At 41.4% G+C, this 115,343-nt stretch carries 114 protein-coding genes, 2 tRNA genes and 3 pseudogenes (1 of these 119 running past the window's edge); 63 read left to right on the top strand and 56 right to left on the bottom strand.

Features of this window, described 5'->3' with window-relative positions; all coding sequences use genetic code 11:
- Window positions 1–1,348 (bottom strand): annotated as a pseudogene (locus tag QUD05_RS32145) (FdhF/YdeP family oxidoreductase) (it extends 879 nt beyond the left edge of the window).
- A 124-nt stretch (window positions 1,349–1,472) separates the two neighbouring features.
- Here QUD05_RS32145 and QUD05_RS32140 point away from each other — a divergent pair.
- Window positions 1,473–1,721 (top strand): hypothetical protein, encoded by a 249-nt coding sequence (locus QUD05_RS32140; RefSeq protein ID WP_289799581.1) that lies wholly within the window; start codon window positions 1,473–1,475, stop codon window positions 1,719–1,721.
- Window positions 1,722–1,992: 271 nt separating this feature from the next.
- Here the strand turns inward: QUD05_RS32140 and QUD05_RS32135 are convergent, their stop codons facing one another.
- The 5 genes from QUD05_RS32135 to QUD05_RS32115 all read right to left on the bottom strand — a co-directional run bounded on the left by QUD05_RS32135 (window position 1,993) and on the right by QUD05_RS32115 (window position 9,047).
- Window positions 1,993–3,672 (bottom strand): lipase/acyltransferase domain-containing protein, encoded by a 1,680-nt coding sequence (locus tag QUD05_RS32135; protein WP_289799580.1) that lies wholly within the window; start codon window positions 3,670–3,672, stop codon window positions 1,993–1,995.
- A gap of 826 nt (window positions 3,673–4,498) precedes the next feature.
- Window positions 4,499–4,804 carry a hypothetical protein gene (locus tag QUD05_RS32130; protein WP_094352832.1) on the bottom strand — a complete coding sequence of 102 codons (306 nt, stop codon included), beginning with the start codon at window positions 4,802–4,804 and terminating at the stop codon, window positions 4,499–4,501.
- A gap of 266 nt (window positions 4,805–5,070) precedes the next feature.
- Complete coding sequence (locus tag QUD05_RS32125; protein ID WP_289799579.1) at window positions 5,071–7,311, bottom strand: CHASE2 domain-containing protein; 2,241 nt, start codon at window positions 7,309–7,311, stop codon at window positions 5,071–5,073.
- Window positions 7,312–7,413: 102 nt separating this feature from the next.
- Window positions 7,414–8,163 (bottom strand): DUF928 domain-containing protein, encoded by a 750-nt coding sequence (locus QUD05_RS32120; RefSeq protein ID WP_289799578.1) that lies wholly within the window; start codon window positions 8,161–8,163, stop codon window positions 7,414–7,416.
- A 206-nt stretch (window positions 8,164–8,369) separates the two neighbouring features.
- Complete coding sequence (locus QUD05_RS32115; protein ID WP_289799577.1) at window positions 8,370–9,047, bottom strand: Mo-dependent nitrogenase C-terminal domain-containing protein; 678 nt, start codon at window positions 9,045–9,047, stop codon at window positions 8,370–8,372.
- Window positions 9,048–9,280: 233 nt separating this feature from the next.
- Here QUD05_RS32115 and QUD05_RS32110 point away from each other — a divergent pair, with 233 nt between their 5' ends.
- The 7 genes from QUD05_RS32110 to QUD05_RS32080 all read left to right on the top strand — a co-directional run bounded on the left by QUD05_RS32110 (window position 9,281) and on the right by QUD05_RS32080 (window position 14,778).
- Complete coding sequence (locus tag QUD05_RS32110) at window positions 9,281–9,409, top strand: hypothetical protein (RefSeq protein WP_289799576.1); 129 nt, start codon at window positions 9,281–9,283, stop codon at window positions 9,407–9,409.
- 25 nt (window positions 9,410–9,434) lie between these two features.
- Window positions 9,435–10,535 (top strand): glutamate-cysteine ligase family protein, encoded by a 1,101-nt coding sequence (locus QUD05_RS32105; RefSeq protein WP_289799575.1) that lies wholly within the window; start codon window positions 9,435–9,437, stop codon window positions 10,533–10,535.
- A 555-nt stretch (window positions 10,536–11,090) separates the two neighbouring features.
- Window positions 11,091–11,447 carry a hypothetical protein gene (locus tag QUD05_RS32100; RefSeq protein WP_289799574.1) on the top strand — a complete coding sequence of 119 codons (357 nt, stop codon included), beginning with the start codon at window positions 11,091–11,093 and terminating at the stop codon, window positions 11,445–11,447.
- Between the two features lie 530 nt (window positions 11,448–11,977).
- Window positions 11,978–12,517, top strand: a complete 540-nt coding sequence (locus tag QUD05_RS32095; RefSeq protein WP_289799573.1) for a Dps family protein — start codon at window positions 11,978–11,980, stop codon at window positions 12,515–12,517.
- A gap of 557 nt (window positions 12,518–13,074) precedes the next feature.
- Window positions 13,075–13,842 (top strand): ChaB family protein, encoded by a 768-nt coding sequence (locus QUD05_RS32090; RefSeq protein ID WP_289799572.1) that lies wholly within the window; start codon window positions 13,075–13,077, stop codon window positions 13,840–13,842.
- A gap of 428 nt (window positions 13,843–14,270) precedes the next feature.
- Window positions 14,271–14,504 (top strand): hypothetical protein, encoded by a 234-nt coding sequence (locus QUD05_RS32085; protein ID WP_289799571.1) that lies wholly within the window; start codon window positions 14,271–14,273, stop codon window positions 14,502–14,504.
- Window positions 14,497–14,778, top strand: a complete 282-nt coding sequence (locus tag QUD05_RS32080) for a hypothetical protein (RefSeq protein ID WP_289799570.1) — start codon at window positions 14,497–14,499, stop codon at window positions 14,776–14,778. Before QUD05_RS32085 ends, QUD05_RS32080 begins: the two co-directional genes overlap by 8 nt.
- Before the next feature lie 291 nt (window positions 14,779–15,069).
- Here QUD05_RS32080 and QUD05_RS32075 read toward each other — a convergent pair whose 3' ends face one another.
- The 7 genes from QUD05_RS32075 to QUD05_RS32045 form a co-directional block, all read right to left on the bottom strand.
- Complete coding sequence (locus QUD05_RS32075; RefSeq protein ID WP_289799569.1) at window positions 15,070–16,287, bottom strand: glycosyltransferase family 4 protein; 1,218 nt, start codon at window positions 16,285–16,287, stop codon at window positions 15,070–15,072.
- 25 nt (window positions 16,288–16,312) lie between these two features.
- Window positions 16,313–17,845 carry a hybrid sensor histidine kinase/response regulator gene (locus QUD05_RS32070; RefSeq protein ID WP_289799568.1) on the bottom strand — a complete coding sequence of 511 codons (1,533 nt, stop codon included), beginning with the start codon at window positions 17,843–17,845 and terminating at the stop codon, window positions 16,313–16,315.
- Window positions 17,845–23,826 (bottom strand): hybrid sensor histidine kinase/response regulator, encoded by a 5,982-nt coding sequence (locus tag QUD05_RS32065; protein WP_289799567.1) that lies wholly within the window; start codon window positions 23,824–23,826, stop codon window positions 17,845–17,847. Before QUD05_RS32065 ends, QUD05_RS32070 begins: the two co-directional genes overlap by 1 nt.
- A gap of 98 nt (window positions 23,827–23,924) precedes the next feature.
- A complete protein-coding gene (locus QUD05_RS32060) occupies window positions 23,925–24,557 on the bottom strand; it encodes a response regulator transcription factor (RefSeq protein WP_289799566.1) in 633 nt (210 codons plus the stop codon).
- On the bottom strand, window positions 24,554–25,390 hold the full coding sequence (locus tag QUD05_RS32055; protein WP_289799565.1) for a S1C family serine protease: 837 nt from the start codon (window positions 25,388–25,390) through the stop codon (window positions 24,554–24,556). Before QUD05_RS32055 ends, QUD05_RS32060 begins: the two co-directional genes overlap by 4 nt.
- Before the next feature lie 331 nt (window positions 25,391–25,721).
- On the bottom strand, window positions 25,722–26,633 hold the full coding sequence (locus QUD05_RS32050; protein ID WP_289799564.1) for a S1C family serine protease: 912 nt from the start codon (window positions 26,631–26,633) through the stop codon (window positions 25,722–25,724).
- Window positions 26,596–26,772 carry a hypothetical protein gene (locus QUD05_RS32045; protein ID WP_289799563.1) on the bottom strand — a complete coding sequence of 59 codons (177 nt, stop codon included), beginning with the start codon at window positions 26,770–26,772 and terminating at the stop codon, window positions 26,596–26,598. The genes QUD05_RS32050 and QUD05_RS32045 overlap by 38 nt, the downstream gene beginning before the upstream one ends.
- A 167-nt stretch (window positions 26,773–26,939) precedes the next feature.
- Here QUD05_RS32045 and QUD05_RS32040 point away from each other — a divergent pair, with 167 nt between their 5' ends.
- From QUD05_RS32040 to QUD05_RS31985, 12 genes are all read left to right on the top strand, one after another.
- The gene (locus QUD05_RS32040) at window positions 26,940–27,794 is read left to right on the top strand and encodes a uroporphyrinogen-III synthase (protein WP_289799562.1); all 855 of its coding nucleotides are present in this window, start codon (window positions 26,940–26,942) and stop codon (window positions 27,792–27,794) included.
- A 103-nt stretch (window positions 27,795–27,897) separates the two neighbouring features.
- A complete protein-coding gene (locus QUD05_RS32035) occupies window positions 27,898–28,197 on the top strand; it encodes a 2Fe-2S iron-sulfur cluster-binding protein (RefSeq protein WP_289799561.1) in 300 nt (99 codons plus the stop codon).
- 75 nt (window positions 28,198–28,272) lie between these two features.
- Window positions 28,273–28,425: a hypothetical protein gene (locus QUD05_RS32030; protein WP_289799560.1), complete on the top strand. Its 153-nt coding sequence runs from the start codon at window positions 28,273–28,275 to the stop codon at window positions 28,423–28,425.
- 81 nt (window positions 28,426–28,506) lie between these two features.
- Complete coding sequence (locus tag QUD05_RS32025; protein WP_289799559.1) at window positions 28,507–28,923, top strand: endonuclease domain-containing protein; 417 nt, start codon at window positions 28,507–28,509, stop codon at window positions 28,921–28,923.
- Between the two features lie 34 nt (window positions 28,924–28,957).
- Entirely contained in the window at window positions 28,958–29,734 is a 777-nt protein-coding gene (locus tag QUD05_RS32020; RefSeq protein WP_289799558.1) for a class I SAM-dependent methyltransferase, read from the top strand.
- A gap of 177 nt (window positions 29,735–29,911) precedes the next feature.
- On the top strand, window positions 29,912–30,610 hold the full coding sequence (locus tag QUD05_RS32015; protein WP_289799557.1) for a glutathione binding-like protein: 699 nt from the start codon (window positions 29,912–29,914) through the stop codon (window positions 30,608–30,610).
- Window positions 30,611–31,268: 658 nt separating this feature from the next.
- Complete coding sequence (locus tag QUD05_RS32010; protein ID WP_289799556.1) at window positions 31,269–31,409, top strand: hypothetical protein; 141 nt, start codon at window positions 31,269–31,271, stop codon at window positions 31,407–31,409.
- 8 nt (window positions 31,410–31,417) lie between these two features.
- On the top strand, window positions 31,418–32,704 hold the full coding sequence (locus QUD05_RS32005; protein WP_289799555.1) for a glycosyltransferase family 2 protein: 1,287 nt from the start codon (window positions 31,418–31,420) through the stop codon (window positions 32,702–32,704).
- A gap of 13 nt (window positions 32,705–32,717) precedes the next feature.
- Complete coding sequence (locus QUD05_RS32000) at window positions 32,718–32,918, top strand: element excision factor XisH family protein (RefSeq protein WP_289799554.1); 201 nt, start codon at window positions 32,718–32,720, stop codon at window positions 32,916–32,918.
- Window positions 32,906–33,241, top strand: a complete 336-nt coding sequence (locus tag QUD05_RS31995; RefSeq protein WP_289799553.1) for a XisI protein — start codon at window positions 32,906–32,908, stop codon at window positions 33,239–33,241. The genes QUD05_RS32000 and QUD05_RS31995 overlap by 13 nt, the downstream gene beginning before the upstream one ends.
- Window positions 33,242–33,391: 150 nt before the next feature.
- Window positions 33,392–34,864: a Fic family protein gene (locus QUD05_RS31990; RefSeq protein ID WP_289799552.1), complete on the top strand. Its 1,473-nt coding sequence runs from the start codon at window positions 33,392–33,394 to the stop codon at window positions 34,862–34,864.
- 97 nt (window positions 34,865–34,961) lie between these two features.
- The gene (locus QUD05_RS31985) at window positions 34,962–36,668 is read left to right on the top strand and encodes an N-acyl-D-amino-acid deacylase family protein (RefSeq protein WP_289799551.1); all 1,707 of its coding nucleotides are present in this window, start codon (window positions 34,962–34,964) and stop codon (window positions 36,666–36,668) included.
- 55 nt (window positions 36,669–36,723) lie between these two features.
- Here the strand turns inward: QUD05_RS31985 and QUD05_RS31980 are convergent, their stop codons facing one another.
- Both QUD05_RS31980 and QUD05_RS31975 read right to left on the bottom strand, forming a co-directional pair.
- Window positions 36,724–37,038: a helix-turn-helix domain-containing protein gene (locus tag QUD05_RS31980; RefSeq protein ID WP_289799550.1), complete on the bottom strand. Its 315-nt coding sequence runs from the start codon at window positions 37,036–37,038 to the stop codon at window positions 36,724–36,726.
- Between the two features lie 4 nt (window positions 37,039–37,042).
- Window positions 37,043–37,384: a type II toxin-antitoxin system RelE/ParE family toxin gene (locus QUD05_RS31975; RefSeq protein WP_289799549.1), complete on the bottom strand. Its 342-nt coding sequence runs from the start codon at window positions 37,382–37,384 to the stop codon at window positions 37,043–37,045.
- 364 nt (window positions 37,385–37,748) lie between these two features.
- Here QUD05_RS31975 and QUD05_RS31970 point away from each other — a divergent pair, with 364 nt between their 5' ends.
- The 9 genes from QUD05_RS31970 (at window position 37,749) to QUD05_RS31930 (ending at window position 45,128) form a co-directional block, all read left to right on the top strand.
- Window positions 37,749–38,660, top strand: a complete 912-nt coding sequence (locus tag QUD05_RS31970) for a restriction endonuclease (RefSeq protein WP_289799548.1) — start codon at window positions 37,749–37,751, stop codon at window positions 38,658–38,660.
- Between the two features lie 277 nt (window positions 38,661–38,937).
- Window positions 38,938–39,102 carry a DUF8639 family protein gene (locus QUD05_RS34565; RefSeq protein WP_502911443.1) on the top strand — a complete coding sequence of 55 codons (165 nt, stop codon included), beginning with the start codon at window positions 38,938–38,940 and terminating at the stop codon, window positions 39,100–39,102.
- A gap of 35 nt (window positions 39,103–39,137) precedes the next feature.
- Window positions 39,138–39,560 (top strand): Mpo1-like protein, encoded by a 423-nt coding sequence (locus QUD05_RS31960; protein WP_289799547.1) that lies wholly within the window; start codon window positions 39,138–39,140, stop codon window positions 39,558–39,560.
- Window positions 39,544–40,548: a Rieske 2Fe-2S domain-containing protein gene (locus tag QUD05_RS31955; protein ID WP_289799546.1), complete on the top strand. Its 1,005-nt coding sequence runs from the start codon at window positions 39,544–39,546 to the stop codon at window positions 40,546–40,548. The genes QUD05_RS31960 and QUD05_RS31955 overlap by 17 nt, the downstream gene beginning before the upstream one ends.
- A 261-nt stretch (window positions 40,549–40,809) precedes the next feature.
- The gene (locus QUD05_RS31950) at window positions 40,810–41,550 is read left to right on the top strand and encodes a hypothetical protein (protein ID WP_289799545.1); all 741 of its coding nucleotides are present in this window, start codon (window positions 40,810–40,812) and stop codon (window positions 41,548–41,550) included.
- A gap of 5 nt (window positions 41,551–41,555) precedes the next feature.
- Window positions 41,556–42,617 (top strand): aromatic ring-hydroxylating dioxygenase subunit alpha, encoded by a 1,062-nt coding sequence (locus tag QUD05_RS31945; protein ID WP_289799544.1) that lies wholly within the window; start codon window positions 41,556–41,558, stop codon window positions 42,615–42,617.
- Window positions 42,601–43,506, top strand: coding sequence for a ferritin-like domain-containing protein (locus QUD05_RS31940; protein ID WP_289799543.1), 906 nt, complete (start codon window positions 42,601–42,603; stop codon window positions 43,504–43,506). Before QUD05_RS31945 ends, QUD05_RS31940 begins: the two co-directional genes overlap by 17 nt.
- 39 nt (window positions 43,507–43,545) lie before the next feature.
- Window positions 43,546–44,823 carry a P-aminobenzoate N-oxygenase AurF gene (locus QUD05_RS31935; RefSeq protein ID WP_289799542.1) on the top strand — a complete coding sequence of 426 codons (1,278 nt, stop codon included), beginning with the start codon at window positions 43,546–43,548 and terminating at the stop codon, window positions 44,821–44,823.
- Window positions 44,824–44,837: 14 nt separating this feature from the next.
- The gene (locus QUD05_RS31930) at window positions 44,838–45,128 is read left to right on the top strand and encodes a 2Fe-2S iron-sulfur cluster-binding protein (protein ID WP_289799541.1); all 291 of its coding nucleotides are present in this window, start codon (window positions 44,838–44,840) and stop codon (window positions 45,126–45,128) included.
- 299 nt (window positions 45,129–45,427) lie between these two features.
- On the opposite strand, the gene QUD05_RS31925 is transcribed toward QUD05_RS31930, so the two are convergent.
- Complete coding sequence (locus QUD05_RS31925; protein WP_289799540.1) at window positions 45,428–46,015, bottom strand: Uma2 family endonuclease; 588 nt, start codon at window positions 46,013–46,015, stop codon at window positions 45,428–45,430.
- A 153-nt stretch (window positions 46,016–46,168) separates the two neighbouring features.
- Here QUD05_RS31925 and fni point away from each other — a divergent pair, with 153 nt between their 5' ends.
- Together fni and sppA are read left to right on the top strand one after the other, a co-directional pair.
- Window positions 46,169–47,218: a type 2 isopentenyl-diphosphate Delta-isomerase gene (fni, locus tag QUD05_RS31920; protein ID WP_289799539.1), complete on the top strand. Its 1,050-nt coding sequence runs from the start codon at window positions 46,169–46,171 to the stop codon at window positions 47,216–47,218.
- Between the two features lie 167 nt (window positions 47,219–47,385).
- The gene (gene sppA, locus QUD05_RS31915; RefSeq protein ID WP_289799538.1) at window positions 47,386–49,221 is read left to right on the top strand and encodes a signal peptide peptidase SppA; all 1,836 of its coding nucleotides are present in this window, start codon (window positions 47,386–47,388) and stop codon (window positions 49,219–49,221) included.
- Window positions 49,222–49,297: 76 nt separating this feature from the next.
- Here the strand turns inward: sppA and QUD05_RS31910 are convergent, their stop codons facing one another.
- Window positions 49,298–49,855 carry an HPP family protein gene (locus QUD05_RS31910; protein ID WP_289799537.1) on the bottom strand — a complete coding sequence of 186 codons (558 nt, stop codon included), beginning with the start codon at window positions 49,853–49,855 and terminating at the stop codon, window positions 49,298–49,300.
- 202 nt (window positions 49,856–50,057) lie between these two features.
- Here QUD05_RS31910 and QUD05_RS34560 point away from each other — a divergent pair.
- From QUD05_RS34560 to QUD05_RS31900, 3 genes and pseudogenes are all read left to right on the top strand, one after another.
- A pseudogene (locus tag QUD05_RS34560) lies at window positions 50,058–50,245 on the top strand (signal peptide peptidase SppA); the annotation flags it as partial.
- 398 nt (window positions 50,246–50,643) lie between these two features.
- Window positions 50,644–50,883, top strand: a complete 240-nt coding sequence (locus QUD05_RS31905) for a hypothetical protein (protein WP_104909601.1) — start codon at window positions 50,644–50,646, stop codon at window positions 50,881–50,883.
- A gap of 215 nt (window positions 50,884–51,098) precedes the next feature.
- Window positions 51,099–52,697 (top strand): Hsp70 family protein, encoded by a 1,599-nt coding sequence (locus QUD05_RS31900; RefSeq protein ID WP_289799536.1) that lies wholly within the window; start codon window positions 51,099–51,101, stop codon window positions 52,695–52,697.
- Window positions 52,698–53,093: 396 nt separating this feature from the next.
- On the opposite strand, the gene QUD05_RS31895 is transcribed toward QUD05_RS31900, so the two are convergent.
- The 9 genes from QUD05_RS31895 to QUD05_RS31855 all read right to left on the bottom strand — a co-directional run bounded on the left by QUD05_RS31895 (window position 53,094) and on the right by QUD05_RS31855 (window position 59,539).
- Window positions 53,094–53,270, bottom strand: a complete 177-nt coding sequence (locus QUD05_RS31895) for a PIN domain-containing protein (RefSeq protein WP_289799535.1) — start codon at window positions 53,268–53,270, stop codon at window positions 53,094–53,096.
- A 26-nt stretch (window positions 53,271–53,296) separates the two neighbouring features.
- On the bottom strand, window positions 53,297–54,388 hold the full coding sequence (locus QUD05_RS31890; protein ID WP_289799534.1) for a hybrid sensor histidine kinase/response regulator: 1,092 nt from the start codon (window positions 54,386–54,388) through the stop codon (window positions 53,297–53,299).
- Between the two features lie 264 nt (window positions 54,389–54,652).
- Window positions 54,653–55,099 carry a response regulator gene (locus tag QUD05_RS31885; RefSeq protein WP_289799533.1) on the bottom strand — a complete coding sequence of 149 codons (447 nt, stop codon included), beginning with the start codon at window positions 55,097–55,099 and terminating at the stop codon, window positions 54,653–54,655.
- Window positions 55,092–56,528, bottom strand: a complete 1,437-nt coding sequence (locus tag QUD05_RS31880) for an ATP-binding protein (RefSeq protein WP_289800130.1) — start codon at window positions 56,526–56,528, stop codon at window positions 55,092–55,094. The genes QUD05_RS31885 and QUD05_RS31880 overlap by 8 nt, the downstream gene beginning before the upstream one ends.
- 7 nt (window positions 56,529–56,535) lie before the next feature.
- A complete protein-coding gene (locus QUD05_RS31875) occupies window positions 56,536–56,856 on the bottom strand; it encodes a hypothetical protein (protein WP_289799532.1) in 321 nt (106 codons plus the stop codon).
- A gap of 102 nt (window positions 56,857–56,958) precedes the next feature.
- A complete protein-coding gene (locus QUD05_RS31870) occupies window positions 56,959–57,081 on the bottom strand; it encodes a hypothetical protein (protein WP_289799531.1) in 123 nt (40 codons plus the stop codon).
- Between the two features lie 165 nt (window positions 57,082–57,246).
- The gene (locus tag QUD05_RS31865; protein ID WP_289799530.1) at window positions 57,247–57,780 is read right to left on the bottom strand and encodes a L,D-transpeptidase; all 534 of its coding nucleotides are present in this window, start codon (window positions 57,778–57,780) and stop codon (window positions 57,247–57,249) included.
- A gap of 497 nt (window positions 57,781–58,277) precedes the next feature.
- A complete protein-coding gene (locus QUD05_RS31860) occupies window positions 58,278–58,793 on the bottom strand; it encodes a L,D-transpeptidase (RefSeq protein WP_289799529.1) in 516 nt (171 codons plus the stop codon).
- A 113-nt stretch (window positions 58,794–58,906) separates the two neighbouring features.
- The gene (locus QUD05_RS31855) at window positions 58,907–59,539 is read right to left on the bottom strand and encodes a bifunctional 4-hydroxy-2-oxoglutarate aldolase/2-dehydro-3-deoxy-phosphogluconate aldolase (protein ID WP_289799528.1); all 633 of its coding nucleotides are present in this window, start codon (window positions 59,537–59,539) and stop codon (window positions 58,907–58,909) included.
- A 229-nt stretch (window positions 59,540–59,768) separates the two neighbouring features.
- Here QUD05_RS31855 and QUD05_RS31850 point away from each other — a divergent pair, with 229 nt between their 5' ends.
- Window positions 59,769–60,038 carry a hypothetical protein gene (locus tag QUD05_RS31850; RefSeq protein WP_289799527.1) on the top strand — a complete coding sequence of 90 codons (270 nt, stop codon included), beginning with the start codon at window positions 59,769–59,771 and terminating at the stop codon, window positions 60,036–60,038.
- Window positions 60,039–60,492: 454 nt separating this feature from the next.
- A complete protein-coding gene (locus QUD05_RS31845; protein ID WP_185584679.1) occupies window positions 60,493–60,765 on the top strand; it encodes a GlsB/YeaQ/YmgE family stress response membrane protein in 273 nt (90 codons plus the stop codon).
- 291 nt (window positions 60,766–61,056) lie between these two features.
- Here QUD05_RS31845 and QUD05_RS31840 read toward each other — a convergent pair whose 3' ends face one another.
- Window positions 61,057–62,223 carry a nucleotide-binding protein gene (locus QUD05_RS31840; protein ID WP_289799526.1) on the bottom strand — a complete coding sequence of 389 codons (1,167 nt, stop codon included), beginning with the start codon at window positions 62,221–62,223 and terminating at the stop codon, window positions 61,057–61,059.
- Between the two features lie 304 nt (window positions 62,224–62,527).
- Here QUD05_RS31840 and QUD05_RS31835 point away from each other — a divergent pair, with 304 nt between their 5' ends.
- From QUD05_RS31835 to QUD05_RS31825, 3 genes are all read left to right on the top strand, one after another.
- On the top strand, window positions 62,528–63,355 hold the full coding sequence (locus QUD05_RS31835) for a metallophosphoesterase (protein ID WP_289799525.1): 828 nt from the start codon (window positions 62,528–62,530) through the stop codon (window positions 63,353–63,355).
- Window positions 63,356–63,574: 219 nt separating this feature from the next.
- Complete coding sequence (locus QUD05_RS31830; protein ID WP_289799524.1) at window positions 63,575–64,408, top strand: metallophosphoesterase; 834 nt, start codon at window positions 63,575–63,577, stop codon at window positions 64,406–64,408.
- 331 nt (window positions 64,409–64,739) lie between these two features.
- Window positions 64,740–64,865 carry a hypothetical protein gene (locus QUD05_RS31825; RefSeq protein WP_289799523.1) on the top strand — a complete coding sequence of 42 codons (126 nt, stop codon included), beginning with the start codon at window positions 64,740–64,742 and terminating at the stop codon, window positions 64,863–64,865.
- A gap of 289 nt (window positions 64,866–65,154) precedes the next feature.
- Here the strand turns inward: QUD05_RS31825 and QUD05_RS31820 are convergent, their stop codons facing one another.
- The 3 genes from QUD05_RS31820 to QUD05_RS31810 form a co-directional block, all read right to left on the bottom strand.
- Window positions 65,155–65,889 (bottom strand): hypothetical protein, encoded by a 735-nt coding sequence (locus tag QUD05_RS31820; protein WP_289799522.1) that lies wholly within the window; start codon window positions 65,887–65,889, stop codon window positions 65,155–65,157.
- A gap of 318 nt (window positions 65,890–66,207) precedes the next feature.
- On the bottom strand, window positions 66,208–67,704 hold the full coding sequence (locus QUD05_RS31815) for a WD40 domain-containing protein (protein WP_289799521.1): 1,497 nt from the start codon (window positions 67,702–67,704) through the stop codon (window positions 66,208–66,210).
- Between the two features lie 95 nt (window positions 67,705–67,799).
- Complete coding sequence (locus QUD05_RS31810; protein ID WP_289799520.1) at window positions 67,800–68,411, bottom strand: DnaJ domain-containing protein; 612 nt, start codon at window positions 68,409–68,411, stop codon at window positions 67,800–67,802.
- A 29-nt stretch (window positions 68,412–68,440) separates the two neighbouring features.
- Here QUD05_RS31810 and QUD05_RS31805 point away from each other — a divergent pair, with 29 nt between their 5' ends.
- A complete protein-coding gene (locus QUD05_RS31805; RefSeq protein WP_289799519.1) occupies window positions 68,441–69,529 on the top strand; it encodes a tocopherol cyclase family protein in 1,089 nt (362 codons plus the stop codon).
- Between the two features lie 33 nt (window positions 69,530–69,562).
- Window positions 69,563–69,636 (top strand) — tRNA-Arg (locus QUD05_RS31800).
- Here the strand turns inward: QUD05_RS31800 and QUD05_RS31795 are convergent.
- Window positions 69,618–69,833 (bottom strand): hypothetical protein, encoded by a 216-nt coding sequence (locus QUD05_RS31795; protein ID WP_289799518.1) that lies wholly within the window; start codon window positions 69,831–69,833, stop codon window positions 69,618–69,620. The two genes, QUD05_RS31800 and QUD05_RS31795, sit on opposite strands and share 19 nt — an antisense overlap.
- A gap of 213 nt (window positions 69,834–70,046) precedes the next feature.
- Between QUD05_RS31795 and QUD05_RS31790 the strand changes: the two genes are divergently transcribed.
- The 4 genes from QUD05_RS31790 (at window position 70,047) to QUD05_RS31775 (ending at window position 73,937) form a co-directional block, all read left to right on the top strand.
- On the top strand, window positions 70,047–70,577 hold the full coding sequence (locus QUD05_RS31790; protein WP_099101842.1) for a YdcF family protein: 531 nt from the start codon (window positions 70,047–70,049) through the stop codon (window positions 70,575–70,577).
- Window positions 70,578–70,726: 149 nt separating this feature from the next.
- A complete protein-coding gene (locus QUD05_RS31785; protein WP_289799517.1) occupies window positions 70,727–71,890 on the top strand; it encodes a GuaB3 family IMP dehydrogenase-related protein in 1,164 nt (387 codons plus the stop codon).
- Window positions 71,891–72,231: 341 nt separating this feature from the next.
- A complete protein-coding gene (gene trxA / locus QUD05_RS31780; RefSeq protein ID WP_104909616.1) occupies window positions 72,232–72,555 on the top strand; it encodes a thioredoxin in 324 nt (107 codons plus the stop codon).
- Window positions 72,556–73,124: 569 nt separating this feature from the next.
- Window positions 73,125–73,937: a carbon-nitrogen hydrolase family protein gene (locus QUD05_RS31775; RefSeq protein WP_289799516.1), complete on the top strand. Its 813-nt coding sequence runs from the start codon at window positions 73,125–73,127 to the stop codon at window positions 73,935–73,937.
- 263 nt (window positions 73,938–74,200) lie between these two features.
- On the opposite strand, the gene fba is transcribed toward QUD05_RS31775, so the two are convergent.
- From fba to QUD05_RS31750, 5 genes are all read right to left on the bottom strand, one after another.
- The gene (fba, locus tag QUD05_RS31770; RefSeq protein WP_190940262.1) at window positions 74,201–75,280 is read right to left on the bottom strand and encodes a class II fructose-bisphosphate aldolase; all 1,080 of its coding nucleotides are present in this window, start codon (window positions 75,278–75,280) and stop codon (window positions 74,201–74,203) included.
- A gap of 323 nt (window positions 75,281–75,603) precedes the next feature.
- Window positions 75,604–75,675 (bottom strand) — tRNA-Lys (locus QUD05_RS31765).
- Window positions 75,676–75,736: 61 nt separating this feature from the next.
- Complete coding sequence (locus tag QUD05_RS31760; protein ID WP_289799515.1) at window positions 75,737–76,606, bottom strand: aldose epimerase family protein; 870 nt, start codon at window positions 76,604–76,606, stop codon at window positions 75,737–75,739.
- Between the two features lie 97 nt (window positions 76,607–76,703).
- Complete coding sequence (pdhA, locus tag QUD05_RS31755) at window positions 76,704–77,738, bottom strand: pyruvate dehydrogenase (acetyl-transferring) E1 component subunit alpha (RefSeq protein ID WP_289799514.1); 1,035 nt, start codon at window positions 77,736–77,738, stop codon at window positions 76,704–76,706.
- A gap of 172 nt (window positions 77,739–77,910) precedes the next feature.
- Window positions 77,911–78,060 carry a hypothetical protein gene (locus tag QUD05_RS31750; RefSeq protein WP_289799513.1) on the bottom strand — a complete coding sequence of 50 codons (150 nt, stop codon included), beginning with the start codon at window positions 78,058–78,060 and terminating at the stop codon, window positions 77,911–77,913.
- Between the two features lie 656 nt (window positions 78,061–78,716).
- Here QUD05_RS31750 and QUD05_RS31745 point away from each other — a divergent pair.
- Entirely contained in the window at window positions 78,717–81,008 is a 2,292-nt protein-coding gene (locus tag QUD05_RS31745; protein WP_289799512.1) for an IMS domain-containing protein, read from the top strand.
- Between the two features lie 10 nt (window positions 81,009–81,018).
- On the opposite strand, the gene dhaL is transcribed toward QUD05_RS31745, so the two are convergent.
- The 3 genes from dhaL to QUD05_RS31730 form a co-directional block, all read right to left on the bottom strand.
- A complete protein-coding gene (gene dhaL / locus QUD05_RS31740; protein WP_289799511.1) occupies window positions 81,019–81,648 on the bottom strand; it encodes a dihydroxyacetone kinase subunit DhaL in 630 nt (209 codons plus the stop codon).
- 120 nt (window positions 81,649–81,768) lie between these two features.
- Window positions 81,769–82,845: a dihydroxyacetone kinase subunit DhaK gene (dhaK, locus tag QUD05_RS31735; protein ID WP_289799510.1), complete on the bottom strand. Its 1,077-nt coding sequence runs from the start codon at window positions 82,843–82,845 to the stop codon at window positions 81,769–81,771.
- Between the two features lie 158 nt (window positions 82,846–83,003).
- Window positions 83,004–83,879, bottom strand: coding sequence for an MBL fold metallo-hydrolase (locus tag QUD05_RS31730; RefSeq protein WP_289799509.1), 876 nt, complete (start codon window positions 83,877–83,879; stop codon window positions 83,004–83,006).
- 191 nt (window positions 83,880–84,070) lie between these two features.
- Here QUD05_RS31730 and QUD05_RS31725 point away from each other — a divergent pair, with 191 nt between their 5' ends.
- Window positions 84,071–85,429, top strand: a complete 1,359-nt coding sequence (locus QUD05_RS31725; protein WP_289799508.1) for a serine/threonine-protein kinase — start codon at window positions 84,071–84,073, stop codon at window positions 85,427–85,429.
- 20 nt (window positions 85,430–85,449) lie between these two features.
- Complete coding sequence (locus QUD05_RS31720) at window positions 85,450–85,635, top strand: 2-oxoisovalerate dehydrogenase E1 subunit beta (protein ID WP_289799507.1); 186 nt, start codon at window positions 85,450–85,452, stop codon at window positions 85,633–85,635.
- Between the two features lie 69 nt (window positions 85,636–85,704).
- Here the strand turns inward: QUD05_RS31720 and QUD05_RS31715 are convergent, their stop codons facing one another.
- From QUD05_RS31715 to QUD05_RS31700, 4 genes are all read right to left on the bottom strand, one after another.
- Window positions 85,705–85,923, bottom strand: coding sequence for a type II toxin-antitoxin system HicA family toxin (locus QUD05_RS31715; RefSeq protein ID WP_289799506.1), 219 nt, complete (start codon window positions 85,921–85,923; stop codon window positions 85,705–85,707).
- A complete protein-coding gene (locus tag QUD05_RS31710; protein WP_289799505.1) occupies window positions 85,923–86,165 on the bottom strand; it encodes a type II toxin-antitoxin system HicB family antitoxin in 243 nt (80 codons plus the stop codon). Before QUD05_RS31710 ends, QUD05_RS31715 begins: the two co-directional genes overlap by 1 nt.
- A 186-nt stretch (window positions 86,166–86,351) precedes the next feature.
- Window positions 86,352–87,305 (bottom strand): heme o synthase, encoded by a 954-nt coding sequence (locus tag QUD05_RS31705; RefSeq protein ID WP_289799504.1) that lies wholly within the window; start codon window positions 87,303–87,305, stop codon window positions 86,352–86,354.
- A 227-nt stretch (window positions 87,306–87,532) separates the two neighbouring features.
- Window positions 87,533–88,474, bottom strand: coding sequence for a COX15/CtaA family protein (locus tag QUD05_RS31700; protein WP_069071819.1), 942 nt, complete (start codon window positions 88,472–88,474; stop codon window positions 87,533–87,535).
- 404 nt (window positions 88,475–88,878) lie between these two features.
- Here QUD05_RS31700 and QUD05_RS31695 point away from each other — a divergent pair, with 404 nt between their 5' ends.
- The 5 genes from QUD05_RS31695 (at window position 88,879) to QUD05_RS31675 (ending at window position 95,830) form a co-directional block, all read left to right on the top strand.
- Complete coding sequence (locus QUD05_RS31695) at window positions 88,879–89,961, top strand: cytochrome c oxidase subunit II (RefSeq protein ID WP_289799503.1); 1,083 nt, start codon at window positions 88,879–88,881, stop codon at window positions 89,959–89,961.
- Between the two features lie 67 nt (window positions 89,962–90,028).
- The gene (ctaD, locus tag QUD05_RS31690; protein ID WP_289800129.1) at window positions 90,029–91,765 is read left to right on the top strand and encodes a cytochrome c oxidase subunit I; all 1,737 of its coding nucleotides are present in this window, start codon (window positions 90,029–90,031) and stop codon (window positions 91,763–91,765) included.
- 105 nt (window positions 91,766–91,870) lie between these two features.
- Complete coding sequence (locus tag QUD05_RS31685; protein ID WP_289799502.1) at window positions 91,871–92,497, top strand: cytochrome c oxidase subunit 3; 627 nt, start codon at window positions 91,871–91,873, stop codon at window positions 92,495–92,497.
- Window positions 92,498–93,326: 829 nt separating this feature from the next.
- Window positions 93,327–94,580 (top strand): serine/threonine-protein kinase, encoded by a 1,254-nt coding sequence (locus QUD05_RS31680; RefSeq protein ID WP_289799501.1) that lies wholly within the window; start codon window positions 93,327–93,329, stop codon window positions 94,578–94,580.
- Between the two features lie 161 nt (window positions 94,581–94,741).
- Window positions 94,742–95,830, top strand: coding sequence for a PstS family phosphate ABC transporter substrate-binding protein (locus QUD05_RS31675; RefSeq protein WP_289799500.1), 1,089 nt, complete (start codon window positions 94,742–94,744; stop codon window positions 95,828–95,830).
- A 98-nt stretch (window positions 95,831–95,928) separates the two neighbouring features.
- On the opposite strand, the gene QUD05_RS31670 is transcribed toward QUD05_RS31675, so the two are convergent.
- The 4 genes from QUD05_RS31670 to QUD05_RS31655 all read right to left on the bottom strand — a co-directional run bounded on the left by QUD05_RS31670 (window position 95,929) and on the right by QUD05_RS31655 (window position 100,521).
- A complete protein-coding gene (locus QUD05_RS31670; protein ID WP_289799499.1) occupies window positions 95,929–96,549 on the bottom strand; it encodes a Uma2 family endonuclease in 621 nt (206 codons plus the stop codon).
- A gap of 209 nt (window positions 96,550–96,758) precedes the next feature.
- Window positions 96,759–98,522, bottom strand: coding sequence for a tetratricopeptide repeat protein (locus tag QUD05_RS31665; protein WP_289799498.1), 1,764 nt, complete (start codon window positions 98,520–98,522; stop codon window positions 96,759–96,761).
- Entirely contained in the window at window positions 98,512–99,804 is a 1,293-nt protein-coding gene (locus QUD05_RS31660) for an ATP-binding protein (RefSeq protein WP_289799497.1), read from the bottom strand. Before QUD05_RS31660 ends, QUD05_RS31665 begins: the two co-directional genes overlap by 11 nt.
- A gap of 501 nt (window positions 99,805–100,305) precedes the next feature.
- Window positions 100,306–100,521 (bottom strand): hypothetical protein, encoded by a 216-nt coding sequence (locus tag QUD05_RS31655; RefSeq protein ID WP_289799496.1) that lies wholly within the window; start codon window positions 100,519–100,521, stop codon window positions 100,306–100,308.
- Between the two features lie 177 nt (window positions 100,522–100,698).
- Between QUD05_RS31655 and QUD05_RS31650 the strand changes: the two genes are divergently transcribed.
- Window positions 100,699–101,064, top strand: a complete 366-nt coding sequence (locus QUD05_RS31650; protein ID WP_289799495.1) for a hypothetical protein — start codon at window positions 100,699–100,701, stop codon at window positions 101,062–101,064.
- Window positions 101,065–101,135: 71 nt separating this feature from the next.
- Here the strand turns inward: QUD05_RS31650 and QUD05_RS31645 are convergent, their stop codons facing one another.
- The 3 genes from QUD05_RS31645 to QUD05_RS31635 all read right to left on the bottom strand — a co-directional run bounded on the left by QUD05_RS31645 (window position 101,136) and on the right by QUD05_RS31635 (window position 103,570).
- Window positions 101,136–101,279 (bottom strand): hypothetical protein, encoded by a 144-nt coding sequence (locus tag QUD05_RS31645; RefSeq protein ID WP_289799494.1) that lies wholly within the window; start codon window positions 101,277–101,279, stop codon window positions 101,136–101,138.
- A 208-nt stretch (window positions 101,280–101,487) separates the two neighbouring features.
- On the bottom strand, window positions 101,488–103,173 hold the full coding sequence (locus tag QUD05_RS31640; RefSeq protein WP_289799493.1) for a caspase family protein: 1,686 nt from the start codon (window positions 103,171–103,173) through the stop codon (window positions 101,488–101,490).
- A gap of 1 nt (window position 103,174) precedes the next feature.
- Window positions 103,175–103,570, bottom strand: coding sequence for a Pepco domain-containing protein (locus tag QUD05_RS31635; protein ID WP_289799492.1), 396 nt, complete (start codon window positions 103,568–103,570; stop codon window positions 103,175–103,177).
- 246 nt (window positions 103,571–103,816) lie between these two features.
- On the opposite strand from QUD05_RS31635, the gene QUD05_RS31630 reads away from it, so the two are divergent.
- Window positions 103,817–104,701, top strand: coding sequence for an RpnC/YadD family protein (locus QUD05_RS31630; RefSeq protein WP_289799491.1), 885 nt, complete (start codon window positions 103,817–103,819; stop codon window positions 104,699–104,701).
- A gap of 105 nt (window positions 104,702–104,806) precedes the next feature.
- Here the strand turns inward: QUD05_RS31630 and QUD05_RS31625 are convergent, their stop codons facing one another.
- Genes QUD05_RS31625 through ndhC form a run of 3 tightly spaced genes read right to left on the bottom strand, consistent with a single transcriptional unit; the run spans window position 104,807 to window position 106,420 of the window.
- The gene (locus QUD05_RS31625) at window positions 104,807–105,337 is read right to left on the bottom strand and encodes an NAD(P)H-quinone oxidoreductase subunit J (RefSeq protein ID WP_289799490.1); all 531 of its coding nucleotides are present in this window, start codon (window positions 105,335–105,337) and stop codon (window positions 104,807–104,809) included.
- Window positions 105,330–106,067, bottom strand: a complete 738-nt coding sequence (gene ndhK, locus QUD05_RS31620; protein ID WP_289799489.1) for a photosynthetic/respiratory NAD(P)H-quinone oxidoreductase subunit K — start codon at window positions 106,065–106,067, stop codon at window positions 105,330–105,332. The genes QUD05_RS31625 and ndhK overlap by 8 nt, the downstream gene beginning before the upstream one ends.
- Window positions 106,058–106,420 carry a photosynthetic/respiratory NAD(P)H-quinone oxidoreductase subunit C gene (ndhC, locus tag QUD05_RS31615; RefSeq protein WP_012411797.1) on the bottom strand — a complete coding sequence of 121 codons (363 nt, stop codon included), beginning with the start codon at window positions 106,418–106,420 and terminating at the stop codon, window positions 106,058–106,060. The genes ndhK and ndhC overlap by 10 nt, the downstream gene beginning before the upstream one ends.
- Before the next feature lie 317 nt (window positions 106,421–106,737).
- Here ndhC and QUD05_RS31610 point away from each other — a divergent pair, with 317 nt between their 5' ends.
- The 6 genes from QUD05_RS31610 (at window position 106,738) to QUD05_RS31585 (ending at window position 109,110) form a co-directional block, all read left to right on the top strand.
- A complete protein-coding gene (locus QUD05_RS31610; RefSeq protein WP_289799488.1) occupies window positions 106,738–107,073 on the top strand; it encodes a rubredoxin in 336 nt (111 codons plus the stop codon).
- 141 nt (window positions 107,074–107,214) lie between these two features.
- Window positions 107,215–108,234 carry a photosynthesis system II assembly factor Ycf48 gene (locus QUD05_RS31605; RefSeq protein WP_289799487.1) on the top strand — a complete coding sequence of 340 codons (1,020 nt, stop codon included), beginning with the start codon at window positions 107,215–107,217 and terminating at the stop codon, window positions 108,232–108,234.
- Window positions 108,235–108,392: 158 nt separating this feature from the next.
- Window positions 108,393–108,641: a cytochrome b559 subunit alpha gene (psbE, locus tag QUD05_RS31600; RefSeq protein WP_094348030.1), complete on the top strand. Its 249-nt coding sequence runs from the start codon at window positions 108,393–108,395 to the stop codon at window positions 108,639–108,641.
- Window positions 108,642–108,650: 9 nt separating this feature from the next.
- Window positions 108,651–108,788 (top strand): cytochrome b559 subunit beta, encoded by a 138-nt coding sequence (gene psbF, locus QUD05_RS31595; RefSeq protein ID WP_015115279.1) that lies wholly within the window; start codon window positions 108,651–108,653, stop codon window positions 108,786–108,788.
- Window positions 108,789–108,796: 8 nt separating this feature from the next.
- The gene (psbL, locus tag QUD05_RS31590) at window positions 108,797–108,919 is read left to right on the top strand and encodes a photosystem II reaction center protein PsbL (protein WP_289799486.1); all 123 of its coding nucleotides are present in this window, start codon (window positions 108,797–108,799) and stop codon (window positions 108,917–108,919) included.
- Between the two features lie 71 nt (window positions 108,920–108,990).
- The gene (locus tag QUD05_RS31585) at window positions 108,991–109,110 is read left to right on the top strand and encodes a photosystem II reaction center protein J (RefSeq protein ID WP_012411803.1); all 120 of its coding nucleotides are present in this window, start codon (window positions 108,991–108,993) and stop codon (window positions 109,108–109,110) included.
- A 310-nt stretch (window positions 109,111–109,420) separates the two neighbouring features.
- Here the strand turns inward: QUD05_RS31585 and QUD05_RS31580 are convergent, their stop codons facing one another.
- Together QUD05_RS31580 and QUD05_RS31570 are read right to left on the bottom strand one after the other, a co-directional pair.
- Window positions 109,421–109,570, bottom strand: a complete 150-nt coding sequence (locus QUD05_RS31580; RefSeq protein WP_289799485.1) for a photosystem I reaction center subunit VIII — start codon at window positions 109,568–109,570, stop codon at window positions 109,421–109,423.
- A 3,113-nt stretch (window positions 109,571–112,683) separates the two neighbouring features.
- Window positions 112,684–113,028, bottom strand: a pseudogene (locus tag QUD05_RS31570) (hypothetical protein); the annotation flags it as partial.
- A gap of 602 nt (window positions 113,029–113,630) precedes the next feature.
- On the opposite strand from QUD05_RS31570, the gene QUD05_RS31565 reads away from it, so the two are divergent.
- Window positions 113,631–113,828 (top strand): hypothetical protein, encoded by a 198-nt coding sequence (locus tag QUD05_RS31565; protein WP_289799484.1) that lies wholly within the window; start codon window positions 113,631–113,633, stop codon window positions 113,826–113,828.
- Between the two features lie 80 nt (window positions 113,829–113,908).
- Window positions 113,909–114,385: a Tic20 family protein gene (locus QUD05_RS31560; RefSeq protein WP_194042159.1), complete on the top strand. Its 477-nt coding sequence runs from the start codon at window positions 113,909–113,911 to the stop codon at window positions 114,383–114,385.
- Here QUD05_RS31560 and QUD05_RS31555 read toward each other — a convergent pair whose 3' ends face one another.
- Complete coding sequence (locus tag QUD05_RS31555; protein WP_289799483.1) at window positions 114,386–115,159, bottom strand: fumarylacetoacetate hydrolase family protein; 774 nt, start codon at window positions 115,157–115,159, stop codon at window positions 114,386–114,388. It lies immediately after the preceding gene.
- Window positions 115,160–115,343: the final 184 nt, after the last annotated feature.

Below are 115,343 nucleotides of genomic sequence, written 5' to 3'. Positions count from 1 at the left end.
TTCTGGAGCAATTAAACCTTTACTTGCTAAGCACTTCAAAGCCCCAATGCTGACTCAATTGGGCAGCATTTTCTGGGGTAATAGGTTTACCACCAGGAAAAACTGTCGCGTAACATCCCATCTCTGCACCACCCTGCACCCCAGAGTGGCCGCGAATTGGCATTAAACCGCAGCCTTCCCGACCTACAAATCCTTTGGTGAGAGCTAGATTAATGATACTTCGCACGTTATCTTCACCGCATTCATGCTGAGTAATACCCATACTCCAAACAAATACGGCTTTATTCGCTTCTTTGACCATTTTGGCAAAAGCGTACATTTCTTTGCGGGATGTTCCAGAAAGCCGCTCTAATTCTTCCCAAGATTGGCTTTCTAACGATGCTTTGAGTTTGGCAAAGCCATCTGTGTATAAATCTATAAATGACTGGTCTACCCAGTTGTTAGCAATTATATGTTTAATAGTGCCATTTAAAAATGCGATATCCCCGCCCATGTTGATTAAGAAGAAGTCTTCGGCAAACTTTGTACCGAAAACGGCACTTTCTATAATTGAAGGAACCCAGTAGCGCTCCATTCCCGGCTCGCGGTAAGTATTAATAACTACAATCTTTGTGCCAGCTTTTTTAGCATAATGGAGATACTTAACGGTAACAGGCTGATTATTGGCAACGTTAGAGCCAATGAAGACTAATAAATCAGTACCAATCCAGTCTTTATAAGAACAGGTGGTAGCCCCAGCACCCAAAGCAGCTTTCAATCCTGCTGTACTGGGAGAATGGCAAATGCGGGCAGCGTTATCAATATTATTGCTTCCCATTGCCCGCACAGCTTTTTGGGTAGCATAATAAGTTTCGTTGACAGTACCGCGACTGGTAACATAAAAACTGAGGTGGTCTGGTGTAGTGGAGTGGATGCGATCGCTAATTAACCCTAAAGCTTCATCCCAACTCACACGGCGAAAGCCTTTTTCCCCTCGTTGACGAATCATCGGGTAAGGAAGTCTTCCCAAGTTGCGTAATTGGGCACTTTTTTGCTTTTGCAACTGCGAGACATCCGCCAATAGTACAGGGTCAAAAGCTGGCATCGTATTCATCTGCAACAACCGCAACCGAACATTGCAGAGATGAATCCCATCTAATGTCCAATCCTTCATCCCGGTTGTTCCGAGAGCGCAACCATCGCAGACACCTTTATTTAGGATATTCCACGTGTATGGTAGTTTCTTACGAGATAACCAAATTGCGCGAAATACTTCCCAGTAGTTGTTGGGGTACTGTTCGCCAATGCCAAAGGGTTTCCAACTTGCCCAGTGCTGGGGTGTCCAGTGTTTTTTGGGTTTGGGTAACATGAGGCAATATGTGTAAGTTGCTGGATTCTCTTAGGCTATCGTTTTGATTACGAAATGAGTAGCAGACAGTTAAAAATCGTTCGGCGTTGCTGAATATGCCAAAAGGAGAAAGTCAAAGCTGTTTTTGAGAAATAAAAAGCTGCTTTTGCTTGCGGAATATACCGAAATGAGGGATAAAAAGCTGCTTTTGCCTGCTGAATATACCAAAATGAGAAATCAAAAGCTGCTTTTGAAGAAGAAAAAGCTGCTTTTGCTTACTGAATATACTGAAATGAGAAATCAAAAGCTGCTTTTGAAGAAGAAAAAGCAGCTTTTGAGAAAGCAATTGCAGATTTTGCTGATTGAATTTAGTCAAAAGATGAAGTTCAGGTAAGTTAACGTGAGTTCGACAAGTCTTATTTGACCTCTCTCCCAACCCCTCTCCGACACGGAGAGGGGAGCAAAAAGCTTAATTTTTCGTTGCTCCTCCCTTTCCGTTTCGGAGAGGGAGGCTGGGAGGGAGAGGTTCATCGAACTCACGTTAAGTTATTGAAAGCATTCCTTGAAAAAAAGAAAGGCGATCGCTCTTTGCTAAGAGTCTGCGTAAGCGCAGCTAGGCAGCAGACATCGCCTTTGTGTCAACCTTCAATCAATCTTCTGAAAATTTATACACTAACAGGTGTTGGCGTTGCTTTTGATATCCCCAACAAATTGAAGATTAATTTGATTACTTCTGGGTGTCGTAAAATTGCGTTATGGCTTAAATCAATCCCTTTTTCTACTAATTCTGGAGGTTCAGTCCCTTGAGGTTTAGCAAATGGATGTGCAGTTATTGTTTGCTTTGGTACATCTCGGTGTAGCTGCCATCTCCTAAAGTATGCCAAGCTTCCGTATGCAACTACTCCATCTCCTGAATTAGTGACTCCATCCTCTGATATCAGTTGTTGTGTTGTATCCGCTTTTTCCAATCTTACTCCGTTGATGACAATGAAGTTTCCGTCCTCCACAGGCTGTTCGGGTGTACCTAAGTAACTTGCTACTTTGAGTTCTCTTTTTTCTTGATAGTAGTATGCTCCTACTGGTGTGTTAAAACCAGTTGAATAAATGACATCAATGTTCTTGATGGGTGGGCTTGTTACCGCTTTACTCCCAAATTCTCCATCACTGAAATTCGGATCTTGTTCATAATAATCTTTGATATATTTCAGCGTCGTACTTTCGGCTCCTCCAAGTCGTAATATCTTTTCGGTTGTTTCTGCTCTAAAGTCACCGGGAGCGATCGTCTGTGATTCACCAACACCTTCATTTCTGATAAACGAAAAATCTGTTGTGTTGAAATACTGGTACTGGGCTGTTGTTACTGGCAATAGCGAAGGAATGCTAGAAAAGGATTGTAATGCCTTTTTAATGCCCGATAAACTTGCCCCTCCCAAATTAAATCCATCATCTGTTGACAGCAGACGAATTGCTAGTGGCGCACCTATCCACGGTGGGCTAACTGCTATGTATCGTTCTATATGTTTATCTATCCAGGCTTGTCCTGCGGAGGGATCGTTTTTGATCCACTCTAAGAAATATTGCGTCACCCTATTTCCCATACTGTGGGCTATTATTACCACAGGTGTAGCTGGCTTAAGTATGAGTGGTTTAGCTTTGTATAATTCCTCTATAGTACTCTTGAGTTTAGAGAAATATTGATATCGCTGTTCCAAACCTGTTGGACCTATTCGCCAATCATAAGGAAGGGCTACCAAATTTGCGGGCAAGAGAGCTGCTTCGCCTCGGTACTCATCAGTGTCTAATAACGCAGTTACTAATTCTGAAAAGTAATTCACTTTTTGCAAACCTGCGTACAATTCTTGAAGTTCTTTTCGATCTTCTTCAGGAGTGAGCGGGTTGTTTATTCCGAAAAGTATAGCATCTAGCTCACTTTGAGAAACAGCTAAATTTTTAATCCCCTGTATTCCATCTACAAATCGATTAAATTGAATGTTTGGGTCATCTTTTGTTAGCGGCGGATTTTGGTCTGCTTCTACTTCTGGGGTTATGCCATTAATATCCTTCAATTTCAGATTCTTTTTCCAATTTGTTACAACAGGATTTTCGGGAGGTTGATCTATTGTGACAGGATATACTGGTGCATTAAGTCCGACTATATTTGATGGCGGATATTCTACCTCTGTCTGTTCATCTACTTTATGAATTGTTTGACCTGGTGGTGGTGGTGCCATATCTTGACCGACCCACAGTTTACCGCCTGTCACGCCTTCTTCTGACTGATTTTTATTATGTGTTTTTAGCCTCGATCCTGCTAGTCCTGGAATCAATATTACGGGATTAACCATTTGTCTTTTCCTTGCTTACCTGAATTTACACAGATTCAAACTTGAAAACTGAGACGTTTCTTTTTGCTGTTGGACAGGAATGCTATTTGATATGTAGGGCTTTGAATTTTGTTCTTGACCCACTATGCCGACTGATATCATATCCGGTTGAAAACTTCTTATTAGAACTGACGCATAGATGCAAAAACACATAAATGCGCAAGTATTTTAATAACTAGTAATTACCGTAATTGATATGACAATAGCCACATTAAACTTCACTATCTATTAGATAGCTATCAAACTAACCGCTTTTTATAGCTTGGTCGTTAACTTGATAAAACCATGATTTTACTGAACTTGCAAGCAGATAAATATAAAAGACAATTACTTAAACTTTAAAAAACTAAATAATAGCAACTGTAATAACAAGTCATAAATTTGACTTTGTAACTATGTAATTGTTCTTGTCTCATCTTCCCAAGCTGCACAGCTTATTTTAGCCTGTAGAGCATATAAAAAGGGCATAAATACTGTCTAAAGTGGTTACTATATATTGTTACTATTTTTGCAACTTCCTAAATATAAGTAAATTTTTATACTAACTTTTTAGGAAGTATAAAAAAGTGAGGCAGACAGTTAAATAACTACATTAAGAGACAGTTAAGACAGTTAAGACAGTTAAGAGAATTAAAATGGTTAAAAAAATTAATAAAAGAAAAGATTAATTGTTTCTTTTTTACTTTCGACAGAGAATATTTTATAAATCTTTAAAGCAGTAGTTGAAATAAAAATCCCTGCCACGGATAGTTGACAGGGATAGCAGTTTTAAGATATGGCTTGTCTCTTAGCTAACAAAATCTTTGTGGGCAGCGACAAGCATCTGAGCCTGTCTTAAAACGTTTCCGAATAAATAAAAAGGAATCTGCCAAGCTGCAACGGTGACTTCTTTGACTATATCCTGTACGCTAATTGCAATTAATTCATGCTCTGGCGGCTCTCCCTCAACAGTACCAGACCAAGTAAAAGCTAATAAGAAATCATCGTCTCCAGGCAAGGATGCAATCAAACATTCTTCTGGTGTTGGTTCACAAATAATTCCATAATCATTTGCAAGTTCTACTAATCTTTGAAATTTGTTTCCGTTTGTCATTTGTTCTTGGGACGTAATTGAATCTTAGTTTTAGAAGAAATCATATTTTTAACTCCAGAACTCAAGTGAGTTGCTTCATAGCAGAAATTACGAATTATTAATTATTCGTTGAAATTATGAGTTATTGGAGTTAGATCGGGCTTAAGTCCAAAATATTACCGCGATCGCTTGGTTGTATCAGCAACAATTGTTACTGTTTTAGAAAAAGCTAGACTACCTAATTTTTCGGTTTATCCTATTTACATACACCTCCCTTTGTTGCCATTTCAAGATTGATACCTTAATCTCACCCCAGCTCGACGCAGTGCATTGAGAATTGCGTTAGCTTTTGGGGGAACTGCTGTAAACCGAAGTAGAAAAAGATGCTCGTCAACATGAGACTGTTCAATCACCTTGGCGTAGATATCTTCTTCTGTAGCCATTTCTGCTTCAATCAATAACTTGAGTTTGAGATTACTCAAGAGTTCTAAAGAATGTGGCGATTGCAGCTGCGCTCCTTTTTCTGAGAGGCTAATCAATTCCCCCATAAATACTGTTCCTACTGTATGTTTCCCCTGCAAAATGGAGTATTCTACAGACACTTTTTGAGTCAGAACAATTATGTCTTCGTCATATTTAGGCAAGAATAAATTATATTTACCGCCAATGCCACGAATTTCACAAATTGTCACAGGGTGTTTTATTCCCTTTGGTTCTATTTGTAGTTTCCCAGCAATTTGGAGGTCAATATTGGCATCCTTACAGGTATTTTCGGAAATTAAAATTTGTCCTCCCACTGTATAAGACTCAATTCGAGCGGCCAAATTAACATGACTGCCAATGACTGTATATTGAGCGCGTTTTTGAGAACCAACATTCCCCGCCACAGCCTCGCCTGTATTAATACCGATTCCCATTTCGAGGATTGGGAAATTCATTTGCTGATTTTGTTTGTTCACTTGCTCCATTGCCAATTGCATGGCAATAGCACAAGCGATTGCTCGTTCAGAATCATCTTTGCGACTAATTGGCGCACCAAAAATCACAAAAATACCATCACCCATAAACTCATTAATCGTGCCTTTATATTGGTTAATCACATCTGTCATTGTTCCCAAATAAAGATTCAAAATCTTTACTACTTCTTCCGGGGGCAATTGTTCGGAAATAGCCGAGAATCCTCTTAAATCAGACACAAGAACCGTAACTTTTCGGCGTTCTCCTCCTAGCTTTAATCCAGAAGGAGTTTCGAGGATATTGGCGACGATTTCATCAGTTAGATAGCGACCGAGGGTTTTTCGCATCTCGGTAGCACTTTGAGCAATATACTGAGTAAGTGCGATCGCAGAACCAACAAAAGCCAGCATTGAAGGGATAACGGGAATCCACCAACCAGCCAAAAACGCCAAAAAGCTGCCACCAATTAAGCCGCCGCCTACCAACAAAACACTAACAGCCATGAGGTTTTTCTGGTTGCTACTGTGGCGTTGCAGCCAACATAAGCTAGCACCAATAATTGACCAAATCAAAATTGATAGCCATTCTAGCGGCTCAGGTAAACACTTAATCAGTGGACGACCTTCCATTGCCGCACTTAAAATTTGACTAATCAAATTAGCATGAATTGTTACACCCGCCATTCGTTCCGGGTCAGTCAAGACATTACTGCTGTAAGGCGTATAGAATAAATCTTTCAAACTCTCAGCGGTAGCACCAATTAATACCACCTTATCTCGCATTAAATCTCGTGGGATGCGGTTCTCTTGCACTTCGGTAAGAGAGACTTTAGTAAACTGCTGTATCCGTCCTCGGTAATTCAACAGCACTTGATAACTCCCCGCATCGGCTCGGACGTAACCTCCGTCATTAGCTTCAAAAATTGGGAAAACACCCCGATTTAACTGCAAGTAATTAGAGTTAGTTGCCGATGGCTTGGCAGTAATACCTTCAGGTTTCAAGTACAACAATGCCAGTTTTAGCCCAAAGCTTTCCAGAATCTCATCATGATTTAAATTTACGTACAATAATGCTCGTCGAATTTTGCCATCTCCATCTATGGGTAAATCATTCGACCCAATTTGATTAAGTTTCTTCAGTTCTGGAGATGAATCAACCGCCGAACTATCAATCGTATCAGAGACTTTTTGGACTCCAATCAAATTAGGAGTAGACTTAAAAACCTTAAGTAAATCTTGATAACCGGGATTGACGGGTAAATCACGATAAATATCTAAACCAATCGCTCTGGGTTTTTGCTGTTTGATTTTCTCTAACAAACTAGCAAGTTTTCCATCAGGCATAGGCCATTGTCCCTGCTTGCGGACATCTGCCTCATTAATCTCAACTATGACAATGCGGGTATCAGCCGACTCTTGTGAACGGAGGAGAAAAAATTGATCTAGTCCTGCCAATTCCAACAATTGCAGTAATCCAGTCAAGCGTAGTGCAATCACCAGAGCTGTAATATTGGGAACAGCAAGTAAAACACCCCGCCATTGCCAGATGTGCGGTTTCAGCTTTGCCCACATAATATTTTGTGCTGAGTGCTGAGTGCTGAGTGCTGAGTTAGGAGTTGGGAGTTAGGAGTTAGGAGTTTTCCCAATGTCCAATACCCTTTTTGAATTTTGTGGTTAATTCTTAGATGTGCAACAATCAATCAATGGTTCGGAAGCGATCGCATTCAAACCTACAGACTTGAAAAATTGTCTCCAATCCAGCCTTGCTTTGAAATTATTTGGCTCAGTCCGGCGTAGCTGCACTAAACTAGTCAGCGCTTCATGCCAAATCCCAGCTTCTGCATAGATGGTGGGCAACTTGTACAAATTTGCCTTTGCTAACGCTTGCGACAAGGTTACTTCTGGCTGAGTGCGTTCCACCCAACCATCTACAGTCGGATTTTCACTAGAGTCTTGAGTATTACAAACAATTGTTAAGTACCAGTGATAAGTTTTACCTACAGCAAGTGCAGGGGCACTATCAGGAAGTTTAAAGCTAATAATTCCTGGTTTATTTGGAAGTGTAAAAGAGGTTTCATAAAATATATTCTGGTCTTCAGTCAAGAGCAGAAACTTGGCTGTTTTGAGTTGAGATGGAGGTATATACCAGAAAAATGTTGGATGTTGAGCAAATGTCAACCCTAATTTATCTGGAGGCATTAAGGGAATTATCAGTTTTTTGCCTGTTAGGCAAGAGCTACCACGGGTAGAACCACCAGCACTTGCGGGAGGTTTTCCCCGCTGTGGTGGCTTAAATGTTTGACTAACTTGCCAAGTTTTATTGGCATGGTACGACTGAGCTTGTACCTGTGCTGTTAAACCAGAAAGCAAATACAAAGGTAAGGAAAAGGGTACAAAATATAGAGATGGTTTAATCCCTTTCATATTGATGATGCCTGAGTTCTAGATTAGTCAGGTGAATAAATCAAGTATTCCCAAAAGCAGAGTCAGATTTTCCACTCAACTACAGAACTATTTATTGGGCATTGGGTATGGGGAAAGGGAAAGGAGTAAGGGGAAAAGGGGAAAGATTAAATTTATTCCTTTTCCCTTTAACCTTTAACCTTTTCCCCTACTCCCCTGCCCCCTACTCAAATATATGGTGAAACATCTTCACCGCATTTATCTGCTAAATAGGAGAGGGCGCGGAAACGTAAGCCTACCAGTTGCTCATATAACGGGTTGATTTTACACATCGGTGGTATATGCACAATCTTGCGTCCAAATAGGGTGACATCCCGCTCAAAAGGGCACTGGGCAGGAATCATTTTACACAAAAAGCGGGCTACTCTTGGGTCTTGGATATCTAGCCCATCGAGCCAGTCTTGCAGGGGGTGTAGGGCATTAATTTGACGCTTTGTCAGCCCAGGGCTGGCAATAGTGGGGGTAATTTGCTGTGGGTATTCCAGAGTTTGGCGAAGGGCTTCGAGTAACTCCTCTGGCTGTTCCAAGGCTTGGCAGAACTGTTGCAGAACCTCATCTTCGCTGGGAGAATAAGTACCATCTGCGATCGCTACCATTATCGCTGTCCTTAAGAAATTTTCTGCGGCTGGTGTACCTTTACCCAACGCTGCGGCTAATTCCTCTGCGGTAATTACCTCTAGTGAATCGAATTTAATCTTAGGAGCTAATTCATTTTCGGTGATGCTGGCAATTAATTCCTGTTCTTGGTCATCAAAATTACCATCAGCCCAAGCAATAGTAAGCAGTCCACGCAACCAAGCGGCAATCTGTTCGCTGCTGTAGGGGGATTGAACGGTACTTGTCATAAACTCACGTCTCAAGCTTTCCTCAGTCACTACTACGCTACCCTACCCAGTGACTATGAAGATAGTAGAAGCAACACAGAAAAATAAATCAGAGAAGTTTTCAAATCGCAACAGTCGGTCTTAAGGTAAAATCCATTTGTACCGTTATTGAGAATTTTTCTGCTTAAAGTGAATTCGATTGGAGTATCTCAAATATTTATAAGGTTCAAGACTGTAATTTGCGCTACAGAGTGATGGAGTTTTCTAAGTATGCGAACCTGCCAGCTAAATATCGCCGACGCTTTTCTCTAATGAATCGTTTACTGATGTTACTTCCTTCTCTATGGGATTGCGATCGCTTGGCATTAGTTAAATTAGGTTAACTCTAAAAAATTAAGGTATATATTAATGTTTTTCTTTGGCATTGAACATGAAGTCGCTTTCTTAAACAAAGAAGGAAAGTTTGCTGATTTTTTCCACACAAAATTTGCTGATTTCAATCAAATTATTGCAAGGCTACCCACATACCCCAGTGACTATCCTCAACTCCGCGTCGGCGATGCGGGTATTAAAATGAAGAGATGGTACATTGAGGGATTTGAAAGATTTGCGGATTCTGATGAAGTGATAGATTGTCATGTTAAAGGTATTGAGATTAGAACAACTATCCATTCTAATATTCAAGGCGCTATTACTGAATTATCAGAAAGTTTTGACTTGCTACGTAAGGTTGCCGCTGACTTTGGCTTATCACCAGTTTTGGTTAGTTTCAATCCTTACAATCCAGCTTTTGAGCCTCAACCCCCATTAAACGATTATGAAATCAAACAGTTAGAAGCTTATCCTGACGAACAAACTGCGAATATTCACATGGTATCTTATGGGCCAGATTTAAATATTTCAGTGGCAGATTTGTCAACTGAAGATGTGATTGATATTGGCAAAAAGTTAACTTATTACAGTCCCTATATCGTTCCTTTTAGTTATAGCTCTCCCTTTTATAATGGGGGTTTATGGGATGGACTATCGGTACGAACATTTATCAGAACTGGAAAAAGACCAGCTACTCTGGTTTTTGTTCAAAAAGAAGAACAACTGATTAATAGCACACCTTCCTTAACAAAAATTGCCCGCATTCCGGCGGAAGTGGGACGCATCGAATTTAAGGCTTGTGATAGCTGTGATGATTTTTTCATCTACGCAGCTTTGCTGGCATTATTGAAAGGTTTGGTATTAGATAAAACCTTGCCAGGTAGAGCAACTGTACCCGATGCAGCCTTACACCAACTTTCCGCAAAAGAAGCATTTGACAACGAAGATATTTTTGAGAATGCCACAAAAGTCTTGCAAGCAGCCGAAGTTGCTTTAGGAGACGATCCAGATGTTCATTATTTGACACCATTAAAAGTGCTACTGGCGAAGCGAAAAACAAGATCCCATGAATTAATAGAAGTGTTCCATCGGGTAAGTTCAATAGAAGAGGTAATAAGGCAGACTTATCAAGTTTAAAGCAAAGATTTATTTTTCTCCTTTTATGAAAGGGGATTAAGAAGAATCTTTATATAAATTGATACTTTACAAATTTACTCTCAAGTGCATAATCATTAAAATTCTTGGAATTGGATAAAGTCAAGCTNAACCGAACANNNATAGTAAAGCCATTACTCTGCCAAAACNNNATTAAGTCGATATACCTAGAGGATGATTTTATTGCAACTAAAGATGCAGTAAACTTCATTCTAGAGATTGATGCAGACGTTCGCTTTTTCAGAGTAAAAGTGNNNACAGGGAACCTGAAACGAAGAATTTCAATTAGAAATCTAATGATTTTGTGAAATCTAATGATTTTGCTAAAGAATTAAGGTGGTATTTGCTTATTATCCCTTACTAATCCGATGCAGAAAGACAAAAGAAATTTCTTCGTCAGGTTCGTTTTTCAAGAACTTCTAAATTGACGCGGAGCTTGCCATTTTTATCATTGCTTAAAATTGTTAAGTAAAGGTATATGCTTCGCTCTTTTAGTATAAAGTTCTGCGTTGTTAAAGCTGTTATCGAGGATTTCAAATGAAGACAATTGCTTCTGTTTTATCTACTTTCCGTCCAGTACGTTTTCTAGTAGTGGCTTTTACTTGCGCCATAGTATTATTCTCTAATGCTTTTCCTGCTTTTGCAATTGATAGTTACCAAAGTAACCCCACCGAAGGTACTACACAACTGCTTGAAATTCAGCGCAAAACTGACGAAGCTGCTAAAGAACCACCACAAGGATTGAAACAGGTTCAAAAAGAGTCTAATAAAGGACTCAATGAGGTTCAAGGAGCAGCTGATATTGACAAGCAAAAGAGTCCTGAAAATTCTCAGGGTGCAAAATCTGTGGAAGAAAAAGCAAATAATTTGTTAGACAAAATTACAGGTAAGTAACAGAGTTAATACCTTAGTAATTTTTCATTAATAATGGGTGATTGCTTTTACGCAATCACCCATTATTATTTATAATAGTAATATCTCTATTTTTTTAGCTGATAAAAAGCAAGGATATATAGCTAATTGATATTTATAAATTATCGTCAGAATTCAGCACCCAGGTGGTCGCCGAGCCTGTCCTGAGCGTAGCCGTAAAGCCTGCGGCACAGCTACGCTTCGGGCGCAGCCTCTCGTAGAGAAGGGCGTAGCCGAGGTGAGTCAGGAGTCATAATTTATCATGAATCTAGAATGATTAGTATATTTATTCATCAAATGCTCTGCTGATTCTTTAACTATTCTGAATCCTGAGTTCTGACTCCTGAATTCTTACAAATTATCTATCGACCGAATAGTACTACCTATTAAGGCATAGGTATAACTATGTAATGTAAGAATTAATCTAAACTCATAATGTTTCCTTTGGTTGATGTGGATGATGGGGAAAATTTGGCAAATTAATAAATAAGTTTGCTTAGGGATGGAAAATAATGCGTGCGATAAACATTGGTTTGACCGAAGAACAGCGTCAAGGTGTAATTAATCTGTTGAATCAAGATTTGGCAGATGCCTATTTACTGTTGGTGAAAACCAAAAAGTACCACTGGGATGTCGTTGGTCCTCAGTTCCGCTCTTTGCACCAGCTTTGGGAAGAACACTACCAAAAGCTGACTCTAAATATTGATGCTTTGGCAGAGCGGGTTCGTGCTTTGGGTGGTTATCCAGTTGGCACATTGGAGGGATTTCTCAAGCTTGCTACCCTCAAGGAACATGCTGGTAATGTTCCCACAGCAACAGGAATGGTGGCTAATTTAGTGGACGATCACGAGCAGGTTATTCGTAATTTGAGAGATCATGTGGATCAGTCTGGTGAAAAGTTCCACGATCAGGGAACTGCTGACTTTTTAACTGGACTACTCGAACAGCATGAAGAGATAGCTTGGATGCTCCGTTCATTTATTGAAGGCGAGGCAATAGATGCAGATGGTAGAAAGCCAGCAGCAGGGGCTAAGACTCCTGTAGGTGTATAGCTGATACAGCACTGACAGCTATTATGCAATACAGACCGCCAGGGAATAGACCGCCAGGGAATAGACCGCCAGGGAATAGAATTCCCTGTCTAATGGTGCAAGTCCTCTAGAAGAGGACTAGAAAAACTTGGGTTAAAGCACTGACAGCTATTATGCAATACAGTACAGTTTTTCTTCTTGCCCTTTTCTATCATAGCTTTCAGCTTTGAGGATGTACCTCATAGCTGCCGTAAGTGCTGTAACGTCTGAGTTGAGGATGACTATCTGTGAAACTAGTTAAAAGCAGGAATCAACCCTGCTTTTAAGTGGTGTAAAAGAATTAATCTGCCTGCATCTACCTCTTCACGATGCCAATTTTGGATTTTGGAATTGAAAATTGGTTTTAACTTGACGCTAGTGGCCTCAAGTTGGGAGACGCATCCATGCGACTAGCTCTTTTATGTCGGAGAACCCGTCCACCGCGTGGTTTTCCGTTATGAGTGCAGTCAATCTAACTCAAATCCAAAATTGATTGGTCATCTTTATTGCAAAAACAACATAATACAGGGAGTTTTTAAGTGCCAGAAGTATATAAAGCAGAACGTACTATTTCTGCTGTATTCAAAGAGCAGAAGCAAATTGATGATGTAATTCGACGTTTATTAGACAGGGGTGTGCCTAGAGATCATATTTCGGTCATGGGCAGAAATTTCCAGTCGGAAACGAGAATCGCTGGCTTTATTAGTAAAAAAGATGTGATTCTAGGGGGTTTGAGAACAGGAGCAGTTTTNTGGTCCTTGTTTGGTTCCTTTCTCAGCTTGCTTACGGGTGTAGGCGTATTGTTTATTCCCTTTGTTGGGCCAATTGTGGCAGCAGGACCTATTGGTGCGGTGTTGTTGGGGGCTGCTAGCGGAGCGATCGCAGGTAGTGCAGGTTTAGGTTTAGTATCGGTTCTGACTACTTTGGGGATGCCAGAAGATAAAGCGGCTATCTACCAAACTCGCTTACAAGCTGGCGAATTTTTCGTGATGGCAGAAGTTCCGAGCGATCGCACTGGCGAATTTCAATTGCTGCTCGAAAGTGCTGGTGGCGAAGAAATTAATACGATTGAGAAAACTCTGGCTCGTTCTTGTTCTGGACAGTGCAACAGTCCAGCAGACTTGTCGCCTGAAGTTCGCGCTCATCTTTCTGATGAAGCTCAGAGTACATTCATTGAACGATATAATGCTGTACTCAATGAAAGAAGTGACGAGTTCACAGCCGAACAAGCTGCTTGGGAGACTATTCACCAACAATATGATGAAGATGAAAATGGTGTCTGGTCTAAAGCTAAGGTTAAAGCGTGAAGAAGGCAGGAGGTAGTGTTTCGACTACGCTCAACTGCCGCGTAGTCGAAACTCAATAACCAGGCAGGAGACAGAAGGTAGTCGAAACACTGCCTCTCTTGTTAAACTACCGAGCAAGACTAGATATCATGGATTTATAACAAATAAATTATCCAATATTGTGGGGTGGGCTTTGTGGCTTACCCCACAAAAAGTAAGTATATTAGCAAGAATATTGGAATATTTGTAGATATTTATACGTATTATGGCAAGCGATCGCACTTAGATATAAATTGCCTACTCTGGGACTAGTTTGCATAACTTTGGGTACATTACCGCAAATGCGCTGATACTTTAATTTCCCCTCTTCATAAATTCCGCAAAAACACCGTTACGCTATTTCTGCTTGTGATCAAAACTTAGAGCATCCAGTTTATGAGGGCGGATTTATGACCAACCCTGTAAAGACGGTTATCCAAGTCAATCTGGAGATGGCTCTAGAAGTAGCTCAAGAATTGGAGCAAGCTCCATACACTCAACTCGGTGCTTATTGTTTGGAAATTTTACGGGAAATCGGATGTGGTGGTACTGAACTCCCTGTTAACTTACAAACTCGCGATCAGCAGCTAAACTTCATTACAGGCTTTGCATCTTATGCTTTTGGGGAGGTACAAAGTGTATAAAGCATTAATCGATGATATATTTTCTGATTACGAAGATACAGAAGAAACTACTTTTCCTGCTACAGATGAAGATTTGTTAATTTTAACAGAAAAATTTTTAGGGTTTGAAATTCCCTCAAAGGTTTTCTTACAAGCTATAGCCATTGCTGATTACGACGGTGAAGCTGCTTTTCGCTACGTTGATAATTATTTGACTACTCTCAAGAATAAGAATAAGCGTAAGCAGAAGAAATTACTTGTGTTAGGTTGTTCGACTAGATTTGACAATAATTGATGTGCTGATTCATGAGATAACTAAAAACCAATACGATTTAGATAAGATCATTTGTACGATCGATGTAGAGACGTTGCAATACAACGTCTCTACACATATTTATCCCACAGAGATAAGAAAGAACAATTAGCAATTATCTAGACAAGCATTTTTAATGTGTGCTAATTACGAACTACGAACTTGTACTGAGTTTCGACTTCGCTCAACTACCGCGTAGCCATAAAGCCTGCGGCATAGCTACGCTTCGGGCGCAGCCTCTCCAAGAGTTGTATTACGAATTACGAATTAGTATTACTCTCTCCCAAGACAAACTTGTTCATAGCTTTTACCAGCCATATCCCAAGTGAATTCTGTTTCTACCAGTTCTCTGCCATTGTGAGACAATTCTGAACGCAGATGTGGACGCTCGAATAGTTGACTAATAGCGGTGACGTACTCTGCTGGTTTATTGGCTCGTAATGCCCGTAATGGATGACTAGCAACATCTACAGCTAATCCCTCTAAGCCGCGATCGCTGGCTACTACAGGTATACCAGCTGCCATTGCTTCTAAAGTTTTATTTTTAATACCAAACCCAGTCCGCATCGGTACAACGCAGATGGTGGCTCGATGTAAATATTCTGCCATCGAAGGTACACGCCCTAGCACATTAATTCCTGGTTTTTTATCAAGTGCTAAAACTTCTGCCACTGGGTGAGAACCGACAATATCAAAAGTTGTATCGGGATAGAATTTTTGGATTTCTGGCAAGACTTCGTTGCTGAAAAAGCAGACAGCATCAATATTTGCTAAATTATCCATTGCACCAATAAAAATTAGGCGATGTCCTCCGGGATCGGTGGTACGCCTAGGAAAAGAAACTAAATCTACGCCATTGGGAATAACTGTAATTTCACTATTGGGGTTAAATTCTTGTAGTTGAATTTTATCTTCTTGTGTTGTCGCCACAATTGCCGAAAATTTAGCGCAGTAGTTTTGCTCATAACGCCACAAAAGTGGCAGATTAATTTTGTCTCTGAGTGAATTTTCGGAAATGCCTGTTGCTAATTGGTTCTGACAGGTAGCGTAAACAGAACTATGAACATTAACGATGGTTTTTAGCTGTTTCTGAAAATGTGGCTGCACATAAATCTCATTAACACTATGTTCGCAGGTAATGACATCACATTTTCCCGCTTCCACCCAGTTATTAACCCATGTTTGCATCTCAACTGAGTAGCGGTCAAGTACACTTGGCGGTGTTCCCTGCTGCAAAAATCTCCCAAATCGCTGTATTTTCTTGAATATTCCGGTGGATCGAGAATCTGGCGGGCGTTCAAAAATAACGAGATGATCTACACAATCACGTAATCCTGCTACTTCTGCGTCTGTAACATCACTCTCGCGTTGAGTCACAAGGGTGACATTATGGCGTTGACTTAAGTACTTGAGTAAATTAAATGTTCTAACTTGGGTTCCTCCGCGCGTTGGTGGGTAAGGAAAAGTGGAAGATAGCATTAAAATGTTCATACAAGCGTTTTCAAAAGTTTTTAGTTTAGGCAAAATAGGACGATGCAGGCACAGTCAATTCTAAAGGGTGCGATCGCATCGGAATTTTAATCATAAACTCTGTTCCCTGACCGGGTGCTGAGATACACGTTATTTGACCACCATGTTTAGAAACAATAATTTCCTGGCTAATCGACAAGCCTAAACCCGTGCCTCTACCTACGGGTTTTGTTGTAAAGAAGGGGTCAAATAGGCGATCGCGTACTTCTTCTGTTATTCCGGGGCCAGTATCGCCAATCCAAATAGTCACAAACTCATTGTCAGTTACTTCGGTGCGAATCCGAATCGTACTGCGGCAAAAGTAAATTTCCTGGGGCGATCGCTCTTTATCATATTCCTCCAAAGCATCAATTGCATTCGCCAGTAGATTCATAAACACTTGGTTGAGTTGTCCTGCATAACACTCCACAAGCGGTAGATCGCCATACTCTTTAACAAGTTGAATCCCTAGTTGGTTAGAACTAGCTTTAAACCGATTGTGCAAAATCAGCAGCGTGCTATCTAGCCCAGCGTGAATATCCACTGGCTTCATTTGGGCTTCATCCACGTGTGAAAAAATCCGTAACGACTGAATAATCTCGCGGATGCGGTCAGCCCCAACCTTCATCGAACTCAGCAATTTAGGTAGGTCTTCACTCAGAAATTCTAAATCTATCGCCTCAGCCAGTTGTTGAATTTCAGGTGGCGGTGAGGGAGTGTACTTAGCATAGAGGTTCAAGAGGTCGAGTAAGCCTTGGGTATATTCATAGGCGTGAATCAAATTCCCATAGATAAAGTTGACGGGATTGTTAATTTCATGGGCGACACCCGCCACCAATTGTCCTAGACTAGACATTTTCTCACTATGAACCAGTTGACTTTGAGTTTCTTGAAGTTGGCGAAAGGCAAGTTCTAGCTGATTGGCTTGTTCTCGATAGCGTGCTTCTGATTCCTGCAATGCTTGCTCTGTCAAAATGCGCTCTTGGATTTCCTGTTGCAGCAGATGATTAGATTCTCCAAGTGCAGATGTCCTTTCTTGCACCCGTTCTTCTAACTCAGATGTCAGTTTTAAGAGGGCGTTTTCTGCCTTAGTCCGCTCTTGAATCTCCTGTTCTAGATGCACATTTTGCTCTTGTAGTCTTTTAGTCAGATTTCGGATGCTTAAATGGATTTTGACACGGGCTAAAACTTCTTCATGCTGAAGCGGCTTAGTGATGTAATCCACTGCCCCAAGATTCAACCCTCTGACCTTATCAACCGTCTCAGAAAGCGCCGTCATAAAGATTACGGGGATGTCTTTAGTTGATTCTTGAGCTTTCAAGTGTTCACAAGTTTCAAACCCATCCATACCAGGCATGAGTACATCTAACAAAATTAGATCGGGGAGAGCATATTCGACCTGTTCAATTGCATCTTCGCCATCCTGCGCCACCAACACTTGGAAGCCAGAATCAGCCAAGAAATCAAATAACACTCCTAAGTTTGTCGGGTTGTCATCAACGATTAAAATAATGCCATTTTCGATGTTTAAAATACTCATTAATTTACCCCTACGTTTTTTAAAATTTCACGAATTTTTTTAACTTGAAAACCTTTAGCTAACTGACGCAACTCTAAAGAAAAAGGTGCATATTTTACATCCATTTTTTCCAAACAATCAACTTGTTCTACAATACCTTTAAGATCGCCTTTCATTGCTAAATTCAACAGAATTGCAATTTCGTCTGCGGAGGGAACTACCAATGATTGCTGAGAGTTCTCTGCTTGATTACCTTTAGATACTTTTTCACCATCTTCATAAATCCATTCCAGTTCTAAGTGATACTGTAACTTTTCTAAAAGCTCTGTTATGCGGATGGGCTTAGGTAGAAAATCATTGCAACCCGCCTCTCTACTTTTGTTGAGATCGAAATCAAAAACACTGGCAGAAGTGCCAATTATTATTACATTCTTTAGTTCAGGCGATCGCCTAATGCGGCGTGTAGTTTCAAAGCCATTCATTTGAGGCATCATCAAGTCCATTAAGATACAATCTGGATTTAATTCAAATGCCTTATTAAGACAATCTTGACCATCTACTGCTTCGATCATTTCAAATCCTAAAGGCGATAGCATCTTGACCAAAATTGCCCGATTTTCTGGTCTGTCATCTGCCACGATAACTTTCCGCTTATCGCCTTTAAAACTTTGGATATTTCGTTGCTCTTTTTTGATAACATCAGCGTATTTAGAAACTTCGGGCAAATCTAAATCAAAGAAGAAAATGCTCCCTTTTCCTAAGCTACTCTTAACCTGGATTTCGCCACCCATCATCTGAACTAATTGGCGGGTAATTGCCAGTCCCAATCCCGTTCCTTCTGCTTTGCGATTGTGATCTCCTACCTGCTGGAATGGCAAAAATATCTCTTCTAATTGCTCTGGTGCCATGCCAATTCCTGTATCTTCCACCTGAAACCGAATTTTACCTTCCTGATAGCCGACTTTGAAAGCCACGCCTCCAGTTTCAGTAAACTTAACGGCATTACCCAGTAAGTTAATCAAAGCTTGCCGCAACCGTTTTTCATCAGCCTTGACACCTATAGGAAGTTGAGTAACCTGTTCAAAAATTAAGCAAATACCTTTTTGTTCGGCACGGATACGGCAGATTTCGGCAATGCCTTCGAGAAATTCTGGGAAATGAAAATCCGTTAGGTGGAGTTCCATTTTTCTCGCTTCAATTTTAGAGAGGTCTAAAATGTCATTGATCAGGTTTAAGAGATGGTCGCCACACTGATAAATAATGTTCACACCATCTTTTTGTGAGTTAGTTAAACTTTTTTCACGCTTGAGGATTTGGGCGTAACCCAAAATGCCATTAAGTGGTGTTCTCAGTTCATGACTCATGTTGGCGAGGAAATCACTCTTAGCACGGTTGGCTGATTGTGCAGTTTCTTCTGCTTTTTGCAGATGCACATTTTTTTCTTGTAACTCTAAAGTTCGTTCTTGTACTTTGGCTTCTAAGTTAGTGTTGGCTAATTTTAAGTCTTTATAAAGACGAGCATTTTCAATGGAAATCGCCGCTTGAGAGGATAACAGTTGTAATACTTCTAAGCGATCTGATGTAAATGCGCCAATGGTGAGATTATTTTCTAAATAAAGGATGCCACTAAGTTTTCCTTGATGGATGAGCGGTGTACATAAAACCGATTTGGGTTGATGGGTAGCGATGTATGTATCTGTGGTAAATGTTCCTTCACAAGTTGCATTGCTGAGGACAACATTTTCTTTAGTTCGGGCTACATACTTAATCAGTGAAATTGGTAGCTGCTGACTGGTTGATACTGGAATTTTTTGTAGCACAGTTACATCGGTTTTGTCTACTGCCCCTGATGCTTCTATTAGTAAGTCTCCTGATGTTTCTAAAATTAGGTAGCCTGTTTGAGCGCCAGCATTTTCTAGCACAATTGTCATTAATTTAGCGAGCAAATTGCTCAAAACTATTTCTCCAGAAAGAGCTTGAGATGCTTTCATAACTGTGGCTAAATCCAGCGAGTCGGAAGCATTTTCATCCGTAGAGCTAATTATCCGAGTCGCGTTCGTACTGACGGTTTCTCGCTTTGATATCCGAAATAGTTGGGGATATCTTTTTTCCAAGTCTTTGACTTTTGCCTTCGCTCCCCAACAACCATATCCATAGTAGGCATCGTTGAGATAAGTATTAGCAACTTTCTCTCTACCACAAGCGAAATAGAACTCTGCTGCTAGTTCCGAGGCTAGGGCTTCTTCTTGAATATATCCATGTTCTCTGGCTCCAGTTATTGCTCGGTCATAAAACGCGATCGCTTTGGCATCTTGTTGCAATACTCGCGCTTTTTCTGCTTCCACGAGATCGTATTTATGCTGATAGTTGGCAGGAGAATGCAACGCCCATTGCTTCATTTTTTTCTGCTGCGCTATCACTTGGCTGAAATATTGTTGGCGTAGCTTGCTGCCGTAGGCATCGCTTTTTGATACACCGGAATACAAAGCTAGGAGAGTCAGAGAGGAGTAGAACTTGTGTTCGGCTTTGTACATCAACCCTAGTCCACCTTGTTCGTATTTTTCTGCCAGCAAGGCATTCTCAGCGGCGCGATCGTAATTTTTAAATAAATAACCCAGAATCAGTTTAGAAACATAGATAGGATAAATAGCCATGTAATTATTGCTATTTATCAAAATTGGCAACATTTTATTTTCATCAAAACTTTCGCCAATTAATCGATATGGTTCCGATGTTTTCTTAATTAAATTTAAACCTGTTTGTCGGACTATCTTAGCATAAATTATTTGAAACTCTTGTTTGGTTCTTTGCATCAAAGCAATATAATGTGCCTGTTTTTGGAGAGCTATTTCTAGATTTTCACCGATAAAAAACAAATGCGTACAATAAAAACAAGCCGAATAAGAAGCATATTCTAAATCTCCTGTTTCTAGCCCTCTTTGGACACCCTCAATTAACGGCTCTATAGTATTAATAGCTGGTTCTTTCCAATGCCTGATAAAATAATTAAATGTTTCATAGATTTTCGCCGTCATCTCCTTCGCATTGAATTGATTTAACAGCTTTAAGCCTAGCTGACCAAATTGATAGCCAGAATCCATGTCTTCAAAAGCGCCACATAGGAACATTCCATAAAGTACATACGCATAAGCTGACAGAGGAGAGTTTCCATCTTTGAGACAGAGATTGGTCATTTTAAAAACGACCTGGGGATAAAGTTCGGGTGCTGCAATATAAACCGGAGGAATCAAATTTATCAAAACTCGCAGGGCAGCTAATTTATAAACATCAGTCATTTCTGGCAATTCTATTAAATCCTCAATCCGTTTTCCTCCTAAATTCAATCTAGTCAGTCTTGTTGGGGATTTAGCTGCTAAAGGCAAACCTAGCATTTTCAGCACTTGCAATCCAGTATTTAACGCAGCTTGCATTTGGTTTTTAGCAATATAAAACTGCATTTTTGTCTCATACACCTGGACTCGATCGAGTAGATTTTTTGCTTGTGACAAAACTACATCAGAAAGCATTTCTGCTCGCTCGAAATTAGTGTTGAGAAATTCTACTGCTGCTGTTTCTACATAGAGGTTGAGTGTCATGTCATACTGACACTGCCAACTATCTGCCGCAAGTAGTTCCAAACCTACATTTAAATATTTAACAGATGATTCATACGCTGTTGCTGCTTTTGCTTTCTGTCCAGCTATAAGATTGAGTTGAGCCAGTCTATCTTTTTGAGGCTGTTGGGTAATGAATTCAGCACCAACATTCAGTTGGTTGACAATTTCAAAAATGTTTTCTTCAATGTCCGTTTCTGAGGTATGTTTGAGTAGCAATTCACCGATTTTTAGGTGAGTCTGTTTTTTCTGATCATCTGGAATGAGAGAATAAGACGCTTGCTGCACCCGGTCGTGTAAGAATTTATAGGTGATGGGTGATGGGGGCTGGTTAATGTGCGATCGCCTATTCTCAGTCTCCATTTGTTCTGAGTCAAAAACAAGCGGTGTTTTGTAGGAATTGTTGAGGGGTAGAACCAAACCTGATTGCAGAGCTTCCCACAAATCGGCTGCTGTTTCTGACTGAGATGTTTTATTAATAATCGTCAACATATCTAAAGTAAATTTGTCTCCAATACAGGCAGCCAACTTTAATACGCTCTGGGTTTTTTCAGATAACTTTTGAATTTGACTAACCATCAATTCAACGACATTATCAGTTATATTAACTCCCTGAATAAACTCAATATTCCATTGCCAAAAACTGCGCTCAAAGTCAAAGGATAACAAATTATCCTGATAAAGAGATTTGAGTAACTGAGTTAAGAAAAATGGGTTGCCTTGGGTTTTTGTAAAAACTAATTCAGCTAGCGGCTTTACCTTTAAAACTTCACTACGAAGAGTATCGGCTACTAACTGATTGACATGAGCAATATCCAAAAGCTGGAGGATAATGTTATTTACGATCGCACCAGTCTTTTGAATCTCCTCCAAGGTCTGAATCAAAGGATGAGTGACACTTACTTCGTTATCTCGATACGCACCAATTAGCAATAGATATTGGCTATCTGGGTCGGTCATAATTAACTGGATAAGCTTGAGGGAAGCTGAATCTGCCCACTGCAAGTCATCCAGAAACAAAACTAGCGGATGTTCGGGTTGACTAAATACATGAATGAATTGTTGAAATACCCGATTAAATCGGTTTTGTGATTCTGATGAACCTAATTGAGGAACTGCTAGCTGCGGGTCAATAATCCGTTCTAATTCGGGAATAACGTCTATAATTACTTGACAATTGGAACCGAGAGCATCTATTAGCTTTGATTTCCAAACGGCGATTTGGTCATCGGTTTCTGTTAGCAATTGCCGCATCAAATCTTGGAATGCTTGAATGAGAGAAGCAAAAGGAATATTCCGCTTGAATTGGTCAAATTTACCGGAGATAAAATAACCTCGCTGGCGCACAATCGGTTTATGAACTTCGGAAACTAAACACGATTTACCGATGCCTGAGTAACCAGAAACTAGCATCATTTCTGTAGTACCAGAACTGACGCGATCGAATGCTTCTAACAAAGTAGCAACTTCTATTTCCCGCCCGTAGAGTTTTTGCGGGATGGAAAATTGGCTGTATGAATCTAGTTGACCGACAATAAAGTGGGAAATCTCGCCATCCGTTTGTAACTGAGTCAGACAGGTTTCTAAATCGGCTTTTAATCCTAGAGAGCTTTGATATCTATCTTCAGCAGTTTTAGCTAACAATTTCATTACAATGTCAGAAACCGCTAAGGGAATTTTTGGATTGAACTCTTGAGGCGTTATTGGGTTTTTTGCAATATGGCAATGAACAAATTCCAGAGGGTCAGCAGCATTAAAGGGCAGCGAACCTGTCAGCATTTCATAAAAAGTAACGCCTAAAGAATAGAAGTCGGTACGGTAATCAATTGACCGATTCATTCGTCCGGTTTGCTCCGGTGACATATAGGCGAGAGTGCCTTCTAATAAATTAGGATTGCTGATGCTTTGATTTTCTTTTTCTAACCGCGATGCAATACTGAAGTCGATAATTTTAACTTGCCCGGTTTTTGGGTTAATAACGATATTGTCAGGTTTAATATCTTTATGAATAATTTTGGCTTGATGTAGTTGAGTCAGAGTGGATGCTAGCTGAATGGCTATTGTGAGAAATTCGGTTAATGACAATTGGCGATCGCTAATATACTTTTTCAGAGATTCTGCACCAAAGTCTGCCAAAATTAGGGCTAAACCGTTATGATGATTTTCTAAAGCTAAAGACTTAACAATTCCTTCTATATCTACTAATGTCTGTGATATTTTATATTCATGTCTGAGTCGGGTTAGTTCTTCGAGGCTGGGATACTCGGCTTTCAGGGCTTTAACGATCGCAAGGGTTTGATCTAAATCCTTGGAAGCGCGATAAATAACAGTATCCACACCTTCATGCAGAGCTTCAATAAAGTTGTAACCGGGAAGGACAGGTATCATTTTTCTAAGCTTGAGTAGTGCTTTATTTAGGATTCCCAACCAACCCAAATTTTCTCTAAGGCTAAATAAAGCTCAACATTTAAAAAAATGACTAAAGATCAAAGCATAATCAAACCCAGTCGCACACCCACAGCAACAGCCTCGGTGCGGCTAGAGACACTGAGCTTTTGAAAAATGGATGAAAGATGAAATTTGACGGTATGCTCAGAAATATGTAAACGTTTTGCGATCGCTTTATTTCCCAAGCCTGACCCAAGCATTCCTAAAACCTCTATTTCCCGTGGTGTCAAGCTTTGTACGGGATTCGTTACCACTTTTTCGCGGATAGACAGTAATTCTACAGCATCCGGGTGCAGCACCAGCAAACCAAAAGCGATCGCTTCTACAGCCGCAACAATTTCTGACTCTGTACTATTACTGGGCAATATCCCGCGGATACCAGAACGTAAGGCTGTCTCTAAGTCGATGCTGTCGAGTTCTTCAACAATGACGATCGTTCCTAGTGGGTATTGCTGTTCTTGAATAACCAGCAATTTTTCCCATACCGCTTGTTGAAAATTCCCGCTCAAATCTACCAGCACCACATCCGGCTGTAATTGCCCAACTTCACTCGCCAAGACATCCAAATCGGATGCACTCCCCACAACCGTTAACCGAGGATTGGTAGTTACCACAGCTGATAACCCTGCTCGCACCACAGGGGAAGTGGCAACCACCATCACCCGGATCATGTCGCCTCCACAGCAGTTTTATCGGACTGCACGGCAACATAAATCACGAATTGCTGTCTACCGCGTAAGAGTTGTAGCGGCACAGATCCTTTACTTTCATGGAGATATTTGGTTAAATCATTCATGCTAGTGAATAATCGCCCCGAAACTCCAATTAAAACATCGCCGATTTGCACACCAGCATTTTCTGCTGCACTGTTAGGTAAAATTGACAGCACCAATAAACCCAAGCTACGCCTACTTAAAAGCACAGGTTGCAGTGTAACTCCCAGCCGCGGACGACTATTTCCCTGTAAAAAACGCTCAACGGTGTTGCTGGGAACTGCCACAGCCAAACCATTAGCAATCATCGTGTTAATTCCCACGACAAAGCCTTGACAATCGGCAAGTGGCCCCCCAGAATTACCAGGATACAGCTGCAAATCGGCCATAACTGCTCGTGGATTATTTGCATGGATAATTCCAGTTGTCACAGCGCCACTGTCAGCAAAGGGATTACCCACCGCTAAGACTAATTCACCCACTCGTAGCGCTTCAGAATTGCCGATAGTTGCAGCAGTTAAATCAGTGGCAACAATTTTCAGGGCTGCTAAATCCTGCTGTGGATCGAATTGTGTACGCACCGCATCAAATACCCTTCCGTCTGCTAATTCCACAGTTGCGCGATTGCTGGTTGCCACGTGGGCATTAGTGATAATTAGTCCGTCAGGTTGCCAAATTACGCCAGAACCGACTCCCAGAGAGCCGCTTTTTACTTTGACAGTGCGTAGGCGTAATTTAGCAGCTACCTCTGTCAGTTCCGCAGCGACGTTAGTTAATGTTGTGTTTGCCATGTTATACAGTTTTTGAGCGTGTCAAAGTAAAATCAATCAAACGTTCCAGCAAAAAGGTGCAAGTTCCGAGTTCAGAAGCTCAATGTTCGAGCAAAAAGGTCAAAGTTCCGAGTTCAAAGCTTGAACGTTTGAGCAAAAAGGTCAAAATTCCGCGTTCAAAGCTTGAATGTTCAAGCAAAAAAGTCGAAGTTCCACGTTCAAAGTTTAAACATTTGAGCAAAAAGGTCAAAGTTCCGTGTTCAGAGGTCAAAGTTTTGAGTTCAGAAGCTCAAATGAATAGAAAATTTAGATAAATCTTCACAAAGCTAGTTAAACTCATCCCAATTTGGGATTATTCCTCCTTTGTAGGTCGTTCGCCAACTGTGATCGCTAACTCAATTAACACTCCACCCCGAACAACTTGCACGTTGACAGCTTTACCAATGCGATCGCTACTATTGAGCAGCGCCAACACATCACCTGTGTCGCCCACAGTTACGCCATCGAACGTTACCAAAACATCGCCAAGCAGCACACCTGCATTGTCAGCAGGCCCCGCAGCTTCAACGTTGACAACAATTACCCCAGTTGTCGAACTTAAATTGAGAGCAGTTTTCAGGTTATTTGGTAAACGCACAGGTTGCATTCCCACACCCAAGTAGCCCTTAGAAATGCGTCCTTTTGCTACTAATTGGTCAACTACGCGATCGACTGTAGCAGTAGGAATAGTCAGAGCAGTACCACGCCGCCCCGATGTATTCATGCCTACCACAAAACCCGCCGCATCTACGAGCGGCCCACCTGCAAAGCCAGAGTATAAGGTGATGTCTGGGCGGATGAATTGGTCAATATTCCCGCCATTCATACTCCGCCAAGCACCGCTAACCACACTCACTGCACCCATCGCCGCTCTTAAATCACCTTCGCCACCTCTTGCCAGTCCTAATACCAGATGCCCAACTTTGAGCGTTTTAGCATCGCCAACTTTTGCCACGGGTATTTCTACATTTTCTAGCTTAAAAACAGCTATATCGGTGCTAGAGTCATGACCGACGAGTGTTACTGGTGCAGTACTACCATTTGATAAGGTAATGGTGATATTGTCATAGCGCTGGAGGCACTCATCAGAGGTAACAATAATGCCATTACGCCAGTGAATGCCACTTTGGGAAACACGAGTACCGCCATTTACCGCAACTACAGCACTTCCAGCTTGTTCTACGGTGTCAGCTAAACTGTTTGACAAAGCCAGTAATGAAGACATAAGATTTTTCTGCCAACTTTCTTAGATGTTCATATCGTGCCGTTTTATCAACACAGATGGCATCGGAAAAATGGGGAGAATTCATCCTAGAAAAATGGCTAGGATTTACATCAGCTTTTTGGTCTTGCTGAATAGACATAGGAGTGAAATTAAATATGCGTTATCTAAAACCCTTGTAGAGACCTAGTAATGCTACATCTCTAGATTCTTTTTCAGATTTGAAGCGATGTACATGGTCGGTGAAAGGGAAAATTTCAAGCGTATTGCGTTCTAAGGTGGAATAGCAATGAAATAGGAGATGAACCAATGCACACCGAATCAAGAGAAATCAACCTGTTGACTCCATCTAGAAACTTACCTCTCTATGGCAAAAGAATTTTAGTAACAGCACCGAGAAATTATGCTTATAGGTTATCCGAACAAATCATTAAAAAAGGTGCTTTACCTGTTTTCATGCCTACCATCGAAACCTGCTATTTATCAAAATATACTCAGTTAGATGCAGCTTTAGCCCGCATAGACGAATTTGATTGGATTATCTTTACAAGTAGAAATGGCATCACTGCATTTTTTCACCGCATGAATGATTTAAATATTCCCACCTCTGCGGTGGAAAAATGTCACTTATGTGCTTTAGGAAAAGACGCAGAAAGCTTATTGTCTTTTTGTGGCAAGGTAGATTTAATCCCAACCGAACCTAGCCCAGCCGGAATTGTGGCTGAATTAGCGAAACTGCCGCAAATTCATGAGAAAAAAGTGCTGATCCCGGCTCCAGAGGTTGTGGGTTTGTCTGAGCCTGATGTTGTACCCAATTTAATTACAGATTTGCAACAATTGGGCATAAAAGTAACTCGCGTACCCACATATATTACGCAGGGCTTAGATAAAACTATCTACGGTATGGAATTAAACCTGATGCGTGAAGGAATTATTGATGTAATTGCCTTTAGTAGCACGGCGGAAGTAGAAAGCTTTTTGACAATGGTCAACTCACAAAGCGATTATGAACATTGTGTGATTGCATGTTTTGGCCCTTATACAACTGCTAATGCCCAAAAGTTGGGTATGAATGTCTCTATCGTGGCTAGAGATTATAGTTCATTTGAGGGATTTGCTGAAGCGATCGCAGCATTTTTTACTCTTACTTCCAGTTCAGACTAAGCTTTTCAGGATATAGAATAATCAACCAGATTTCACTCTAGACTAGCTGCACATAAACCCGTAGTATCAAAAATGGAGTTTATATTGAGTTAGGAATTTTTACATGGCAACTTACAACGTTACATTGCGTACTCCAGACGGCGAACACATAATTGAAGTCCCTGATGACGAGATCATCTTAGAGGTTGCTAACAATGACTATGATCTTGACTTGCCCTATTCCTGTAGCGCTGGTTCTTGCTCTAGCTGCACCGGCAAGCTGATTTCAGGTACAGTCAACCAAGACGATCAGAACTTCTTAGACGACGATCAAATTAAGGCGGGATTTGTCCTCACCTGCGTTGCTTATGCCACTTCTGACTGTGTAATCGAAACCCATCAAGAGGATGCGCTTCAAGGTTAAGAGGAGTTGAGGGTTGAGGGCGTTGGTATCAACTTAAGCCCAAACCCTTTTCAAATCTCGTTTCTCTGGATGGAAATGCTGCTCATTAGGCTGCTGCCTCCCTTGCTGGGGGTAGCAGCCGTCCATTGTATAGGTTACTTTAAAAAAAGTATCGAAATTAAGCTGCGATCGCAAGTGGGTGTAGATGTGCAGCAACTTTTTGATAATTTGCATTGTCTAAAAGATTAATCAAAACTTATAACCGCTCTAAGTCTGGATAAAAAAGGGGAAAGATAAGGGGACAAATGAGTTTGTTGTAGGTGCAGAATTATGGAATATCAGCCCTCACCCCAACCCTCTCCCAAAGGTAGAGGGAGTCAAGAAGAAGAGGAAGAAGAGAATAAATATCAACAAGATTTATCTTGTTCCCCTCTCCCAGAGGGAGAGGGGCTAGGGGTGAGGGCAGAAATCTCTAAATTAGCTGGTAGTAACCGACAAATTCCGAAAGTATTATTAGAACGCGCCCGCAAGTTAAGAAAACAACAAACACCAGCAGAAGAAATATTATGGAAATGTTTAAGAAATAGACGTTTGTTAAATATAAAATTTCGCAGACAACATAATATTGGTAGATATATCACTGATTTTTATTGTCACGAAAAATTACTAATTATTGAATTAGATGGTAGTATTCATGCAAATCAACAGGATGAAGTAAAACTACGTCCGTGGGTAGAGAACTTCTAACCTAAACAATTGTTACAAAAATAGTTTTGCAGGTATGAAAATTGATTTTGGTGCAACTGCTACTGATTATGCAAAACACCGCGCTGGCTTTCCCAGTTCATTATTTAACAAACTGTCTGAATATGGTATAGGTTTACCAGGGCAGAATATTGTTGACCTCGGCACCGGAACAGGAACACTAGCGCGGGGCTTTGCCGATAGAGGTGCTGATGTAATTGCCATAGATCCATCAGCCTCACTTTTAGAACAAGCGAGACTGTTAAGCGAAGCTGTCCAACTGAAAGTAGATTATCGAGTCGCAACTGCCGAGGATACCGAGTTACCAGACGCCAGCGCAGATGTGGTGACAGCTGGACAGTGTTGGCATTGGTTTGACCGTCCACGTGCTGTCCAGGAAATTACTCGTATATTGAGAGTAAATGGCTTGCTCGCGATCGCACATTTTGATTGGATACCCTTAAAAGGTAATGTAGTTCAAGCAACAGAACGACTGATCAAAGCTCATAATCCCGCGTGGAATTTGGACGGCGGTAATGGATTGTATCCCCAGTGGTTACAAGATATTGGCGAAGGAGGATTCCGAGAAATCCGCACATTTTCTTACGATGTATTTGTCTCTTATACACACGAAGACTGGCGGGGACGAATTCGGGCGAGTGCTGGTGTGGGAGCCAGTTTGACACCAGAAAAAGTAGAAGTATTTGACCAGGAATTGGCAACATTGCTCGAAACACAATATCCTACACCAATTCTTCAGGTTCACCATAGAGTTTGGGCTGCGATCGCAAAAGCACCACAATCTAATTCGTAATTCGTAATACAACTCTTGGAGAGGCTGCGCCCGAAGCGTAGCTATGCCGCAGGCTTTACGGCTACGCGGTAGTTGAGCGAAGTCGAAACTCAGTACAAGTTCGCAATTCGTAATTAAGAAATGTCTGGAATACACTATTAACCTACAAAACAATTGCACAATTTTAGGAAAAGAACCATGATTGAACTTTACTATTGGGCAACTCCAAACGGTCATAAAATTACAATTTTCTTGGAAGAAGTAGGCTTACCATACACTATAATTCCTGTGAATATTGCGGCTGGAGATCAATTTAAGCCAGAATTTCTGAAGATTTCTCCTAACAATCGTATGCCTGCGATCGTTGACCACGAACCAGCAGATGGAGGCGCACCAATTTCGATATTTGAGTCTGGGGCAATCTTGCTATATTTGGCAGAAAAAACCGGGAAATTAATCCCCCAAGATTTACGTAATCGCACTCAAGTTTTACAATGGTTGTTCTGGCAAATGGCAGGATTAGGGCCAATGGCGGGACAAAATCATCACTTTAGTACTTATGCTCCCGAAAAGATTGAATATGCCATTAACCGCTACGTGAATGAGACAGGACGCTTATATGCAGTGCTAAATAAGCAACTAGCAGATAAAGAATTTGTGGCTGGCGATTATTCCATCGCCGATATTGCTGCTTATCCCTGGATTGTGCCTCATGAACTCCAAAGTCAAAAACTAGAGGATTTTCCTCATGTTAAACGCTGGTTTGAGGCAATTAAAGCCCGTCCGGCAACAATTCGCGCTTACGAGAAAGCAGAAGCATTCAAAACTGAAGCGCTCGATCCAGATAAGTTACGAGAATTGTTATTTAACCAGTCGGCGAAGACTATTCAGCCTTGAGCCATTTGAATTATCTTGTCACTGTGGCGATCGCTAAGTTAGTTCTAACCCAGATCACCAGTTGCAACTATGAGCAAAGATTTCTCACCATCTTCCTTTCCTCAATTCGGCAAAGTTTAGATTTCTCAGCCTCTTAACTCAATAATCTCATTTTGTAGGGTGTGTTATCGCGTCAGCGTAACACACCGTCAGAGAATTTCGGTGAGTTAGGAATAAATTCCATAACGCACCCTATTACAGCAGTTTTCTTTTGTATGAGGTACAAAGTCACTGGTTTTGAGGCAGGAGGCAGGAGGCAGGAGGGAGAAGAATAATTTGATTTGTGAATCCTTAGTTCTGTACCTCATTTAGCTGCAAACTGCTGTAAATTAAAGCTTGTGTATGTGCTGGAAAAAATTTATAGAGTGGCGACAGTCGCGGGAGTTGAGATTTTGCGACAGCGCCAACTAAAAGATAGTGTACCAGATTTGCGGTGGGTATCTGCGGAAACCTTCTGCCTGGTTGTTGAGCGACATGCCCTGAGCGTAGTCGTACCCCTCCGGGGAAGAAAGCTACGCGTAGCGTCCCGTAGGGAAGGGAGCCGAAACATTTACTCCTAGGTGATTGTGGAGTTTCGACTACGCTCAACTGCCACTTAGTCGTATTAAGATTAAATCTGTTGAATAACCCAGTGTTGAATGCTGCTCAACAATTGGGGCGGATTCTAGCAGTTGCAGCCGGGGTGGGCGGTTTCGTGCTGGGAGCAGTGACGATGCTATTATTACGTCGCAGGAATAAGCCACGAACCGAAAGGATATAACCAATAAAGTGGGAAGAAGCACCATTAGCTTTCATCGCCGTTTCAAAGCAACCATAGTAGTTTTATTAGTCTGGGGTGGCGTGAGTTTGCTGCACTGGCTACCAAAAACACAATGGTTGATGCTGGGATTAACGGCAATCCTGACTGTGCAAACGTTACGGATGCTGTTAGCTAAACCAGTGGCAGCAGTGATGCAGAATGAGATTTATTTACCGCTAGTCTCGATTTTAGTTCCGGCTAAAAATGAAAGTCTAGTCTTGGCTGATCTAGTTTACAGCTTATGCCAATTGAATTATCCAAGCGATTCCCTAGATATTTGGATTGTTGATGACGGTAGTACCGATGAAACTTACCAGATATTGAGGGAATTACAAACTCAATTTCCAGCTTTACAAGTTCATCGACGGGAATCAAAAGGTGGTAAATCAGGGGCATTGAATGCGGTGTTTCCCTTTACCCAAGGGGAGATTATTCTAGTCTGCGATGCTGATGCTCAATTACCTACCAATTTTCTCCAGCAAACAGTACCTTTGTTCCAGAAGCAAGCGATCGGTGCAGTGCAAGTGCGAAAAGCGATTTCTAATGCTAATACTAACTTCTTAACCCGTTGTCAGCAGATGGAAATGTGCTGTGATAGCTTTTTACAAACCCATCGCATTGCTATCGGTGGAATGTCTGAACTGCGCGGGAATGGGATGTTAGTTCGTCGGAAATTATTAGAAAAGTGTCAAGGTTGGAATGAGAACACTGTCACCGATGATTTGGATCTTTGTTTCAAACTCTATTTAGCAGGTGTGGGAATTGAGTTTGTTACAGTTCCATCAATTCAGGAAGAAGGTGTAACTACTTGGGAAAAACTTTGGCATCAACGCTGTCGTTGGGCTGAAGGTGGCTATCAGCGTTATCTAGATTATTTTCCGCAAATTCTTACTTTAGGTTGGGCAAAAGAAATTGATTTACTATTATTTTTTATATTGCAATTTCTTCTACCAATTGGACTAATTCCCGATTTACTTTGGACTATATTTTATAGCCATCATCCAGTTCTGTTTCCACTCCAGACACTACTCAGTGTCATTCTGACAATTGCCTTTATTGCTGGACTTTACCAATTTCAAAATTTACGAGGATGGTCTCTGCTTTGGGCAACAATTCAAGGCTCATTATACATGGTGCATTGGATTCCTGTGATGACTGTGACGACTTTAAAGATGTGTGTGCAAAAGGAGCGATCGCACTGGGTAAAAACTGAGCATCGTGGTCAAAATTTTGACAGTGATTCTGTCAACAAATAAAATAACATTTAATATGCCTGCAAACTGCTGTATTCTGTATCGTGCCGTTATCAGTCGCGTAGAACCTGATAGAATATTATACCTCGCAGTGCGCGATAGCGTATTCACAGCTTTATTTGAAGAACCTATTGGTACACTTTTAATAGAAAGTGAAAATCTAAATTTACTTGTTTTCAATCCTGAAACTGAGAGGATTATCCAATGGATACCTTAGATAACTATCGACGCATCATCAAAGAGGTTTTAGTACCTTATACACAAATTCCTTATTCCTACGCAGTTATTGAGTGTAAAACAGTCTTTGATAGTGAAAATGACAGCTATTTGCTGATAACTCTTGGTTGGGACGGTGCTAAAAGAATTCACGGTTGCTTAGTTCATATTGACATTATCGATGGCAAAATCTGGGTACAACGGGATGACACAGAAGATGGTGTTACCTATGAATTAGAAGCTGCCGGAATTTCTAAAGATAAAATTATCTTAGGATTTCACCCGCAAAATGTTAGGCAATATACGGGATATGGCGTTGCATAAGTTTAACGGAGGAAATTGGAATAATTAGCGATGCCTACGGCGGTAAACTACGCACTGAGTAAAAGCTGAACATTGTGGTGGAAATTGTTACAGTGATTATGAAAATAAATAAGGTAAAATTTAAAATTAATTATCAAATATTAATGACTTATGGCATGGCAACCAATAGAAGATATATCATCAAGTTGGCAAAGTTTAGCTAGTTCGGAATTACCGCCTTTAGTCACTGTTTGGAATGAGCAAGCAGAGCGGCTTCGGGCATCTGGTGAGTTTAAAGTTTTCATGGAAAGACTACGCCGCGAAATAGCTATTGAAACTGGAATTATTGAGCGATTATACAACATAGATCGAGGAATAACTCGCCTTTTAATTGAACAAGGAATTAACGAAGCTCTGATTCCTCATGGAGCTACGGATCGTCCTGTAAAACAAGTAGTTTCTTTAATCAGGGATCAGGAAACTGCGATTGAAGGACTGTTTGATTTTGTGGGTGGGCAAAGAAATTTATCAACCTCCTATATAAAGCAGTTACATCAGGTTCTAACTCAGAACCAACAATATACAGAGGCTTTAGTTCCATCGACAGGGGAAATTGTTCGTGTTTCTCTCATAATGGGTGACTGGAAGCGTCTACCTAACAATCCTATGAGACCAGATGGCATTATTCACGAATACTGCCCTCCAGAACAAGTGGCATCTGAAATGGATAGGTTGATTGAATTGCATCATCAACATCGAAATCAGCAAATTCCTCCTGAGGTTGAATCAGCTTGGTTGCATCATCGATTTACACAGATTCATCCATTTCAAGATGGAAATGGCCGAGTTGCTCGATGTATTGCCAGCTTAGTTTTTATTCAAGCTGGTTGGTTTCCCCTAGTTCTTACTCGTGATGATCGTGCAGATTACATTGCAGCTTTAGAGCAGGCAGACCAAGGCAATTTGTCAAAATTGATTGCTCTGTTTGCCAAGAGCCAAAAGCAAGCTTTCATCCGCAGTCTTGGCTTATCAGAACAAGTCTTATCAGAATCCCGACGTACTCAGGTTATTATTGCTTCCATTGCTGAAAAGCTGAAGCAAAACCAATCAGCATCTATTCAAGAGCGCAGTCGAAAAGTTGAATATTTTGCTTCAAAGTTATTTGAGATAGCCTCTAATCGCTCACAAGATGTTGCCAATGAAATAAAGTTATCCGTACAAAATTTATTTGATGATGCTGATGCTTTTATAATTAGTGCGCCTGCTGGTGATAGTCGTTCATATTACCACCGCTACCAAATTGTAGAGACGGCTAAACAGTTAAGATACTTTGCTAATCTTCGTAATCATAACTATCATAGCTGGATACAATTAGTTATTAATATAGGAATATCAACAACAATTTTGCTTTCTTTTCATGTTCTTGGACATGAGTATCGTGGCTTGCTTGTCTGTTCCGCATGTGCATACCACAGAGACAATGCAGAAGATGGTGAGCGCAATATTAGTGACATTCAAGCCCTAACAGATTCTCCGTTCCAGTTCTCTTATGCTGATGAAGAGGGTAATCTAACAGAGCGTTTTAAGCAGTGGTTAGAAGATGTGATTGTAACCGGTTTGGAATATTGGAACAAGAGTCTCTGAAAGCAATTTCTACGAGGGGCTACGCCATTTCCAATAAATTCCCAGCCTATAATTACCCTAAACAGATCCAATAACAACCAAAAGGCAACAAAGAATCATGTTGGATTTGCTGATTCAAAACGGGTTAGTTTTCGATGGCTTAGGCTCTCCACCTGTGTGCGGAGATATCGGCATTCAAAATGGACAGATTGTTACCCTTGCACCCTCCTTAACTAACCTAGCGCGTGAGGTGGTTGATGCTTCTGGGTTATGGGTGACACCGGGATTTATAGATATTCATACTCATTACGATTTAGAGTTAGAAATCGCACCAGGATTGAGCGAATCAGTTCGTCATGGTGTTACTAGCGTGGTTATTGGTAACTGTAGCTTGTCTGTTGCGATCGCAGAACCGCAAATCCTGGCTGATATTTTTCAGAGAGTAGAAACACTTTCTCATCGGCTGATTGCAAAATGGCTACAAAAGTCGGTTTCCTGGCAAACACCAGCAGAATATTTACAGCATTTGCAACAGTTACCCCTTGGCCCCAATGTTGCCCCAATGTTTGGACACAGTGCCTTACGCGCTTATGTGATGGGGTTAGAACGCAGTTTAACGGTTCAGCCGACAAAATTTGAACTAAAACTTATGCAGCGCATAGCCAGAGATGCAATAGATGCTGGCTTTATTGGCATTTCTATTGATATGTTTCCCTGGCATCGGATGAGCGGAGAATGGCAAGGCTGCACAATTCCCTCTCAACACGCCAAATTTAAAGAATATGCGATGTTGGCGGATTTGTGTCGGCGTAGCCAACGCGTTTTTCAAGTCACACCCAACTTACAACGACTTGCTTCCTTTGTAGAGATTCTGCGGATGGGTTCAGGGATTGGACAAAAACCACTGCGGCTAACCGTCCTCTCAGCCTTAGATGCCGTACACGATCGCAAACTATGGCGAATATTTTCCCCCTTACTTTTTATTTGGAATCGGCTTCTAAATGGGAATGTGCGCTTTCAAACCCTAACTGAACCCTTCACCATTTACTCAGATGGATCTGTGACTCCCCTATTTGAAGAATTTTCCACAGGCGCACAACTCAATGGCTGTCAGTCACGAGAAGAAAGACAACAACTATGGGCATCGGAAATTTTTCGTCGTCAGTTTCGCCAAGAATGGCTCAGTAAACGGCGTAAATCATTCCATCGTCAGTTAGATTTGATGGAAGTTATTCACTGTCCCGAAGCAAGTTGGCAAGGGTTAAGTTTTGCCCAAATTGCTCGTCAAAAGCAACAAGAACCAGTAGATTTATTTATCTACGCATTACAAAAATACGATACAGATTTACGTTGGGTAGCCACAGGAGCGAACGATCGCCTAAAACCCCGTTTAGCGATGATGAAGCATCCTCATATTTTGCCTGGTTTTACCGATGCTGGCGCTCACGTGCGTAACCTGGGCTACTATGATGGAGCTTTGTCTTTACTCAAACAAGCAGTTGCAACCAAGTTCCTTTCACCGGAAGCTGCAATTTGCCGCGTTACCGGAGAACCTGCTGGTTGGTTTCGTCTTGATACGGGAGTTCTGAAAGTTGGTGCGAAAGCGGATATAGTTTTACTCGATCCCAATGCTTTAAATCAGCCAATTAGCCCGCAGGTGCAGATATCAGATCCGGTTTTAGATGGCGAACCTCGGATGGTTAAGCGTGGTTCGGATGAGATTGTGCAAGCAGTTTATATTAATGGGGTTCGGGTGGTTTGTGGGGGTGAAGTGAGCGATCGCTTGGGGCGTGAAAAATTGGGAACGGTTTTATTTCCTTGTTGAATTATCTTACGCAGAGGCACAAAGAGAAGTTTGAGATTGTACCATTGAATTGCTTTTATCCCACACCAGCAATCACCTGTCCAATATCTTTAGGAGTTGCACCTGTTGCTAACATTGCTCGGATCAACAATTCAATTGATACTGAAGTATCGCCATTTTCAGCTTTAGCAATGCGAGGTTGGCTGGAACTAATCTTAGCAGCAAGTTCACTTTGAGTCATCAATTTTTGCCGACGCTCCTTCAAGTTTTGGCTGAGAGCTAGCTTAATTTCTACAAGAATAGTTTCTTCGGGTGTTAACTCCAAAAAATCTGCAACTGTGCCAATTTTCCAGCCTTTAGATTCCAAACGTTCTCTCTTGGCTTGATCCATCACATTACTCCTGTTGATCGGTATCATATTTGCTCAGACGCTTTTTGCAAACCTCAATTATCTTCTTGGATGTTGTTCTCGTTGTTTTATTAAAGACTTCAACAATCAAGATTGCATCTTCATCAATTCGATAAATGATTCTCCAGTTTTTATCAGCATCTCGAATACGTAATTCATGACAGTGAATTCCTATACTTGGGATAGGGCGTGAATGTGGCAACCCAATTGATTCACCTTCCTGTAATTGTCTGATCAGAACACCTGTTTCTATGCGTGCTTCTTGAGTGAAAGGTGGGGTTTTAACTTCACCATGTAACCAAACTAAAGGTTTACTTTGATCTCCCATACTGTATTTATATCATATCTGATATATCGATATAATATACCGATTAAAGGGAACTTATATTAATGGGATTCAGCTTCTTTGTGTGGGCAAGGTGAGCGATCGCCTGGGGCGTGAAAAGTTGGGAACTGTTTTGTCTCCTTGTTGAAGTATGTCACGCACAGACCAGAGGCGCAAAGATAAGTTTGAGAGTTTAGCATTATGCTAAAAATCTTAGTTCTGGTTCGATAATTAGGTTATAGTTCAATTGAGCAAGAAAAAAGCCTAATAAAAACTTACCTGACAAAAACTTTTTCGAGGTATGTCAGCAAAAACAAAGCATAGACAGACAAATAACTTTCATGTTTACTTTTAGATTCGATACAAAATGTCAGACTTAACAAGTATTGAAAAACTTAAGTTAGAAAAGCTGCTCGAAATGGGTGGTGGTTATATACTAGATTTTTCAAACAGAACCTTTCAGGAATTTATCTTAGAAAGCTTGAACATCGATATATATGATGAAAAATATAATTATCAAAGTGGCTCAAAAGCAAATCGATTAAGAAAATTTTGGAAAGAAGAACCTAATCCTATAGTAGGACAGTTACTAGAAAAATTATTAGAATATTGGAGTACGAAGAAGTTAATAGCTAATCAAGTTGTTAGCTATGAAAATAAAAACTTATTTGACGAATGTGAAAAAATTGCTAAAAGATTAAAAGAAGGTATTACAAGAAAATGTGATGAAGATTATTTAAAGAAAGAGCAATTTTCTTTGCTTCTATCTAAGCTGTTGTCAGAATTCGATAAGTTTGCAGGTTTAACAAATTCGGAAGATAAAAATAAACGAGGATTCTTACTTGAAGATTTACTAGAACGTATTTTTTCTCTTTATGAGATCCCAACTCAAAAGAGCTTTAAGAGGAATGAAGGTGGTGAACAAATAGACGGTGCATTTAAGCTTGAAAGCTGGTACTACTTAGTTGAATGCAAATGGACTCAAAGTCTAACAGATATACGGCAACTTGATAGCCTTTATGGTAAAATTAGTAGATCGGGTAAGCAGACATTAGGCTTGTTTCTGTCAATTAATGGTTGGTCAAAAAATGTATGCCCATTACTAAAGCAGAATTACGATAAATCAATTATTTTGATGGATGGTTATGATTTACGATGTGTTCTTGTCGAGCATAATCACTTGGATTTGAAGGATTTACTTTTGAAAAAGTTGGAGTGCTTAAATTTTGAAGGAGAACCATTTTATAGTGCAGCACAATTATTGGAAAATAACCAATAGTTCTAAATTTGGTAAAAAGTGTGATCGCTGATTAGGAATGTTAGGCTTAATTCGGGATAAAAGTTAGTATCTCTTGAAGTGACTCTATCTAAATAGAGGTTGATGTATGGAATTACGTCCAATTAGAACCCAAGCTGACTATCAGGAAGCTCTTCGAGAAATTGAGTTGCTGTTTGATGCTGTCGCTAATACACCTGAATGCGATCGATTAGATGTGCTAAGTACCTTAGTAGAAGGTTGCGAAAAGGCACATTTTCCTATTGAAAAACCCGATCCTATCGATGTAAAACTCCAGATCGAAAAAGACAAGCTACAGGCAAGCAGTAGTATAAACATAAATAAAGAAACAGAAAATGAAAAAGTTCTATGTCCTCATTGTCAGCGCACTGCTACGAACGGTATTAAATGTAAAGGTATTTGTGTGGCCGATAATGACTATTGATGTATAAAATATATCCCTTTTTCACAAACTCTCTTATGAGTAATATCAATTCTAATCCTCAACAAAGCTTGAGAAATCGGATTAATAATCAAATTCTGGATCATCCTTTTACAGAGTATTGGGATATTTTTATTCTTAAACATCAACATCCAATTAATATTACTCTCCACATTCTAGGAATATTCTTTTTTTACAGTTTACTTTTTTATACTTGGAAATTGCAAAACTTTTGGTTACTCTTAGCCTTACCATTAACTCAATTATTGGGATTAACTGGACATTTTTTATTTGAGCGTAGCCATATTGATTTACAAGATGCTGTATTTTCTTGGCGGGCTTCTTATTGTTTAGGTAAAATGTTATTTAGAATTTTGACGGGTAAATATCGAGATGATATTCGCCAACGGCAAGAAATATTAAATAATTATCTATCAAACAATTATGCAAATATTCAATAATTGGAATGTAATTGCTAAGGGTTGGTATATTGCCTGTCCTAGTGATGAAATCCCTAAAAAAACAGCAAAATCTGTAGAAGTATGCGGTCATAAGATTGCCATTTTTAGAGGTGAAGATGGGCAAGTACGGGCTTTGGATGCTTACTGCCCTCATTTGGGGACAGATTTAGGAATTGGGAAGGTTGATGGTAATTGGATTCGTTGTGCATTTCATCATTGGGCATTTGATGAAACAGGAATTTGTCAAAATATTCCCTGTCAATCAGAAATTCCTAGTCAAGCTAAATTACAAGCTTATGCAACAGAAGAAAAGTATGGATTTATCTGGATTTATCCAGATGCTAAAGCACCAGAGGGAGTGGCTGATTTTGATGAATTGAAAGGAAAAGAAATTGTTGCAAAAGCTGATATTGCATTTGAAAGAAGTTGTCATCATCATATTTGTATGATGAATGGGATTGATGCTCAACATTTAAAAACAATTCATCATTTAGACATCAAAATGGATCTGTCGCTATATCGCAGTGAATTAGGGACGCAAATTGACTTTACAATGCGGGGACAATTTCCCAAAACTACATTTCGAGAGAAGTTAGGTCAAAGATTTCTTGGTTCTACATATCAGTATTCAATGCGTTATGCTCATGGTTGCATTGGTTTGTTAACAATGATGAAGGATGTCAGGCTTTTTCCGCCACTGTTTATGATATATGCTTATACTCCAATTGCACCTGGAAGAACGAGAATTCAACCGATTTATGTAACTGAAAAACGTAAAGGTATTGTGGGATATTTGCTGAGTCAGTTTTTGCTATTCTGTACTCGCTTGGCTTACTATATGCTCAGAGATGAGGATGGCAAAATTTACGACAATATTCGCTTTAATCCGAAGTTGCTCCTTAGTATTGATCGGCCATTAGCTGAATATATGGACTATGTAAACCAGCTAAAACCGTCTCGATGGTCAAAAAATAGGGGTGTAGAATAGTACATTGGGTTAGCGATCGCGTAACCCAACAAAAGTTTTGGTAATGTTGCGTTTTGTTTCTCAATCTCAATACATCTTAATTATTTTGTAGAGTGGGCGATTTCCATCAACTCTATATTGAGAAGGTGCAAGATGTGAATATAGAATTGTAACGTAAATAACCATTCTGGAATCTGTCACATTACACCGTAAATTTACCATAATGGTCGATAAAGTTTTAATTAAATATAATACAAATCGAATTTAAGTAATTTACGAGTAATGAAGAGTTTGCTGATTCCTGTTGAAAATTTGCAGCGAAGCGATCGCACCGCCATGTATGCGTTGCTGCAAAATCACTTTAAAGGTATAACCTGGGATGGCTTTCTAGTCGATTTAGAGCGCAAAAACTGGGTTTTGTTGTTGAGAGATGAAACATCCAACGCACTTAAAGGATTTTCAACTCTGATGTTATGCCAAAAGACTTTTTTGGGAGAAAAAATTAGTGTGGTGTATTCCGGCGACACTATTGTTGATCCTAGTGCTTGGTCGAGTACAACACTACCACGTAGTTGGATTGCCGCCATCAACTTTTTGCATCAACACTATGCAGCAAATAAACTTTACTGGCTGCTAATTTGCTCTGGTTTTCGCACTTATCGTTTTCTCCCTACTTTTTGGCAAGATTTCTACCCCCGTTATGATGTCACAACACCTACTGATGTTAAGCATTTAATGGGTAATTTGGCACAGGAATATTATGGTAGCTTATATCAAGAAGCAAGTGGTATTGTCCGATTTCCGCATCCCCAAATTTTACGGGAGGGGTTGATTGAAATTCCATCAGGACGACAAACTAATCCCCATATCCAATTTTTTGAGGCAAAAAATCCCGATTATCGGTTAGGGGATGAATTAGTTTGTTTAACTGAAATTAATTATGACAATCTCACCCGTTCTGGACAACGGATGTGGAAGTCAGAATCATCATTAAAATTTGTGCAAGATTGTGTTCTTATTTAACTTGTATGCCATCTACCAACCCACACTTAAACTTTAATAACTCAACACAATTTATAGAAGGATGGTACTGGACATTCCCATCAAAAAAATTAAAGCTTGGCCAGGTAAAAGCTATAACATTGCTAGGTAGAAATCTGGCGATTTACCGGGGAGTTAGTGGTCAGGTAGTAGCTATAGATGCTTATTGTCCACACATGGGCGCTCATTTAGCAGAAGGTAAGGTAGAAGATGATGGAATTCGCTGCTTTTTTCATAATTGGAAGTATGACAGTCGCGGAATTTGTGTAGATGTTCCTTCTATCGGAAAACCGCTACCTGTGTGTATTAAAACTTGGCATACGGCAGAAAAGTACGGCATGATTTGGGTTTGGGTGGGAGAAGAAAAGCCAAGTTCGCTGCCTTTTGTACCAGAGTTAGAACAGGCAGATTGCGATTATACATTGGGAACTCGATTTGTCAAAAACTGTCATCCCAATGTCTTACTAATTAATGCGATTGATGCTCACCATTTCAATACAGTACACAATCTGCCCTTAGAGATTGTATTTGATTCTCAAAACCTCAACCCTAACGCTATTAGCTTCAGCAACACTACACGAGGAGGTGATGATTCTTGGTTAATTCGCCTGATTCGTCCTTTATATTGCAACGAAGTTACTTATAGTATGTGTTACTGGTATGGCAGCACTGGAACTGTGACGCTAGGCCCGGATTTTCTGCATTTCTACATTATATTTACACTGCGAATGATCGAAGGTGGTAAAACTGAAGGGCAAACAATTCTTGTGACTCCTAAGCGTTCGGGATTTTGGGGATGGGTTTTAAATCGTGGTTTATTATGGTTAACTCAGCAGGTTGGTAATTACTTCGCAAAAGGGGATACGCAGGTATTTCAGACAATTCAGTTTGATTTGAAAACTCCTACTAAAGCAGATCAATCTATTCTGCAATTTATTCAGCACGTTAATCAACAGAAAGCTTTAACCTGGGGAACTTGGGAAACTATTAATTATCAAAATGTTCAAACCCTATCAACACCTAGCCCTGAACATGGATTCAAAATATAACATTGTCGGTTTTGATCTCCCACACACAGATTATGATGACCGTTTGCGACGGATATTAACAGCAGCATTACCCAATCAGAATAATTATGCTAATTACCCAAAATTAAATTATTGGGATGCGGAATTTTTCAATTTACATCAAGTTAAAGTTTTTCAACAATCTAATATTAATGAACAATCAGCTATTTTGGAACTTGCCAACCGCAGTTTCTTAGAAGAATCATATTTCATTGAGAAAGCAGGTGTTGGCTACATGGCAAAAATGGTATTGTTTGCAGAAACAGTTGAAGAGCGAATGCTTTATGCATTGTTTACGGCTGATGAAGCTACCCACCTTCACCAAATTAGCCATTTTTTACCAGCAATGGAAGTAACTAGTACGGACGATCCGTTTTTGCGCTTATTATCAGAAGTGGTTGAAAGTGCAGATAAAACAGTTTTATTGTTTGTGCTGCAAGTGGTTTTAGAAGGATGGGGTTTAAGCCATTATCGGCGTTTAGCTAAGGAATGTCGCCATCCAGTTTTAGCAGAACTTTTTTCCAGTTTTTTACAATCTGAATCTCGTCATCACGCTACGGGAACCACCTTGTTTAATCAAACTTCTGTTTCAGCATTGAGTCAAACAACAATTCTCGATGTATTGGCACAGTTTTTGTTTATGGTACAGGTGGGGCCACAAAGTGTACTAGCAGCAGTTGAACAAGTGAAAGGACATCTGACGCGATCGCAAAAAATCCAAATTCTAGAAGAACTGGATACCGAAACCCATAGTGGAACCCGATTACAAATATTGCGATCGCTCATGGGGATAAAATCAGCCCAGTCTATCCTGCAAAATTTAGAAGAACGCGGAGCCTTTGAACCACTCCCCGCTCATCAATGTGTGTAATCAATATCAATCTTATCTCTGCGTTAAATCAAAACGGATATGGAAAAAACTATTCATCGCAAATTACAAATTAACCACACCCGCAACAAACAGCAAGATCATACTGCTTTAATGGATGAAGCAGTTAGCAATTTTCGCTACGAAGATTGTCAAAACGAGTATTGGAACCCAGAGGAATTTTCCCTCCTATATGGTACACCTTTATGGGAACAGTCCAGTCAACATCAGCGTATAATTTTAAACCAACTTTACTGGGTAGCTTACTACTCACAAATTGTTTCTGCGGAAATTGCCACTATCTTTTTCAATCAAACCAGTGCAGCCGGACTTTACGCCCAAGAGGATTTTCGCTTAATCTGCGATACCTTAGATTTGGAATCCGCCCAAGAGCGATCGCACATTAACGCCTTCCGCACAATTGCCAAAGAGGTTGAACAAGCGTTGTTTGGGGAACTTATCTTTACCTACCCCATGCGCGGCCCCTTTACAGAAACGATGGTTTATGCTGACACCAATGCCCTAAAAACTTGGTGGAAAAAAATTCAACTTCAATACTTTGGGCTGATTTCTGCGAATAATACTTTTTTGGCTTGTCAGTATTTTACAGTCCGGGGAGTGCGGACACTAAACGGCAAGTTAGTACAGCACAAACTCAGCAATTATTATCAAAAGCATCCCCATCCTGAAGCTGCTCCAATTCCGGCTAAAGTCTCCTATTATCACTTTATGGATGAAAGCTTTCACTTCAATAGTTCGACAATTATATCTCACGATGTTGTCACTTGCCTTAAGCCACCGACTGCTTTTGAGCGACTGGTGGCTAATTTAGGATTGCTAGGATGTCAGCGCGATCATTTTCATTTTTCGGCTGCGATAAACGGGATTTTTTGGTACGATCCGGCGCTGTATGGCAAGATTTATCGGGTGTTGCGATCGCCTATTTTTGAGATGAGTGACAATGATGCTAAAGAAATGATGCGGTGTTGTTTTACGGAGGAGTCGGAAGGATTGCAGCGCAGTTTCTCAACTCATCAGGAGGCAATGAAATCTTATCAGGTGTATATTGAAAATCTCGATTATCTTTGGCAACGTAATCGGGATATGTCGCTGATGGCTACTAATTCAATTTCTCGATATTTGGCGACTCAAAAAATGGCTTTTCAAGGTTTTGAAAACCGAAGGGATTTATTTTTAGCTCACGCAGAGACGCAGCACTTCTCTACAAGAGGCTGCGCCCGAAGCGAAGCTATGCCGCAGGCTTTACGACTACGCTCAGTGACCGGCGCAGAGAGGAATGGAAAAGTGTTGTTTAGGTAAGATTGTTGCTTATTATGGCTGACTTCTGTAAGATATACTTTCCGGGAAGTGATTTTGTTCCTGTCACTCTGGAATGTCATGAAAATTTGTCTGAACATCTCACGATTCAGAATTCACCTGTTTTATTTGGTTGTCGGACTGGTATTTGTGGCACTTGTTTAGTTGAGGTTATTGGTGATATTCTTCCTCCTCAATCTGATGAACAAGAAATGCTGGAAACTTTAGCAGCTAATCATTCTCATGCGCGGTTAGCTTGTCAGGTTGATGTTACAGGTAATGTTGAAATTTGGAGACTGGAAGTGTAAATACTGAGTTGGAAACAAAATTAACTAAAACCCTTAATGGACATGGGTTAGAGGCTAACCGATTAAAAGTTATGTAAAAGGTTTGGTAAGTAAAATTTAGGGTCAATTTTTATACAAAAAGTTTATTATACTCAGATTTTATGTGATACTGAAGAGAATAGGCAACACAAGGACAAGTGTTTATGTAAGCTGATTTATACGTCATAGTTACTGATTTACACAGACGGCGTAATGAGCAACAATTAGGCATCATTCGCTGTGAATGATGCCCACGCCACAAGCAGCGCACGATCACAGTTTTATTCCTCAATCAACTCAAAATTCACCCGTTCGTAAAGATCACGCAAGGCAATTTGAAAATCGATAGAATCTAAGACTAAAAATGCATCTTCACTTTCATATTCCTTGAAAATCCATTGACCTTCTGCTTGCTTGGCAAATTGTTCCACAGCAAAACTATACTGGTCAATCATAATATATTCTTGAAAACCAGGAATCGAACGATAATATTTAAACTTATCTGTTTTGTCATAATTTTTAGTTGAATTTGATAAGACTTCAACAATTAATAAGGGATTGGTAATAGTTGTTGTACCTGTTCCCTCATAAATAGGCTTACCTTTGATGACTATAATATCAGGATAAGTATAAAGGCGATAACGGGGTATTGATACTTTAACATCAGCCATATATATGTCATAAGCTTGACCTTGCACTGTCAGGGGAAACTTGCGACAAAAATTAAGTGCAATTTTGTTGTGGTTAGTTGTTCCCCCTGTCATAGGTATAATTTCTCCATCTCTGTATTCATTTTTATATTCAGCTTTCTCTTCTAATTCCAAATATTCTTCTGGGGTGTAATAACGCTTTTCTGTTTGTAAAACCATATTAATTAACTCATAAAATGAGTGAATGGGTATGTTATCAATAGCGTAACGTACTCGAAAGATAGCAAAAATAAATATTTTTGTTATACAAATACGGTTGCAGACAATGTAACAATAGCGATCGCAAGCAAATCCTTTTAGCCATACCCACCAGTGAACGCCCCTACCAATATCTCTGCACAAACTCAAAATCGCAAAGCCGATCACATTCGCATCTGCTTAGAAGAAGATGTTCAGTGCGATCGAATCACCAATGGACTAGAACGTTATCGCTTCACCCATTCTTGCTTACCCGAATTGAACCACGACGATATTGATATCAGTACAACTTTTTTGGGGAAACACCTTGACGCACCCTTATTAATTTCTTCCATGACTGGCGGAACAGAACAAGCCGCAATCATTAACCAACGTTTGGCCCAAGTAGCACAACACTACAAAATTGCAATGGGTGTCGGTTCCCAGCGCGTAGCGGTGGAAAAACCCCAGGTGGCTGATACTTTTGCTGTCCGCAAGTATGCCCCTGACGTTCTGCTACTTGCAAACTTGGGGGCTGTGCAACTTAACTACAAGTACGGCTTAGATGAATGTTTGCGGGTAGTTGATATCTTAGAGGCTGATGCCCTGATTTTACACATTAACCCTTTACAAGAGTGCATTCAACCCAAAGGTGACACTAATTTTCGGGGTTTGCTTGACAAGATTTCTATATTATGCTCAAAATTACCAGTACCCGTGATTGCAAAGGAAGTTGGTAACGGCATTTCAGCAGCGATCGCCAACAAACTCATCGCCGCTGGAGTAGCAGCAATTGATGTCGTTAGTGCGGGCGGTACTTCTTGGGCAAAAGTAGAAAGCGAACGGGCAGAAAATCCATTGCAGCGTCGCCTAGGAAGGACGTTTGCCGATTGGGGTTTACCAACAGCAGAGTGCATTACAACTATTAGAGCGATCGCACCAGATGTGCCCTTAATTGCTTCGGGAGGTTTGCGTCATGGATTGGATGTTGCAGCTGCGATCGCCTTGGGAGCAGATATAGCTGGTTTAGCAATGCCTTTCTTACAAGCAGCAGCAACATCAGAGACAGCAGTAGCCGAACTCGCTGAAGTATTAATCGCTGAAATCACCACAGTCTTATTTTGTACTGGCAATGCCACCTTGTATCAGTTAAAGCACTCTGGCAGTTTACAGCGCATAGAATAAGTAGATAGGTCATTTGTCATTTGTAAATGCCCAATGCTCCTCAAGAGTGTTGAGTAATGAGTAATGAGTAATGAGTGGGGAATCTCACTTTTTTACTCAGAACTGGCTCAATGCCGCGCTACCGCTAACGAAACTGTTTTGCCCAATAACTAATAACTAAATAACTAATGCGTAATTTTATCAAACAAACTTTTGCTAGTTTAGTTGGCACTTTACTAGGACTAATTATTTTCGCTGGTCTGGGAACCACTGGACTGTTCTTGCTGATATTGGCTGCTAGCTCGTCTAAAGATACTGGGCCAAATGTGAAAAATAAGTCAGTGTTGGTTTTTGACTTGTCAATGAAAATTACTGATGGCGAGCCTAGTTCAGGGCAACTGTTTCAAAACACAATATCAGGTGTCGATGAAGATAGAATGGCACTCCGCAAAGTTGTAGAAACTTTGGAAAAGGCGCGACGCGATCCGCGCATTGTCGGGATCTACTTGGATGCAACTAACACAAGCCAAGCTGGTAATGTTGGCTATGCCTCTCTAAAAGAAATTCGGAAAGCGCTAGAGGAGTTTCGCGCTGCGGGAAAAAAGATTGTTGCCTATGGCAGTGATTGGAGTGAAAAGGAATATTACGTGAGTTCAGTGGCAGATTCCATTGTCCTTAATCCTCTGGGAATGATGGAAGTCAACGGTTTGAGTTCACAACCAATGTTCTTAACGGGAGCATTACAGAAGTATGGCATTGGTGTTCAAGTCGTGCGAGTCGGGAAATTTAAGGGAGCCGTTGAACCGTTTATTCTCAACAAGTTGAGTCCAGAAAACCGCGAACAAACTCAGAAATTGTTGGATGATGTTTGGGGAGAGTGGCGCACTGCTGTCGGCGGAAGTCGGAAAATTGAACCCAATAAGTTGCAAGCGATCGCAGATAATCAATCTTTACTAGAAGCCACACAAGCCAAAACTAGCGGTTTAGTCGATCAAGTACAATACCCCGATGAAGTTGTCGCTGACTTGAAAAAGTTTACAAATAGCGATAAAGAAGACAAAACATTTCGACAAATTAGCCTGAGTAGCTACGCACAAGTTTCTGGTAAATCTTTGGGTGTAGAACGTAACTCCAAAAATCAAATTGCCGTTGTTTATGCTGAGGGCGAGATTGTCGATGGTAAAGGAGAAGATGGGCAAGTAGGAGGCGATCGCTTTGCGAAAATCTTCAACAGACTACGACAAGATAAAGATGTGAAGGCTGTTGTATTACGAATTAATAGTCCTGGTGGTAGCGCTACCGCAGCCGAAGTCATGCAGCGAGAAGTGAAATTAACTCGTGAGGTAAAACCAGTTGTAGTATCAATGGGTGATGTCGCCGCCTCTGGTGGTTATTGGATTGCTAGCGACTCTAATCGCATTTTTGCCGAACCAAATACCATTACAGGCTCAATAGGTGTGTTTGGGGTGCTATTCAATGGGGAAAAGCTGGCCAATAATAATGGTATTACTTGGGATTCGGTGAAAACCGGGCGCTATGCTGATAGTCAAACAGTTTCGCGTCCGAAATCGCCTCAAGAGTTAGAAATTTATCAGCGCAGTGTTAACCGGATTTATAGTATGTTTCTGAATAAAGTTTCTCAAGGTCGGAAACTCCCAGAACAAAAAGTAGCAGAAATTGCCCAAGGAAGGGTTTGGTCGGGTGAGGCAGCCAAAGAAATTGGTTTAGTGGATGAAATTGGTGGTTTGAATACTGCGATCGCATACACTGCCAAACAAGCGAAACTAGGAGAAGACTGGGAAGTGCAAGAATATCCTCGCACTAGCAGCTTCGGAGAACGCTTTTTTGGGCGGGCAACAGAAGAGGCGCGGACTGCTTTAGGCATTGAGGGGGCGCAACTCAAATCAGCCAATCCCCTCACCGCTGAATTTCAGAAATTACAACAGGAAGTAGAGATTCTGCAAAAGATGAACGATCCGCAAGGAGTTTACGCCCGTTTGCCTTTTAACTTGAAGATTGAGTAATTTTTTGTAGGGGTAACTCATGAATTGCCCCTACATTTTGTACTTGATACGATTAATTTTGCTCTAGAAATTAATGTTATAACCAGTGCTTTGGATACGTCCTTTCTGCTGCTAAATTATTAAAGATCACAGCGCATAGCACTAGAATCATCGATCCCTCAAAGGCAGGTGTTAGCAGAAATTGCCAGTCCGGTTTCGTCATCATAACGACTAATGCAACAGCACCCGAAGGTGGGTGTACAGTTCCGGTAAACTGCATAATTGCGATCGCACTAGAAACAGCCATTCCCATTGCCAAGGGAGAGGAACCGAAAAAATGCAGAATTATCAGACTCACTATAGCAGCTAAAAGATTACCCCCAATGACATTACGAGGTTGAGCCAAAGGACTATCAGGGACACCAAATATCAAGACACTTGTAGCACCAAAAGGAGCCATCAGCAAAGGAGAATTAGTTTTGACAGCAAGGTAGGACGTTGCTGTGATGGCTAAAAAACTACCGATCCAACTCCAAAAAACATGCCGATGATGAGGTCTTTCTATTGGACAGGTTAGCGGACACGAGCGCCATCTACCAAAGGTTTTAAACCAATAATTTTGCCACTTCAACCGAACTTTTTTACTATCGATCATGAATCAACCACTCGATACTCATGACTCCTTGAATTGACTGAGCAAGGCTTTGCTTAAGTTACAATAACATGACATTTATGAAAAAAATCTCTAAAAAGTATCTAAATACACAGATTTTTTTTGTTTTATTAGAGTTTTGCCTAAATAGGCTAATTTGAACAGCGAGGCGGATGAGTTGGCCTTGCCAAGGTCGTAATCAGGAGAACGCTTTTTTAGGCGGGCAACACCAGAAGCGCGGACTGCTTTGGGAATTGAGGGGACGCAACTCAAACAATCCAATCCCCCACCGCTGAATTTCAGAAATTACAACAGGAAGTAGAGATTCTGCAAAAGATGAACGATCCACAGGGGGTCTACGCTCGCTTGCCTTTCAACTTGAAGATTGATTAAATGCTTTTTGAGCATCCGTGGACAGTAACTCACCGAATACTACGTCAAACTAGTTTTGAGGATTTCTAGTAAGGATTTTAGTCCTTGTTTTCTCAAGACTAAAGTCCTACCCATCAATATCAAGACAGACCACTACAGCGATACACATGAGTTAGCCTCTTGAGCCATAAACCAGCTGACATCTGCTGCTTGGATGTGTAAAGTAGTTAAGAGTCAACTAAAATTTCCAACTTTTGCCAACCTTTGACAGAATTTTAGATTTATAATTTTGCTGAAGCAGCCCGGTTAAACAGTGGCTCAAGTATGGAAAAATCTAAAATTTTTTATTTAAACCAAGTGTATTTACACACTAACCCAGTCTAAAGTCTAAAATACAAAATTGAGTAAAACATCCATCTATGGCTAGAAAAACACAACGTCTTCTGCTGCTAATTGTTTCCTGTAGTATCACTGGTGTAATTTTAGGAGGTACTGCTGGTTGGGCAGAAAGTAGTCTCTGCCTGGAAGACAGTAAGGTTACAAGTGAGTGCCTAACCCAAGATCCATTCCAAAAAACTATCCAAGGAATGAGTACTGGATTATTAGCTGGGGCTGGGGCTGCTTTTGGTGCAGTCTGGCAGTTACGGAATGAAGATTGAGCTTACATCAAGAGTTAGGAGTTAGGAGTTAGGAGTTAGGAGTTAGGAGGAGTTTCGCCAAATAATTTTTTGCGTAAGCGTAGCTAATCTAGGCATCGCATTCTTGATTTTATTAAACTGCCCTTAGATCATTAATTGCATTGTTGGTGGGTTATGGAGAATAATCACAAATAAAGCAGCTTTGGCATCTTTGTGCGAGAGAATAAATATAAAATATGGCGATCGCAATCGATTTTGGTACTAGCAACACAGTCATTGCTCGTTGGAACCCTGTAACCCAGCAGCCAGAAACCCTGACTCTACCAGGCTTATCAATTAAACAAAGTCTCAATCCGCCACTGATTCCCAGCTTGGTTTATGTTGAAGACGCAGCCCAAAATAAAGTCTTAGTCGGGCAACAAGTACGCGATCGCGGTCTTGACCTCAAAGGCGAAACGCGATTTTTCCGCAGCTTCAAACGCGGTATTGGTGCAGATATCCAAGGTTTCTTACCAGAATTAGATGGGCAAATTGTCACCTTTGAACAAGTCGGGCAATGGTTCCTTACTCAAGTAATTGAACAACTAGCACCCCTGGAAGGAGGGTTAGACTCTTTAGTGTTAACTGTACCCGTTGACAGTTTTGAAGCTTATCGTCACTGGTTGGGAAAAGTTTGTCAAGCCCTTCCCGTCGAACAAGTGCGAATGCTGGATGAACCCACAGCCGCCGCCTTGGGTTATGGCTTGGCAGATCAAGAAAATCTCTTGGTGATTGACTTTGGTGGTGGTACTTTGGATTTGTCCCTTGTGCGGCTGGATCGAGGTGTCCAAGCAACAACCAAGCCGTTAGGATTTATCCTCAAGTGGGGTAATAAGTCTCTGGCTGAAGATTCCAAACAAAAAGTCAAAACTGCCCGTGTATTGGCGAAAGCTGGGCAAAATCTGGGCGGTACTGATATTGACAACTGGTTAGTAGATTACTTTGCCAAAACTCAAGAGTTGGCAGTAAGTCCCTTGACAACAAGATTGGCAGAACGGGTAAAAATTCAGCTATCAACCCAAAATCAAGCTAGTGAAGTTTATTTTGACGATGAGACATTTGAAAGTTATGAACTGGAACTAAACCGCGACACTTTTGAAAATATCCTCAAAGAACACGCTTTTTTTGAGTTATTGGATGAGTCGATGACAACACTGTTGCAGCAAGCAAGACGGCAAGGGATAGAACTTCCAGATATTAATGCAGTTTTGTTAGTTGGTGGGACAGTGCAATTGCCAGCAGTGCAGACATGGATCAAACAGTATTTTGAGCCAGAAAAAATCCGTTGCGAACGTCCCTTTGAAGCGATCGCTCAAGGTGCATTACAGTTAGCACAAGGGATACAAATCAAAGACTTTCTTTACCATAGTTATGGTATCCGCTACTGGGATCGTCGCAATCAGCGTCACAAATGGCATTCTTTAATTAAAGCTGGACAGGCATACCCAATGAGTCAAGCAGTGGAATTAGTCTTAGGCGCTTCTGTAGAAAATCAGCCCAGCATTGAACTAATTATGGGAGAATTGGGAGCAGATACAGGTAGTACTGAGGTTTATTTTGATGGCGATCGCTTAATTACTCGCCGTATGGACAGTAGTGAAACCAGCGTCAAACCCCTCAACGATCAAGAAGGCGCGAGGACAATTGCCCAACTGACACCAGCCGGGTATCCTGGAAGCGATCGTATTAAAATCCTCTTTCAAGTTGATGAACAACGCTTTTTACGAATCACGGTTGAAGACTTGTTAACGAATGACACACTTTTGGAGAATCAACTTGTGGCACAGTTGAGTTAGTTAACTAATGGGACTTCCAAATAAAAAAATATCCAACTATTTCTTGTGGGGTGGGCGACACGATAGCCCATGATTAGGGGCGCTCATGTTGCCATTGGTGTCAACTTAACGCGAAACCGCTTGTCCGCCGGGAATTTCAATTCCCGTCTCATATCATGTTCGCCAAATTACCCATAATAAAATAACCCCTCCCCGCCTGCGGGGAGGGGAGACAAAGCACAGCTTTGGCGGGGTGGGGTTCTTCGGGTTTAATAAGCAATCAAGCGGACATGATATCATCGCTAAAGTCATCTGAAGATGACTAAATAGCACCAAAAATCTCCAGTCTACTTCAGTAGACTTAAGCTATTAGCCCGAAAATTTATTTCCGGGCGGGCATGGAAGCCAACAGATAAGCTATTTCCAGCTTAAGTTGACACCAATGTCATGTTGCCCACCCCACAAAATTGAATAATTTATTTCTTGGAAATCCCTAAAAGGATTTAAAAGTGGGATACCGCAACCGTAAAAATCGCGGATATTGGAAGCTACTAAGAGTAATTGATGAATTTGAGCAGTAGCAGCAATCATCATATCTGCTTGGGTGTGTGTTTTCTCGCTTAATTTTCGCGGAACGCAGAATTTCCTATTGGTAATAATACTGTAACGTTAGTACCAATACCAACTTGGCTTTCAATAGAAATTTCTCCTGTATATAAATCAACACAACGTTTAACAATCGCCAACCCCAGCCCAGTTCCTTGAATTTTTCCAACATTGTTGCAACGGCTAAAGGTTTCAAATAATCGATGCCGATCGGTTTCAGGAATACCAATACCGCGATCGCTAACACAAAACTTCACTTTATCATTTAGGCAACTGACTTCAACTCGAACTTCACTACCAGATGGAGAATATTTCAGTGCATTTGAAATGAGATTGGAAAGGATATGCCTTAAAAGAGCAGCATCCAATTCTATTAGATGTAAATTTGACTGAAAATCTAAAATGATGGAATGTTGATTCTTATCGCTATATTCCAAAGAGGCGATTAACTCCTCACAAAATTCTTGGAGATGAAGTTGACTTAATTCAATTTCAAAATTCCCTGTATCAACTTTTCCCAACAAGATCACTTCATCCAGAAGTTGACACATGTGGTTAACTGTTGTACTTATCTGTTGAGAATAAGTTTCTTTCTTCTCCACAGTCAGGTTGCTATCATAGTGGAGTAGCACTTCACTCAAAACTCGTAATACACTTAACGGATTCCGAAATTCATGGGATACCATTGAAACAAAGTAGGACTTAAGCTGGTTTAATTCCCGTTCTTTATCCAGTGCATCTAATGCTTCTCGTTCCCGATTTTTGAGTTGTTGGAGAATTTGCGATCGCTCCATTGCGTACCGAATACTACGCCGCAAAAGTTGGATCGTCACCTGATCTTTCACCAGATAATCCTGTGCCCCCTGTGCCATCGCTTCCAAGGCTAATTCTTCATCATCAGATACGGTCAAAATAATAATTGGAATGTCAGGAATCACTTGATGCAACCGTGATATAGTTGCCAATCCCTCAGAATCAGGCAACCGTAGATCGAGCAATGCCAGATGGAAGGATTTCGTACAGCAATAGTTAATAGCCTCGCTCAACCGCTTTGCATGAACTAGTTTCCAATCACTAGGTCGCTGCTCGGAAGAACACGCGTTCAAACAAGAGGGCATCTGTAATGCTATCTTCTACTAATAAAACTTGAATAGATTCTTGCTGCATAGAAAAATGAATCTCCGTGGCTGAAAATATCGGGTAGAAATGAAGTATTAGACCCAATACGGTTCAGTTAAGGCTAAAACTCTTTATCAAAGTCAATTTTTTAACGAACCGCAGAGGCACAGAGGGAACAGAGAGAGGAAAACAATGCTTAACTGAACCGTATTGGTATTAGACCAGGGATTTAATAAAGGTAGAGGCTAACTCTACTCATCAGGTAACTTAACAGCAGCCAACCAAAACTCATCAATCAGTCGAACAACACGAATAAATTGCTGAATATCAATTGGTTTGGTTATATAGCAATTGGCATTAAAATTATAGGAGTCTAAAACATCTTCTTCATCATTTGATGTCGTTAAAATTACAATCGGAATTCGTTTCAAAACTGAATCTGCTTTAACTATTTTCAACACCTCACGACCATCTATTCTGGGGAGGTTTAAGTCCAACAAAATCAGATCGGGACGTAAGGCATCGACAAACTTTTCTCGATGACAGAGATAATCTATAGCTGCCTCACCATGTTTGACCCAATGCAAATTATGGACAACTTCAGCTTTGCCAAGTTCGCGAATGATTAAATTGGCATCACTAGCAGAGTCCTCAACTAATAAAATTTCAAGGGGTCGTAAATTAGGATTGCTACTCATAAATACTACAGGGGATAGTAAAATAAAATGTCGTACCCATGCCAAGGGAAGATTCAGCCCAAATTTCTCCACTATGGCGCGTTACAATTTTTTTACAGATGGCTAGTCCAATTCCTGTACCGGGATATTCATCGTGGGTGTGAAGCCGTTTGAATACCTCAAAGATTTGGTCTAAATATTGCGACGAAATACCGATACCATTATCTTTCACCTGGAATAAATAATCTCGATCGCGTTTTGTGGCTTGAATCTGAACATCAGGGTGATTGTCTTCATGGAATTTAATTGCATTACCAATCAGATTTTGGAAGAGTTGCACTAGTTGATTTTGGTCTGCGTTCAACGTCGGTAGTGGTTCGACGGTGATAGTAGCCTGATTTTCAGCGATCGCCACACGCAAGTTACGTAGTGCTTGCTGCACAGCCAGATTACAATCAGTGGTGACAAATTCCTTACCACGAGTGCCTACCCGTGAGTATGCCAGCAAATCTTGAATGAGTTGTTGCATTCGCTTTGCCCCATCTACCACAAAGTTAGCGTAGGATTGGGCTGTGCTGTCAAAGCGATCGCCATACTCGCTCATTAGTAATTGGGTATATCCTGCGATCGCCCGCAAGGGTTCCTGTAAATCGTGAGAGGCGACGTAGGCAAACTGTTCTAATTCCTGATTTGATTGCTGCAACTCCTGATTTAATAGTTGCAATTTTTTGGTCGCCTCGGTCAGTTCGGCAGTACGTTCGGTAACGCGCTGTTCTAACTCTTCATTGATCCGCAAAATCATCAGTTCTGCCTGTCTGCGTTCGGTAATGTTTTCAATCGCAGAGAGGATACAGATTGTCTCTTCAATTTGAATTAGTTCAGCCGAAACATAGCAAAGAATTTGTTCGCCGTTATGTTTCTGAAGTTTCGCTTCATAGTCTCTGAGTTTTCTGTGGAATTTCAACTCTTGAAGCATATATTGGCGATCGTCTGCTTTCTGCCAAATCTGCAATTCTAAAGCTGTACGCTCTAGCACCTCCTCTCGGACATACCCAAACAGCCACTCAAAACTATGGTTCACATCCAAATATCGTCCCTCATCGAGAGTGGTGATACTTTTAGCGATCGGGCTGCTATAAAAAGCTTTGGCAAATTTATCTTCTGAGAGTTTTAGGGCCTGTTCTAGCTGCTGGCGTTTCTGCTTTGCCCGCAAGGCTAGGATACCAAAACTCAAACTATCTGAAAGTTCTGTCAACAAAGCTAATTCTTGCGGATTAAACGCATCGGCTTCAGAGGAGTAAATATTCAAAGTTCCAAAAACTTCTCCTCCATCAAATAAAGGTATTACCAGCGAGGATTGGTAGCCACGTTGCTGTGCCGCCTCACGCCAGGGAGCAAAGTTGGGGTCTTCCAACATATTTTGGCAGGCGATGGGCCGGCGCGATCGAATTGCCCTGCTAGGTCAGCCCCTGTCCTCGTAGTGTATTTGCCCAGGTAATATTCACAGTCTTCAAGTATTCAGCTTCGTAGCCTGCCCAGACAACAGGTTCAACAGTCTTAGCTTCGTCGTGACAAACATACCCAACCCATGCCATGCGGTAAGCCGCCTCTTCAGTAATCAGGTGACAAAGGGTTTGCAGTAGCGTTGCTTCATCGACGGCTCGAATCACAGCTTGCGTACAGGCACTTAACACCCGCAGCGCCCGATTGATCACCTGAAAATCCCGCTTTAGATCCTTAAATAAGTCTTGGGGTAACTTGTTTGGCAAATGATCCACAATTAGCAAATGCAGAAATAGAAGTTTTCTATTAAGAAGATTACGCCCCAAAATTTATATAGAGGACATTTCAAAAAATATTTAAGGAAATCTTAATTAATTTCAACCTTTACAGACAGTTTCAATCCCAATCCCTGATATCATGATTCGTTTAAATTCTGCGATTGCCAACGGAGCGATCGCATAGCTCGGCAATCTCAAAACTTTGCTTGCGATTGTTACCATTACACCTTACAAACCATTTTTAAGCATAGACAGTGAAGAATGTTCCCAATTACTCAAAAATGTGTTTTTAGTCTAGCAATTATGTATAGACAGGTGCTTAACTCCATGAACGCACCCGTCTATACATCAAAGGAAAAATTGCAGATATTTATTACGAATTAGCAATTATTTCCGCACAACTACTAATGTTCCTGTTGAAGTCCAGTTGTAAAGATTGCGAGCTTGCTTAACAGGTAAATTTACGCAACCGTGACTGACTGGAGTCCCAAAACGGTTATGCCAATAAGCGCCGTGAATGGCATACCCTCTGTAGAAATACATTGTGTAAGGAACGTCAGGAATGTTGTAGCCTCTGCCTCGCATCCGATGAGTACGATACTTAGAATTAATCCGAAATCTACCTATGGGTGTAGGAGTCGCTCGCTTACCTCCAGAAATGCGATATGAATGAACAAGTTTATTACCTTCCCATGCACGTAAACGTTGCTCTGACAAATCAATTTCAATCCAGCGAGATTGGCTAATATTATTAGATACAGTGATGCTGTTTTCATCGACTGACGTGGCTGTTGCTGTAGTCGAGTTGGGTGTACCTGTTAACGGCGATGACCAAGAGAATAAAGTCACCACCATCAGCGCCACGCCTGTACAAAAAGTTCCTGAAGAACGAATCCCACCACGGGGAATCCAAGTTTGCATTATGCCTCACCTTTTAAACTACGCAAAAATTATGAAATGAAGTAATTTTCTGGAAAACTCCAAATTCCAGAGTGACTACTCACTTTCTGTGGAGGATTTACGCAATTCATCCGCTAATGCTTCTCAAGACAAGTCCTAAGCTAATCCACATTCAATTGGTATATTTGTCATTTGTCCTTAATTAAATGATGAGTCCTAATACCAATTACCAACAAACAATTACAAAGGACAACCTTTACAAAAAATCTGTCATTTAAATGTCTAAATGCAAACTTTCCCCGAATTCATATTTGCATTTCTAATTTCACACAGTAATTGTCAGGATTTCCGCTTATTTATTAGGCAAATCTTTAATGCCCTTTTCTATATTTTATTTCAAGTTCGGTAATTTGGACTCCGAAGATTCCCAGCATAAAATCTTGCTGGGAATCACTTAATTGTCTTGATTTGTTGTTATTAATGATTTTATCCAAATTGCCTTTTGGTTGCTTCACCTACTATTTCTGGATAACTACTGGTGTCCCTACCGATGCCCACTCAAATAGCCATTTAGCGTGTTTAGGTGCGAGATTTACACAGCCGTGGCTGACTGGCGTACCAAACCTTTTATGCCAGTAAGCCCCGTGAATACCGTAATTGCCTTGGTAAAACATCGCATGAGGAACATTGGGAACGTCATAGCCGCTTCCCCGCATCCTTGTAGTTTTGAACTTGGATTGAATATTAAAAGTACCAATAAGAGTGGGAGTGGATTTTTTGCCAGAGGAAATAGCACTTCCATAAACCACTCTGTCACCTTCCCAAGCTATTAACCGTTGCTTTGAAAGATCAATTTGAATCCAGCGCTTATCCGATTTTTGTAATGTCTGGATTTTTTGTGCAATCACTTGATTTTTGGAATTCGCCCAAGCTTCACTGGTTCCAGTAGTAGTAAAAACACTTAAGGACAGTGCTGTACCAGTGAGGAGTACTTGTAAGCGACGCACCCAGTCAGGAGAAATTTGTCTTTTCATTTTAGATACACTCACACTCAAATCATGGGGTCTTGAGAAACTTATCAGGTTTCACCTTTATTTCCATATCTATTACTTTAATAGACGTGGATGTTTGATGATTTGATTCTAAGTTAACCTAACTGTTGCATTAGGTTTTTTGCCTGAGTTGCGATCGCTAACCAATTTCCCTCTATGACAAGCTTTTGGGGAAATAATTCCCCGCTCAAACCGACAGCGATCGCTCCAGCTTGCAAAAATTCTTTGGCATTTTCTAGAGTCACGCCGCCAGTAGGAATTAAGGGAATCTCACCCAGTGGCCCTTGCAAACTTTTGATATAGTTAATCCCTCCCACTGCTTGTACGGGAAACACTTTTACACAACTAGCGCCCTGACTCCAAGCAGTAACAATTTCTGTAGGAGTCATAGCTCCTGGTATAATCGGCACATTTTTTTCTTGTGCTGCTTGAATCATTGCCGAATCAACATGGGGTGTGAAGAGGAATTGCGCCCCAGACGCGATCGCTTCTTCTAGCTGCTGCACATTGAATAGCGTACCAGTGCCAATGATACAGGCTGGTAATTCCGAACGTAGTTGACTGATTAATTCCCCAGCGCGATCGCTATTCCAGGTAATCTCAATTAGCTGCATTCCCCCAGATGCTACAGCCATTGCCATTTGCTGCCCCAATTCGATTTGGGGGGCGCGGATAACTGCGATCGCTCGATGTTTTTGCAACTGTGATAACCAAATTTGATTAGGCATTTTAACTGGGAATTGGGGACTGGGAGTAGGGACTCGGACTAGAAAATAGTTTTCAATCTAGTAAATACCTAATTTTTAATACTAATGCCCAATCCCCGATTCATAATCCCCTTAAAACTTGCTTCTTGCATCAAGCTATGAGATATTACATATAAATAACGTAAACTCTATAGTGTTACCGTAGTTTAAAGTTAGTGTCTTAGCATTTGGGTTTAAAGGAGTAATTAAAATGACAATTGCACGACAAAACACAGCAGCATCCTTACCAATCACCATTCACCATTCTGAAAGCGTCGATATAGCTAGCTTATGGAAGCTTGTGCGACTAAGTGCAAATGAATTTTGGTGGCGCACCAAGTCATATACAACGATTCTGGGCGTCATGCTGCTGACTTTAGTAAGTCTGATTTTCCTAAGTATGCATTGGTCTTACCGCAGACTGTTCCCATTGATCGGCCATCAAGTCATTGGCAGCGATCGTGCAGCAATTAAAAATTAAAAACTAGACATGAACTTGTAAAGGGATAAGCGATCGTCTCAATTATCTGATTTTGCTTCCTTTACATTACTTTAGAGACAGTCTCTAAAAATTCAGCTTAATTCTTCTAGTAGAGGAGAGAGCTAATTAAAAATGCATATACTGCAATTACCAAGCAATAGTTTATGTAAGCCCCTAGTTAAAGACCTACTAGGAGCTTTTTTTTAATTGACTATCTACCTCAAATGGGTGATATAGCAGTGGTCAGACAGCTTAGGACATTGGCAAATCGTAAGATAACGGCTAGTCACAGCTATCCATAGCGGACTTGTCCTAAGCTGGATGTTAAAAAGCTTAGTAGCAATTAAACTATTCCTAATGGATATTCATAATTAATTCTGATGGTAGATTAAGTCAAAAATGAAGATCGTTAATATATACATGTAAGTCAAAAACGTTTACCAACTTAACAACAATGAATATTCTTGCTTGGATTGTTTTAGGTCTAATTGCTGGTGCGATCGCAAAAGCTATCTACCCCGGTCATCAAGGTGGCGGAATTCTAGGAACCATATTGTTAGGAATCATCGGTGCTTTTGTTGGCGGTAGTTTAGGTGTATTTTTCAGTACGGGAACTTTATCTCTAGCAGCTCCTAGTCTCAGCATTCCAGGTATTGCAGTAGCAGTTCTTGGTGCAATTGTCGCAGTTTTCTTGTGGAATTTATTAACCAACCGCAGTGCTGTATAAAAAATTGCGGTAAATCAATGACAAAGATTTAACAAATTCATTTAACTATTTTTAACTGTGAATTAAATTGAAAAAATAGCGCCAGTCTGTGATAAGTCTGGCGCTGTTTTGTAATTATAGAGGTTCTCAGTAGAGTCCAATACAGACTTAACCCCAAGCAAGCCCCTTCAACCTCTCTATACCGTCAGGTTAGAGAGGAATTTCTGTATTAAGCTCGATTTTAGGACAGATATTGGTAAAAATTTTATAGGAAGATTAGCGATCGCTAAGTGTAAAATTATCTTAACAGTTTTAACTAGCTCTAAGAATTCCTATACCAGCTTCTCTTTCAATGTAATCTGCTAAGTTGATAAAATCTTCACGCGGGTAGCATCTTCCGCCAACTAGATCAAAAGCTAATCTACTGGCAGGATTTTCTGGATTTTCGAGTATATGTATACCCCAGTAGTAAAGTAGGTCGCTAGTCCGAATGCAAACTTCTTCTGGATCTATACAATGAAATTTTTTATCTATTTTACTAATTTCTTTATAAGTATTAGAATAAACTTCTTTAAGAAGCCTTAAGCGTTTAATACCAGGATCTTTAAAATTGTTAACTAATACAAACAAATGAGCTAAATTATTGATTTCACGTATTTCTTTAACAGTATCTTGAATAACTTTACCGTGCTTACTTATTCCCAGTGGATTGAAGGTTGTTGGGATAATACAATAATCTAATCGCTTAACTAGCTCTGGGGGATTACGCTCTAATGCTGGCGAGCAATCACAAATTACTATTTGACAATCACGGGCAGCATCTTCATCCCAATCATTTCCATCAAAAACTTGAATAGTTGTGCCTACCCCTTTAGGATTGGGAACAAAAACCCCATCACCTACTAATTTTTGCAGATTTTGTTCTGGGTCTAAATCCACAAGTGCTACATTAAATCCTTGCAGCGCTAATGCTCCTGCTAAATGACCTGCTACAGTTGTTTTTCCTACTCCGCCTTTACAGGTGAAAACTCCAAAATAAACTTTTTTTGACGTAGTTTCTTCGGAATTTTCAAGATTACCTCTGCCACCAATGACGTAATCACCATCAATTCCAACCAGCTTATTTTCATGGGCAATCCCACAGCGAATTTTAGTATCTTTACCCCAGGTTCTCATTAATGCCAATGCTGGGCCGCCAAATCCTTTTGTAGTTATAAACCAACCAAAATTAAATTTTTTGCCTTCGTCAGAATCTAAAAAGTCAGCAAACTTTAAAAGCTGTGGCGCTGTTACGTTACTTTTTAGCCATTTAACCTGAACAACACCAACTAGGTTTCCTTTTTTAACTACTAGATCGTAGCCAGGTTGATTGGTCTTTGCAGTTTCAACTGTCCAATCTGCTTTATGGATTAGTTTTGCTACGTGCTGCTCAAAGTGGGTAAAATCCTGGATGAATTGTGGCTCTAATGATGATGACATAAACAACTTTAGGTGTTTTGCTTCAATGCAGGAGTACGTAACATAGTATACCCAAATAAATAAACTTTGACCGTATAGTTGATTTATATACGTAACATGAATCACTATCCCCCTGATTTTCACAGAAATGCACTATACTCTGACATAAATTAACACCAAACTTACGTCTGATTTAAATAAGTATCAATAAGCTAAAATCCACAGGTTTCATAAAATTTTCAATAACTTGCACTAGTCGCTGTACACGAACTGACAATGTTTCGTTAAGCTGTAAGCGCTATGATTGAAGTTTATTGAACGTTTTATGCATTGGTTGTTATCTGGGCCGTTGAGTACAGAAGCATTGACGGTTAACATTGCAGGGTTGCCTGCATCGTTACAAGGTAAAAAGCTGGTGCAGTTGTCAGATTTTCACTACGATGGTTTGCGGCTGTCGGCAGAGATGTTAGAAAAAGCGATCGCAGTGACTAACGAAGCTAAACCAGATTTAATTTTATTAACTGGTGACTACGTAACTGATGATCCGTCGCCAATTCACCAACTGGTACTTCGACTCAAACATTTGCAAAGTCGCAGTGGAATCTATGCTATCCTTGGCAATCACGATATATATAAACACGCAAAAGCAGAAGTTACAGAAGCCCTTACTAGCATTGGAATTCACGTCCTTTGGAACGAAATTGCCTATCCACTAGGAAAAGAATTACCACTCGTCGGACTGGCTGACTATTGGTCACGGGAATTCCACCCCGCAACAGTTATGAACCAGCTAAACCCCGACACACCCTGCATTGTTTTATCCCACAACCCAGATACTGCGGAGATATTACAAACATGGCGAGTCGATTTACAATTATCTGGTCATACTCACGGTGGTCAAATCGTGATTCCTGGAATTGGTCCTGCGGCGTTGTTTTACGAAAAGCTTGTAAAAAAAATACCCAGAAAAGTGAGGCATCGATTCCCATTTCTAGAAGTAAATGTTTCTGTAGTCAACCATTGGGAATGGGCGCAGGGTTTGCATCGGCTAGGTAAAAATCAGCTATATATCAATCGTGGTTTGGGAACTTACCTCCCAGGACGCTTATTTTGCCGCCCAGAAGTTACTATGATCACCCTACAAGGTGAGTAGGTAATTCCAAATCTAACAAAAAAGAACGCAATTTCAGCAGGTACTCTGGCTAATGAGTGCTTACAAACTCAGCCATAACCTGCTACTTTCATCGCCAAAATTTAAATCGAATGAATTAATTGTATCTGAAGTAGATGACATAAATTATTGCATTTTATCAAGTTACATTTTTATTTTTGGTAAGCTGTAAGCGCTGGTATGAGGAGTATCGGTTAACTTATGCATTGGTTGTTTACGGGACATTTAAGAGTAGATAAAATAACGGTTAAGATTGCGGAACTTCCTGCATCTTTACAAGGTACAACGTTAGTGCAGTTGTCAGATTTTCACTATGATGGTTTGCGACTGTCGGAAGATATGTTAGAAAAAGCGATCGCACTTACTAATGAAGCTGAACCAGATTTAATTCTATTAACTGGTGACTACGTAACTGACGATCCCACACCAATCCATCAATTGGTGCTTCGACTCAAACATCTGCAAAGTCGCTGTGGTATCTACGCCGTACTTGGGAACCACGATATCTATTACAGCCACTCCAAATCAGAAGTTACACAAGCGTTAACCACCATTGGGGTTCACGTACTTTGGAATGAAATCGCCTATCCACTAGGAAAGGAATTACCATTGGTAGGACTAGCTGATTATTGGTCACGGGAATTTTACCCTGCACCAGTGATGAATCAACTAGACTCGCTTACACCGCGCATCGTTTTATCTCATAACCCAGATACAGCCAAGATATTGCAACAATGGCGCGTAGATTTGCAACTATCTGGTCATACCCACGGTGGTCACATCGTGATTCCGGGCATTGGCCCTCTAGTACTCTATTACAAAAAGCTACTCAAACAAATTCCCAAAAAATTACGGCGTTGGGTAACATTTTTATTAGGAGACTGCTCAAAAGTAGTTCGATATTGGGAGTGGGCGCAAGGTTTTCACAAGGTGGAAGAAAATCAACTATATGTCAATCGTGGTTTAGGAACTTATAAACCAGGACGTTTATTTTGTCCGCCTGAAGTGACTGTAATTACCTTAGTTAGTCATTAGTCATTGGTCATTGGTCACTTGTACTGAGTTTTGACACAACGACTACGCCCTTCTCTACGAGAGGCTGCGCCAACGGCTACGCTCAGGACAGGCTCAGTGCATCGCTGTGCGGAAATCGAGCGACTTGTGCCGAGCGAAGTCGAGGTAAGTCGAGATTCAACTACCGCGTAGTCGTTGGCGTAGCCTCTAGTAGAGAAGTATTGGTTATTAGTCTAAATAAATGACAAATGACAAAAATGCATCATAACACTCAAAGCAGAAACCGCCTGAAGCTACGATGGATAAATCTCAATAGCTTGGGGCGGTTACTTGAAGATTGGAGAATTCAGAAATGGCTAACTTAAAATTTGGTGGACAGTATTCGCGATCGCTTTACTCAGAATTGCACATCCTTACATTCCAACTAGGCAGGCATTTTCTGGCTGTGCGTTCTAAAACCTCCAAAACAACTCATTGAACTTAAGGCAAAAACACATTCAACGGATGTCACAACCAATCATAGCGATCGCGAGAAGATTAGAGCAGGAGGCACAGGCTCTAACTTGAAAGTTTTTGTTTAACTTTTAACCTGTTTGTACCTTGGTCTTAATCTAGCATTGTGTTTGTTTAGCTACAAGATACCTTTACTAAACTTGAATACCATTAATTTTTCGCAACAATTCAGAAATATTGCTTAAAATTTGTTCCACTTGGTAATATTCGCATTCATGCCAACATTACCAAGTGGACTGAAAGTTCAGAAGCCTTTACTGACCAGAACCGCTGTTAGATGTACTGTCTGACTGGTCTACTCCTTGAGGTGTAGTGGTTTTAGAAGTGTCACTTTTCGTACCAGGAGCAACAGTATTAGTAGAACTATCGTTTTGCGAAGCCGGAGTATTGGTAGTTGGACTCGTCGCCGGACTTTGTGTCGCTTTAGGGGCTGGCTGGGTTACAGAAGGTGCTTTTTCTGCCGCAGGCTGCTGGGGTGGAATAGTAATGTTAATATCCGGTTGGCGAGGTGCAGACGGAGGTGTAACTTGCTGTTGGGGAACAGGAACAGGAACAGCAACAGGTACAGGTACTTCCGTAGTTCTTTCGATTATCGTTGGTGGTTGAGGAGATGCACTGGGAGTTGGATCGCTCTTACTCGGAACAGGAACCACGACTGGCACAGCATTGTTAACCGCTGCGTTATTCTGCTGGTTGAAGTACCAAACCCCACCTATAACCAAACCAAGCAGGGAAGTAATGATAATACCCAACAGCAAACCACCACTAGCATTGTTTTCATCACGCTGGGCTAAATCTGCTTGCTGGTAGCTACGCTCAACATTTCGACCATGTACGTAACCGTTAGTGTAAGAGTTGGGATTAGTTGTATTGTTCTTAACTGTTTCAGTGGTTTGTGTGTAATGGGTCTGAGTATTGCCATTAATATCAGTGTAAGATTCTTGTTTAACTTCACTGTTTTTGCTTTCGCGTTCATTGGGAATAGACATAGCCGTTGATTTAACTCCTCAGATTAAAATATTGACGAACTAAAGCTTTGTGAAAACAAAAGGTTTTAATGAACTGAAAATATATGTTGCTGATAAATATTGAGTCTTATTTGCTACTCAACTGTTGGTAATCTCAGAATAACCTCTGCCCTCAAACAAGTGGCTCTATCTCCAGGGAGTTAATACTTAATCTTTAGAGAGTTAATACTTAATCAAGAGAAAGAGTATCCCAAAGATGGATGTTATCAAACTGTCAATTAATGCATCGATCAAAAAATCTAGCAATTTGCTTCAATTCTCTAAATTTTTAATTTGTTGTTAGATAGCGCAGCGCCAAAGCTTGATGGTCATATCTCGACTACCACTAACCAAAGTTTTGCCATCAGGACTGAAAGCGACAGAGTTAACCCAATCTGAATGGTTGCCCAGCGTGTAGAGTTGTTGTCCAGTGCTAATGTGCCATAACTTTATGGTGTAGTCTGCGCTAGCACTGGCAAGATTTTGACCATCGGGGCTAAAAGCAACAGACCAAACATAACTGTGATGTCCAGCAAGTGTGTTAACTAGCTTACCTGTATTGATATTCCATAACTTGATAGTCTGGTCATAACTGGTACTAGCTAAAATTTGCCCATCAGGGCTAATGGCGACACAACTCACCCAACCTGAATGCCCGGTGAGAGTTTGCAGCAATTTGTTACTCTTCAAATTCCATAGCTTAATGGTATTATCCGCACCGCCACTTACAAAAATCTGGTGTTTTGGGCAAGTGGTAAGGGAATAAATGAAGGAAGAATGACCTTTGAGAACTTGCAGTAACTGCCCCATGTCTATATGGGAAACCTTGATAGTAGTGTCTGTACCGCCACTCAGGATAGTCTGACCATCTGGACTAATGATTACAGAAAAAACAGGGGTTGAATGTACTTTAAGTGTCTTGAGTAATTTACCTGTAGATACTTGCCAAATCATTATGCTGCTATCATCACTGCCACTAACCAGAGTTTGGCTATCTGGACTAAAGGCTAGGCATCTTACCCATTTGGTATGACTAGTGAGAGTATGTAGTAATTTACCTGTGTCGAGATGCCAAATCTTGATAGTATTATCACTACTTCCACTAGCCAAAGTTTGCCCATCTGGACTAATTGCAGTTGTAAAAACCCAGTTCAGATGAGTCAGGGTGTGAACACATTTCCACGGTGAAGGTTGAGACTGTGATTCAGGTGGCGGCGTTGGTGGCTTTGGCGGTTGCGATGTAGGTTGGGGTGGTGGTGACGTTGGTGGCTTTGGCGGTGGCGATGTAGATTTGGGTGGTGGCGGCGTTGGTGACTTTGGCGGTGCTTTTTTCTGTTTCAGTTCCAGTTCTCTGGCATTTTTCAAATCTGACTTGGCTCTATTTTCATATCCTAGTTTCGAGCAAGCAAGCCCTCGGTATTTGTAAGCTTCAAAGTAGTTGGGGTTGAGACGAATTGCTTGGGTAAAGTCTTCAATTGCTTCACTATATTTTCCTCTTTGAGCTTTCTCCATAGCCAGGTTATAAAAACTTTCAGCATTGGATGGAGTTAAATCAATTTTGGTAGTAGAAGCAGATTGATTTGTCTGACTTGGCTGAGAAGACTTTAACCTTGCATAAGCTTGATTGATTTCTTTGATTTTTTCTTCCGCTTCTAGCTTTTGCTGCGGTTCAATAAAACAATCTGGATGCCAAGTCTTAGCCATCTGGCGGTAAGCTTGCTTGACCTCATCAGCAGATGCACCTGGTTTTAACCCAAAGATATTGTAAATATGATTTATATCGAAGCGATCGCTCATACTAAGAAATCAGCACCAAGTCTTACTACACTTAGTATTCCCAAGTATAAGTATTATCTATCTCCATCTCTAGTGTCTTCAACTATATTCGCTGGTTATCTCCAACGCCGATTTAGCCGCAGTAAACTTTTTATCCTCTGACAAAATCTTTCTACTAGAGGTTTAGGTTTTGATACATATCTAGGCGATCGCGATCTACGCGTACTCCCCGGATTTCTTAACTCTTCTTCTATTTGTGCAGCTTTATTTAAATCTGAAGCGGCTCTATATTCGTATCCCAATTGTGAGCAAACTAGCCCACGATATTTATACGCGTCAATATAGTGAGGATTGAGACGAATGGCGTGGGTAAAATCTGCGATCGCATCCTCATATCTTCCTTGAGTAGCATTTTCTACCCCTAAAGTGTAGAAAGTTTCTGCATCCCAACGATTGACAGATATTTTTGGGGGATTTTTAGGCGAAGATGAAGATGGATTTTCAGGAATAGGAGGCTCAGATGGATTTTCAGATTTGAGCCTGTTGTAAGCTGCGTTGATTGATTTGATTTTTTCCTCAGCTTCCTGTTTTTGCCTTTGATCGACAAAGCGATCGGGATGCCAAATTTTCACCAGTTTACGGTAAGTTCGCTTCACCTGTGCCTGAGACGCACCGGGTTTTAGCCCAAGAATTTCATAAGCATCATTGATATCGAATCGATCGCGCATACTGAAAAAATCGGCAACTATCTAAACCTATGTTAACTATTCCCCTAAATTCTCTCCAAACGCCCCATTCTGGTTATCACTGGGATGGCAGTAGCCGTCGCTTCTTTGAAGGCTGGTATTACCGCGTCACGTTACCAGAAATTGGGCAAACATTCGCCTTTATGTACTCCATTGAAGATCCCATCGGCGGTAAACCTTACAGTGGTGGTGCAGCCCAAATCCTCGGCCCGGATGATGAGTACCTCTGCCGTACTTTTCCAGATGTCAACAAATTTTGGGGTAGTCGGGATGTTTTAGGTTTAGGTCATTGGGGTAAAAATAATTTGCAAGTTTCTCCTCTATACCTCCTGCCAGCAGAGTTTGAGTATCATGTCCAAGAAGGATATCAAGCTACTGCCACTTTGAATCAGGGAATAATTCGCGATCGCGCCACTAATAATTATTGTCGTTGGCAGTATGAAATTCAACCAGTATACGGTTGGGGCAATCAAAATAGCATTCAGCAATCAACCGCTGGCTGGCTGTCATTCTTGCAGATTTTTGAACCTGGATGGCAAATTTTGATGGCTCACGGTTTAGCCAGTGGGAAAATTGACTGGAATGGCAAAATCTACGAATTCACTAACGCCCCAGCCTACGGCGAGAAAAATTGGGGTGGTGCTTTTCCTCAGAAATGGTTTTGGATAAATTGTAATTGCTTCGAGGGCGAACCCGACTTAGCATTAACTGCTGGTGGTGGACGACGGGGTGTGCTGTGGTGGATGGAATCTGTAGCGATGATTGGACTGCACTATCAAGGCAAGTTTTATGAATTTGTTCCCTGGAATTCACAAGTAGAGTGGGAAATTCAGCCTTGGAGCAGATGGCAAATGAAAGCTAGCAACTCTAATTATGAAATTGAATTAACAGGAACCACAGATTTACCTGGTACACCTCTACGTGCGCCGACAGCAGAAGGTTTAAGATACTGTTGCCGAGACACCATGCAAGGAAAACTAAATTTAGAGTTACGAGAACTAAATGGCAGAAAATCTAAAATAATTCTAAAAGCCGAAAGTTTTCTTTGTGGTTTAGAAGTAGGCGGCGGCTCTTGGGATAACATTTGGCAGTCTCCCTAAAACTACTGCTATAATTATATATGCTTCGCAGTTGGGGTTGTAGCTCAGTTGGATAGAGCGGACGCCTCCTAAGCGTCAGGTCGTGCGTTCAAGTCGCACCAGTCCCGTTATCTTCAGACAATTCATATATACAGCAATTAATATGGTAATAGCATTGCTGTGCGCCTAACAGTGGTACGCCTGTTCGCCCAAGTCGGGATATCCGTCCACGCAACTGGCTGCTGATTCTGTGCAATTGAGAACTACTATATAAAGTGGTTAAAACCCTTTGATGAATCGTCCGATATCGGTTAGGATAATCCATCAATTAGAGGAAAAACTCCAGGCACGTTTAATCGCGCTGCTATACGAAAACCAACCAAATATTATATTTGGTCAGAATTTGGGCAGATTCTTGGGAAGTTTGCTACTCTACTATCAATTATTTTTTCTTATAGCCAGAGAAAATTGTGTACTAAGCAAATTAAGTTATTGAGCCTTGAATAAGCTACTCTTTACAAATAAATCTTTTCGTTTTATGGCTTTTGTCCTGCCAATATTTATGTGGTGGGGATACAAAGAAGTACAAAACCAATTTGTGCAGCCGCAAGCAGTTGTAGTGTTAGGTGGTTCAACGAGACATTTAGAGCGAGAAAAATTTACAGCAAAATTCGTTCGTGAGCATCCAAATATACCGATTTGGATTACAGGTGGCAGTCCACGTACATTCACTCAAAGAGTGTTTACCAAAGCTGGTGTTGATCCTCAACGTTTACACTTGGATTATGAAGCAGTAGATACAGTTACTAATTTTACTACTTTGGTAGATGATTTGCAAGCTCGCGGCATTAAGAGCGTTTATTTGATTACTTCCGACTTCCATATGCGCCGGGCTTGTGTCATTGGCGAAATTATTTTGGGCAGTCGGGGTATTTATTTAAAACCAGTGCCAGTTCCTTCCGAAAAACCCCCTGAATCTATCGAAAAATCTGTTCGTGATGGAGCTAGAGCGATAATTTGGTTAGCAACTGGTTACACTGGTGTGGATGCCGCTAAAAATAAACGGTAAATCAAACTAATTTTGGATTTTTAATCGGTCAAAATCCAAATGACTAATGACAACCGTCACTAGTCACTTATATGGTTCGGGAAAAAAACACCCCAAATTTCCCCACAATTTGATACCCTAGCTTAAACAGATTTGAGTAAAGTTAAAGCGTGGAAATTCAACTTGGGCGGGGAAAAACAGCTCGCAGAGCTTACGGAATAGATGAAATTGCTCTAGCCCCTGGTAATAGAACACTAGACCCCAGTTTGGCAGATACTAAGTGGCGTATTGGCAATATTGAGCGAGAAATCCCGATAATTGCTAGTGCTATGGATGGCGTAGTAGATGTTCGTATGGCTGTACGTTTGTCACAGTTAGGAGCATTAGGTGTCCTCAATTTAGAGGGGATTCAAACTCGCTATGCTGACCCAGAGCCAATATTAGATCGGATTGCCTCTGTGGGAAAAGATGAATTTGTTGCCCTCATGCAAGAACTCTATGCCGAACCAATAAAACCGGAATTAATAGAACAACGTATTCAGGAAATTAAACAACAAGGTGGCATTGCAGCGGTGAGTGCGACTCCAGTAGGTGCAAGTAAATATGGTGAGGCAGTGGCCAAAGCTGGGGCAGATTTATTTTTTGTCCAAGCTACGGTAGTTTCTACTGCACATCTGTCACCAGAGTCTTTAGTACCACTCGATTTAGCAGAATTTTGCCGTTCCATGCCCATCCCTGTGGTGTTGGGGAATTGCGTAACTTACGAAGTCACGTTGAATTTGTTGAAAGCTGGGGCGGCTGGGGTACTGGTGGGAATTGGGCCTGGCGCGGCTTGTACTTCTCGTGGGGTATTGGGTGTGGGTGTACCACAGGCAACTGCGATCGCCGATTGTGCCGCAGCACGAGATGATTACTACAAGGAAACTGGCAACTATATCCCCATTATTGCTGATGGCGGTTTAATCCTAGGTGGCGACATTTGCAAATGCATCGCCTGTGGTGCTGATGGTGTGATGATTGGCTCCCCCTTTGCCAGAGCCGCAGAAGCCCCAGGACGAGGTTATCATTGGGGTATGGCGACTCCTAGCCCAGTCTTGCCCCGTGGCACCCGCATTCGCGTTGCTACGACTGGTAGCTTAGAGCAAATACTCATTGGCCCAGCAGGGCTAGATGATGGTACTCACAATCTTTTAGGAGCCTTAAAGACCAGTATGGGCACTTTGGGAGCGAAAAATATTAAAGAAATGCAGCAGGTGGAAGTTGTGATTGCACCTTCTTTATTAACCGAAGGCAAAGTTTACCAAAAAGCTCAACAATTAGGTATGGGGAAATAAAATTGGCGACTGGGAACTGGGGACTGGTAATGAAAAAGAGTTATTTTAATCCTAATTCCTAATCCCTAATCCCCAATAATCCTTCAATAAATTTTTCTGAGCCCCTAAACAATTGCTGGAAAAATCCGATATGTCGCTTACAATAGAGATAGCGGAGACGCATGTTTCCGTTCACTCCTCACACCACACTCCGCCCGGACTACTGTTCGGGCGGTTCCTTATGTTTGTAAATAAAATAAGAGAGCTTCTTTGCAAATGTACATCCTCGCACTCCCAAGCTGAGGTTTTTGCTATGGTAGAATTTTCACCAAGTTCAGATATTATTGGCGAAGGTTTTAGGCATGTCAACAGCCGCACAAGTTACCGATTCTAGTTTCAAGCAAGAAGTACTCGACAGCGATGTACCAGTTTTAGTTGACTTTTGGGCACCCTGGTGCGGACCATGCCGTATGGTAGCTCCTGTTGTCGATGAAATCTCCGAACAGTACAAAGGTCAAATCAAGGTCGTAAAAGTCAACACAGATGAAAATCCTAATGTTGCTAGTCAATATGGCATCCGCAGCATTCCCACATTAATGATTTTTAAGGGTGGACAAAAAGTGGATATGGTGGTAGGCGCCGTGCCTAAAACTACATTAGCTTCCACTCTCGAAAAGCATCTTTGAAACTCAATCGGCAATAAAACCCTCTTGAGTTATCCATTTTTTTCTAACTTTAAGTTAATTTTCATAAACAAGTTTGAGAGGCGCAAATTTGCTGTCTATCAAACTTGTTTACATTTGTATACACTTTCAGAATATTTTTAGGAGTTTTCTACCTGAAAACAACTGCCGAATTCGCCGCCAACAAAAAACCAAAAGCTAAGTTACGTAGATTGATTGTCTACAAGAGACTGTGCGTAACTTGTTTAAGAAAGGGATACGCTCCGAATTCAAATTAACAAAATCAAACATGATTCGTATAGAATTTGGTGTAACAATCCCCAATAAATAAATTTAGTTGCTCTGTAATACAGAAATATTCATATCAGGCTGCTTTTATCAGGGTTTGATCGCAACTCATCGCAATATTATTCAGTTCGCTAGAACCCAGAGGAAGATTAAGAGCAGCAATAAAACAAGTCTGTTAAAGAAAAGGAACCCTGATGGATTTCTAATTAAGTTCCACAGATTTTGAAGTAGCGATATATTTTGATAATCTATCTTCCATAAATCAACTGTTCGTTGTTGAATCTATGAAGTCTTATTTAGCCGCCGCTATTCAATTGACCAGTGTGCCCGATTTACATAAAAATTTGGCACAGGCAGAAGAATTAATAGAGCTTGCCGTGCGTCAAGGTGCTGAATTGGTAGGTTTGCCAGAAAACTTTTCCTATATGGGAGAAGAAAAAGATAAACTCGCACAAGGTGATGCGATCGCTCTTGAAAGTGAAAAATTTCTCAAAAAAATGGCTCAACGCTTTCAAGTTACGATCTTGGGCGGCAGCTTTCCACTTCCTGTAGATAATACAGGCAAAGTTTATAACACAACTCTACTCATCGACCCCAGCGGTCAAGAGCTTGCCCGCTACTACAAAGTACACTTATTTGATGTTGATGTTCCCGACGGCAATACCTATCGTGAATCCAGCACGGTTGTGGCTGGTACACAACTACCACCCGTCTATTTTTCTGAAAAACTCGGTAATCTAGGGCTTTCTATTTGTTATGATGTCCGATTCCCGGAACTGTATCGTCATCTGGCAAATAAGGGAGCCGATGTTATATTTATTCCTGCCGCTTTTACCGCCTTTACAGGTAAAGACCACTGGCAAGTACTACTACAAGCCAGAGCCATCGAAAATACCGCCTACGTCATTGCTCCTGCCCAAACGGGGAATAACTACGCCCGTCGTCTAACCCACGGTCATGCGGTCATTATCGACCCTTGGGGTGTAATTTTAGCTGATGCTGGGGAAAAACCGGGAATTGCGATCGCAGAAATCAAACCTACTAGGCTTGAACAAGTCCGGCGTCAAATGCCCTCTTTACAGCATCGGGTGTTCTAGGGAGTAGAGAGCAGGGGAGGCAGGGGAAACAAAGGAGACAAGGGAGACAAGGAGATAAACAAAACTCCTAACTCTTAACTCAGCACGGGCTAAACCTTAGCTTTCCGCTAACAGCACTCCTAATGCCCAATGCCCCATTCCCCATTCCTAGTCCTTATGAACAAAACAAAAAACCGGGTGTTTACCCGGTTTCTGACAACATTAAAATCCTCAGTTTTTTAGGAGCATAGCAAAACTATGCCCCTATTTATTTGTCGTCAAAATTAAACTTTAGCCGCTGATTTGGTAACAACGTTAAGTTCACCTTTAGCATACTTAGCAGCAAAATCTTCCAAAGAAATTTGCTTAATCTTGCTGGCGTTGCCAGCTGTGCCAAATTGCTGATAGCGTTCAGCACAAACCTTCTGCATGTATGTAATAGAAGGCTTGAGGAAGTGACGGGGGTCAAACTCCTCTGGTTTTTTAGCCAAAGCTTCACGTACAGCAGCAGTAATAGCCAAACGGTTATCGGTGTCAATATTTACTTTACGTACACCACTCTTGATGCCTTTTTGGATTTCTTCTACAGGTACACCGTAGGTTTCAGGAATTGCACCACCATATTGGTTAATCAGTGCAAGCAAATCTTCAGGTACAGAAGAAGAACCGTGCATTACCAAGTGGGTGTTAGGCAGACGGCGGTGAATTTCTTCAATGCGGCTGATGGCCAAAATTTCGCCAGTCGGCTTACGAGTAAACTTGTAAGCACCGTGGCTTGTGCCAATGGCAACAGCCAAAGCATCTACTTGGGTTGCTTCTACGAATTCAACAGCTTCATCAGGGTCGGTTAGCAGTTGTGAGTGGTCGAGTGTACCTTCAAACCCGTGACCATCTTCAGCTTCGCCAGCACCAGTTTCTAGAGAACCCAAACAACCGAGTTCACCTTCAACGCTGACACCCAAAGCATGAGCTACGTTTACAACTTCGCGGGTAACGTTAACGTTGTACTCGAAGCTAGCGGGAGTTTTCGCATCAGCTTCTAAAGAACCATCCATCATCACGCTGGTGAAGTTGTTCTTAATTGCTGAGTAGCAAGTAGCAGGGGCATTACCATGATCTTGGTGCATGACAATGGGAATGTGAGGATAGGTTTCTACCGCAGCCAAAATCAGGTGGCGGAGGAAGTTTTCTCCTGCATAATTACGAGCGCCGCGTGAAGCTTGTAAAATTACGGGGCTATCTGTCTCGACAGCAGCTTTCAGGATTGCCTGAATCTGCTCCAAATTGTTAACGTTGAAAGCTGGGATGCCGTAACCGTTTTCAGCTGCGTGATCCAACAGCAGCCGCAGTGGTACAAGCGCCATAGATAGTCCTCCTAATGTGGTTGTCAGCTAGTCGGTGTGAGAGAAGCGTAATCATTACGCTAAATCTTAAGAGTTTTTTCAACTTATAGGAAATTATAACTAGTGTGGTGTATCTATGTTGAAAAACTTTACGCCATAGTTACTATAAATATGTTCTATATTTGCTCTCTACTGTTGTACTATGCCCTACACCTGCTCTGTATTGCTGTACATTTAGCTACCCTAGAATTAGTAGCTCTGGTAGCCCAGTATCCCAAATTTTCCTTCCTGCAATTACAAAGATGAGCGATCGCTTCTTTACATTATTTAATGAACTTCTAATATGGGTCGCCCGGGATTCGAACCCGGAACTAATCGGTTAAAAGCCGAGTACTCTACCGTTGAGTTAGCGACCCTTTTGCTGCATTTCGCAACTTTGCAATCATAGCATATACATCTGTAGATTTGTAAAGGGGTTTAGAAAAAATTAGCCGTCAACCTTACAGATGCGGTGTGGCTAGCTCCTGGCGCTAACACAGTCAGGTTATCACCAGTATTGAGAGAGTTACGAGTCGCACTCCAAGGTTCTAGACAGTAGAACTCTTTGCCTTTGACTGTCCAAAATACCAGGTAGGTAGAGAAATCATCATAATCCAAGGTGAGTTTTAACTTCCGGCTGCGATCTATCGCGGTGGCTGATTGACTCGTTAGCTGTCCAAAGGCAAAATCAATTTCATCACGGCTAAAGTCAAAATTGCCGTCAAAAGAGTGAATTTCCTTAGTTTGATTGTCTTGATACTGCTTAGAAGGAATTTCAAGCTCTAACTGAGTTTTATCACCACACAGAAAGTAGGGATGGAAACCAGCCGAAAAGGGCATTGGTGTAGATGACAAGTTTTTATACTGCTGACGGACTTCTAGGGTATTACCTTGAAGTTCGTAGGTGAAAGCTAGTTGAAAATCAAAAGGATAAACTGCCTTAGTTTGCTCATTACTATCAAGAACAAGAGTGAGACTAGCTTTATCTCCAGTCTCTTGTTCTGTTACTTTCCACGGCAATTCACGGGCAAAACCATGTTGTTTGAGAGTATATTTTTGACCGTTATGAGTGTAAGTATTATCTGGTAGATTGCCACAAATAGGAAACAAAATTGGATTTCCACCTCTAACACTCAACTCAGGATGAGTAAAGCGTTCAGTATCTAGGTAAAAAATTTCTTGCCCTTGAATGCGCCAACGGGTGATGATACCGCCGCGTTCTGGTACAACTTCTAACTGAGAACCAGCGGCTTCATCAGAAAGAATATAGGTCTTGTATTGTTGCTTTTGAACTGCAATGCTAAACACAAATTTTAGTCCTGGGTAAGGTGGAGTGCTGAGTACGCAGTGCTGAGTTCTGAGTAGAAAAAATACTCAGCACTCACCACTCATCACTCAGCACTGTTTATTCGTCTTCTGCAAACACGAAACGATATAACTCGCTAGGGTCTGGCTCAGGGCTGCTTTCGGCGAACTTAACCGCATCGTCGATTACATCCTGAATTTTACGGTCAATGGCTTTGATTTCTCCCTCATCCGCCAGATTTTGCTCAACCAAATAAGCTGCCAACTTCTTAATTGGGTCGCGGGCGAACCAAAATTCTTTCTCCGCTTTGCTTCGCATTTCATCTGGGTCTGCCAAGGAGTGACCCCGGAAGCGGTAGGTAAGCGCTTCAATTAATGTTGGGCCTTCACCAGCACGGGCACGGGCTACAGCTTCTTGAGCCACGGCTCGAACTGCTAGTACATCCATGCCATCGACTTCCACGCCCACCATGTTAAAGACACTGGCTTTTTTATAAATCTCTGGTTGGGAAGTGGCTCGTTCGTGAGACATCCCAATGGCCCACTTATTATTTTCGACCACAAACAGAATTGGCAGTTTCCAGAGGGCTGCCATATTTAGTGTCTCGAAAAACTGACCGTTGTTAGCTGCACCGTCGCCAAAAAAGCAAGCTGTCACTTGGTCAGCATTTTTATCTCCCAGCACTTCGCGGCGGTATTTGCTTTGAAAAGCCGCTCCAGCTGCTACAGGAATTCCCTCAGCCACAAAAGCATAGCCACCCAACAAGCGATGTTCGGCAGAAAACATGTGCATGGAACCACCGCGCCCTTTGCTGCAACCTGTGGCTTTGCCAAATAATTCTGCCATTACCTCCCTTGCTGGTACTCCCGCACTCAGAGCATGAACGTGGTCGCGGTAAGTACTGCAAACGTAATCTTCACCCGGTCGCATTGACTGCACAACACCACTACAAACGGCTTCTTGACCGTTGTACAAATGGACAAAACCAAACATTTTGCCTCTGTAGTACATTTCAGCGCACTTGTCTTCAAACAAGCGCCCTAATACCATGTCCTCATACAACCTTAATCCTTCTTCTTTTGTAATATGCGTAGTAGCAGGATTAAATGTGGGTAAAGTACGCTCTTGAACCATTATTTTTGAGTATCCCTGTTGTACAACTTAAACTTACGGTCTTAAATAAGTTGGTCTGATAACACCTCAGCTTTTAACAGGCTAGCGTTTGTAAGACTCAACAAACTTTATTTATGCACCAAAAAAGGGTCTTAGGGAATAGCTGAATTTTTAATTTTTGATTTTTAACTTTTCAGATGATGCCCCGTGAGGATTTGACTCTAACGGCAATATTTACCGCTTTGGGTTTTTCTCTCTCACCAAAATAGTGCTGAGTACCGTTAGCGGAAGCGGGGCGTTCAGCCCGTGCTGAGTAAAAAGTAAAATTAGACCGATTAGGCATCAAATCAGTTACGAGTAGTGAGTACTTAGGAAAAGATTCACAAGTACTACGTCTTACTCATTACTTCTTACTCAGAACTCAGCACAGGCTAAACCTTAGCTATCCGCTAACAAAACTCAGCACTCTTAAATATTCCCCTTCATAGACTAGCAATCAAGATAGACTGCTTTCTGCATATCCATTAACAATTTAAAAAAAAGGAGGCAAAAATCTATAATACCCAAATAGGTAATTGTAATTAAAGGTAAAATATGATATAGTTTCATTCTCTTGTTATCAGGGTAAATCCCCAATAGTGGTATTTTTGTTACCGATCTAGTGGAAAAGTCCCAAAAAAATCAATCATCAATAGATTCTTCCAGCCACAACAATAATTATGCCGTGATTAAAAGCGGTAGTTGTGGTTTGTGGTATCGAAGGCTGATAATAGTTGTGTTAAACAAAAATACTAAGAATTAAAACAAGCAATTGAGGCTTTCTAGGCGAAAGCAAAAAATTAGTACTAGAATGTGACTCAAAATTTCGGGAAGGTACAAAACAAGTTGTTGCAATATACACTTGTAGAGTAAATTCTATACGGCATTTTTATGGCACGGTTTTACAGGCTGGAAAGCTCTAGGTGAATTATGTTGATCACGGTGCAGGGGAAGTAGGCTGTGCGAATTCCGCTAGATTACTACCGAATTTTAGGACTACCGTTAGCGGCAAGTGAAGAACAATTGCGACAAGCATACAGCGATCGCATTGTACAATTGCCGCGACGTGAGTATTCTCAGGCAGCAATTTCTTCTCGTAAACAACTCATAGAAGAAGCTTACGTGGTTTTATCAGATCCAAAACAACGCAGTACCTACGATCAGCTTTATCTTGCTCACGCCTATGACCCTGATAACCTTGCTGCTGCCGCAGTAGCACTGGAAAATCGTCCAGAAAGCACCAAACGGGGTAGTGACACCCAAAGTCTGGGTATCGAAATTACTCAAGACGAATTAGTTGGCGCTTTATTACTTTTGCAGGAGTTGGGGGAATACGAACTTGTATTAAAACTAGGTCGCCCGTACCTAGTAAATAAAAATGGTGCTACAAGTGCAAGAAAGGGCAATAATTTAGCAGACGAAGAAATACACGAAAGTGCTGAACATCCTGATGTTGTTCTCACTGTCGCCCTTGCTTGTTTAGAATTAGGTCGCGAACAGTGGCAGCAAGGTCACTATGAAAATGCCGCTATATCCCTAGAAACTGGTCAAGAACTGTTAGTACGCGAAGGGTTGTTCGCCAGTGTCCAGGCAGAAATTCAGGCGGATCTTTATAAATTGCGACCATATCGAATTTTGGAGTTGTTGGCACTACCTCAAGAGAAGACTGCCGAACGAAGCCAAGGTTTAGAATTATTGCAAAACCTCTTAGAAGATCGTGGCGGGATTGATGGCACGAATAATGATGACTCTGGTTTAAACATAGATGACTTTCTGCGGTTTATCCAGCAGTTACGCAACCACTTAACAGTTGCCGAGCAGCACAAGTTATTTGAAGCCCAAAGTAAACGCAATTCTGCTGTTGCCACTTACTTAGCTGTTTATGCCTTGATAGCACGGGGATTTGCTCAACGGCAACTAGCTTTAATTCGTCAAGCAAGGCAAATGCTCATCCGTCTGGGCAAGCGCCAAGATGTACATTTAGAACAGTCGTTATGTGCGTTACTCTTGGGACAAACTGAAGAAGCAACTCGTGTTTTAGAACTTAGTCAGGAGTATGAAGCTTTAGCTTTTATTCGCGAAAAATCTCAAGACTCTCCAGATTTATTACCAGGGCTGTGTCTATATGCAGAACAGTGGTTACAACACGAAGTATTTCCCCATTTTCGAGATTTAGCAAACCAGCAAGCGTTTCTAAAAGATTACTTTGCTAACCCACAGGTACAAGCTTATTTAGAAGCACTGCCAACGGATGCAGAAACAACTAATGAGTGGGCTGTAATTAACCCCCAAAATTTTCCCCAGCCACAGACAAATAATTCGCCTTTCCCTAAAAATTCAACTAGGACTCCAAAGCAATTTAACCACAGCAGAACACCTGACCTAGATTTACCAGAAACACCAGAACATTTAAACTTCTCACCACCGATGTGGAATTCATCTGGAAGTGTAAAATCAGAGGTTCCTGCTGCTGAACGAACGAGCAGAGGCACAAAGGAGCATTTGAACGGTTCAGCTAAAAGTGCTACACCTGCTCATAACCAAAAGCGTCGGCGGAGAAAGCCTACTCCATCTAATATCAGGGAGCGTGTACCCGATAATCGTCCTTATTCTCGGCGTCCTCGGCGGCGGCGAACTTTTGCTAACACCATCGAAGGAAAAACACGGCTGGTATGGAGAGTGTTTATTTCTTTAGTGAGTATTTTAGTTTTCTGGGTGTTAGCCACAACAACTTTTGGATGGTTAAAAAATCTGTTTTTTCCGACACGATCTGTACCTCCTTCACAGTTGTTTGTACAAATAAATCAACCACCAATATCTATTCCCCCTCCAAATAGTCCACCACAAGGATTAGATGGCCCTTTAACAAATGCAGCGGCAGAGGAAATCATTCGCACTTGGCTATCTACTAAAGCCGAAGCTTTAGGGCCGAATCATGAGATTAATAATTTAGAGCAGATTTTAACTGGTTCAGCTTTGTCTCAATGGCGGGCGATCGCTCAACAAGCTAGGTCTGACAACCGCTACCGCAAGTACGACCATAGCGTAAAGGTGGAATCTGTAGAAAAAATTGATTTATTCGCAGATCGTGCCGCAGTGGTAGCTACGGTGAAGGAAGCGACGCAGTTATATGAAAATGGTCAGTTTAAAAACTCTTCTAACGATAATTTGCGAGTTCGGTATGATTTGATTCGAGAACGAAGTAAATGGCGTATTCAAAGTACATCTGTTGTGAATCAGATAATTAGATAAGTTGTAATGTTTAGGTTTCCAATACCCCTAACAAACTTTTCAACATCAAATAAGCAGAAGTCCCTCCTGGGTCTGGATGTCCGATACTCCGTTCTCCCAGGTAGCTAGCCCGTCCCTTTTTCGCTTGCATTGGTATAGTTTCCTGCAACCCTTTTTGAGCTGCTACTACAGCCTGTTGCATAGCTTCCAGCGTTCCCTTACTTTCTTCTACAGCTTGCCCAAAAGCGGCTACAGATGGAGACAGCACATCCACCATTGTTTTGTCTCCTAGTTGCGCTTTGCCACGTTGCACCACGCCGTCTAAGCCTGCTTGGAGTATTTCTAAAACATCTTGTTCTGTTAATTCTTGCTTACCAACTACTGCTGTACTGGCTCGTAAAAACCAGGTGCCATAAAGAGGACCACTAGCACCGCCAATAGAAGAAATTAAGGTCATACTCACAGCTTTAAGAATGCTGCTGATGTCCTTGTCTGTAAGAGTTGGTAACTGAGCGCTTACCTTTTTAAAGCCGCGATCCATATTGATCCCGTGGTCAGCATCTCCGATCGCAGCATCTAATTCTGTCAAATATGCTTTATTCTGCTCTATCTCGGTTGCATAAGCCTGCAACCATTGCAATATCTGCGCTTGATTCACCATATTAAAATAATTCGTAATACTTCTTTCTCTACGAGAGGCTGCGCCCGAAGCGTAGCTATGCCGCAGGCTTTACGGCTACGCGGTAGTTGAGCGAAGTCGAAACTCAGTACAAGTTCGTAATTATGAAATTCCCCAGCGCCAACTTGGTGTTTTGACTGGTGCATCCCATAGGCGGATCATCTCATCATCTAATTTCAGCAGGGTAATGGAGCAACCTTGCATTTCTAGAGATGTGATGTAAGGGCCTATCAAGTTTCGCACAATTTGCAATCCTTGCTGTTCGCAGATTTGAGCGAGTTTGCGGTAAACAATATACAGTTCAGAAATCGGGGTTCCACCCATACTATTGACGAAAGCTAATAAGCGATCGCCTTTTGCAAATGGTAGATTTGTTAGTTCTACATCTAACCATTCTCCTTTGTCTTCATCCCACTCGCGCAGTGTGCGGCTGTATGCTGCATCCTCAATAAGCGATCGCGTTAAAATTTCGGTAATCTCGTCTACTGATTTAATAGTTGTACGTTCTGTCCCTGGCTCACCGTGAATACCGATACCTAATTCAATTTCGCGATCGCCCAATTCAAATGTTGGTGTTCCATTGGCTGGCACTGTACAAGATGTTAGAGCAATTCCCATACTTCGCCCATTCAGATTTACCCGACGACATAAATTTGCTATTTGTGGCAAATCATACCCTGCTTCAGCCGCAGCGCCACAAATTTTTTCCGCCAGTATTGTTGTTCCCACACCCCGACGTCCTTGGGTATAGAGGCTATCCTTAACTGCTACATCGTCATCAATCAAAATATTTAGTGATCGAATGCCCTCACTACGGGCTAACTCCGTTGCCATTTCAAAGTTCATCACATCGCCACTATAATTTTTGACGATGTAAAGGATACCAGAGCCTCCATCTACTCGTTTGGCTGCTTCTAGCATTTGATCAGGAGTAGGGGAAGTGAAAACCTCACCAGGACAAGCTGCATCAAGCATTCCTTTGCCCACGAAGCCAGCGTGCATGGGTTCATGTCCACTGCCACCACCTGAAATAATTGCTACTTTACCCTGTATAGGTGCATCGGCTCGATAGACAAAAGCAGGGTCATGGTTCAGTTTAATTAAATCGGAATGAGCCGCCGCCATACCTTCTAGACTTTCCCGCACAAAGTCTTCCGGCTTGTTGATCAGCTTTTTCATAATCCGTGTTTGGTTAAAAGGGTTCTAAAACCCAGGTTATAGCGCTTCTGGTTTGTATGCAATACAGTTTGACCTCTCTCTAAATCTCTCTCCTAAAAGGAGAGAGACTTTGAATTTTCCCGCTTTTCGTATCGGGAAGGGGGTTAGGTTTGTTAATGTCAATTCAAAGATTCCATCAACTCAATACACTTGTGCATCTGCTGCCGCATGGTTTCCCTATCAGCATGAAATCTTCGTCCATGACCTGGTAGCACCCATTCAAAAGAGTAATTAGCCAAGTTACGCATTGATTTAGTCTGTTCTGACCAAGAATACCAGCAGGCATTGTGGAATGCAGCTAGTTGGTGGAAGCTTTCTGACCAAGCGAGATGATCGCCAGTGAAGAGAAACTTATTTTTATAAAGTAGGACTGTTTGTCCTTTAGTGTGACCGGGAACTGGAATAATTAATAAATCTGGAGTCAAGGTAAATGGTTCAGAACCAGTTAGCTGTATTTCTACATTGCGAGTATCCGCAGTAATATCATCAACGTGGAGGATGCGATCGCACTGAAAATGCTCGACAAACTTTTGATGATCTGCCACATCATCCTTATGAGTTAAATACATATAACGAATTGGCCCCAGTTCTTCTAAACGCTTGACTAAAGGCGGCGTAAACCGGGGAGAATCCACCAAAATGTTACCTTCTGGAAGTCGAATTAAATAGCTAGCAGCACCGTAAGATTTTTCAGAATGATAGCCGCAGTGGTAAATATTTTCTGTTACTAATATTGGAAAACTTTGTTGAGCAGCTTTGATATCTTTTGGTTTCTCAACAGTGCCAATGGAACTAGTAGGACAAGCTAAAAGTGCTTGCAGTGCGGTTAATCTTTCAGCCTCATTCGTTGGTTGATGATAAACAGCCGATTGATCGTCAACATCATAAAATACTTCAGGAGCCATCCAGCGACAGGTATCACAATCAATACAGGTAGTATCTACATAAAAATCGCCGTTGACATTTTGGGGACGACGCTGATTTAAATGAGCCATATTAATCCTTTTGCTTCCAGCCACTTACTGGGGGATCGATAAACCTTATATCACTACGCTAGCAAAAGTAACTTGAGACTGTAGCCGCCACTAGAAGTAAATCCGCTCAAAAATATCAAGACTCGTGAAACCCAGTAAGCAGAAATTGGGAAAACTGAACATAGACACTATCTGCTGATATATTCCCAAATATGCTTTACTGTTCTAATTCTAGTTGTGCAAATCCTTTTAATCCTGATAACAATAAGTTTTGTATTAAGTGTGGAAAAATACTCACACCATTATTTAGAAACCGTTTTCGGGTAATACGACTTTTGGGTGAGGGTGGATTTAGCAGAACTTATGAAGCTAGGGATGTAGATAAGATAGACGAACCTTGCGTAATTAAGCAATTTGTCCCTCAATTAGAAGGAACGGCTGCACTTGAAAAAGCTACGGAGTTATTTAAGCAAGAAGCGAAGCGTCTGTATGATTTGGGAGAACACCCGCAAATTCCCCGCCTGATTGCTTATTTTGAACAGGATAAAAGGCTTTATTTGGTACAAGAGTTAATTGAGGGGCAGAATTTATTACAAGAATTGCAGCAGCAGGGAGTCTTTAGCGAAGAAAAGATAAAACAGCTTTTAACTGATTTATTGCCTATCTTAAAGTTTATTCATGAACGCGGTGTAATTCATCGAGACATCAAGCCAGAAAATATCATGCGCCGTCTGGATGGCAAGTTAATATTAATTGATTTTGGTGTTTCTAAACAAATTACAAAAACTTTTGTAGGTGTTGGCACAACAGTAGGAACGCCTGGATATACACCATTAGAGCAAATGCGTGGTCAAGTTTTTCCTGCAAGTGATCTTTATAGTTTGGGCGTAACTTGTATTCGGCTGTTAACGCAATGTTTACCAAAAGCAGATGGTTATGATGAACTTTATGATGCGCTCAGGGGTTGCTGGATTTGGATAAAATATTTACCACAAAGTATTAATCCTGACTTTGGGCAAGTTTTAGATAAGTTAATTCAGGATTATGTGAAAGAACGCTATCAATCTGTTGATGAGGTTATACAAGCTCTTAATGCTGATAATCTAAATTCAGCACTAGGGATAGATTATACAATTTTGCAAAAGCTACTAGCATCTGGAAAATGGAGAGAAGCTGATCAAGAAACCTGGAAGCTTATGCTTGAAATATCTCATCGAGAAAAAGAATGTTACCTCAGAGTAGAAGATATAAAAGAGTTTCCCTGTCAAGACCTTTTAACTATTGATCGCTTGTGGGTAAAATATAGTAATGGGCGCTTTGGTTTTAGTATCCAGAAGCAAATATGGGACAGCGTTGGGGGAAAACCTGACTTAGATTTGGAAACCTGGAAATATTTCGGTGAGTCTCTAGGATGGCGGATTAAAAATAATTGGAAACCTTATGAATTTCTATCATTTACATTAGCTGCTCCGGTAGGACAACTACCCAGAGCAGTATGGAGTATGAGATTAGATGGAAGAAGAAAAAGACTCTCTGCCCTTACATCAAGGCTTGTAAATTATAAAATTTAGTAGTTAAGGAAAGATTAGCTATGACTGAAATTGTGTTTATCGTTGAAGATGATCCAGATGGTGGTTATACAGCTAGAGCTTTAACCGAGTCAATTTTTACTCAGGCTGACGATATAAAAACACTAAAAGGAATGATCCGTAATGCAGTTCACTGCCATTTTCCTAATGAAGAAAATCGTCCGCGAATAATCTTACTGAAATCATAAGGTATTAAAAATTTTCACTTTTGAATTAGAAGTTTTAGAAATGAGATCGCTTTTGTAAGTTTACAACAGTTATAACGCCTCCCATTCATCTCTGCTTATATTAGCTTGACGTAATATTTTATTTAGTAAGCTTGAACTGATGTCTCCCTGATGCGGATTGGGAATTGTTAATTTTGATTCACCTTTCACCATGTATTGATGCTTACCACCTGGGTAAGGCCCATCAAAACCTGCATCTTTCAAATAACGAATCAGATCCCGCCGATTAATCGATCCAAAGGGTGGCATTAGGCAATCTCTTTGGTGAAATTCAGGTCAACACCATCGAGTATAGGTAGAGTATGACCCAAACGCAATCCTAAAATAATCCATCCTTCAAGAGCATCTTGCAAATCTTCCCGGCAAGCCTCTAGTGTTGCAGCATTTGCCCACACTCCCTGACATTCTGGAATTTCACCATAGAAAGTTCCATCCTCAAGCAACTCGTAGGTTGCTTTGTGCATTCCTGTATGAATGTAATTTGTCAACATTTAGATTTTTTACAAGTTCATTCAGCTTTTTAATCAATTTGGTTATGAGTGAAATTATACTCGCGTAGGCGTAGCCCATCGTAGAAATCGCAAATCTGCCAATCTCTAATTATTATGTATATTTTTTAATTTCCAAAAATGCGATCGCGCCCCTTTACCAAACGCGATCGCTAAATTTTCCATCCCCTAAGCTATAAAATGCAACTGATTGATCGCTGCATTAATTAGATTATGGGTAACGGGAAGACTATCAACTACCATTCCCAGACACAACAGCATCATGTAGGAGATGGAATAGAGAAACAACTCTCTAGCGACAGTGCGATCCTCTGGATTTTGCAACAGCCGCCAAGATTTGTGGATAAATAATCCTCCCAGACTTAGAGCGATCGCAGCATAAAGAATTCCACTTGCACCCAAAGGATAAACCAATAACACAGTTGCAAATACTGTCACCAGCGTATAGTACCAAATCTGCTTCACGGTTGCCGTATCACCTTCGATCACAGGTAGCATTGGTATCCCAACCTTTGCGTAATCGTCCCGAATCATTAGAGCTAAAGCCCAGAAATGGGGCGGTGTCCACAAAAAGACGATGGCAAAAATTAACCATGCTGACCAGCTTAATGTACCCGTCACAGCAGCCCAACCCACTAACGCCGGAATTGCCCCAGCCGCTCCACCAACAACGATATTCTGGGTGGTGTGGCGTTTCAGCCAGTGGGTATAGACCAAAATGTAAAAGACGATGCCAGAGAAGGCTAGCAGGGCGGCTAACAGGTTGGCAAATACTGCTAGGAGTGTAAAGGAAATCGTCGCCAGCGCGATCGCAAAAATTAGAGCATCGCGTGGCTGCACCTTACCCGAAGGTATCGGACGATGGCGCGTCCGCTCCATGTCATAATCAATATCCCGGTCATAGACACAGTTAATCGTCTGGGCGCTTGCAGCAGCCAAAGTGCCACCAGTGAGAGTTACTAGCAACAGCAATGGGTCTACTTCTCCCTTAGCAGCAATCCACATACTCCCAGCCGTGGTAATCAAAAGCAACGGAATAATCCGAGGCTTCGTTAGCTGGTAGTAACTTTGAACTACCTGTAAAAATGTTTCGTGGTGGCGAGAGACATTAGTCTCAATCATTTTGGCTCTGGTTCCTTATTTTTCAACAACTTATATGCAGCCCCCGCTCAAGCTGGCTCTTTCAGGCAAATGAAAACACAGATTTTCTGCACCTGCGTGGGTCGCAATACTCGCCGTTGCGGCCATAATTTAGTGCTCAGTTAGGAGTTAGAGACACGATTAATCGCGTCTGTACAAGAGTTAGGAATTCTTGCTTCCACTACTCCCTTTGTTCTCTGACTCCATACTCAGCACTCATTGCTCAAGACTGTGATCTCGCGGCTAGTAGCCCAGTCACGCAATGCGAGAACTGTGAAAGCCACCAAAGTACCCAGCAAAGCTGCTCCTATCGCTTGGTGAGAGACTGTGAGAGGTTCGACTTGGAGATGTAATTTGAAGGTGGCAAATCCCAACAAGATTTGTAACGTCAACAACCCACCAGCCATATTTGCCAGTCGCCGCAAGGCTGGATGTAGTGCTGGTGTCCGCCAACAGATAAATACCATTGCCAAGGTTGCCACTGTTGGCGGCACTAAACCAGCAATATGGCTGTACATTACAGTACAAAGTTGAGAACCGCCGAGGCATTGATGTAGCGCCCAGCGAGAGCCGACCAAAGCACCTAGCAGACTTTGCAGGTAAACTAAAACAGCAGCAGTTAAACTGACCCAAGGTAACTTACCAACGGTTCCAGTCCCCTGATAGGGTGTGAGTGCTGTGCCGATAATCAAGAGGGTGCTAAAAAACAATAGCGCCGTGCCTAAATGGGCGGTAACGATATCAAACCGCAACAGTTCGGTGACGGTGAGTCCCCCCAAAACGCCTTGGAAGACGATTAAAAACAGGGCGAATGTAGATGCCCAAGGCAGCCAAGAGGGTAAGAAACGACGATGCCACCAGGACAAACCGAAGAGTGCGATCGCGCTTAAACCAATTAAAGCTGCATCCAATCTGTGAAACCACTCCAGGAATACCTGGAGATTCATCTGCTTGGCTGGCACGAGTTCGCCATAGCATAAGGGCCAGTCTGGGCAAGCAAGTCCAGCATTCATCACGCGGGTGGCACTGCCTATTGCCATCAAAATTAAGGTGGCTATGCATATTTTCCACACCAAGCGACGAATCATTTCCTTGGGCTTTTGCTGCTCAACTGCCGCTTCATTTTGTTGTTGTAGGACAAATTCGCTCATGAAGGATACCTTCTGCCCGCTCTTGGTGGATCTCTTAAAATTTTCAATTTTCTTTTAGCGTCCCATCTTCACCCTAGCGTATAGGCTAAGGGTTTATAGATTAGCACTCACTTATACTTTGAATCACTCTGGCAAGGTTTTGCCTGAAGCTTTAGGTATTTTTCAAGATGTCAAAAATTGATTAATGACAATTAATTTAAGCATTCTAAATTTTTTCTTAAATTTTTTCACTGGTTTGCATCTATTTTTGGCGTTGTATGATAGTAAACTCATACTCAAAATTACTAAAATAGCCAAAAAAATTAATAAAAATTTCAGACCTTTGTCCCCCATGTCTGACAGCCTAGACTACCTTAGTAAGTGAGTAGCTTCGAGATAACATAGTAAATTCAATTAAGTAAGCCGTGAAGATTCCAAGTTCCATCTGGACATTACTCATTGGCATCGTGCTAACGCTAGCCAGCCTTTGGTACGGTCAAAATCACGGTCTGTTGCCAGCAGCCGCCACTGATGAAGCCGTCTTGGTGGATGGTCTGTTCAACGCGATGATGATCGTTTCTACAGGGATATTTCTGCTCGTTGAAGGTATTTTAATTTACTCTGCATTTAGATATCGTCGGCGTGCAGGTGACAATGAAGACGGCCCACCAGTTGAAGGTAATATACCTTTAGAAATTCTCTGGACGGCGATCCCAGCAATTATCGTTATCGGTATTTCTGTTTACAGCTTTGATGTGTACAACGAAATCGGTGGCTTTGATCCCCATTCTATCCATGAAGCACCGATGAGTCAGGAGTCAATGGCAATGCCTGGAACCGCAATCGCTGCGACTTTAAGCGATACACCTCCTGACACCGAACCGAACCTCAATCAAGAAAAATCTGATGAGGCAATGCAAGACCCAGCTACGGCAGAAGTTCGTAATGCTGACCAAATTCCCCAACTGCGGAATGCCCCAGGTGTAGGTAGTGTTGCTCCGACAATTGGCGGCACTCCTGAAAAAGCAGGCAAACCAGCAGAATTACAAGTCAACGTCACTGGTCTACAATATGCCTGGATTTTCACATATCCTGAAACTGGTATAACTACAGGTGAAATGCACGTCCCCATTGGGCGAGAAGTGCAAATCAGCATGACAGCCAACGATGTCATTCATGCCTTCTGGGTTCCAGAGTTCCGACTGAAACAAGATGCGATCCCCGGTAGGCAAAGCGAGATTCGCTTCACCCCTCAAAAAGTAGGAGATTATGTCCTAATCTGTGCTGAACTTTGTGGCCCCTACCACGGTGCGATGAGAGCGCCAGTAGTTGTTGAGCCACAAGAAGCCTTTGATAAATGGGTACAAGAACAGCTAGTTGCTAGCAAAGAAACACTAAATCAAGCGATCGCTGTTAACCCTGCCGATCTATCCCCACATGAATTTCTTGCGCCTTATACCAAGGACATGGGAATTAAACCAGAAATCCTCCATCAAGTTCACCATTAATCAATATGTTATTTAGTCAAAATCCAATGACTAATGACTAATGACTAATGACCAATGACTAATGACTATGACACAAGCTCAGTTGCAAGAAGCTGCTAATATCCCCGCCCTTCTTGAGGAACCAGGGGTCAGAAAATGGCAAGACTTCTTTGGTTTTCAAACCGACCATAAGGTGATTGGGATTCAATATCTAGTCACTTCGTTTATTTTCTACTGCATTGGCGGCGTGATGGCTGATTTGGTTCGCACGGAATTGCGAACCCCAGAGGTAGATTTTGTCACCCCGGAAGTCTACAACAGTCTGTTTACACTGCACGCCACGATCATGATTTTCTTGTGGATTGTGCCAGCCGGGGCAGGGTTTGCTAACTATCTAATTCCCCTAATGATTGGGGCAAAAGATATGGCATTTCCTCGGCTGAATGCTGTTGCCTTTTGGATGATTCCCCCTGCGGGTGTGTTGCTAATCGCCAGTTTAGTGGTAGGCGATGCACCAGATGCCGGTTGGACTTCCTACCCTCCCCTGAGTTTGGTGACAGGGCAAGTGGGCGAAGGCATTTGGATTATGAGTGTCCTGCTGCTGGGTACGTCCTCAATTTTGGGGTCGATAAATTTCCTGGTGACATTGATCAAGATGCGTATCCCCAGCATGGACATTCACAAAATGCCCTTGTTCTGCTGGGCGATGTTCGCCACTTCGTGCCTAGTTTTGGTATCAACCCCAGTCTTAGCAGCAGGTTTGATTCTGCTTGCCTTTGACTTAATTGCCGGGACAACATTCTTTAACCCAACTGGCGGGGGCGACCCAGTAGTATACCAACACATGTTCTGGTTTTACTCCCACCCAGCGGTTTATATCATGATTTTGCCCTTCTTTGGCGCAATTTCAGAAATTATCCCCATTCATTCCCGCAAGCCAATTTTTGGCTATAAAGCGATCGCTTATTCGTCTCTTGCTATTAGCTTTTTGGGGCTAATTGTTTGGGCGCACCACATGTTTACCAGCGGTATCCCCGGTTGGTTGCGGATGTTTTTTATGATCACCACCATGATCATTGCCGTACCCACAGGAATTAAAATTTTCAGCTGGTTAGCAACAATGTGGGGTGGAAAAATCCAGCTTAATAGTGCCATGTTATTTGCCATCGGCTTTGTCGGCACTTTTGTAATCGGCGGGATTAGTGGCGTGATGTTGGCAGCAGTGCCCTTTGATATTCACGTTCACGATACTTATTTTGTGGTTGCCCACTTGCACTACGTCCTATTTGGCGGTAGCGTATTAGGAATTTTTGCAGCTATTTACCACTGGTTCCCGAAAATGACGGGACGGATGGTAAACGAATTTTGGGGTAAGGTTCACTTTGCCTTGACAATTGTCGGTCTAAACATGACCTTTTTACCCATGCACAAACTGGGTTTAATGGGCATGAATCGCCGTATCGCCCAATACGATCCCAAATTCACCACATTGAACGAAATCTGCACCTATGGTTCTTACATACTGGCAATTTCGACATTTCCCTTCATCATCAATGCGATTTGGAGTTGGTTGTACGGCGAGAAAGCTGGTAATAATCCTTGGAGAGCATTGACCTTAGAGTGGATGACTACCTCACCACCTGCGATCGAAAATTTCGATCAAACCCCAGTGCTGGCTACAGGCCCCTACGACTACGGTTTGGAACATGCTAATGAAGGTGTACCTTTATATGATCCCAATCCAATCTTATCTGGTGGGCCAAACTCAGTATTAAGAGCAGAACCCGATCCAGCGGTTGCCGCTAATCCAGAAGACCGCAAATAAACAGGGAACTGGGGACTAGGAATTTCTTCTCCTCTGCTCCCCATTCCCCATTCCCAATTCCCCATTCCCAATTCCCCATTCCCCATTCCCCACTTATAAAAATTCATGCAAAGTCAAACTATTGACCCAGCTAAAACGGAACTGAATCATCACCACGCAGCAGAAGCATCTGTCGGTCATCACGAAGAACATCCAGACCATCGCCTGTTTGGACTATATGTTTTCCTGATTGCTGAAGGGATGATTTTTATGGGACTGTTCGGAGCCTACTTGGCTTTCCGTGCTACCTTACCTGCATGGCCACCAGCAGGTACTCCAGAGTTAGAACTCTTATTACCTGGAGTCAACACTATCAATCTAATTTCTAGTAGTTTTGTCATGCACAATGCCGACACTGCTATTAAAAAGAATGATGCAAAGGGTGCGCAAATCTGGTTAGCAATTACCGCTGCAATGGGTGCTATTTTCTTGATAGGTCAAGTATATGAATATACCCATTTGGAATTTGGTTTGACTACCAATTTATTTGCTAGTGCATTTTACGTTTTGACTGGTTTTCACGGATTGCACGTTACCATCGGCGTTTTGGCAATTGTTGCTGTGTTGTGGCGATCGCGCACTCCGGGTCACTATAGTAACGAAAAGCACTTTGGTATTGAAGCAGCCGAAATCTACTGGCACTTCGTTGACGTGATTTGGATTATTTTGTTCGGATTACTGTATCTACTGTAAGTATTAATTAATTAGTTGTTCAATCCACGCGGACAACTTCATAAGCCCCCACTAGGGGGCTTTTTTAATTAACAGAATAAAAATATCAGTGAAAAAGATTGTAGAGACGTAGCAGTGCTACCCTTATACAATAGACTTCTTGCATAAGTCGGGAAAAGGGTAAGGGGGAAGGGGAAAAGGTTCTGTATTGTCCCCTTCCCCTTTAACCTTTACCCTTTTCCCCCTCTTGCAAAAAGCACTTTTGCAAGAGGTCTAATGGCTACAGATAACGCATATTTATCGGTTGCCTAAAAAAGTTAAATAAAAATTACAACTAATTTACTTCAAAAACCATCACTCGATATTTAACTCAAAAACTTACCCGATATTTTTTAGTTTTTTCGTCAAACTCACATTGATCTGACAACGCGATCGCAGTTAGTAACGACTAAAATCTGGTAACAAAACTGTGGCGAACACCGTAAAGGTATTTGTGCCTTTAAATTTCACTGTTCAAGGTTTTGTCAGTAATCAGACTTAACAGTTAAAACAAATAACCATCCTGACTCATAAATATTAATTATTCTCTGCCCACAGTTTAAATCCTGTGGACTAGTGTTAAATTTACTTAAGTGATAATATTACAGAAGTGTTTCATAAATTAATTTTGTATTAAGATACTTATAAGAGTATTAAACAAAGCAATCAAGCAATTAAGCAACAAAGTATCCAAACATAGGTCGCGCGATGGCTAACTGCCGCAAATACCAGTATATCTAGCAGCAAGCAGTTATCCATAACCTCACTCAAGCTCTGAATGGTCAGTAAATAAAGAAGTAGTATACGCCACATGAGCCAGAACCCTCTAGTCAGAAAAACACTCCGAAGTCGCTTTGAAACTGTCAAAGTGATGGGAAGCGGAGAATCTGGTGATACTTACTTAGTAGGGGGTGCTACACGTAACAGGCATAGATACTCGCTCAACAGAAAAACACTTCGGAATCGCTTTGAGATTGTCAAACACTTAGGAAGCGGAGGTTCTGGTGATACCTACTTGGCTATTGACTTGGATTTACCAGGACAACCTCATTGTGTCGTTAAACATTTCCACCCGAAAGATTCTAACCCTGCTGTTCTACCCATCGCTAAAAAGCTATTCGATCGGGAAGCGGAAGTTTTATATCAGCTAGGCAACGACCACGATCAAATTCCGAGACTGTTTGCCCATTTTAATGAAGATGGAGATTTCTATTTAGTCCAGGAATTTATTGATGGTCATGCGTTGACTCAAGAAATTGTCCCAGGTCAGCGTCTTAAAGAGAATACAGTCTTAAATTTATTAAAAGACATCCTAGAAGTGTTAGCCTTCGTCCACCAACACGATATTATTCACCGAGATATTAAGCCTCAAAACTTAATGCGGCGGTACTCCGATCAAAAGATTGTGCTAATTGACTTTGGCAGTATTAAGAAAATTGGTGCTTTGGGAGCAGGCTTAACAATTGCTGTTGGCACTCCTGGCTATATGCCAAGCGAACAAGCTAAAGGAAAGCCAAAACTTTGCAGCGATATCTATGCAGTCGGGATGATTGGCATTCAAGCTTTAACAGGTCTAATACCTGAGCAATTACCAGAAGATCCCAGTACTGGAGAAGTTATCTGGCGCGACAAGGCAGAGGTAAGTGATGCTCTGGCAAATATTTTAGATACAATGGTTCGCGATCGCTACAACCAGCGTTATCAGTCTGCCACAGAAGCTTTACAAGCACTTAATTCTGATGTAGCGTTGTCACATTCTTCACAATCTGCTGACATCAACCACAAGGCTGATGATAGCTATTTGCTAACTTATAGAAACTTTATTTTGCTGCTGGGCATCGGTCTTGGTGCAACCACTAGTTTGATAGTAATAGTTTTAATCTACACATTTATTAATACGGGGACATCGCTGCCAAATCAACCTACTCCACTCAAGAGTTTTCTAGAAAGATTTGTTGAGTTCCCGTTAACTAATACAAGTAGTCTACTAGCTAAATCAGCACCTAACAGAAGAATCTGTCAAAGCAATTGCACCATTGCAAAAACTACCAAAGAGCAAATTTAATTTCACTAGATTAGAAAGATTAATCATCTAACAGCAATCATCAGACTGGCTATTAACTAGCTATTACAAATTTACTGTAAATTTAAATATTTCAAGATGACTGTAGGATAAATACTTAGATATTCCTGTAAGATAAATACAATTAAAGAAAATTTAAAAATATGGACAATACAAATCAAAGAAAAGCTTTAATTAACAGCGAAATCTCTCTCTTTCTCAGAGGTTTGATTATTGGTAAAGTTCTCACACTTATGGTTATTGGCGGATTACTTTGGTGGTTATTGAAGCCAAATTTATTGTCTCGCAACAGCATTAACTCTTCCTCTAATCAAAATTTCAATCGCGTCTCTAATAATGAATCCACTAATGAATCAACTTTTCAGACAGTTGCTGATGTTCCCCCTGCCTCATTCAACTACGGAGGTAGTACTGCTTGGGCATCTATTCGGCAATTAGTAGATTCTCAGATCCAGAGCGATCGCCCGGAACTACAATTACGTTATGTAAACCCTGTTAATGGTAGTCCTGGTTCTAGCTCCGGCATTCGGATGTTACTTGATGGGAAACTAGACTTTGCTCAGTCTTCCCGTCCCCTCACAGATGAAGAAAAAGCTACGGCAAAAGAGCGAGGCTTCACCCTTGAGCAACGTCAAGTGGGTATGGATGGGATAGCAGTGGTAGTCAATCCATCACTTAATGTGCCTGGTTTAACTGTTGAACAATTGCAGCAGATTTATTTAGGGAAAATTACTAATTGGAATCAAGTCGGCGGGCCAAATCTACCCATCACAGCTTTTTCTCAACGCCCAGAGGACGCAGATACAGTAATATTCCCTAACAATAGCGACTTAAAGGGGCAAGCATTTGGCTCTAATGTGCAATATGTCTACTCTGCTACAGAAGCGGTACGCCAACTCAGTAAAACCCCTGGTGGTGTGTATTACGCTTCTGCCCGTTCAGTAGTCTTTCAATGTAGCGTGAAGGCTTTACCATTGGGTAACACTTCTGGTCAGCTAATTACCCCGTATCAGGAGCCAATAGTGCCGTCTGAGCAATGTCCACGTCAGCGCAACCAGCTAAATACTCAGGCGATCAAAAATGGCAGCTATCCGATGATTGCTAATTTGTTTGTAATTATTAAGCAGAATAAAGGTTCAGAACAGCAGATTGGAAATGCTTATGCCAATCTTTTATTAACTGACCAAGGGCAAAGAGCAATTGAGCAAGCTGGTTTTGTCGGCGTTCGCTAGTAGATTTATTTGAAGGACAATTGAGCAAGCTTTCTAGAGATACCCGACTTGTTTAAGAGGTCGGGTATCTAAAAGTATAGACTTGTGCGCGATCGCGGCTATAACTGGGAACTACCAGCTTGCAGAATCTGTTGAGCAATCAGGTTTAGTTCGGGAAAAATAGGTGATACGATGCGGTCATCGCCTCTAAATTGAGTAACTCGGTATTCACCGTCAACTAATTGGTAGATAGAGATAGTAGGTTGTTTAGGATTACCGATAAACTTTTTACCACCGATAGCTAAATAATCAACAATCCAATATTCTTTTATCCCTATTTGTTCATATTCACCTAGCTTTTTATAATAATCATCCCGCCAGTTAGTACTAATAACTTCAATCACTAAAGGGATAGAATCGGCAAACTCAACCGTAGAATATTTCTGCCAAAGTGGCTCTAATTTTAAAGCAGGACGGTTGAGTAATAGCAAGTCTGGAGAATAGCAGGACTGACTAATAGCAGATTTAACTAATGCTGTTTTTGGGATGAAATAAGGTAGACCATTGCGAACGTACTCAACGGCAATTTTTTCAACCAAAAACCCGACAATATCTTCATGATCTCCTGCTGGTTGTGCCATTTCAACAATCACGCCATCATGTAATTCATACCTTCCACCTTCAGGACGCCAGGCTGCAAAATCTTCAAAGGTTACTAATTTGGGTATAGCTTGAGTCATAAATTGCCTACCTTAGCTTATATAGGACTTACGCAAAAATTGCTAAAAACCTTAATTTATCGAACCGCCAAGACGCCTTCGCGAAGCGTCTCGAAGAGAAAAGCGCCGAGAATTCGTAGAGTATGCGTAAGTCCTATTATATATTGCAAACATTTTTAGTCATTATCATTAGGTTTTTCATCACAGATTGTTTAAATCGCTACTTCCTTTTAATTATTCTGCATTGCTGTGACAAGTTTCTCTAAATTTTGACGAACAGTAACACTACGGTGATGATTTACACCCCAGACTCGTTCGCAAATATCTAAAGCTTGCAAATAAAGCGGTTTTGCTTCACCGTAACGTCCAGTTGCACGATAAATTTCTGCCAGATTATTCAGACTTTCGGCAACATTAGGATGATTTTCTCCTAATAGGTGCTTATCAAGTTCTAAGGCTTTTATACATAAGGATTCTGCTTCATGATAACGTCCCTGTTCCCTGTACATATAACCCAAAGCGTAGATCGTATCTGCTAAAAGCGGATGCGCTTTTTGTAATACACGCTGCTTGAGTTCCAATGATTCTAAAAACAAAGATTCCGCTTCACTGTAGCGTCCTTGAGCGCGGTATATTAAACCTAAATTGTGCAAATCTGTGGCAACATCAGGATTTTCTTCTCCCAAAAATCGCTTATCTAATTCTATTGCTTGTTGCGATAAAGGTTCAGCTTCACTGTAACGTCCTTGATGATAATAAAGTAGCGCTAAATTATTTAGTATAAGAGCGAAAGAAAGATGATTTTCGCCAACCAGACGTTTTTCAAGTTCTAATGATTGCAAATACAGGGGTTCTGCTTCGTCATAACGTCCTTGTTCATCATATAGTAATGCCAAATTGTTCAGACTGACGGCAACATCGGCATGGTTTTCTCCCCATAGTCTTTTTCTCAGTTCTAAAGCTTGTTGATATAGAAGTTCCGCTTTATTATATTGCCCAGTTGATTTGTAAAGTCCTGCCAAATTATTCAGGCTAGTGGCAAAAGCCGGATGATTTTCTCCTAACAGGCGTTTCCTCAGTTCTAAAGCTTGTTTATATAAGGGTTCGGCTTCAGCATAGTTTCCGATTGCACGATATATTCCTGCTAAATTGTTGAGGCTATTAGCTAAGTCTATCTGCAAACCCAATTCATTTTGTAACTCACTCGCCTGACGCCAATATTTAATTGCTAATTCTTGTTCTTCTTGATAATTTTGAGATTCACCCCGATCTAATCTGCTGTGGTAAATATCGCCCAATCTTGAGTACAAAGTAGCCAAGGTGGGGTCTTTAGTTCCCCGTTCTTGTTCTACTTTCTCGATTAACCTTTGTAAATCTTGAATCGGTAAGAAAAAGCGATTAGTTTCATTAGTATCTGTGCTAGCTAATTCTGTATCTCGAAAAACAAAGCGGATATTTTCTAGTTCTTTACCAGGAATAGCATTTGTCTTTTTAGATTCAAACCGGAATACACCATTGCGCCAACTCCAAAAATCAGGCGCTTTTTTAATCAGGTTGACTAAAATTTGGTTAGTTACCCAAAGTACAATTGCAAACGGAAATTCGCGCAATCCTTCCCTAGTCCACTGTAAGTAACCAAAAAATTTCTCCTGCTCAGATTGCTCATTTCCCAACCTAAGAAAATACAATTGTTCAGCACCCGTCACAGTAATCACCGCTGGCTTCTGCTGACGGAGATATTCTTCTTGTTGTACCAGTTGGTTAAGAGCAGCTTTCAGGCTTGGTTCTTGACGTGCTAAAGTTACTCGATATGCACCGAAGATGGGTTGTAGTTCGGCTTCATACTGAGCAATAATCTGATCTCGAAAGCTAGCATCATCGCAAACTGCAATTAGTAAATTTAATCCCCGCTTTTGAGCTTCAATAGAAACAATTAAATCATCATACGCATCTTGATTTTCTCCTTCATCATCTAATAATTCCTCATTTAACATTAATGGCTCCCTGTCTTCTCAAGCTTTCGATAATAATTGGATGAACATCATACCAAGTTTCATCAGTGCGATATTCTAGAACATACAGCCCATGTAACAAATCTAAAAACTCTGCTTGTTTGGGGTCATTGGGCATAAATTGCTCATAAACACTCTGCAAAATATCGATATCAGTTTTTCCTAACCGTATCGAAAAATCATTGCGAATTTTATTGATTGCTTGCAAAAGAATTTTATCATCAATAATAACTTCGGCTGAAGGATTTCGCCGAATCATTCGCAAACAAATGCGACAACATTCCTTAGAAATCCGAATTAATTCTCGCAATACGCCACCACTGTAAATCACAATTTTTTCAGCCGTCTCTGGTGCGATTAATTCACTGGGAATCCGCTTTTGTAAAACTTCACCGAGAATCTTTGTTGCTTCCGGGCGAGGTTGGGCATTTGGGAAGCGATTTTTACCTTTATCAAATATTTTTAATACAGGCATTGCCACAACTTGATCGTTGGTTTCAGTGGCAATAATTGTGCTAATAAATGTTTCTCGAAGGACTGCGATCGGGATGGTGTAGATAATTTGAAAGTTAGGTTGACAGAGAGCTTTAATATTATCTCGATAAATTTCGTTAACTCTACCTAAATCAAGTTTATCTAAATCATCAATAATTACTAAAACGTTTTGTTTAGTTGCAGCTTGAATTAAAGCAGCTATTTCGTTAATTCTGGCAACTAAATCTGATAACTTGCGTTCAAATTCTTGCTTAATTTCATCCCGAACGCTTGCATCAGCTTTTAATTTAGAACTAATCAACTTTAAAAGGTCAAAACCTATACTAGCTTCTGCTTGTAAATTTAATTCTTCAGTACGAGTGCGGGTAGCAAACCACTTATAAAGAGCTTCTTTAGTAGATTGCGGAATATCAACCTTGCGGGCTTCTGCCTCTGTCATTAAATTAACTGCGATCGCAAACAGTATATTAATATGATTAACAGCCGACATTTCAATTTTGTCAGCAATAGAAAAGAGAACTACAAAATATTTATCTTGAATTTGTCGGCTGAATTCAGCTAACAAAGTAGACTTACCACATCCCCGATGTCCTGTAAAGACAATTTTGCCATCTCCATTAGGACTATCTTCTACTAATTGGTTCAGGTCTGCAATCAAATCATCACCATATTCGACTCGAAATCTTTCCATTTCGTTCCGTTCCATCAACGGGAACAGTTCGAGATTACTGTATGCTTCTTGAAAGGAGTTTAATAAGTCTTGAGACATTGGATGGTGCTGTTAACGTGCTAACTATTCATATAATGGCTCATGATCTTTGAAGCACAAGTTTAAGGTCATGTCTAAGATAGAGTATGCTTACATAACTTCTCAAATTACGTTAATAAATAACTACTAAGTGAGCGGTATGTTATGTCTTAAAAAGAGATGCCCTAGTTTCCAAGTTTTAACCTATCAATAAGTAACAGAGGTCAATAATAAATCAGACTGAATGATAGATTATACATTCGATAATTTCAACTGAATGATAGATTATACAGATAACATCCTAAAAGCTACTTAACATATAAATAAAATAAAATTTTTAGTTATAAAAATAAATTTTTAGTGTGCTTCGTCTCATTTCCATTCAGCCGATGCGATGGTAGCTGTTGTTACTATTAGTTAGTAGTCTGTCAAGGAATAATTAGCGAGTACATTCTTTGTAGAGACGGCGATTTATCGCGTCTGTCTAACGCGTCAATTTTTTAGACGCGATAAATCGCGTCTCTACATGAGATAATAAAGCTCCGCGACATCAAAACTAGCTTTTGTGACATCAAAACTAGCTTTTGCGACATCAAAACTAGCTTTTGCGACATCAAAACCAGCTTTTGCGACATCAAAACCAGCTTTTGCGACATCAAAACCAGCTTTTGCGACATCAAAACTAGCTTTTGCGACATCAAAACCAGCTTTTGTGACTTCAAAACCAGCTTTTCTCAACGGATTTCAGCAAATATACCCGCATCTATCTAATTGGCTCATGCCATCCAATGCTTTTATAATTCTGTAACTTCACTGTGGCTGGTGCATCTGCCTATTGCGTACCTTGATGATATATAAATAACTCAGTGTATCAAATCGGGGTTATTTATAAATTAATCCAAATAGGAAAACTATATGCAACGGAAACGAAACTCCATCTCACTGACTAAAGCTGAACGACGGATTGAAGGAATGCAGACAATTAACCCTGAGTTAGACTTTAGTAATGGGTTTTCAATTGCTACTTACAACATTAAAGTAATTGAGTTACGAGAAAAGTTAGCCGCTTATAATCAAGCACAAATAATAGTAGATAAGACACACAATGCATTAATAGAAGCAGAACGAGAGTTGAATACTTATTCTGAGCAAATGCTGTTAAATGTTGCATCTTGCTATGGCAAAAATAGTGATGAATATGGGATGGCTGGTGGAACGCGCAGGTCAGACCGCAAGAAACCACGCCCAGTAGTAAAGCAAACAGTGACATCTGTGAAGTAATTGTTTGGACTCGCCGCTTCTTTAAATAGGGGTGCGTTGACCTTTGTGACAACGCACCACAATCGTATATCCTACCGCTTAACTTCTGAAGCCTCTCCAGAGACTTTTGACATCCCAAAATCGAATGCTGAGTGCGATCGCAAATAGGCTAAAGGCATTGTCAAACCCCAAATTAGACTTAATCGTAGGTTGGGTTGAGGAATGAAACCCAACATCTACTTTAGTTTATTAGATTGCCTCTCACTCATTTCTTAACTCACATCTCAATAGCAATAAATTGACGGTATCCTTTATACCAATACTTTGGTATAAAAAGCGAAATTCAACCATCATAAAATGAACACAATGCAATGCCGAGCGACAATCTAAGGTGGCACTTACTTTTTTACACTCGTAACATATAAAAGACAAAAACTATTATGCTTACCTAGGTGTCGCTGTAGGAATTGGCAAAGGTGTCTCTGTCGGAAGTGGCAAAGGTGCCTCTGTGGGAATCGGGAAAGGTGTCTCTGTAGGAATCGGCAAGGGTGTTTCTGTCGGTGTTGATTTGACTGGTTTTTCTAATGCAACATTGAGGTTGTAATTGCTTTTAGCAGCTCCTGGAACCAGTGTTAACTCAATAGTATATCTACCTGTAACCAACAATATGCCTTGATAGGCTGTTACTTTTTGGGCGTTAATATCAATTGGTTGTTGATTGGGACTTAAGGCTGTTAGCAAAACACTGCTTCTGGGGTCAATAAACGCAGTTAACTTATCACCTTTCTGTCCAAAAAAAGCGTACTTAATTATTTGATCTGTTTTGAGAGTATCTTTAATTGTGGCTGTGTTATTAGATGCTTTCAGATCGAGGCGCTTACTAGATACAACAGGTTGATTATTAGTAGGTGTAGGTGTTGGTGTAGTTGTTCCTGAATCAGACCGCCAAAGGCGGGGTACTGCAATTGTCAAAAACAACCCAGCAACTGCAAATCCAGCAGTTTGAATTAAACGTCGCCGTGACCAGTTAGATAATATTAGTTTTTTGGATGGCGTTGAAGGTGTTGCAAATTGTCCCGCGCCAGAAGTTTGAGTATTAGTAATAGAGGATGGTGAGGTTAATTTGGGAGTTGGAATTTGAGAAGGTTTACTTATAGGTGTATTTGTGACTGACTTAGATGCTTGTAGAATTGTTTGCTGAGGTAAATCAGGAATTGCAGAACTATTTCGCAACCGCTCAATTCTTTGTAAACCTCTCACCGCATCCATATCTTGCCCTGAAGCCGCAGCTAATACCCGAATCCATAATTGCTCTGCTAAATCTAAACTCCTGTTTACTTCTGCTTGGTAAGCATCATTTTTCAATGTGGCGATATCCACTAGAGTTGCATATCGTGGCACAAGTATTAGGTGGGATTTATTCACAGGTTCAGCAATAAGATAAGGCGTTTGCCTTGTATTCTTATACTGGCGAACCAGTTCAGGCACGCGAAACTTGAGATATTGATCCAATCGTTCAACAGTAGCGCATTTACCTTGAATTCCTAACCCTTCTAGTAATGCTCTGGTAAAAGCACCTTGTTGTAAAGCATCAATTTCATAAGAATACTCTTGGGGAATACAAGAAAAAATGCTGATAACTCCTTGCTGACGTGCTTCTTGTGCGGTTTGTCGCCCAATTCCTTCACCTGTTTTTTTGCCTTCATTGCGACAAGCATCCAGAATCAAGACAACGTTATCAGCACCACAGCGACGCAGACGTTCACTGACAAAGTTAATCGCAATTGCTGTGTTTTCAATATCTTCTGGATCGCCATCACAGGGCATGAGATAATCACGGTCAGCGTATCTTATCCCATGACCACTGAAGAAAAACCAAAAATTATCCCCTGCTTCCATAAAGGGATTGTCAAATAACTGACGCAAGATTCGCAGCAAGTTAGTGCGAGTTGGACGAGTCGATTTTCCAGCAACATTAGGGGAGTCATCAGAGAAGAAGAAAATCCGCTCAAATCCTGCCTCATTCCCCAGAAACTCCTGCATTAACTGTGCATCTCGCTTTGCATAGTTTAGCGGTTGCAGATAATCATACTGGTTAATTCCGATCGCGATCGCCCAATTTTTTGCCATCTCACCCTGGTTCTTGGCGCTTAAACTTCAGCTTAATCGCTCCTTTACTCCCAGCTTTGACACCACTGCCAATTAATTTAACTTCCCCATCTGCACTAATTTCTACCGATAACTCAATTTCATCTAGCTGCATCTTGGAGTTGACTTTTGCTTGCTGTTCAGCTTGACTAAATAAACTTGTCACTAATTTAAGAAAGTGACTCATATTTTGCTCTAATGTTTGAGCGCTAACCTTAACGGCATCTCCTACCCCTTTGCTACCAGTACTTTCCCTGATAGTTTCGTCTCCCCAACTGCGTGTATTAGTACTCACGCCTTTAGCACCATCAGGAATCGATATTTGCGGCACTTCATCCGTCACAATCCAAATGCCGTCGTTTTGGGGTGTTTCTGACATATTACTTTAAATATTTAGATTAAATTGTCCCACAAATATAAATACAACGGTAGAGATAGCGATTCCGATTACTAAGAAATCTCACTGAGCATTTTAGCGATCGCACTCAAATTATCTCAGATTGGGTGCGATGTCTACGACGGGCTTTGCCTACGCTTTCCCTAAATAGTCCAATCAAAAATCTAAATATCTGTAATCCAGTCTTAAGTACAATTATTTGATAACTTTCAGTATCTTTACAACCCCATGATCAAACCCGCCGATGTCAGCACCAAACGCTTAATTAGCCTTGCACCTGATAACTGGGTAAAATGGGTAACGCAAATTCCTGATATTGTTGCTGGCGAAATTCTCAACTCAGAATTTCAGTGGATAAGTCGAGAAAGTGATGTTTTAATCCGTGTCGAAAGTCCCCAGTATGGAAAATTTCTCGTTCTTAACGAATTACAACTGCGCTATAAACCAGAAATGCCGCGCAGGATGCGTGCCTACGCAGCACTCGCAGAAGAAAAATATAATTTGCCAACGTATCCAGTACTAATTAATATCCTCAAGGCAAGTGATGCTGAAATACCTACAAGTTACGCATTAAATATTGCTGGGTTACGTGCTATTCAAGATTACCGTGTCATTAACCTGTGGGAAGTTGATGTAAACATTGCCTTTACACAACCATTACCATCACTACTTCCATTTGTACCTATCCTCAAAGGAGGTGATAACGAGTCTACGATTCGGGACGCATTGCGAATATTACGTGCAGATGAACAATTGAATCAACTAGAAACAGTATTAGGATTTTTTGCTACCTTTGTATTAGATAGTGCAATAGTTCAACAAATTCTGAGGTGGGATATGGCACTTTTAGAGCAGTCGCCTTGGTATCAAGAAATTTTTAGCAAAGGGGAAGAACGAGGAGAAGCACGCGGAGAACTGCGAGGAAGAAAAGAAGAGTTATATTCAGGAATTGAATTAGCATTAGAAATTAAGTTTGGCAATCAAGGTTTAGAATTGATGCCGATAATCTCTGAAATTACGGATTTACAGAAATTAAAAACAATTCAACAGGCAATTAAAACTGTAAATACAGCTAATGAATTACAGCAAATTGTGTCAACTGACGTTATATAAAAACACCAAAAACATAACCCCTCTCCGCCACCGGAAAGGGGTTAATCACTGCCGAAACCACTATCTTGTACAGACGCGATTCATCGCGTCTCTAGTCAGCAATCTCTAATAAGCGTCTTGCAACTCGTAGAAATCAGGCGAGATGTAATCCTTCCGCAAAGGCCAACCTACCCAATCTTCCGGCATCAAAAGCCGCTTGAGATTTGGGTGTCCTTCGTAGATAATGCCGTACATATCGTAAGACTCGCGCTCTTGCCAATCTGCGGTTTTCCAAATCCAGTACACAGAAGGCACTACGGGGTTTTCCCGTGGTAAGAACACCTTAACTCGAACTTCTTCGGGGCGATCGCTATTATCACCGACTTTAATCAAGTGATACATACTCACCAATTCTTGTCCTGGGCCAAGGTCAATACCACCTTGACACTGGAGATAATTAAACCCATAAGCATAAAGGGCTGTAGCGGTGGGAAGCAAGAAATCTGCCAGCACCTTAATTATCTCTACACCATTCTTATCTGGTGCTAAAAACTCATGGTCAAAACCATTTTCCGTCAACCACTGGGAAACTTTACCCGCTTGTACCAATGCCTCTTCTTTCGCTGCTGGTACTGGTTTAGATTCTTCTTCAGCCACGGGTTTGTTCCTCCTTTTGCGCCTTTTCTGTCAGCAGTGCAGGTGGTATTGGCATACCAATCGCTTCCGCCAATTCCTTCGGTGGTGCATAGCGAGTGTCTGACTGCAAATACTTACCAGTTAAGATTTCTTCTACTGGCTTCAAATTATGAGTCGTGCTGTAATAGCGGTGAGTTTGCTTAATTTTATCCCGCTCTTGAATCGACTCATTGGAGATTTTCTTCCGCAGCTTAATGATTGCGTCAATAATTGCTTCGGGACGGGGAGGACAACCAGGTAAGTACACATCCACAGGAATCAGTTTATCGACTCCGCGAACGGCTGTAGGGGAATCAACGCTGAACATCCCGCCAGTAATTGTGCAAGCACCCATCGCAATTACATACTTTGGCTCTGGCATTTGTTCATAAAGACGCACCAGTTGTGGAGCCATCTTCATCGTGATAGTCCCTGCCGTAATAATTAAATCGGCTTGGCGAGGGCTAGAACGGGGAATTAGCCCAAAACGGTCAAAGTCAAATCGGGAACCAATTAAAGCTGCAAACTCAATAAAGCAGCAAGCAGTACCAAATAACAACGGCCACAAACTAGAAAGCCGCGCCCAGTCGTAGAGGTCATCAACCGTCGTCAAAATGACGTTTTCTGAAAGGTCTTGAGTGACATTGGTACGCTCAATGGGGTTGATGATTCGTTCTTTACCCTGGGTTGTTAAGTTAGAATTCAAGACCATTCCAAAGCTCCTTTACGCCATGCGTAAACTAAAGCGACTACAAGAATTGCAATAAAGACTAGCGCTTCAATAAAAGCCAATAGCCCCAAACGGTGGAAAGCTACCGCCCAAGGATACAAGAATACAGTCTCCACATCAAAGACGACGAAGACCAGAGCAAACATGTAGTAACGGATGTTGAACTGAATCCAGGCTCCCCCGATAGGTTCCATACCAGATTCATAAGTGGTGCGACGTTCTGGGGCGTAACCACTGGGTCGTAGGAGCTTGGAAGCTGAGAGCGCTAAGGCAGGTACTAGGCTACAGATGATGAAAAAGCCTAGAAGGTACTCGTAACCGCTGAGGACAAACACAATGAGTATCTACCGCTTATGGAGTATTTTAAGTAGTGAGTTTTGAGTGCTGAGTGCTGAGTGCTGAGTGCTGAGTGCTGAGTAGGGAATCTCACTCCTTTACTCAGAACTTTCGGAACTCGGAACTGTTTTACTCAACGCCCAATCCCTTAACTGCGTAACTTTCTTTTACATTATATCTGTTTGGTTTTTCTGAAATCTGGGAAACAGACGGACTTCAAGTATTTGATTCACTTTTGCTAGTGATAGAAAAGTCTAACAATTATGTCATAATTTTTAACGTATATTTAAGATTTCTTCTCTGCGAGGCCTTAGCCATGAGCGAACCAGTTGTTGAGACTCCGGTGTTAGACCGCTACGAGTGTCGCGCCTGCGGTTATGTTTACGAACCTGAGAAGGGAGATGACAAGCATGATATTCCTTCCGGGACACTCTTTGCAGAACTCCCTATAAATTGGCGCTGTCCAGTTTGTTCTGCTAAAAAGACCGCTTTTGCTAACATCGCTCCTGCCGGTACTGCATCCGGCTTTAAAGAAAATCTCGGTTATGGTTTGGGTGTTAACAACCTAACGCCAACCCAAAAGAATATCCTAATTTTTGGTGCTTTGGCTCTTGGGTTCTTGTTTTTTATCAGTCTTTACGGCTTACAATGACAGCCTTTAAGCAATTCCAAATAACGCTCTCTACCAAAGGCTTTACACTGCGCTAACAAAATTCAAAATGAAAAAGCCAGGACTTTACAGCATCCTGGCTGCCAACTTCTACAAAAATTTAGAAATAACTAAGAAATACTGATGCATTCAATTGTGAAAGGTTGGCAACGAATATTTGCCTTGTTAATAGTAGTCGTGATGTGCATAGGCTGTAGCCAAGTTCCCTCTGTTAGCTACAACCCTTGGAAAGTAATTTCTGTGCCAACAGACTCGAATTTATTGGATATTGCCTTTACTGATAACCTTGAGCATGGCTACTTAGTCGGTAGCAATGCCACCCTATTGGAAACTAATGACGGTGGTAATACCTGGAAACCAATAACACTGCAACTGGATGAGCAGAAGTATCGCTTCGACTCAGTAAGTTTTGCAGGTAAAGAAGGCTGGATTGCCGGAGAGCCTGGACTGTTACTACACACGACCGATGAAGGTGCTTCTTGGTCACGTATCCCCCTGAGCGAAAAGTTACCAGGTAGTCCGATCGCAGTTAAGGCACTGGCAGATAATACAGCTGAAATGGCTACTAATGTCGGAGCCATATATAAGACGACAGACGGCGGTAAAAACTGGAAAGCCCAGGTGGAATCAGCAGTGGGTGTAGTACGTAACTTGGAACGTTCTGCTGATGGTAAATATATTGCGGTTTCTGCTAAGGGTAGTTTCTACTCGACTTGGGAACCAGGGCAAGATGCTTGGGTACCTCATAACCGCAATAGTTCTCGGCGGTTAGAAAACATGGGTTTTACGGAGAATGGGCAATTGTGGTTGCTAGCTAGAGGAGGTCAAGTTCAGTTTAGCGATCCAACTAAACCTGAAGAATGGCAAAAGGCACAATATCCAGAGTTATCGACCAGTTGGGGTTTACTGGATTTGGCATATCGTACACCCAATGAAATTTGGGTAGGTGGCGGTAGCGGTAATTTGCTACGCAGTGCCGACGGTGGCAAAACCTGGGAAAAAGACCGTGACATAGAAGAAGTTGCGGCTAATTTGTACAAGATTGTGTTCTTAGAGCCAGAGCGGGGATTTATAATTGGCGATCGCGGCGTTTTGCTCAAATATCTACCAAACCCTGAAACAACTTCCCCAGAGGCGGCTTAGGTTTAGTGAGGCAGAGGAGCAGGGGAGGCAGGGGAAGAATGCTTAATGCCCAATGCCCCATACCTAATTTCTGAGAAGAACGTTGCAACTTGTAACTCTTTCTTAACTTTGTAGGATAATAAACTCAATAACACTCTATGTATAAGGTAGGGATCTAAATGTCAGGTACCACTGGAGAACGTCCGTTTTCGGACATTATTACTAGCGTTCGTTACTGGGTAATTCACAGCATCACCATCCCAGCATTATTTATTGCTGGTTGGCTATTTGTCAGCACCGGACTGGCTTATGATGCTTTTGGTACACCCCGTCCCAACGAGTATTTCACACCAGCGCGGCAGGAAGTGCCCATTGTGAAGAACCGTTTTGAAGCTAAAAAACAAGTTGAAGAATTTATTGGAAAGTAGTTTGAGATCATGACTAGCGGAAACAACATCAATCAACCAGTTACCTATCCAATTTTTACCGTTAGATGGCTGGCAGTACACACTTTAGGTGTACCAACTGTATTCTTTTTGGGCGCGATCGCCGCAATGCAATTTATTCAACGTTAGGAGCAACTATGGCAGAAAGATCGCCCAATCCCAATAATCAGCTGGTTGAATTAAACCGGACTTCGCTATACCTGGGACTACTACTAGTTTTCGTTCTGGGGATTCTGTTTTCCAGTTACTTCTTTAACTAATTGGAACTACTTGTTGTTAGTCTTTGTTTATTGAACGTGTGTTGATTTGTTGTTAAGGGAGGAGAGAAGCTGTGTCTGGAAGTGGGAGAATTCCCCTGTGGGTCGTCGCTACGATCGCAGGTTTAGGTATAATTACAGTCTTGGGCATTTTCTTTTATGGTGCCTACGCCGGACTCGGTTCTTCGATTTAACATTAGTTAGTTTGAACCGAATACTATAAGTTAGAACTTTCTAGCATTTGTTGAGAAATCAACGTTAAAAAAACCGCCTGTCTCTATGAGATGGGCGGTATTAATTTTGGTCATTTGTCATTTGTCCTTTGTTTTTTGCAAATGACTAATGATATCATGTCCGCTTGATTGCTTATTAAACCCGAAGAACCGCACTCCGCCAAAGCTGTGCTTTGTCTCCCCTCCCCGCCTGCGGGGAGGGGGTTGGGGGTGGGGTTATTTTATTATGGGTAATTTGGCGGACATGATATGACTAATCACTACATCAGTATCAGTTGATATCGCTGATATCATCGCTTTCAATGTATAAAAACAGAAACGCGAAGATCGCTCCTGGCAAAACCCAACCAATTATGGGCACGAAGATAGCAGACAAGTACGAAGTACTAGCCAAGACAGTAGGTAAAAAAGAAGTTGCCATAGTAAAGGTTCCTATGAAATCACACTACAATTCAAGATGAGCTTACTGCAATTCCTGCCAAATTTTTGAAATTCTTTCATATTTTTAACACAGGGAGATGGGGAGCAGGGGAGCAGGGGAGCAGGGGAGAGTTCAAATACCAAGTTCTTTCTCCTCTGCCCCTCTGCACCTCTGCCCCCTGCACCTCTGCCTCTTGTGCCCAATACCCAATACCCCTCATACCTGAGTTACATACCCAGGAGTTCATCTAGTTGCAAGCTTGGCAAGTCTGGAGGAATCACGGTTCGCACTATTGTGACTTTGTGACTCTCCTGTTGGGTTGTTAGATCGAGTGCGATCGCTCCTAAGCGAATTTCCAAACAGCCAAAGGGAATGTTTAATTGCGTCATCACTTCCAAATTTCCCGACGCATTAGGAAGTAAATTTGTCAATAAATGGGGACCATCTAGTAAGTAGCGAGTTTGATAATCTTCAAGCCATAACTTGACAACAACTTGCAGAGGTACTTCTGGCAGTACTACGCGCACTATGATAGACTTGCCAGCAATTAATTCGCCTTCTGGTACATACAAATGTGGAGTTGGCAAAGGCTCAGTGGCTGCCGCAATTATAGGTAAGGAAGAAGATGAATATAACAGTGGTTGCTCCTTTTCTTCAAAGGTGTAACTTCCAGTTGTATCGCCTTCCAGTTCGCTATCTGTATCATCTACAACAATTTCTTGCGCCAACCAAGCTGACGCTATATTTATTTTTATTGGAGGNGGAGGGGGCGGTACTTGTGTTAACAGAGCCGATGAGATTGTTGGTTCTTCTAGTAATTTTTCTATTTCCGTATCTTCTCCAATCCCCAGTTCTATTTCCTGCGCTGTGTCTATATCTTCCCTAAAGTTCTCCAGTTCAGGAGCCAACTCTTCACCTTCTTCCCATGTCTCTTGTCCCTGGCGCGTTTCAGTCAGGAGAAGTTGTGAACTGCTCAAACCTTCGTTCAGATTATTCTCTGGGTTGGCATCTAGGTTTAACAGCAAGTTAACATCAACATTCGCATTATTCGCATTTTCTGCACTAGGAGAAAGGGGTATCTGCTGTGGTGGAACATAGTTATTGTCATCTTGAGGTTGCAGATCGTTAATAGATTCAGGCAAAGAGTATCCTTGGCTCTGCATCCACTTCCTGAGCAGAGGAGATGAATAAAGGTTTCCTGTTGTAATTAATTGTGCATTTTGGGTGGCTACTACTTCAGAAACAGATTCTTCCTGGAATTGTAAGTTTTGGAAGGCTTCGACTTCAGAAACAGATTCTTCCTGGAATTGTGCGTTTTGCGAGGCTATTACTTCAGAAACAGATTCTTCCTGGAATTGCGAATTTTCTGAGGCTTCGACTTCAGAAACAGATTCTTCCTGGAATTGTGCATCACCTACTACTAATTCAGGTATATTTTCATCTTCAGCCACACCTGCGTCCAACTTTGGCAAGTCTTCAGCCGCTTGAACTTCTAATGCATCTGGAGGAACATTGTTTTTTACTTTTTCTTCAGCATCATCTAGCGAAGCTTGTAGCCGTTTCAAGTATGGCAAAGTAGTCTCAAGTATTGGCATTCGACGTTGCTTGATGACCAACTGCTCTAAGTTGATGGCGGCTATAGTAGCATCCTTTTCTACAAGCTCCTCCGGTGTCTGTAGTTCTGCGACAACATCTGAGGGGATGTTGGCATCACTTTGAATAGGGGGCAGTTTTGGTAATTGAGGCAACGAAATACTTGAATTCTTGAACTTAGATGTCCGCAGGTTGGCTTCTCGCAGAACTTGCAGGTTAATTTGCGCTGGTAAAGGTGTGTTTGGAGATAGATGAACTATCTGAGACTGGTCTGTTTTTGGGGTCTTGACCAGATTTAATAGTTTCAAATCGAGCTTAACAGGCGTCTCTGTTTCTGTGAAAGCAGCAGATGAGTCCGATGGTGTTATGGGGTCATTTAAAAATATATTGGATTTTGCTGCGGCTGTGATTGCCAGTAATTCTGTTACATCTGCTGTAATGGTGAAGGACTGGGTGGCTAACGGCATGACTTCACCGCCATCGGCGAATTTACCATACAAACTGATATCTGCCAAAATTAGCTTGGATTCACAATCAGCAGGAATATCAATTGAGGTATTGATGCTAAAGGGCAACTCCTTATCTGATAAGGGTTGCCGTACTTTGGTCAAGATTTTCAAGTTTTTGGGCGATCGCAGTTCAATTTCTACTTCAAGCGCCCGCAAGCTTTTTGGAGATGATGTTTCATCCCAATCTAGATTTGTCTTTTCTTGGAATTCTATGTACCCGTTGATTATAAGAGCTTGTCCCCAACGAGCAATATAATTATCCTGACTTAAAGTTAGCAGTAATGGTGGCGGTAGTTGTGTTGCCGAAGAATCTGTAACCTTTTCATCTTTGGGCAACAGTTCAGAGGTGGGTAAAGCTAAATCTATTAAATTTTGTAAAATATGCTCTGCCGTCTCTCCTTTGAGCCATACAGGACTTACAGGCTGATCGATAACTATATCTTCATCTTCTTCCGTTTCATCTAGTGCAACAGTGGTAACAAGGTTGCCATCTGTAGTAATTGCCAGTTCTTCAGAAACTGCGATCGCATTATCTAGCTCAATTACAGCTTCTGCTGGGGCATTAGATTCCAAGTTCTCTTCATCTGGCGCAACAGTGAGGTTGCCATCTGTAGTAATTGCCAGTTCTTCAGAAACTGCGATCGCATTATCTAGCTCAATTACAGTTTCTGGTGGGACATGAGATTCCAGGTTTTCTTCATCTGGCGCAACAGTGAGGTTGCTATCTGTAGTAATTGCCAGTCCTTCAGAAACTGCGATCGCATTATCTAGCTCAATTACAGTTTCTGGTGGGACATGAGATTCCAGGTTTTCTTCATCTGGCGCAACAGTGAGGTTGCCATCTGTAGTAATTGCCAGTCCTTCAGAAACTGCGATCGCTTTCTCAAACGTAAATAACGTAATTGCCGTTTCTGCTGGGGCATTAGATTCCAAGTTTTCAGAAACAGTATCTAGGCGATCGTCAGGTGAACTCGATCCTAAATTTTTCCTCGGCTCTCTCTCTGCTAACAGCGAGAAGACTTGCACTTGCACGCTGTATTGCCAAGATTTACCGAGCAAATCCGACATCAAATCGCCGGAACACCGCAACTCCCAAACTCCCGGTTGGAAGTAGGTAAAAGGAATTACCGCCATTATGCCTTCTGAATTAGTGCGACGCGATCGCTTGAAAATTCGCCGCGTTGGTTGAACTTCCTCAGTTGAAGAGTGAGTTACCCGCACTTCCACGTCTGTATTAAGAAGGTTAGAACGAGCCAAAACTCTATACTGTCCTTCCAAAATTTCCAAATTTGGCGATTCTAGGATATGCCACGAGCGAGCGCCTTGTTTCTGTATCAGAAATTGCCAGTGTTCCATTGTAAGTGATGCCCAGACCGACGAGCCGCTGAGTAATATTGTGTATTAACTTGCTTGCAAGTTTACCTCAGTATTTTAGAAATGCCTCACTTAAATGGCTATCAAGTTAACTCAATTTTACTGACTTGACTTCCCACCCTTTAACTACTCACCTCAAGGGAATTTCAATAAGTCGCCGTGTTGCTTGTGTGTAAAGCTTTTGTTGTTTTCTGAATATTAAGTTTGACACATCCTAGTGCTAAATTAACAGGGATGCAATGGATACCGTTAGTTGTCTTTGCTCAACTTAGTGCAACAAATTTTGTATTATTTTTTACTAAGATTTCCATTTTGCAATAGACACAACGTACAATAAATTTAAATTCACTTGAGAATTGTTATTGAATTGTAATTGCCCACATTTTTGCTACAAAGAGGTAGGATGTGGCTCTTAAGTGTTCTCTGCGATCGCCCAAGTTAGGCGCAAAGCCCATCGCAAATCACAACACTTAACCACGCAAAACGCATCCAATCTATCTGAAGTGGCTCTTTAAACCGCTACAAAACACGTCTTCCCCGGAGTGAAATGTGGGTTGACAATGAGGATTTACAGGAGGGATTCGATGCTAGTCATTTTAATGGACGAGCAAATCCTTGCCCCTGAGCAAGTTTGCCAGTCTTGTTTACTCGCTGACGGGAGCGGTCAACCCCGTTGGCGTGGGGGTCGACTGCGCTGTGGTCAAGCCATTCGCAAACTTACTCAACAGCAGCCAGACCAGTATGAGTGCATGATGGGCTTTCGCATCGCCCATATAGAATAGTTGAATTTCTCAGCAAGACCTGCAACTGCGTTATCCTAAGCTCAAGTAACTATTAAAATTTAACCACAGGAGAACGCATAATGTCTTGGCGCGGGTCTACAACAGTTTCAGATCGGATTTTTGCTTCCTTACCTTATTTGCTTCCTCTAATTGAAGTTTTTGTATTTGGTAGATATTTGCTCTCAGAGTTTCCACCATTACAACTACTGTTTCTACCGCTTCTGCCATTGTTGAGAATTTACTACGGCGTGCGTTATGCAGGAATGATTATTTTCTTTGCTTTATTTTTGCTGGTAGTAAGAAACGAAAAAATTAGTCACTTTATTCGTTTCAACACCATGCAAGCAATCCTTTTGGACATCATTATCTTTTTGTTTAGCATCCTAACTGATGTTGTAGGACTAGTTCCCTCTGGTGGTTTTGCAATCCAAACCCTATCCACAACCATTTTTATTGGCATAGTGGGAGTAGTCGCATATTCAGTCATCCAGTCTGTGAGCGGACGTTATGCAGAAATTCCAGCGATTTCCGATGCAGTGTATATGCAAGTGCGTTAGTTAACGGGCCGCTACGGTATTTTCCAGGCGACCGATACCTTCAATTTCTACGCGGACGCGATCGCCTGGATGCAAAGCGCTTACACCCTCCGGCGTACCTGTAAGCACCAAATCACCAGGGAGTAGCGTCATCACCTGACTGATGTAGGAAACTAAAACATCGGGGGAAAACACCATCTGATCAATACAGGCAGATTGGGCTGGATTAGCGTCGTCATTTACAAAAGTCTGCAATCTTGCTCCTGGATTTAATTCCCGGACAATCCAAGGCCCCAAGGGACAAAAAGTATCAAAACCTTTGGCTCGCGTCCATTGACCATCTTGTTTTTGTAAATCCCGCGCTGTTACGTCATTGGCAATGGTGTAGCCCCAAATTTTGGTTTGGGCTACCTCTGGCGTACATTCAAAGGCATAATCGCCAATCACTAGAGCTAACTCTCCTTCATAGTCAACTCTATGGGACTGGGGAGGATACTTAATTTCCCTTTCCGATGGAATGATCGACGTAGGTGGCTTAAGAAAGATTAGTGGCTCAGAAGGTACTGGAGTTCCCATTTCGGCTGCATGATCTGCATAATTCTTACCCACCGCCACAATCTTTGAGGGAGCGCAGGGAGCCAGAATTTGGTAATTTTCTGGTGTCAAAGTTAAATCAGTGGGTTGTCCATGTAACCAGGGTGGAGCATCTAGCACCTGCACATTCAGGGATAGCTGTAGTAACCCATAGTAAATCTGTCCTTCTGGATTTTGAATTCGCACGTAGCGCTGCGCCATAATCTTGATGAATATCCTTCTGCGATTAGAAACTGTGAGCGTAGTAGCAATCGTCAGTTAGCTGTTTAGCGAACCGATTGAGCCTTGAGCAAAAAAGCGATCGCTATAAGATGTCCTTAAAGAAAGATACCCCTTAGCATAGATATTGTGAAAGAAATATCGGGGTTGCCTCNNNACCTAGTTT

The sequence above is a fragment of the Nostoc sp. GT001 genome (genome assembly GCF_030382115.1).
Classification (GTDB): Bacteria; Cyanobacteriota; Cyanobacteriia; order Cyanobacteriales; family Nostocaceae; genus Nostoc.
This window is presented reverse-complemented; position numbering and strand designations above follow the sequence as displayed.

Excerpts from the sequence above, each read along its gene's own strand:
- QUD05_RS32135 (WP_289799580.1), bottom strand. The coding sequence starts at position 3,672 with ATGGTTAATCCCGTAATATTGATTCCAGGACTAGCAGGATCGAGGCTA.
- QUD05_RS32130 (WP_094352832.1), bottom strand. The coding sequence starts at position 4,804 with ATGACAAACGGAAACAAATTTCAAAGATTAGTAGAACTTGCAAATGAT.
- QUD05_RS32125 (WP_289799579.1), bottom strand. The coding sequence starts at position 7,311 with ATGTGGGCAAAGCTGAAACCGCACATCTGGCAATGGCGGGGTGTTTTA.
- QUD05_RS32120 (WP_289799578.1), bottom strand. The coding sequence starts at position 8,163 with ATGAAAGGGATTAAACCATCTCTATATTTTGTACCCTTTTCCTTACCT.
- QUD05_RS32115 (WP_289799577.1), bottom strand. The coding sequence starts at position 9,047 with ATGACAAGTACCGTTCAATCCCCCTACAGCAGCGAACAGATTGCCGCT.
- QUD05_RS32110 (WP_289799576.1), top strand. The coding sequence starts at position 9,281 with ATGGAGTTTTCTAAGTATGCGAACCTGCCAGCTAAATATCGCCGACGC.
- QUD05_RS32105 (WP_289799575.1), top strand. The coding sequence starts at position 9,435 with ATGTTTTTCTTTGGCATTGAACATGAAGTCGCTTTCTTAAACAAAGAA.
- QUD05_RS32100 (WP_289799574.1), top strand. The coding sequence starts at position 11,091 with ATGAAGACAATTGCTTCTGTTTTATCTACTTTCCGTCCAGTACGTTTT.
- QUD05_RS32095 (WP_289799573.1), top strand. The coding sequence starts at position 11,978 with ATGCGTGCGATAAACATTGGTTTGACCGAAGAACAGCGTCAAGGTGTA.
- QUD05_RS32085 (WP_289799571.1), top strand. The coding sequence starts at position 14,271 with ATGACCAACCCTGTAAAGACGGTTATCCAAGTCAATCTGGAGATGGCT.
- QUD05_RS32075 (WP_289799569.1), bottom strand. The coding sequence starts at position 16,287 with ATGAACATTTTAATGCTATCTTCCACTTTTCCTTACCCACCAACGCGC.
- QUD05_RS32070 (WP_289799568.1), bottom strand. The coding sequence starts at position 17,845 with ATGAGTATTTTAAACATCGAAAATGGCATTATTTTAATCGTTGATGAC.
- QUD05_RS32065 (WP_289799567.1), bottom strand. The coding sequence starts at position 23,826 with ATGATACCTGTCCTTCCCGGTTACAACTTTATTGAAGCTCTGCATGAA.
- QUD05_RS32060 (WP_289799566.1), bottom strand. The coding sequence starts at position 24,557 with ATGATCCGGGTGATGGTGGTTGCCACTTCCCCTGTGGTGCGAGCAGGG.
- QUD05_RS32055 (WP_289799565.1), bottom strand. The coding sequence starts at position 25,390 with ATGGCAAACACAACATTAACTAACGTCGCTGCGGAACTGACAGAGGTA.
- QUD05_RS32050 (WP_289799564.1), bottom strand. The coding sequence starts at position 26,633 with ATGTCTTCATTACTGGCTTTGTCAAACAGTTTAGCTGACACCGTAGAA.
- QUD05_RS32045 (WP_289799563.1), bottom strand. The coding sequence starts at position 26,772 with ATGTCTATTCAGCAAGACCAAAAAGCTGATGTAAATCCTAGCCATTTT.
- QUD05_RS32040 (WP_289799562.1), top strand. The coding sequence starts at position 26,940 with ATGCACACCGAATCAAGAGAAATCAACCTGTTGACTCCATCTAGAAAC.
- QUD05_RS32035 (WP_289799561.1), top strand. The coding sequence starts at position 27,898 with ATGGCAACTTACAACGTTACATTGCGTACTCCAGACGGCGAACACATA.
- QUD05_RS32030 (WP_289799560.1), top strand. The coding sequence starts at position 28,273 with ATGCTGCTCATTAGGCTGCTGCCTCCCTTGCTGGGGGTAGCAGCCGTC.
- QUD05_RS32025 (WP_289799559.1), top strand. The coding sequence starts at position 28,507 with ATGGAATATCAGCCCTCACCCCAACCCTCTCCCAAAGGTAGAGGGAGT.
- QUD05_RS32020 (WP_289799558.1), top strand. The coding sequence starts at position 28,958 with ATGAAAATTGATTTTGGTGCAACTGCTACTGATTATGCAAAACACCGC.
- QUD05_RS32015 (WP_289799557.1), top strand. The coding sequence starts at position 29,912 with ATGATTGAACTTTACTATTGGGCAACTCCAAACGGTCATAAAATTACA.
- QUD05_RS32000 (WP_289799554.1), top strand. The coding sequence starts at position 32,718 with ATGCCTGCAAACTGCTGTATTCTGTATCGTGCCGTTATCAGTCGCGTA.
- QUD05_RS31995 (WP_289799553.1), top strand. The coding sequence starts at position 32,906 with ATGGATACCTTAGATAACTATCGACGCATCATCAAAGAGGTTTTAGTA.
- QUD05_RS31990 (WP_289799552.1), top strand. The coding sequence starts at position 33,392 with ATGGCATGGCAACCAATAGAAGATATATCATCAAGTTGGCAAAGTTTA.
- QUD05_RS31985 (WP_289799551.1), top strand. The coding sequence starts at position 34,962 with ATGTTGGATTTGCTGATTCAAAACGGGTTAGTTTTCGATGGCTTAGGC.
- QUD05_RS31980 (WP_289799550.1), bottom strand. The coding sequence starts at position 37,038 with ATGGATCAAGCCAAGAGAGAACGTTTGGAATCTAAAGGCTGGAAAATT.
- QUD05_RS31975 (WP_289799549.1), bottom strand. The coding sequence starts at position 37,384 with ATGGGAGATCAAAGTAAACCTTTAGTTTGGTTACATGGTGAAGTTAAA.
- QUD05_RS31970 (WP_289799548.1), top strand. The coding sequence starts at position 37,749 with ATGTCAGACTTAACAAGTATTGAAAAACTTAAGTTAGAAAAGCTGCTC.
- QUD05_RS31960 (WP_289799547.1), top strand. The coding sequence starts at position 39,138 with ATGAGTAATATCAATTCTAATCCTCAACAAAGCTTGAGAAATCGGATT.
- QUD05_RS31955 (WP_289799546.1), top strand. The coding sequence starts at position 39,544 with ATGCAAATATTCAATAATTGGAATGTAATTGCTAAGGGTTGGTATATT.
- QUD05_RS31950 (WP_289799545.1), top strand. The coding sequence starts at position 40,810 with ATGAAGAGTTTGCTGATTCCTGTTGAAAATTTGCAGCGAAGCGATCGC.
- QUD05_RS31945 (WP_289799544.1), top strand. The coding sequence starts at position 41,556 with ATGCCATCTACCAACCCACACTTAAACTTTAATAACTCAACACAATTT.
- QUD05_RS31940 (WP_289799543.1), top strand. The coding sequence starts at position 42,601 with ATGGATTCAAAATATAACATTGTCGGTTTTGATCTCCCACACACAGAT.
- QUD05_RS31935 (WP_289799542.1), top strand. The coding sequence starts at position 43,546 with ATGGAAAAAACTATTCATCGCAAATTACAAATTAACCACACCCGCAAC.
- QUD05_RS31930 (WP_289799541.1), top strand. The coding sequence starts at position 44,838 with ATGGCTGACTTCTGTAAGATATACTTTCCGGGAAGTGATTTTGTTCCT.
- QUD05_RS31925 (WP_289799540.1), bottom strand. The coding sequence starts at position 46,015 with ATGGTTTTACAAACAGAAAAGCGTTATTACACCCCAGAAGAATATTTG.
- sppA (WP_289799538.1), top strand. The coding sequence starts at position 47,386 with ATGCGTAATTTTATCAAACAAACTTTTGCTAGTTTAGTTGGCACTTTA.
- QUD05_RS31910 (WP_289799537.1), bottom strand. The coding sequence starts at position 49,855 with ATGATCGATAGTAAAAAAGTTCGGTTGAAGTGGCAAAATTATTGGTTT.
- QUD05_RS31905 (WP_104909601.1), top strand. The coding sequence starts at position 50,644 with ATGGCTAGAAAAACACAACGTCTTCTGCTGCTAATTGTTTCCTGTAGT.
- QUD05_RS31900 (WP_289799536.1), top strand. The coding sequence starts at position 51,099 with ATGGCGATCGCAATCGATTTTGGTACTAGCAACACAGTCATTGCTCGT.
- QUD05_RS31895 (WP_289799535.1), bottom strand. The coding sequence starts at position 53,270 with ATGATGATTGCTGCTACTGCTCAAATTCATCAATTACTCTTAGTAGCT.
- QUD05_RS31885 (WP_289799533.1), bottom strand. The coding sequence starts at position 55,099 with ATGAGTAGCAATCCTAATTTACGACCCCTTGAAATTTTATTAGTTGAG.
- QUD05_RS31870 (WP_289799531.1), bottom strand. The coding sequence starts at position 57,081 with ATGGTAACAATCGCAAGCAAAGTTTTGAGATTGCCGAGCTATGCGATC.
- QUD05_RS31865 (WP_289799530.1), bottom strand. The coding sequence starts at position 57,780 with ATGCAAACTTGGATTCCCCGTGGTGGGATTCGTTCTTCAGGAACTTTT.
- QUD05_RS31860 (WP_289799529.1), bottom strand. The coding sequence starts at position 58,793 with ATGAAAAGACAAATTTCTCCTGACTGGGTGCGTCGCTTACAAGTACTC.
- QUD05_RS31855 (WP_289799528.1), bottom strand. The coding sequence starts at position 59,539 with ATGCCTAATCAAATTTGGTTATCACAGTTGCAAAAACATCGAGCGATC.
- QUD05_RS31850 (WP_289799527.1), top strand. The coding sequence starts at position 59,769 with ATGACAATTGCACGACAAAACACAGCAGCATCCTTACCAATCACCATT.
- QUD05_RS31845 (WP_185584679.1), top strand. The coding sequence starts at position 60,493 with ATGAATATTCTTGCTTGGATTGTTTTAGGTCTAATTGCTGGTGCGATC.
- QUD05_RS31840 (WP_289799526.1), bottom strand. The coding sequence starts at position 62,223 with ATGTCATCATCATTAGAGCCACAATTCATCCAGGATTTTACCCACTTT.
- QUD05_RS31835 (WP_289799525.1), top strand. The coding sequence starts at position 62,528 with ATGCATTGGTTGTTATCTGGGCCGTTGAGTACAGAAGCATTGACGGTT.
- QUD05_RS31830 (WP_289799524.1), top strand. The coding sequence starts at position 63,575 with ATGCATTGGTTGTTTACGGGACATTTAAGAGTAGATAAAATAACGGTT.
- QUD05_RS31825 (WP_289799523.1), top strand. The coding sequence starts at position 64,740 with ATGGCTAACTTAAAATTTGGTGGACAGTATTCGCGATCGCTTTACTCA.
- QUD05_RS31820 (WP_289799522.1), bottom strand. The coding sequence starts at position 65,889 with ATGTCTATTCCCAATGAACGCGAAAGCAAAAACAGTGAAGTTAAACAA.
- QUD05_RS31815 (WP_289799521.1), bottom strand. The coding sequence starts at position 67,704 with ATGAGCGATCGCTTCGATATAAATCATATTTACAATATCTTTGGGTTA.
- QUD05_RS31810 (WP_289799520.1), bottom strand. The coding sequence starts at position 68,411 with ATGCGCGATCGATTCGATATCAATGATGCTTATGAAATTCTTGGGCTA.
- QUD05_RS31805 (WP_289799519.1), top strand. The coding sequence starts at position 68,441 with ATGTTAACTATTCCCCTAAATTCTCTCCAAACGCCCCATTCTGGTTAT.
- QUD05_RS31795 (WP_289799518.1), bottom strand. The coding sequence starts at position 69,833 with ATGGATTATCCTAACCGATATCGGACGATTCATCAAAGGGTTTTAACC.
- QUD05_RS31790 (WP_099101842.1), top strand. The coding sequence starts at position 70,047 with ATGGCTTTTGTCCTGCCAATATTTATGTGGTGGGGATACAAAGAAGTA.
- trxA (WP_104909616.1), top strand. The coding sequence starts at position 72,232 with ATGTCAACAGCCGCACAAGTTACCGATTCTAGTTTCAAGCAAGAAGTA.
- QUD05_RS31775 (WP_289799516.1), top strand. The coding sequence starts at position 73,125 with ATGAAGTCTTATTTAGCCGCCGCTATTCAATTGACCAGTGTGCCCGAT.
- fba (WP_190940262.1), bottom strand. The coding sequence starts at position 75,280 with ATGGCGCTTGTACCACTGCGGCTGCTGTTGGATCACGCAGCTGAAAAC.
- pdhA (WP_289799514.1), bottom strand. The coding sequence starts at position 77,738 with ATGGTTCAAGAGCGTACTTTACCCACATTTAATCCTGCTACTACGCAT.
- QUD05_RS31750 (WP_289799513.1), bottom strand. The coding sequence starts at position 78,060 with ATGCCTAATCGGTCTAATTTTACTTTTTACTCAGCACGGGCTGAACGC.
- dhaL (WP_289799511.1), bottom strand. The coding sequence starts at position 81,648 with ATGGTGAATCAAGCGCAGATATTGCAATGGTTGCAGGCTTATGCAACC.
- dhaK (WP_289799510.1), bottom strand. The coding sequence starts at position 82,845 with ATGAAAAAGCTGATCAACAAGCCGGAAGACTTTGTGCGGGAAAGTCTA.
- QUD05_RS31730 (WP_289799509.1), bottom strand. The coding sequence starts at position 83,879 with ATGGCTCATTTAAATCAGCGTCGTCCCCAAAATGTCAACGGCGATTTT.
- QUD05_RS31725 (WP_289799508.1), top strand. The coding sequence starts at position 84,071 with ATGCTTTACTGTTCTAATTCTAGTTGTGCAAATCCTTTTAATCCTGAT.
- QUD05_RS31720 (WP_289799507.1), top strand. The coding sequence starts at position 85,450 with ATGACTGAAATTGTGTTTATCGTTGAAGATGATCCAGATGGTGGTTAT.
- QUD05_RS31715 (WP_289799506.1), bottom strand. The coding sequence starts at position 85,923 with ATGCCACCCTTTGGATCGATTAATCGGCGGGATCTGATTCGTTATTTG.
- QUD05_RS31710 (WP_289799505.1), bottom strand. The coding sequence starts at position 86,165 with ATGTTGACAAATTACATTCATACAGGAATGCACAAAGCAACCTACGAG.
- QUD05_RS31705 (WP_289799504.1), bottom strand. The coding sequence starts at position 87,305 with ATGATTGAGACTAATGTCTCTCGCCACCACGAAACATTTTTACAGGTA.
- QUD05_RS31700 (WP_069071819.1), bottom strand. The coding sequence starts at position 88,474 with ATGAGCGAATTTGTCCTACAACAACAAAATGAAGCGGCAGTTGAGCAG.
- ctaD (WP_289800129.1), top strand. The coding sequence starts at position 90,029 with ATGACACAAGCTCAGTTGCAAGAAGCTGCTAATATCCCCGCCCTTCTT.
- QUD05_RS31685 (WP_289799502.1), top strand. The coding sequence starts at position 91,871 with ATGCAAAGTCAAACTATTGACCCAGCTAAAACGGAACTGAATCATCAC.
- QUD05_RS31680 (WP_289799501.1), top strand. The coding sequence starts at position 93,327 with ATGAGCCAGAACCCTCTAGTCAGAAAAACACTCCGAAGTCGCTTTGAA.
- QUD05_RS31675 (WP_289799500.1), top strand. The coding sequence starts at position 94,742 with ATGGACAATACAAATCAAAGAAAAGCTTTAATTAACAGCGAAATCTCT.
- QUD05_RS31670 (WP_289799499.1), bottom strand. The coding sequence starts at position 96,549 with ATGACTCAAGCTATACCCAAATTAGTAACCTTTGAAGATTTTGCAGCC.
- QUD05_RS31665 (WP_289799498.1), bottom strand. The coding sequence starts at position 98,522 with ATGTTAAATGAGGAATTATTAGATGATGAAGGAGAAAATCAAGATGCG.
- QUD05_RS31660 (WP_289799497.1), bottom strand. The coding sequence starts at position 99,804 with ATGTCTCAAGACTTATTAAACTCCTTTCAAGAAGCATACAGTAATCTC.
- QUD05_RS31650 (WP_289799495.1), top strand. The coding sequence starts at position 100,699 with ATGCAACGGAAACGAAACTCCATCTCACTGACTAAAGCTGAACGACGG.
- QUD05_RS31645 (WP_289799494.1), bottom strand. The coding sequence starts at position 101,279 with ATGTTGGGTTTCATTCCTCAACCCAACCTACGATTAAGTCTAATTTGG.
- QUD05_RS31640 (WP_289799493.1), bottom strand. The coding sequence starts at position 103,173 with ATGGCAAAAAATTGGGCGATCGCGATCGGAATTAACCAGTATGATTAT.
- QUD05_RS31635 (WP_289799492.1), bottom strand. The coding sequence starts at position 103,570 with ATGTCAGAAACACCCCAAAACGACGGCATTTGGATTGTGACGGATGAA.
- QUD05_RS31630 (WP_289799491.1), top strand. The coding sequence starts at position 103,817 with ATGATCAAACCCGCCGATGTCAGCACCAAACGCTTAATTAGCCTTGCA.
- ndhK (WP_289799489.1), bottom strand. The coding sequence starts at position 106,067 with ATGGTCTTGAATTCTAACTTAACAACCCAGGGTAAAGAACGAATCATC.
- QUD05_RS31610 (WP_289799488.1), top strand. The coding sequence starts at position 106,738 with ATGAGCGAACCAGTTGTTGAGACTCCGGTGTTAGACCGCTACGAGTGT.
- QUD05_RS31605 (WP_289799487.1), top strand. The coding sequence starts at position 107,215 with ATGCATTCAATTGTGAAAGGTTGGCAACGAATATTTGCCTTGTTAATA.
- psbE (WP_094348030.1), top strand. The coding sequence starts at position 108,393 with ATGTCAGGTACCACTGGAGAACGTCCGTTTTCGGACATTATTACTAGC.
- psbF (WP_015115279.1), top strand. The coding sequence starts at position 108,651 with ATGACTAGCGGAAACAACATCAATCAACCAGTTACCTATCCAATTTTT.
- psbL (WP_289799486.1), top strand. The coding sequence starts at position 108,797 with ATGGCAGAAAGATCGCCCAATCCCAATAATCAGCTGGTTGAATTAAAC.
- QUD05_RS31580 (WP_289799485.1), bottom strand. The coding sequence starts at position 109,570 with ATGGCAACTTCTTTTTTACCTACTGTCTTGGCTAGTACTTCGTACTTG.
- QUD05_RS31565 (WP_289799484.1), top strand. The coding sequence starts at position 113,631 with ATGCTAGTCATTTTAATGGACGAGCAAATCCTTGCCCCTGAGCAAGTT.
- QUD05_RS31560 (WP_194042159.1), top strand. The coding sequence starts at position 113,909 with ATGTCTTGGCGCGGGTCTACAACAGTTTCAGATCGGATTTTTGCTTCC.
- QUD05_RS31555 (WP_289799483.1), bottom strand. The coding sequence starts at position 115,159 with ATGGCGCAGCGCTACGTGCGAATTCAAAATCCAGAAGGACAGATTTAC.